Raw genomic sequence first — 112,647 nt, forward strand, 5'->3', positions numbered from 1 at the left:
CCTGCTTAATACAAAAAAGCCAGATACTCAGGGTATCTGGCTTAGCAAAAACTATCAATCTATTTTAGGACGAGACATTAAAAATAGATTTATTTAGAATGGATAGCGCACAAAGTACTTATCGTCCTTGAGCATTTTCCATATTGGCTTTATTAATCTCAACCTTATACACCAAACGCAAATAGTCTAAGTAATCTTGCAACTGATCTTGACCTAAATTATCACGGATAATCGCTGCCGTTTGCGCTCTTTGAGCCGCAGATAATGGCGATTGCTGCTCTGTTTTGATACGGTCACCAACCAATACCGTTGCGCCCATTTCTGTTTTACTTGCTACGGCAACCACACCGTTCTCAGGTGCTTGCTTACTAAACGCTAAGCCGCGCTCTTTTTCTGTCAGCTGCGTAGTCTGACGATTGATCTCACCAAGCGCTTGGAATGTTACCCCTTGCTTATTGATATCAGCGGTAGTCTTAATACCAGCCGCAAGTTTTTTCGCATCATTTAATGCCAATTCACTAGCCTTTTGCTGACGTAATAACTGCGTGATTCTAGGCGTCGCAGCAGTTAAGGACAATGTTTTGGTCGGACGATAGTTACTGGGCTGTACCCATACTGTGCCATTACCAACTTCGATACCAGCGGTGACCGCTTGGTCTTGAATGGTAAACTCATCAAACGCTTGTTTAATCACCGCTGGCTGGGCAAGGACAGATTTATTGTTCTCTTTGCGATAATCTTTAAGACGTTTTAATGACACATTTTCTTGCTGAGCAATATCTTCAATGCTAAACCCATCTGCGGCTAAATCGTTAATCGCCGTTACTTTGTCAGCGTAGATTTCTTGACGCTTGTACTCTTTTGCTTTGGCAGTTAACTCATCACGCATACTCTCAAGGCTTGGTATCTTGTTACCATTATCTTCAGTCACGGTGAATATCTGATAACCAAAGCTGGTCTTCACCGGTACGCTGATATCGCCTACACTCAAACCTTCTAACGCTTTTTCTACTGCTGCAGCGTCATTGCCAAATACTGAGGGATTAAAGCGTCCGATATCGCCGCCTGTTTCGCCTGATGGATCATCTGACTCAGCTTTAGCAACCTTCGCAAAGGCTTCACCTTTGGCAAGACGCGCTTTAATTTTATCAGCACGTGCTTTGGCATCGCTACCAGTTAATAAGATTTGGCTGATCTTACGCTCATCGACGACGGCAAGGCTTTGCTTATAGGCTTCGTACTGCTGCTGTAAGTCCTCTTTAGTGACCTCGTTTACTTGGATGGTCTGAGGGCTAAGCTGCAAGTAAGCCAAATCGACCATAGCAGCGCTTTTCAGGGTGTCTTTATTGGCATCATAATACGCTTGAATGTCATTTTTAGTTAATTTAACTTTTGACACATAATCTTGCCAGTTAAAACGATGTAGCCAAATATTGCGTGCCTCTAGCTGTAAATCAATCAGTTGACTGACTGCTTTCATCGGATAGGCAGCAGTACCAACGATACTGGCATTCAGCTGATCTAAGCTCAACTGATTGCGGAACTCATCAAACAGCTGATTTTTCGTCATATTGCGTTGACGTAAAAAGCTTGCAAACTGATCATTTGAAAACTCGCCATCTGCACCTTTAAATATCTCTTCTTGACGCAACAGACGATTGATGGTGTCATCAGAGACGGTCATACCAAGCTTGCCAGCCTGCTGCTCTAGCAAGGTGCGGTCAATCAGACCTTTTAACACTTGCTCATGTAGCACATCTTCATTTAATAAACTGGCATCATCAACTTGGTCTAAAAGCTCAGTACGGCGATTGTTTACTGCCGTTTGATACTCTGATAGGCCGATACTCGCTTCCCCTACCTGAGCGATCTGATTGGGATCGACATTACCCCCAAAGTAGCTTTCGACGCCCAATAGAGCGAGCGGCGATAGGCATAAAATCAATAAAATGCGACCCGGCCAGCTTTTTAAGAAATCGCGCAATTTATCCATAGTTATCTCTGCTTTATTAACCTATATTGATGAAAAACCATTGTAATACTATTAATAATATCAACGCTCTACAAGCTGGCAATGGTAAGAAAATGGTAAAACTAAGAAGGGGTACATTTTATTATGGTTGCTCAAGGCGGATAACACCGTCTTTGTTCGAACAACATCTCTGTCGCGCGCCCTATGATACGTGATTTTTGATGCAGACTCAAAATATTCAGACGATATAATACAAACCACAGCACTAAAAAAAGCACCTATTATCTAGGTGCTTTTTTGATGAGTCGCTCATAGCTGTTATAAGCCATCACCTTTTATCACTTTACCGTCAACAAACGCGGTTCTTATTCGGGTATCATGCCATAAGCTGCGACTGTCTTTAAATAGATACGGCTTAGTTCAAGCGTTCTTTTAGGTTTTTACCAGCTTTAAAGCTTGGTACTTTGCTAGCTGGGATACTTAGCTCTTCACCAGTCTTAGGGTTACGGCCAGTACGTGCTTTACGGTCTTTTACGCTAAAAGTACCAAAACCAACTAGTGAAATGCTATCGCCAGCTTCTAGAGCTTCGCCAACGCTTTCCATAACTGCGTTCAATGCATCGCCAGCTTGAGTTTTATTTAGACCACTTTTCTCAGCAATGCTATCAATTAATTCTGACTTATTCATAAAATTTCCTTCAAGTTTTAGGGGGTAAAAAAACGCTCACGCCAAGCATTGTATCGCTCTCAGAGCACTTAAGCAATAAAAACCACTTGGCTTATGCATAAACAGGTTTTGCTTTGTTATCGCCTTTATAGCAAGGCAACATAAGGAGCGCAAGCAATTTTACATATTTTTGTGCACTCTACAACGTATTTGACACCCAATGTTACCTAAACCTGCTGCAATATGATGACAAAAACGCTATTTTAGCTTTTAATTTGTGTCTTAGCTTTTATTTACTGAACGCTTATCTAGACGCTGATGTTTATCAACGCCAACTATAAACTGTGATAGTTAACGCATGAAATAAAAGAATTATTGTCAGGTAATAATTTTGCAACTGACAGAAACCCGCGTTACTTTTTATCATAAAGGCGTTACTATAAGCGCAATGTCATTGCACACTTTGGGTGGTTTTTAACCCTTACTTATCTTCTTATGTTTTATTTGAACAATAAAAACGGATTATCTACATGAAGCGTTCTACGTTGTCTCACTCTTTTCTTAATGTCATTTTGGTGTTTATCGAATCGGCGCTGACCCTATTGTTACGTTTAGACCCAGAACTCCGTAAAGCCGCTTATCCACTTGCTAAGCAAGAAACTGTCGTTGCGCTTAGATTATATCTACCACACGTAGAGGTGTTCGCTACTTTTAGTACCAAAGGCGTGTTATTAGATGACAGGCTACCTATTGGTCGCAGTGAGCCTGATGTCGTGATCAATGCTTATAGCCTGCAAGTGATTAATGCCATTACCACGCATGATAGTGAAACCACTGAAAAGCTGCAAATGCGTGGTGAAACGGTACAGGTTCAGCTGGTTAAGCAATTTATTATGCAGCTTGGTCTAGGTAGCTTAATTCAAGGCTTAATCAAAAAGATTAAGGGTGGTAAAAGCAAGCCCAAGCCGACCGAAGCGGAAATGGCAGATAAAAAAGAAAGCTATAAGCTACGTATTAAAGAACAGCAAATCGAAATTACCACTTTGACCATCAAAAATCGTGAGCTCGAAACCGCTGTCAAAGAGCTACAAAGCAAACAAAAGACTTTTATCATCACGACAATAATTGCTTCTATCATTGCTCTTGCTGCCATCATTGCACTCTTTATAATGAATTAATGTTCAAAAAATAATCTGATGTATAGATGATTTTTTAAAAATATCTCTTAAAAGCGTTTGATATGACCTATCGTCTATCAAGCGCTTTTTTCGTTTTATCACCAATCATTGTTTTTATCAATCATCGTCATTAATATCACTAACCATTCAACCACACTTTAATCTTGACTAAATTACTCGGGATTGAGTATAATTACCTTATCGTTGCACACATCGGGTAAACCATCTGTTGTTTAATAACGATAAGACACACTTAGTCGACAGATGATTTTTCTTATTAGCAGCATAGCTATTTATATGTGACTGGCTATCTCTTAACCATCTGACCGAACTAAGATCGTTGTTAAATAAAATTATCCTTAAAAAGTTTGGAGATAACACATGCGTTTAACTACTCGAGGCAGATATGCCGTGACCGCTTTGCTAGATTTGGCATTACAAACCAGCCAACAAGAAAGCGCGGTGTCTTTATCCGACATTGCCAAGCGACAGTCCATTTCTATATCCTACCTTGAGCAGTTATTCTCAAAACTTCGTAAGCGTGGTTTGGTCACTAGTATTCGCGGCGCAGCAGGTGGCTATTATCTAGCAAAGCCACTTGATCAGATTGATGTGATGAGTATCATTTCTGCTGTCGATGAATCGGTCAATGCCATGCAGTGTGAAGGACGCGGCGACTGCCAAGGTGGTACAATGTGTCTGACCCATGATTTGTGGTGTGCCTTATCAAATCATGTAGAGCAGTACTTGAAAAATATAACATTAGCGCAATTATTAGACATGGAGCACGTGCAGTCTGTATCAGATCGGCAGCACAGCGATGCTCTAAAAGATATTTCTATAAAAGACATTAACACTATTACTTTATCGACCAGCGAGGCAAACCCAGCATGAGCCAACATAACACCCTTATATATTTAGATTATGCCGCCACGACGCCAGTTGCTAAGTCAGTCGCTGCCAAGATGAGCGAATATCTGACGGTAGATGGCATCTTTGGTAACCCAGCATCACGCTCGCATGGCTACGGCTGGCAAGCAGAAGAAGCGGTAGAAACGGCTCGTCAGCAAGTTGCTGAGGTCATCAATGCTGATCCTCGCGAAATCGTCTTTACCTCTGGTGCGACAGAATCTGATAACTTAGCCATCAAAGGTGCTGCTCATTTTTATCAGTCTCGTGGTAAGCACATTATTACCAGTAAAATTGAGCATAAAGCGGTATTAGATACCTGCCGTGAGCTTGAGCAAGAAGGTTTTGAGATTACGTATCTTGAGCCGCAGCCAAGCACTGGCATGATTTTACCAGAGCAAGTAAAAGCTGCCTTACGTGAAGATACTATCTTAGTGTCTCTCATGATGGTGAATAATGAGCTTGGTACGGTGACTGATGTTGCAGCGATTGGTGAAATCACGCGCGAAGCGGGTGTTGTTTTCCATGTTGATGGTGCACAGTCTGTTGGTAAAGTACTTATCAACCTTGCAGAGATGAAAATTGACCTAATGAGTTTCTCAGGTCATAAAGCTTATGGTCCTAAAGGTATTGGTGCCCTATTCGTTAGTCGCAAGCCGCGTATTCGCCTAAAAGCCGAGCAGCATGGCGGTGGTCATGAGCGCGGTATGCGTTCAGGTACTTTGCCGACTCACCAAATCGTAGGTCTTGGCGCAGCATTTGAGTTAGCTAATCAGCGCTATCAAGAAGACAATGCACATGCGGCAAAATTACGCCAAAAACTGTGGGATGGTCTACAAGATATTGAAGAGATTTATCTAAACGGTGATTTAGAAAACAGCGTACCTAATATTGTAAATATCAGTTTTAACTTTGTTGAAGGCGAATCACTGATGATGTCGCTAAAAGACTTGGCTGTCTCATCAGGTTCAGCTTGTACGTCAGCGACTCTTGAGCCATCTTATGTTTTGCGCGCTATTGGTCGCCCAGACGAGTTAGCACATAGCTCAATCAGATTTAGCTTTGGTCGCTACACTACTGAAGAAGACATTGATACGGTTATCACCCAGATGCATCAAGCTGTTGATAAATTACGTGCGCTATCGCCACTTTGGGATATGTATCAAGAAGGCGTTGATTTAGATTCAGTAGAATGGTCTGAGCACTAATACTACATTTAAGCTTTATAATTTAAAAAATAATGGCAACAGCGATATTTTTATTTACTTTTTCTACTAAACATAAAAATATCGCCATAGCTAATGAATCAGACAATTATACATTAAGTGTTTGACCCCAATTATCGATGAGCCAGTAACCCATTAACAAAGACAGTCATTAAATGACAGCTCATCATCTAACCAGGAGAAAACCCCATGGCCTATAGTGACCAAGTTATTGATCATTACGAAAATCCACGCAACGTTGGCAATCTTGATAAAAATGCCAAAAACGTCGGCACTGGTATGGTCGGCGCACCAGCCTGTGGTGATGTCATGCGTTTACAAATCCAAGTCGATGATAACGGTATTATCGAAGATGCACGCTTCAAAACTTACGGTTGTGGTTCAGCCATTGCGTCAAGCTCGCTCGTTACTGAGTGGCTAAAAGGCAAAAGCTTGGATCAAGCTGGTGAAATTAAGAACAGTCACATTGCTGAAGAATTGGCGTTGCCACCAGTAAAAGTGCATTGCTCAGTCCTTGCAGAAGATGCAATTAAAGCGGCTATTAGCGACTATAAAGGCAAGCATGTTCCTGCCTGAGCCCAGTCGTCGTTAAAATGACCAGCTATATTAAGTAGCGTACAAGCTGTTTAATATATATTGTTTAGCAACTTGTTCTCTGTATGAAAGCGCAAGCTGCCAAAAAGCAGCTAACGCCAAGGAGGTGACAATGACGCTTATGTAATTGTCACCTTTTATTTATTTCGTTATTTATTTTGAATTTTTATCCCTATTATTGATAGTCAATGGGAGTTGGCATGATTGAAATGACAGAACGCGCCGCTCAACATGTGCGTGAGTTTTTGGACAATCGCGGTAAAGGCGAAGGCATACGCGTGGGTATTCGTACGGCAGGATGTTCAGGCTTGGCTTATGTTTTAGAGTTCGTTGATATTCCTGACGAAAATGACACTCGTTATGAGAGCCTTGGTGTTAGTATTTTTATTGACCCTAAAAGCTTGGTATATCTCGATGGTCTATTAATGGATTATGAAAAAGAAGGTCTCAATGAAGGCTTTAAATTCAGTAATCCTAATCAGAAAGGCGAATGTGGCTGCGGTGAGTCTTTTACGGTGTAACCGTTTTTACTATATAAAATAGAAGCCCTTAAAATAATAAATAAAATAAAGGCAGACGATATGACAGATAGCACGTTAGAACCACAGTTTGATAATTTTTTTGCTTTATTTGAGCAGCCTGTACAGTTTGAGGTTGTACAAGACAATTTGGATCAGCGTTTACGTTTTTTGCAAAAACGCTATCATCCTGACAATGTCGCAAAAAATATAGCCAATATTGCAAAAGCACAGCAGCAATCTGAGCAAGCATCAGCGCTTATTAATCAGGGCTATCAAACTCTGAGTTCGCCTGATAGTCGAGCCAGCTACTTGTTAGATATGGCAGGTCAAGCGCAAAGTCTAGAGCATTCCATCGCAGATCTGGACTTCTTAGAAGACGCTATGGAAATGCGCATGGATTTAGACGACGCTATTGGTGCTCAAGACATAGCAACGCTAAAGCAGTTACATCCACAGATTACAGAACGTCTAGCAAAGCAGTCAGCAAACTTTAAAAACGCTTATGAGACTCAAGACTGGCAAACCGCTATTGATTCTACCCAAAAGCTGAAATTTCTGGTGAAGTTAAATGCTGACGTCGTGACAGCCATTGATGGAATTTCGGCAGCTACACATTTAGATGATGATGATTTATATGTGTAATTAATGCGCTTATTAGTAGCGTTATTATTGAATATAATAATAACGGCTCAATTTATAATACGTTTCAGAAGTTTTAAAAAGCGACGGTTAAAGTAAGACCAATTATCTCGTATAATCTTGACTCTAAAAGCCTTTAATGGCTAGTTTCTATATTCAAACATTTATAGCAAAACTATTTTATGTTGTACTCACGATAGTCGATTTATCGTCTTTGTATCATTTCACTTATTCATTTTATCTTTGAGTTATCTTATGTCCTTAATGCAAATTGCTGAACCCAATCAAAGCACCCGACCTCACGAGCATCGTTTTGGCCTAGGCATCGACCTTGGTACCACGCGATCATTGGTCGCCGTGGTACGCTCAGGCAAGGCCCAAGTTTTGCAAGCAAGCACAGCGACAGATACCTTGTTGCCTTCTGTGGTGTATTATCCAAGTGAAGGTAGCCCATTGGTTGGCTCGGACGCCCTCGCCCACGTAGTAGATGATCCAAAAAATACTATTATTTCAGCCAAGCGCTTTATGGGTCGTAGCCAAGCTGATATCAAATTCTCTCATCCTTATGAGCTAAGCGGTGGCAAAGATGAAATGCCAGCTTTTGTCACTGCGCAAGGAGCCGTATCTCCTGTTGAAGTGTCAGCGCGTATCTTAGCAGCGCTAGAACAGCGTGCTGCTCACGCATTGCCTGAGGATAGCATTCAAGGTGCGGTCATTACCGTGCCTGCCTATTTTGATGAAGCACAGCGTCAAGCTACTAAAGACGCCGCTCAAGCAGCTGGCATCAAGGTACTGCGTCTGTTGAACGAACCTACTGCGGCTGCGGTTGCTTATGGACTCGACCAAGCAACTGATGCAGGTATCGAGAAACATTACCTTATCTATGATTTGGGCGGCGGTACGTTTGATGTATCGATTTTGAAACTAAACGATGGCGTTTTTGAGGTGCTAGCGACAGGTGGTAATAGTGCACTTGGTGGTGATGATATTGATCGCTTATTGACCAATTGGCTGATCAAGCAGTTGAATATCGATCCTAAAGACGTCAGCCTGCATGATAAATCAATCCTTGCTCAGCAAGCCAAAGCCTATAAGCAAGCGTTGACGGATGCTGAGCAAGTTGAGATTGATATTATCGTGAATGAGCAATCCTTTAAGGGCATATTGCGCCGTGAAGATTTATTAGTCATTGTAGACCCAGTGAGTCGCCGCACCTTGAGCGTTTGCGAACAAGTATTACGTGATGCTAAACTTTCAACATCTGACTTAGATGAAGTTATTTTAGTTGGCGGCTCGACTCGCATGCCTGCTGTTAAACAAGTGGTTACTGATTTTTTTGCAAAGCAGCCACTTTGTCGATTAAATCCAGATGAAGTCGTTGCTTTAGGTGCTGCACAAACTGCGCATCAATTGGTCAACGGTGATAGTGATAATAACTTATTATTGTTAGATATCACTCCGCTATCGCTTGGTCTTGAAACCATGGGCGGTTTGGTTGAAGTGCTTATCCCGCGTAATACCCCCATTCCAGTTAAGAAACGCCAAATATTTACCACTTATCAAGATGGCCAGACTGGCATGGTGATTCATGTGGTACAAGGTGAGCGCGAGACTGTCGATAACTGCCGCTCACTGGGACGCTTTGAGCTATACGGTATTCCGCCTATGAAAGCGGGATTTGCGCGAATCGAAGTGACTTTTAGCATTGATGCTAATGGCCAACTGACAGTGAGTGCACAAGAAACCACTACCAAGACCGAAAGTAAAATTGAGATTGTGCCTTCTTACGGCTTGTCTGATGAACAAAAAGAACAGTTACTCATTGCAGGATTTAAATACGCTGAAGAAGACAAAAACGCGCGCTCATTGATTGAAACCAAGGTTGAATCAGAACGTGAGATACTGGCACTGCAATCGGCATTGAAAGATTTTGACGCTTTACTTTCAGAAGAGGCTAAGCAGTCTTTGGCACACACTATGCAAGACTTGCAAGCTGCGCTTGATACCAATGACTTAACCCTTATTGATGCAAAAAAGCTGGCGCTTAAACCGCATAGCGACGCCTTTGCTGCTCTTATCATGAATCAAAGTGTCAAGACTAGTATGGCAGGTACCAGCGCCAAAGACTGGTAACAGAAATAAGTTACCATATTACTGACGTGTCAAATTAAGCATATTTTTATATTTTTAGATGTTATTTTAAATGGATTAGCACCGGATAGACTACCTTATGCCAAAAATCACTGTACTACCCCATCATGAAATTTGCCCTAAAGGCATCGAAGTTGAATTAGCAGCAGGCGAAAACTTATGTAAAGCCTTATTAGAAAAAGGCATCAAGATTGAACATGCTTGCGAGATGTCAAAAGCTTGTACAACTTGCCATGTCGTCGTACGTAAAGGTTTTAATAGCTTGGATGAGATGGATGATATCGAAGCCGACTTACTTGATCGTGCTTGGGGGCTGGAACCTGATTCACGCTTGTCTTGTCAGGTGATGCTTGAGGATGACGATTTAACCATCGAAATTCCTAAATACACTTTAAACCATGCTAAAGAAAATCACTAATTATTGATGACTTTATACTCATAAAAAAGCCAACTATGTCTTATAGCTGGCTTTTTCCTATTCCAATATCTGATACTTTAAGTAATCACAATCTATTCATGAGCAAAGAAAATTATTTACTATCATTATAGTATTGCTATCAATTATTTATGCTTCCCTTCTTTTTTACTGGCTGCGTCAATTTTAATAGCGACAGATTTTTCTTCTTGTTCGATGCGTTCAAGTGCAAGATTGAGACGAATTCTGATATCTTGATAATCATTATCTTGCATGTCTCTAAAGTTCAAATGCAGATTAAAACCTGGAAGCGTGTGGTCTACCCATTTCGATAACTTGCCTTTATTTTCATCTGGATCCAATACTTTCCAAGCACTTACTTTATCATCGAAACCTTTTAGCGGGAAAGCACCTGCGTATTCGCAGTCAAAATCATGAGCGATATAGTCGTGAGTGCTCTCGCTAATGTATATTTCACCCTTACCAGCGACAGCTTCAAGCCTTGAAGCCAGATTGGCCTCTTTGCCAATCAGCGTATAGCTCAGACGATTATTACTACCAAAGTTACCAACATGACAGTAGCCTGTGCTAATACCTACGCGTATATATAATCCCTCAAAGCCCATCAGTCGCCATTTTTGCCTCAATGTGCGCATTTCACGGCGCATATCTATTGCCATAGCTACACAATCTAGGGCATCTTGACGCGGACCACGGCTATTTGGCTCTCCAAAAAAACACACCATGCCATCACCAATAAACTTATCTAATACTGCCCCATGTTTATTAGCGATCAAAGTCATACAGTGCATATAAGTGTTTAAAATATCAGCCAAATTATCTGCACTTAAGCTATCAGACAGCTCAGTGAAACCAACGATATCTGAAAACATAATCGTCAACTTAGCGCGTTTATTAGCGACAGTAACTGGACCGTCCGCTTTGACAATAGGCTCCCATACTTGCGGTGGTACGAAACGTGTCAACTTATTGATTACCGACACCATCGTACTTAAGCGACCAACCACTTGCTCAGCCCGTGCCTCATAATGGACATACTCATGATATATATGGCGAAAATGACAAAGTATTACGAGCATCGCTGCTAGCAAGATGATAGGCGTTATCCAAGTGGTATGACAATCTATCTCGGCACTACTCAAAATGACACTAACGTAGTAAAAAATAATGATGGTAACGATGGATACAGAAACCAGCTTTAGATGATTCTCAGGGCTGCTGAGAATGATACGTAGTCCAATTAACGCTGCCAAACTTAATGAGATGAGGGGACAAAGCTGAATAGAACCAATGACCACAGAAAATAAAATAATAACAATATTAGACGTCCAAAAGCTTTTTTGACGACGAAAGTTATAAATTAAAATCATGAGGCTAGGTAAGCAGACGACGATTAAAAGTGCCATCGAAGTTGGACTGAAGTCAAAATGGATAGCGAGCAGTATCACGCTGAGTATGAGAACAAAGATTTCAGGATAATCAAATCGACAGACATCAGTACCCTGTATAGATTTTTTGGGGCTAAAGGTGTCTAAAAGTGCCATGAGAGCTATTCGCTTAAATCAGTAAAATCATTGAAAGTACTCATAAAGATAGTATAGATAATGTACCTTATCCTTATAAAGAATATTTATGCTTATAAATAATATAAGAGAAATTAAACAGTTAACTTGCATATTATACGTTCTAATCTTAGTAACAGCTATGTCATTGAGTCCTCAAAGTATACCGTTTGTCATTTATTTTGTTACCAAAGCCAATGAAATCATCATCTCAAGACCTTTGTACTAAACATAAATATCAAGTTAAAGCTAATGGCAAAAAAGCCAGATAATATATCTGACTTCTTTTAACTGACATGTACCAAACAATGTTAAAACTATCAATAAGTAGTTAATTACATCTGCCAATCAAACGGCATTTGATGATGACCGCGCAGTGCCATCATCAAAGTCTGTTGCATTTGCGCCAATACTTCTTTGCTATAAGGCACTGCAGGAACGCCCCATACCGGATTTGGCCACTGCATATCGTTTTGATAGCGGACAATATGATGAAAATGAAGCTGTGGTACTTGATTACCGAGTGCTGCCACATTCATTTTATCTGCCTGAAAAGTTTTAGCGAGCTGACTTGATAACCAGCTCGATTCACGCAAAAACTGCGTTTGGTCTGCCTCAGACAATTCATACAATTCTTTGATGCCTGATACTCGTGGCACCAATATCAACCATGGAAACTGGCAATCATTGATTAAGCGACAGGTTGATAGTGGAAAATCACCCACTAAAAAACTATCGGCAGCAAGTTTATGATGAAGTTGGAACATAATGGCGGTTCTCTTGTTATGAAACTCAAGGATAAGAAAGAAAGATTAGGCTTAACATTTAAAACAGATATTTAAGGTAAAAATACAGTGACGCTATTTTATCAGTTATCCAATCGATAAAATAGCGTCATGATTTATTGTCTAAATGTCCTGCTTTTTAAATCTCTTAGTCTATAAGGTAAAGGTTAAACAGCTATTTTCCATGGTATATAGTGATGATTGAATATCCTAAACCGACTCTACCACCATATGCTTGCTAAAATAGCTTAATAACTCTTGAATCACCGTGACACGCTGCTGCGGTGTTGCCAATTTATCAGCATCCTGATAGCGAATGCCAGAAGCACCATTCATACGATAGTGCTGCCCATTTGCTTGAATTAGTTTAATAATCGCCAAAGCATCGACCGGGGTATCGGGTGCAAACTCTAATGTCATGCTATTACTATTGGCATCAATTTTATTAATTTTCAAAGGCTCGGCTTGTATGCGTAGACCATGAACCGCAAATAACTGCTTGGTCTGCTCTGGCAAAACACCAAAACGATCAATCATTTCAGTTCGAATATCAGTTAGTGCCTCTTTATCATCGGCATTACCAATACGTTTATAAAATAACAAACGCTGATGCACATCATGCAGATACTCTTCTGGTATCAGTGCCGAGCTATGCAGATTGATTTCGCTGGTTAGCGATAATGGTGTACTTAAATCAGGCTCTTTACCGGCTTTAATCGCCTTTGTTGCTCGCTCTAACATATCCATATATAGACTGAAACCAATTGCCTGCATATTACCACTTTGCTGCTTACCAAGTATTTCTCCAGCACCGCGAATCTCTAAATCTTCACTTGCCAGCATAAAGCCTGCACCTAATGTGTTAGCACGCTCAATAGCATGCAATCGGCGCTTGGCATCCCCTTTAAGCCCCTTAATAGACGGTACAAGTAGATAGCAATAAGCTTGATGATGACTACGACCCACGCGACCACGCAGCTGATGTAATTGAGCCAAACCAAACTTATCCGCGCGCTCTATAATAATGGTATTAGCATTCGGTACATCAATACCGGTTTCGATAATGGTCGAACAAATTAGCACATTGAATTTTTTATGATAATACTGCTGCATGACTTGTTCTAGTTGACGTTCTTGCATTTGCCCATGAGCGACCCCTACTCGCGCTTCAGGCACTAGTTCACGTATGGTCTCTGCCATACGCTCAATACTGGCCACATCGTTATGCAATAGATAAACTTGACCACCACGCAACAGCTCACGCAAGATAGCCTCTTTCATCAAAGCGTCGGTCTTCTGCATAACAAAGGTCTTAATTGCAAGACGACGGGCTGGTGGCGTGGCAATAATCGACATATCACGCATACCCGAGAGCGCCATATTGAGCGTTCTCGGGATGGGCGTCGCTGTCATCGACATACTATCAACATCAGTCTGAATCGCCTTAATACGCTCTTTATGGCGCACCCCAAAGCGATGTTCTTCGTCAACAATCATTAGACCTAGATTAGAGAACTTTACATCGGGTTGTAATAACTTATGCGTACCAATGACGATATCAACCTTGCCTGCCGCAAGGTCTGTTAGCACAGTATCTTGATGTTTTTTACCGCCAAAGCGCGAAAGCGTTTCAATACGTACTGGCCAATCAGCAAAACGATTGCGGAAATTGTCTTCATGCTGACCGGCTAGCAAAGTAGTCGGCACCAGCACCGCTACTTGATAACCAGCACTGACCGCGATGAATGCCGCGCGCATGGCTACTTCCGTTTTACCAAAACCTACATCGCCACAGATGAGACGATCCATGGGCTGATTTTGCTTCATATCTTCCATGACTGCATGAATAGCATTGGCTTGATCCGGCGTTTCTTCAAAGGCAAACTGACTAGCAAACAGCTCGTATTGCGAGATATCTATTTTAAAATGAATACCGACCTTTGCCTCACGCCGTGCTTGTATATTAAGCAACTCAGCTGCGACATCATGGATTTGCTCGAGCGCTTTCTGTTTAGCTTTGTCCCATTTTCCACTACCAATCTTGTGCAATGGTGCAAGCGCTGGGTCGCCGCCGCTATAGCGATTAATCATTTGCAGATTGGCAACCGGCACGTAAATACTGGCATCATCAGCGTATTTTAGGTGAATAAATTCTTGCTCACCATCTCCGACATCTAAGGTTATTAAACCATTATAACGCCCAATACCATGCTCAATATGGACGACTGGACTGCCATCAGTTATTTCAGTCACGCTTTTAACCAAGAATTCTTCTGATACACCGCTCTGGCGACGACGGCGCGTTTGCAGCACTTGCCGACCAAATAATTGTGTCTCACTAATCAACACCAAGCGCTCAGGAACATAGACGCCACGTTCAATAGGCGCAACCGTTAGACCAACCTGTGGCAACTTTTTATTATTAAGCCCCGTTGTTTTATCGGCAGCTAAAAATGCCTCAAAGCTGTCATAAGCCTTGATCTCAATCTTACCTTTAAACAGCTCGATGAGAATCTCACGGCGACCCGCTGTTTCAGCGACAATCAATACTGGTGTTGCTGTTTGCGCTTGTAGCTCTAAAAACGCTAGCAGCTCAGTAAGTGGCTCTGCTTTTTGATGATTGACTGCCAACTGTGGCGGCTCTTGCGCACTTAAGGTCACCAAGCCTTGTTGCTTATTCTGAACAAAATCTAACTGTGGTTGCTCAGATAACTGTAATGGACTCTCCAATACTGTCTCGTCAATCGCAGATGCATCATTCATTGTCGACAGTTCATTACGTGCACTGAGTATCACCCGTGGATAATGATTGAGATGCTCGTTAAGAGTATTTGACAATAAATACAGCAACTCAGGGGCGACAATAGGCTTATCAATATCATGACGGCGCTCTTCATAGCGGCGCTGGATTTGCGACCAATAATCCGCCTGTTTCTCGTTAATTAGCTCATCAGTGATGAATAGCGTATCGCTTGGCAGATAAGCAAATAAACTACTCTCTACCGTCCAATCCTTTAAATCAAAAAACAGTGGCTGATAATATTCCAATCCGCTACTCGCAATGCCTGCCATTACATCTTTATGTAATTCGAATTTACGGCTATTGCTATTGGGGAACATGGCAGCAAAATTGGTGCGAAAGGTTTCACGCCCTTCATCAAGTGGAAACTCTTTTGCGGGTAGGATCTGAAACTGTTTAATAGGCTTTGAGATATCTGGCAGTTTATGCAGTAGCGACAATGACTCTTTGCCCATACTACTATCGTTGCCACTCATCATGACTTTTAGGTCATCGACAGTTAATGTCCGTTGGGTCTGCGGATTAAAAAAGCGAATGGTTTCAATTTCATCGTCGAATAAATCTAGACGTAGCGGGAATGGCTGACCCATGGCAAAGATATCAATGATACTACCACGTACCGCAAATTCCCCCGGCTCAAAAACGTTGTCTACCGCTCGATAACCTGCTTTTGCGAGCAGAGAACGCTGAGTATTGATATCAAATTGATCGCCAACACTTAAATCAAAATGCTGTCCAATTAACCAGCTTGGTGGCGCAATACGGTGCATTAATGCTTGCACAGATATCAATAACACGCCTGACGTTGGCATATCGGTTAATAAATTGATACGCTCGCTGACAATATCTTGATGCGGTGACAACTCATCATAGGTCAGCGTCTCCCAATCAGGAAATACATGAGCATCCACGCCGCAAAATGCCAGTTCTGTCTCTATTTGATTCAGCTGATTTTGGTCACGCGTCACTACGACTTTTAGACGCTCGGCAACATTCCATATAGGTGCTTGTACTAAACTTGCCAGCCATAAGCTGCTGACAGCACCATGTACAGGTGCAAGCCAGCGGCGCTGGGCATTTTGGATAGGGAATAATTGCTGGTTAATCGGGGCAAAGGCGTCAGTCAAAGCAGTGATAGGCATAAAGGGTAAGATCAAGGTTAAGAGTCAGAAAGCTATTATACGAATATTTGCGCAATTACCAAAATTTATGCCGTAACGGTTTGTCACATAGCATTATTATAGAAAACACCAAGAGCCAAACACTTTATAAAATAAAGATTTATTGCTAAGAATAGGGCTGATAAACGAAAAGACCTTAGCTTGCGAGCCAAGGTCTTTATAGGGAACTCTTCAAAAACAGACTTTGTCTTTAAATTAATGGCTTGTCACTAGCGATAATGCCGTTATTGTCTGCGTAGACAAACATACCAGAATTTAGCGTTAAATCACCAAAGCTGATTTCAAGATCGGTTTGACCTTCATCGCGGCGATTTGATTTACGCGGGATACAACCAAGCGCCATGACCCCGATGTCCATTGCTGCCATATCATCAACATCACGAACACAGCCATACACCACAACCCCTGCCCAGCCATTATCAATAGCCGACTGTGCAATCATGTCACCTAACAACGCACAGCGCATAGATCCGCCACCATCAACGACCAATACTTTGCCATTACCGTCTTTGTCTTTACCATCACTGTTAAGCAACGATTTGACGCGACTATTATCTTCAAAACATTTGACGGTCACAATCTCACCGCAGAATTTGTCTTTGCCGCCAAAACTATAAAACGATTTACCTTCGATATTAGGCAGGCATACCTGTGATTCAGGATTGGCATCTAATAAATCACAAGTTACAAAGTTTTCTTTGGTCATTGTTACTGATTCTGGCATGGTGAGACTCCTTGTCTGTTATGGTTAAATTGTTCTGACTTATTAAACTTAAAAATTACTTAGGCTATTTATTATAGTATAGTTTATCCTAGATAAAACCGATACATCATGTTTTGACGCGGCACTAGTATAAATTTTTCTAGCTTGCTGTGCCTGCGCAGACAGAGGCTGCAAAAAATTCATTCTAGTCCCGCTGTATCGTTTTTATACTGAGTTTACTATAGTAATAAATGTAAAAGTTATCTGATTAATAGCTTAATGTTTTACACGGGTCATCGCAAGCATCTGTTTATTTTCGATAATATCAGTGGTTTTAATCGCGGGTTCGCTGCGGTATTTACTACGATGATAGATATCATGGGCGCTCATCGCCATGGCACTAGCGACACGCTTAGCTGAAATAGGATGTAAAGATAATGACTCGGACACCAATGGCGAGATAAGCTGAAAGGCTTTTTGTCCCAGACTTTCAAGCGGACGACCCTTATGTTTACCAAGTAGTAACGACGGACGGAAAATAACCAATTGGGCAAACCCTAATGCCATTATGGACTCTTCCGTTTCAGCCTTTACGCGATTATATAAAAAGCGACTGTTGATGTCCGCATTCATCGAGGACAATAAAAAGAAGTTTTCAACGCCTTTCTCTTGGCAAAGTTTGGCGAAACCAACATTATAATCATGGTCAATCTTGCGAAAAACTTCATCACTACCCGCTTGTTTTTTGGTGGTGCCCAAGCAACTAAAAGCATCCGTTTTTCGATCAGCGCCAATGCTTGTAAAGATTTCAGCTAAGTTGTCAAAATCATTCACCTGATAAAAACGCATGCTCGCATTGATGTAGCGAGGAGGACGCCGTGCAATCACAATCAATGTGTCATAAATCTCACTCAGCTGCTTTACAAGATGTTGCCCGACCAATCCCGTTGCACCTATTACCATTGCTTTTCGCTGCATATCCTATCCATTTATAGAGTGTTGGAATACTTATGATCGTCAAAAATGTGACTTTTTAAAGCCCGTCGGTGACGCTGACCACTGTAGTATCATACCTAAATTAATCAATCATCGAGGCTATTATGCATGATTTATTGTAAGAGATTTTATCAGCAAACAGTTTTACTCAGCTCATACGCTCGTTTAGACTCAAATACTCACTCAATATTATGATAAATACCTTTATAAATACCTATTAAAGGCATAAAATCCCGCTCATCCACGTAATGCCGTAACTTCTTTGAGCATTAATCATCAAACTTATTGTCCTAAGGGCGATAATTTGCTAAGATAACCGGCTTTACACGTCAACGCTGTTTAATTATTCCAAACAGTTTTGGCGCTTGCGATGATTTATTACTATCAGATACTTTAATAGTAGGCATCGACATCATGTTCGGCGAGACGGCTGCTCGTTATCGATGATGGTTAAACCCTTTATTGCAATCCACATTCATAATTTTATCTGTCTTTATCAAGGAGATTCGCGTGGCTAATACTGCACAAGCTCGTAAACGCGCCCGTCAAAACACCAAACGTCGTCAGAACTCTGCGTCACAACGCTCTATGGTTCGTACTTATTTGAAACGTGTTGACGCGGCTATCGCTGCTAAAGATTATGACGCGGCTACCGAAGCTTACAAAAAAGCGGTACCGGTTCTTGATCGTATGGCTGACAAAGGTATTCTTCATAAGAATAAAGCTGCTCGTCGTAAGAGCCGCCTAAACAAAACCATCAAAGGCTTACTAGCTTAAGATTGGTTGCGTTTAGACCGTATGATGCTTCGATAACATCATAACTAAAACCTTGTCACTGGTTCTAATACTGGGGCAAGGTTTTTTTATGCCTGATCAAAAGTAATTAATAATTTCGTAAATAACGCTTATGTCCATTTTACTTCTGGTGGCAATAATAGCTTATTTGGATGAAAGCCAGCGGTACGGTAGGCTTCAAGCAAAGTGTGTATTGGACGTACATAAACTTCACCGCGCCAGACAAAATACGCACTTGCCTGCTCGAATGGCTTGTCATCAAACCACAAAAATACCCCTTCCATCATTTTTGGCCAATCGTTCCAATCAATCTCAACAACATCAAACATCACCGCTAAGAATGCAGATAACAAAGTGTCATGGCTGACAGCGAGCATTAGATGCCCGTGTTGCGGCTGATTTTGATAAAAAAGCGATAGAATATCGAGACCGCCCTGATAAGCGTTTTTAGTGCCTTCAAGATTGCCTTGCAAGAATCGATTGATAAAATTGAGAACACCAATCTCTTTAAAGATGGGATTTGCAATATCAGGTTCGGTCACTAAGCTACCAGGCTCAACCAACAATGACTGGTGCGCGATATCACGCCTTAGTCCTGCCCCTTCTTGCATCAGCTGCGCCGTATCAAGACAGCGACCAATCGGGCTTGAGATGCTATCAACATCGAGCGAATACGGCAGATGTCCTGCCAACCAACGACCCCAAGATTTTGCCAATACACGACCTTTGGGTGTCAATGGCAGCTGATAACTGGCAAAGCCATTACCATCAGAGCGCTCACGCAGGGAATGTCTGGTAAATAAAATCAGGCGCTTATCTTCAGGTAACAACCTGACCGACGACATCATACTATCAGGAAGATGTGAGGGCGCTGGTGCACTTGGAGTATGACTCGCAAGCTTCTCAGTGGATAGGCTCGATGTGGTGTTATTAGGAAGTTTACTCATCACATAAGCCTATCAGATTTTTCGACAGGAATGAACCAAATATAAGTCCAATTGCAATATAATCTAAAGCAAATATATTGAGAGCAGACCCGTTAATTTTATTAGAAATAAGACGCTATGACACGGTGAAATCAAAAAAGAAATACTCATATTTATTACGTTTGACTAACCGATATCAATTACTCTATCCCATGTAAACGATAATGCCGTACTACTAACCTCATTTGGATAAGCACGCGGATTGACGATAACGCGCGTATTATGAATGTGGTAATCAAATGCTTCATGCGTATGCCCATGCACCCATAGTGCTGGTGCCCACTCTTCATACATCCAGCTTGATAAATCACTGATAAATGCGGCATTACTTGGTAGCTCAGCATACTTCTCAGAGACAGATAATGGACTGATACTATGATGACTCATCACCACCGTTTTTTTGCCCATTGCTTTTGCCGTTATCAATGCTTTTTTAAGCCATTGACGCTGCTTAGCATGAATCTGTATCGACATTTCAGGTGAAAATAGTTCGTTGCCGGCATAGATCTGTTTGTAGTCACGCATAAAGCGCATTGCCACTGCCCTAGTCTCTTCATTGGCTTGATATTGATAATCTGTCCAAAGCGTACAACCTAAAATGCGCACCTCTCCGATATCAATATGCTGACACTGCAAAAATCGTACGCCCTGCTTTGATTCACTATCATAATTGTCCCAAGTCGCCAGCTTTTTATCAAAATGCAGCACGTCTTCATTAAAGTACTCATGATTACCAGCGATAGTGATTAGAGGGACTTGTAAGCGCGCTGCTTGCTCTTGTAGCCATGGCATACCAATATCACTATTTGCTGTATCTCCCGCTACCAGTACGATGTCTGCGTCGGTTTTGGGGATATGCCCTATCGGATGGGATTGACGTATATAACTGTCAATATGTAAGTCACTCAAAATCTGTAATTTCATAGCAGCCTATATCATTAAATAAACATAAATAGTTTAGCACCTTTTCATCTAGGGACAAAAAGTAAAAAGACAGCGGATTAGGCTGTCTTTTTACTTTTTGACTGAAGTATCTAATTGAAAAGTTAGAGACTTTGGAGTATTAACTGTAATTTCGCTGCAGGATCTACTGCTTGAGTAATTGAGCGCCCAATCACCAGATAATCAGAGCCATCAAGTAATGCCTGTTTTGGCGTACAAATACGCTTTTGATCATTAGCATTATCATCTAGCAGACGAATACCAGGCGTAATCAGTTTAAAGTCCTGACCACATAATGCCTTTAATGCCTTTGCTTCTTGTGCTGAGCATACTACACCATCGAGACCGGCTTGCTTGGTTAATTGTGCTAAGCGGCTCACTTGTGCCTCTAAGCCGTCGGTGATGCCCGTTTGTATGAGCGCTTCATTGTCCATAGATGTTAAGACAGTCACTGCAATCAGTAGCGTGTCAAAATCATTATCTAGCAAGCGCTGTTTTGCCAATGACATCGCATCGTGGCCCGCACTTGCATGGACGTTGACCATCCATATACCAAGCTCAGCCGCAGCCAATACTGCTTGTGCAGTGGTATTGGGGATATCATGAAATTTAAGGTCTAAAAAAACCTCAAATTGGCGCTGATGCAATGCTCTGACTATCTCAGGGCCACAGCGGGTATACAGCTCTTTACCTACTTTCAATCGGCATAATGCCGGATCTAATTGGTCAGCTAATGCAAGAGAGGCATCCTTTGTCATATTATCTAATGCAACGATGACAGGAGAATTAATTGCGTTGTTCATTGTTATGCTTCTTTATATCAGGTTTATCAAATTATTATATTTATAATCAGCAGTGAAAATGCATATTACAAATTATTAGTAATCGCGTTTTTGCTTGGTCAAACTTGACCCATCATGCACATTGGCGTTGGGATGAGCATTGGGCATTGTCGTATCCTGTACATTAACCGCTGTTGCACCATAAACAGCTTCTTCTACAGTAGGCGCATTCGCTTGACGATCAATCACCATATTGGCTTGGGTTATCTGCTCTTGCAAATTGGTATTTGCCTTTTGTAGACGCGATATTTCCCACTTATTTTGCAAAACACGGAAAATTAGCAGTGCTAACAAGATACCTATAACGATACCAAGTATGAGACAAAGTATCATTAGCAAGCCTAAATTCATCGTTGGTGCTTGTGAAAACAAAAGATTGACGCCAACTTCAGTATTGTTTGCCAATACCAAACCTAGCGAGTAAGCGAAGCTCAAAAATAGCAGCACTAATAATAAAATACGCATCAGACGTCTCCTTAAGTTTTTAATAGAACAGATAAGTGGATAAAAACTAAGCCATACTGATTGATATTACTACGTTATAAAAGGTTTGGTATAAATAAGAAAAATCGGCTCATACTTTAGTAGTAGATCGGTATGATATCTTATATTACTTCAATTAACTTACTGTCCGCCTGCTACTTTTTCGTTTACAGCTTCGCGTAATGCTTTGCCTGGCTTAAAATGCGGAATTGCTTTTGCAGGTACTGGTACGCTTTCACCCGTTTTAGGATTGCGACCCATACGAGCACGGCGATGATGAAGACAAAAACTGCCAAACCCACGCACTTCTACTCGACCATCATTGGCGAGCGTATGAGTCATCAAGTTTAATATCTCGCGTACGGCGTCATCGACAACGGTATCTGTCATCGTGTCACAATTTGCACTCAGATTACTAATAAATTCGGACTTATTGATTGTTTGCTGCATTATCATACTTGCCTTGTTCATTGATAGATAAGATGATGGAAATAACTAAAATGATTACCACAGATATTATAAAATATTAGCTGACAACCACGCGATTGTTGACTAAATATCTGTTCATTTATAATGACTTGGGTCTAATTTTACATCTCGTTACTCGATGTTGTAAATGATAGCGGATATTGAAGGAAATTGGAAACAAGAGTTCCTCTATCAAGGAAAAAACTGTATCAATTATCGTTAATACTAAAATTTAGCCATAAAAAAAAGCGACCGGAGTCGCTTTCTTTTATAAGATCATAACATTAGCAGTAAATAGCTTACTGCATTTGTTCTTTGATCAAGTCACCAATCGTTTTTGGTTGTGCATCAGAACCAGCAGCAGTACTAGTCGTAGTTGTGCTACTTAACTCTTTAATCGCTTGACGCTCTTCAGCTTCGTCTTTCGCTTTGATAGACAGGCTGATGTTACGCGTTTTACGATCAACACTGATGATTTTCGCTTCTACATCATCACCAACAGTTAGATGCTTAGTCGCATCTTCAACGCGGTCACGTTGAATCTCTGAGGCACGTAGATACGCTTCAACTTCATCAGCAAGTTCGATAGTAGCGCCTTTAGCGTCTACTTCTTTTACTTTACCATTAACGATAGCACCGCGGTCATTGTTGACTAGGTATTCGTTAAATGGATCTGAAGTTAATTGCTTCACGCCTAGGCTGATACGATTGGCTTCTGAGTCTACAGACAATACCATTGCTTCAACGGTGTCGCCTTTGTTGTAGTTACGGATAGCATCTTCACCAGTTTCATTCCAAGAAATGTCTGACAAGTGAACTAGACCATCAATACCGCCATCTAGACCGATAAAGATACCGAAGTCAGTGATTGATTTGATCGTACCAGTGATTTTATCACCGCGCTCATGTTTCTTATCAAACTCATCCCAAGGATTAGCTAGAGTCTGTTTGATACCTAAGCTGATACGACGACGTTCTTCATCGATATCAAGGATCATTACTTCAACTTCATCGCCCACTTGAACAACTTTCGACGGATGGATGTTTTTGTTGGTGTGATCCATTTCTGATACGTGTACTAGACCTTCAATACCTTCAGAGATCTCAGCAAAACAACCATAATCAGTTAGGTTAGTAACGCGTGCTTTAACAACTGCACCTACTGGATAAGTGCCACCAACGTTATCCCAAGGATCAGTACCTAGTTGTTTTAGACCTAGGCTTACGCGATTGCGCTCACGGTCAAATTTAAGTACTTTAACTTTAAGATCTTGACCAACTTCAACCACCTCAGATGGGTGCTTGATGCGGCGCCATGCCATATCAGTGATGTGCAATAGACCATCAATACCACCAAGATCAACGAATGCACCGTAATCAGTTAGGTTCTTAACGATACCTTCGATCTCGATACCTTCTTCAAGCTTGTTCAATAGCTCTTCGCGCTCAGCTGAGTTTTCAGCTTCCATAACGGCACGGCGACTAACGACAACGTTGTTACGTTTTTGATCAAGTTTGATAACTTTAAATTCTAACTCTTTACCTTCTAGATGCGTCGTATCACGGATAGGACGTACATCTACCAATGAACCTGGCAAGAAAGCGCGTACTGAACCGATATCTACAGTAAAGCCGCCTTTTACTTTGCTAGAAATAATACCTTTTACAATCTCATCATTGTCAGAGATTTTTTCAAGGAAATTCCAAGTTTCAACGCGTTTGGCTTTTTCACGTGACAGTAAGGTTTGACCCATACCGTTATCAACCGCTTCAACCACTACGTCTACTGTATCGCCAACTTCAACTTCAAGTTCGCCTTCTTCGCTTAAAAACTCTTCACGAGCGACGATACCTTCAGATTTTAGACCCGTATCAACAGTGATCCAGTCGTTATCGATGGCGACAACAGTACCAGTAATAACCGAGCCACGCTCGATATCCAGACCTGTTTCTTCGATGCTCGCTTCAAATAGTTCAGCAAATGATTCCATTATGTCTACCTTTGTATAGCCGTATCCTGTCCAGCACAGTACGGATCAAATTTATGACTGTATAAAATGAGAATACTGGTTTTATATCCTATGCAGTCATATATAAAAACGTTTGTTGCTAATAAGCGAATGCGTCAGCAAACTCACTAGCAACAACTGTCTTATATTAAAATGCGTTATATTTTTTAAATTATGACCTTTAAACAGTAGATTCCATTTTTTTCTAAAGATTACTGGCGTCTACTACTGTAATTTTATACTAAAATCAATCCTATAGGAAACTTTTTCATGCTTACTACCTTGTTATTATTAGCTATTGAAGCAAATACCTTTATCTTGACAATATTGTTTTACTTGCTTATAAACCGCATCAGCATCTAAATTGGAGCTGTCTAATAGTAGCGCATCTGCTGCAGGCTTTGATGGTGCCGTTGTACGGTTTTCATCACGATCATCACGGGCCTTAATCGTCGCTAGAATCGCTTCAAAATCTGCTATTTGACCAGCAATTAGTAGCTGTGTTACACGGCGCTCGGCACGCGCTTCAGCACTGGCAGTCAAAAATACCTTGACGTCAGCGTCTGGAAACACGACTGTACCCATATCACGACCATCCGCAACCAATCCTGAACGAGTTGCCATATCTTGTTGCAGCGTTAGCAATGCTCGGCGAACTTTTGGAAATACTGCTATCTGTGATGCGTAACCGCCAACCGTTTCATTACGAACTTGCTCACCTACTGCATCACCATTTACGATAATATCGACACGTCCTGATGCATTGTTAGGTACAAAGGCAATCTCTAAGCTTTGAGTTAACGCTAATACAGCCATCTCGTCAATGGTCTGACTTGCATCAGCAGTAATCAATCCAGCTTCAAACGCCTTAAGTCCAACGATACGATATAACGCCCCTGAATCAAGTAGCTGATACCCTAAAGCTTGTGCTAAACGCCATGTAACTGTGCCTTTACCTGCGCCACTTGGCCCATCAATACAAATAACAGGATAACGCAATGAGGGCTTCTCACTGTTAGTATTCGCGTTAGGGTTGGCAACAGTCATAATACTCACTTAAAGTCGGCAATTTCTACAACCACATAAATAATTATAAAAGTATCAATAAAGCATTTTTCACTTACTTATCAAAGCATTATAAGGAAATCACTCTATTAACAAGTAAATAGGGCGATATTATAGCAAACAAAGCCACCTATCACTAGCAGCAAGAATCATATCTTGTTAATCACTGCTGTTACACTTAGCTTTTGCCGCTTTTCTGCGCTGACGAAAAAAATCTTTGAGCATCTGGCTGCTGTGCTCACGGCACAAGCCTGCATCGACTTGCATACGATGATTATAAAAAGGCTGTTCAGCCAAGTTCATTTGACTACCAAGCATCCCTGCTCTCGGCTCATGCGCTGCATATACTAGCCTATCTACACGTGCATGAATCATCGCACCCATGCACATGGTACAGGGTTCTAAAGTCACATATAAGGTCGTCTTTAGGGGCAAGCGATAATTCTTTAAGCGTGTACAAGCATCTCTTAACGCTACGATTTCAGCATGAGCCGTCGCATCACAGCGTCCAATCGGCTCATTAAACCCCTGACCAATAATATGCTGGTTATGTACCAAGACAGCTCCTACTGGCACCTCTTCTCTCTCAGCGCCTTGCTTGGCAAGTTTTAGCGCCTCTGTCATCCACTTGATATCCTCAACTGACCAAAATAGAGCTGTTTTAATCTGCTCACTTATCAGCGGATTACCATTAGTAAATGGACTATGTATTAGCTGGTAAGGTAATAAATTAGTGTTTAGAAAATTTTTCATTTACTGTGGTAATTGCCAGTCGATAGGCGTTTGACCATATTGCACCAGATAATCATTGGTTTTTGAAAACGGCTTAGAACCAAAAAAACCACCACGATTAGCAGCAAGTGGTGATGGGTGTACTGCCGTTAAAATCAGATGTTTATCAGTATTGATATACTTGCCTTTTTTCTGAGCTTTACTGCCCCATAAAATAAAAACAGTATGTTCAGTCTGCTCATTAATAACATCAATAACCGCATCAGTGAACTTCTCCCAGCCTTGATTTTGATGACTGTTTGGTTCGCCTTCTCTTACTGTCAAAGAGCTATTTAACAATAATACGCCTTGCTGTGCCCAATACGTTAAATCACCATGTGCTGAAGGTTTGATACCAATATCGTCGGCCATCTCTTTCAATAAATTGTTAAGTGACGGTGGCTTTGGGATAACTTTAGGGACAGAAAAGGACAGCCCCATTGCCTGTCCAGGACGATGATAAGGATCTTGCCCTAAGATAACAACTTTCACCTGTGATAAAGGTGTTAAATTAAACGCATTAAATATCAGCTGTGCTGGAGGATAAATACCATCCTCTGACTGATAGGCTTCTTTTAAAAAAGCTCGCAAGCTATCCATATTGTCAGAAGTTAATTCTTCTGACAACGCCTGCTTCCAATCTTCTGGCAAGCGTACATTGTCGAGAATCGCTTGCTTTTGCGCGACTGTTTTTGTGGGTTGTACGTCAAATAATTCCATGATGAATCCTTTTTTATTTGTTATCAGGATGCGTTAAGGTTGATATTAACAAAATATTAGGGTTGCGTTGTCATATATATTAGCAATAAAAAAACGGTTACCGCAGTAACCGTTTTTATCATAGTGCGAAAAATAACTTAACTGGCTAATGATTCGGAGTCTGGACGTGGCTCATGAGTCTCAACAACAGTCAATATAATACGGCTATCCGCTGACCCTTTATCTGACGACTTATCAAGCTTCACAGTATCACCATCTGATGCCTCTGGCTCCAAGGTTAAATGTACAACCCCACCATTCACTAAATCACCAAATAGAATCATATTTGCCAGAGGCTTTTTGATTTCGTCTTGAATCAGGCGCTGCATTGGACGTGCGCCCATTAAGCGATCATAGCCTTTAGCTGCCAGATAATCACGTACCTCATCATCAATCTCTAAAGTAACTTGCTTATCGTCAAGTTGTACCTGTAGCTCAACCAAGAATTTATCAACCACGGATACAACGACTGAGGTATCAAGCGGATTAAACTGGATAATAGCATCAAGACGGTTACGGAATTCCGGAGTAAACACACGCTTGAGTGATTCTGTATTGTCACGGCTATGATCTTGCTGGGTAAAGCCCATAGAAGATCGACTGATACTCTCAGCACCGACGTTGGTCGTCATAATAACAATGACCTGCTTAAAGATAGCAACCCGACCATTATTATCTGTCAATGTACCGTGATCCATCACTTGTAATAACAAGTTGAAGACATCCGGATGCGCTTTTTCGATCTCATCAAACAATAACACACAATGAGGATGCTGATTGATTTTTTCAGTCAATAGACCACCTTGATCATAACCCACATAACCTGGAGGCGCACCAATCAAACGTGAGGCAGTATGTGCTTCCATATACTCTGACATATCAAAGCGCACCAGCTCAACACCCAACAGATTTGCCAATTGACGAGAAACTTCCGTTTTACCAACCCCTGTCGGACCAGCAAACATGAATGAGCCGATTGGCTTATCTGGTGCTTTCAGACCAGCACGAGACAGCTTAATCGCATCTGCTAGAGTCGCAATCGCTTCATCTTGCCCAAATACTAGATGCTTAAGGTCGCGATCTAGATGCTGAAGAATACTCTTATCATCACTAGATACTGACTTGGGCGGAATACGTGCAAGCTTAGCAACAATCGCTTCGATATCTGCTACATCAATTTTTATCGGAGCGCGCTTTCCTTTTGCTTTCTTATCAACAGACGATTTTGCACGATCATTGGCTTTTGCAATATCTGCCTCATCCTGCATTTCGTTATCACTATAAGTATCACTGTCGAGACCGTCGATATCAGCCTCAATCTGTGCATCAAACTCTTGCTCTATATCAGCAATGAAACTTTCTTCCGCTTCTATATCGTCTGCATCAGCCACAACCCCTAAACGCTTATAAGCGCCAGCCTCATCAATAACATCAATGGCCTTATCCGGCAAAAAACGCTCATGGATATGTTTCGCTGACAATTGAACGGCAGTAACCAGTGCTTCATCAGTATAGACAACATTATGGAACTCTTCGTACCGCGGTTTAAGACCACGCAAAATATCAATCGTATCATCAACACTTGGCTCTTTCACGTCGATTTTTTGGAAGCGACGCGATAAGGCATGGTCTTTTTCAAACACTTGACGGTATTCAGTAAAAGTGGTTGAACCGATACAACGCAGTTCACCATTGGCAAGTGCTGGCTTAATCAGGTTGGACACATCCATATTACTGCTCATTGATGAGCCAGCGCCAATAATCATATGAATCTCATCAATAAACAAGATAGCATTGGGTTTTTTCTTCAATGCATCTAATAGCGATTTCATACGTTTTTCAAAATCGCCGCGATATTTAGTACCCGCAATCAATGAACCAATATCAAGACTATAAATCACGCAACCATTCAGTGGTTTCGGGGCTTTATCATTGATAATCAACCACGCCAACCCTTCAGCAATAGAGGTTTTACCAACACCCGGCTCACCGACCAATAGTGGATTATTTTTGCGGCGGCGACACAAAACTTGCGCGGCGCGTTCAATCTCAGGACCTCGCCCAATCAATGGATCTGTTTTACCTTCAGCAGCACGCTGATTTAAATTGGTCGCAAACTCAACCAATGGATCTTTACTGGTTTTTTCTGAGGCACTACTACGGCGCTCGCCCGTCATAGAAGCACGCGGCTCAGATGCCTCATCTTTATCTTGACCATGTGATAGATACTGAGTCAGCTCAAGACGACTGATGCCCTGTTTTTTGAGCAAATAAACCGCATAAGTATCATGTTCTGAAAACATTGACACCAGAATATCCGACCCTTCAACCAAACGACCGCCACCAATAGACTGCACATGAAAAATTGCCCGTTGTAGAATACGATCGAAGCTTTGGGTCGGCTGCGGGGATTGCTCAGTATCAGGATCGACCGTTGGAGTATGCTTATTAATATAAGCCTCAAGCTCAGTACGTAGTGCTGAGACATTTGCATTACAGGCCGTCAATGTGTTGGCAGCGTGCGTATTTTCTAAGAGTGCCAGTAAAAGATGTTCAACAGTGAGATACTCATGCGATTTTTGGCGCGCAAGTGTCATTGCTAAACGCAAAGAAACTTCAAGATGACGACTTAACATAACGACTTCCTACGGTTATACCTATCTTTATAATTGATAGCTTTATGAATGAGTTAGTAAGTAAATCAGGGCGGTAGATGGATTGTTCAAGGGCAATATGAGTATTATTAAATGACGCTGTTAAATAATGGCTTCTATGGCTTGGCTATGATCCTCACTTGTCTTTATCTCAACATGATACTCAGATATAGTCAATCTATTAACACATACTAAAATGTATCGAAGTGTCCCTAGACCATTTTTCAATGATAATATTCATTCAACAATAATAGAGCGCATGTACTAAAGCTACAGACAATTCAAGAATTTGAATAATGTAAAAAGAGAATAAATACAGGCAGTAATGAGAAAAGCGGTTATATAAGAAAGTCTAAGCTAGTTTAAAAAAGAGAGGTGCAGAGCAAGTTTGTGCTTAAATAAACTTGCTCTAAAAACACTAGAAGAAAATATTTTATTGAAAATATTAAAGATATATAGTTAAAATATAGTGAACTTGAGAGAAACATACGTCATCAAGAATTAGAGTAAGGCTTTACTCGCCTTGATGCGGTTCGATTTGGGTCAATAATGGATAGCCTTCACGATGTGCCAGACTGTTAACTTTTTTGGCCTTGGTCTCAGCAATATCTTTAGGATAAATACCAGCAATACCTTTGCTGCTATTATGAATCGTCAACATAATCTCAACGGCCGAATCCATACTATGACGAAATTCAGATTGTAAAATATAGACGACAAATTCCATCGGCGTGTAATTATCATTATACATCACCACAGCATACATAGGCGGCTTGGCGACTTCCGGCTCTGCTACCAATACATCAGCCTGTGGGGCTGTTTCACCTTCAGGCTCACCCACTTGCGCAAGACGCATGGGTATATGTGGAAAGTGCCAATCTGATGTAATTGGCGTCGCTCTTGCTATCGTTTGTTTTATCATAATTGGAATACAGATGAATCAGTAGGTTTAATGAATGGTTATCTTTAAGAGACTATCAAATCGTTAAAAATAAGGGGTAACAATAGATATCTGGCTAGCAGCTACGACAACTAATGCTCAATAAGACTTAAGGCTCAATAGGACTTTCATCGACGTCTGGCAAATCTAACAGTGATAATGGCATATTATCAACTTTAGCACCAAGCTTCCAATCATACAGCTGCTCGACTTCTTGACCAGCGGCTTTTAGATTTAGCTTGATTTGCAATGGCTTGAAACCCGCTGGCATTGTAAAGCGACCACGTATACGCGTCACGCCTTCAATAGTGTAGCTGACGGGTTCTAATGGCACTTCTACAAAATCATCATCATCAAGCAAAGTCAGCGTTGGATTCAAACGTTTGGCTTTACCATCACTTGCGAGCATACCTATATCGAAACCATATTCAAAGGCATTTTCAGGTAAGGGCTCAATCTTTGCGCCTAGTATCTGTAAAGGCATGCCGCCCTTCTCACTCACAATCTCAGCATAGAGGTCATTGAGCTGCGCTACCTGTCTATTTTCAACCATGATGGCTTGCTGATTTTCGCGTAACTCTTTTAAGTTTGCCAAACTTATTTCTAATTCTTGTTTAGAAGTAGCAACTTCATTGGTCGCTATTTTATGACTGACGCGTAAATCTTTTAGCTCTTGGAGCGACTCTTTGCTGGTAATGACTGCTTGCTGGGTTTCATTTTGCATTGAATAATAGCCACGTTGATAACCAAGTTTGTGACCAAATACTAATGCGACAATTGCTGTCACCAATATCGCAATCACAAATAACGCTAACACCAATGTGGAAGCGCCCTGCTGCGAGCAAGCAATGCTGTAATGCTTCATAACACTACGCTGAGTTTCAGTATTTAGAGATGAACAATGTAAGCTACGCTCCAATTTATACGAAACAGAGTCTTGGCACGATGGGCGTGCTGGCGGTGAGCAAAAGCGTAGTACACTCTTAAAACGCATTTAGGCAGTATCTCTTAACAGGAAAGGCAAGTTATTATAGCGGAATTTATAATCAATACCTAGTATCATAAATGAGGATAATTTAATCACAACTAAACATTTGTTAAGGAACAATGGGCGCAAAATTTAAACCAAGAGACTCATCAAGTCCAAACATGACATTCATGTTTTGTACTGCTTGCCCAGCTGCCCCTTTGACTAAATTGTCTTGTACGACAATGACCGTTAATTCGGCACGCTCATTGTCTTGATGAACAGCAATACGCAATCGATTGCTAGCGCGCACACTACGGGTATCGGGATACAGCCCTTTTGGCATAACATCTATAAATTGTTCTGATGCATAGCTTTGCTCAAATACCTGTTGCCAATCCACTAAAGCACCTGCATCGGTCAGCTCCATATGGATAGAGCTCAACATACCGCGTATCATCGGTACCAGATGCGGCAAAAAACGAATACGATGGTTAAACTGACTGTCTAGTAACTGGGCAACACCTTGCTCAATCTCTGGCAAATGGCGATGACCTTCAACGCTGTATGCTTTAAAATTGTCTGTGCTTTCAGCATAGTTAAGTGCAAGACTGGCTTGGCGACCAGCGCCAGAAACACCAGATTTGGCATCGATAACAATGCGTGATTCAATAAACTGTTTAGATTGCTTATTTTGCGCTTCAATTATCGGCTTTAAACCCAAGATAGCTGTAGTCGGATAGCAACCTGGGTTGCCAACCACCAATGCCTCAGCAATTTTGGCGCGATTGACTTCAGGCAAGCCGTAGACGGCAGCTTTTAATAACTCAGGACAAACATGTGGTTGTTGATACCAGTGCTCAAACTCGCTCAATGACTGCAAACGAAAATCTGCCGCCAAATCAATGACTTTTACCCCAGCTTGAGTCAAAGCCTCTGCTTGCTTCATTGCAACGCCATGCGGCGTGGCAAAAAACACCACATCACATTTTTGCAACGTCGTTAGCGTCTCCTCCCCTAGATCACTAAACACAATATCTGAGATACCGCGTAAACTTGGGAATATCTCATCAGCGCGAGTGCCCGCTTCGCTACGGGAGGTCAACAAATCAATAGACACTTTAGGATGGGCAGATAATAGACGTATCAACTCAATACCTGTATAACCTGTCCCACCGACAATCGCTGCTGAAATCATAAGATATCCTTTTCTGCTACTTTACTATTACTTAATAAATATGAGATATAAACTCAGTCAAATAAATAAGAACATATCTCAAATCGTACTTTTTAGATTTTATAATCATGTACTGCATCGATAAACACTTTGGCATTGTCAGGATTGACCCACTGGGTAATGCCATGACCTAGGTTTGCAACATAACCGGTCTTTTCACCATTGGCATAAGCACTATCGAGCATCGCATTGACTTCAGCACGGATAGTCGCTGGAGAGCCGTACAAAGTTGCTGGGTCTAAATTACCCTGAATGGCTTTGCTACTTTGTAGTTTTTTATGGTGCTTGGTTAACTGACGCTGACTTTCGGTCAAAACTTGACGGGCACGATCAATCGGCATTGTCCAGTCTAGACCCAACGCATCCGCTTCACTATCTGCTTGCACATCAAGCCATAGCCCGCCGCCTTTAGTAAATAATACTACCGGTATTTCAGGATGACGTACCTTTAGCTCAGCGACAATACGCTTATTATAAGCATGTGAGAAATCAATAAATTGACGATGACCAAGCGCGCCGCCCCAACTATCAAATATTTGTAGTATCTGTGCGCCTGCCATGACTTGCGCATCGAGGTAATCAATCACTGACGTCGCTAATTTATCTAATAACTGATGTAAAAACTCAGGATTGCTATACAAAAAGCCTTTGGTATAGCGATAATCCTTTGAGCTACCACCTTCAATCATATAAGTGGCTAGTGTCCAAGGACTACCAGAAAAGCCAAATAACGGCACTTGCCCATTGAGCGCGGTACGAATACTGGTTACCGCACGCATTACGTAGTCAAGAGAATCATTAACATCGAGCACAGGCAATCTATCCAAATCAGCTTGCTGGCGAATAGGATGTTTGAACTTAGGACCTTCACCCGCTTCGAAATAGAGACCCAACCCCATGGCATCAGGAATGGTCAATATATCACTGAACAAAATAGCCGCGTCTAAATCATAACGACGTAATGGCTGTAAGGTGACTTCTGTCGCACGCGCGGTATCTTTACACAGGCTCATAAAATCACCTGCTTCAGCACGGGTCGCTTTATACTCTGGTAAATAACGACCAGCTTGACGCATCATCCAGACAGGTGTGGTATCGATCGGCTCAAAACGAAGTGCTCGTAGCAATCTATCATTTTTCAAAGGCGCAAATTTTTGCTCAAGCGAATTATTATTGTCTGAAGCACTCATGTACAAATCTCCAAAACAGCACTATATGTCACCAAAGCGCATATAACACTGGATAAATTACGTTAAAGGAAAAAATAGCAAAGCGCTTGTTATCAAGATACTTATAGCTCTATAGATATTAATTTTTTTACATCGTCAATGCTAAGTTATCACGGTGTACCATGACGACACGTTCTTCATTGTTACCAAGGATACGATCGAACTGCTCAGTACGCTCACGAGCAACGCGGCAGGCATCGCGAGAAGAGAAGTTGACTTGACCAACGGCGATACGCTCACCAGTATCCTGATGGACGATTTCGACCACATCGCCTTCATCAAAATCCCCACGCACTTCAGACACGCCAACTGGCAATAAGCTTTTTTGATGTTCGACCACCGCTTTTGCTGCACCTGCATCAACAATTAAAGAGCCTGACATACGCAGATGCGCGGCAAGCCACTGTTTGCGAGCAATAATTTTGTCTTGATCATTGGTGGTCAATAAGGTACCAACTGCTTCGCCTGATACCACTCGAGTAATCACATCATCAATAGCGCCACTCACAATCACCGTCGGACAGCCACCCATAGCAGCAAGACGACCAGCACGAATTTTGGTCAACATACCACCACGACCCAACTTGCCACCATCACCTGCAATATCAAATAAATAATCAGCCATCGCACGCTCTTGACGGATCATTCTGGCATTAGGGTTGTGGCGTGGATTGTCAGTAAAGACACCTTCTTGATCAGTTAAGATAATGTACAAGTCGGCATTGACCATCGCCGCTGCCATCGCACCTAGAGTATCGTTGTCACCAAACTTAATCTCATCAATAGTAATGGTATCATTTTCATTAATGACCGGCAGCACACGCCATTCTAGTAGCTGCGTAAGCGCACCAGTAGTATTAAGATAGCGACTACGGTTAGACAAATCATCATGCGTCAGCAGTAACTGTGAGCTTTGAATACCGTGCTGAATCAATGCTGACCACCAAGTTTCAATCAAACCCATCTGTCCGACAGATGCACAAGCTTGTAATGCCGCCAGTTTTTTAGGACGCTCCTCAAGATTCATACGCACCACCCCTTCAGCAACAGCACCTGAAGATACGAGCAGCACCTCTACGCCTTGCTTATGGAGTTCAGCGATCTGCTTTGCCCATTCGTAAATGGCAGTTCGATCAAGCCCTCGACCATTATTGGTTAATAACGATGAGCCAATCTTGACAATAACGCGCTGAATATCAAAGTTACGAGCTTGCTCAACAAACCTTGCTTCTTCTATCGTGTTCTCTATGCCAACTGCCATATAAACTCCTGTTGCTATGGTAAATTAATCATGGGGATACATCTAAAAAATATGTGCAAAGACCAATCAGATTAAGGAGCGTAAAATACTTCGACGCCATCATCATCGTCATCGCTATCATCAAAATCGTCATCCGACAAATCCGTACCTTCACGCGCCGCTTTACGAGCAGCACGATACGCTTCACGCTGAGCTTCCGTATTTAGACGAACTTCTGCTTCTAGACGCTCAAATCGTGCTTTTTGTGCATCAGCAAAGATAGGATCTTCGATTTCACGTTCGCGTTCGCGTTCAATCTCATTCATCAAGTGGTACTTAATGGCATCAACGCCTTCACCTGTTAGAGTGGCGGTACGGAAAACGATACCTGTCCAGCCAAGCTCTGCCACAATATGGGTACAAAGCTCATTTAACTCTTCTTCAGGCACTTGATCGATTTTGTTTAATACCAAAATCTGTGGCAAATTGGCCAGTTCAGGTGAAAAACGCTCAAGCTCATTTAAGATAACGCGAGCGTTTTCGACCGGGTCGCTGCCATCGATAGGCTTGATATCAACCAAGTGTAACAGACGACGCGTACGAGCGACATGCTTTAAAAAGCGAATACCAAGTCCAGCACCTTCTGAGGCACCTTCGATCAAGCCTGGAATATCGGCCATAACAAAAGAGCGATGACGACCAATATCAACCACACCCAGATTAGGAACCAGCGTGGTAAATGGATAATCAGCTACTTTTGGTCTAGCAGCAGAGACTTGGCGGATAAAGGTCGATTTTCCTGCGTTAGGTAAACCAATTAAGCCAACATCAGCCACTACTTTTAGCTCAAACTTAAGAACTTTTAGCTCACCTTCAAAACCTGACGTCGCTTTACGCGGCGCTTGGTTGGTAGAGCTTTTGAAATGGGTATTACCCAAACCACCATCGCCGCCTTTGGCAATCAGTAAAGTCTGACCAATTTCAATCAAATCACCCAACACTTCATCTGTCTCGGTATCAACGACCGTCGTACCAATAGGCACTGGTAAGAAAAGATCATCAGAGCCTTTGCCTGAACAGTTTCTACTATGACCGTTCTCAGCACGCATAGCGTCATGACGACGGGTATAACGATAATCAACTAAGGTGTTGGTATTATCCTCTGCAATGACATAAACATCGCCGCCCTTGCCACCATCACCACCATCAGGACCACCGCGCGGGACATATTTTTCTCGGCGAAAACTGGCGATTCCGTTACCACCGTCACCTGCTTTTACCGTTACGACGGCTTCATCAATAAATCGCATCTTACTTTCCTTTATTTATACTCTAGTTTATAAGCTTAATGACAGTCATAGACTGCTTCTTTTGCCTATAGTTATCTTTTAAAAAAATGGCAGACTTTCGTCAATATTGCTCTACATCATTGCTTTATTTATGACAATAACACCCGATAACCAATCGGACTATCGGGTGCTGTAGATATTACCGCTAAAACCATATCCGTTTCTTTATATAACTAATGACCATCGCTCTGCTCTTTGAATCAAAGCATTATGACCGAGTCATTGCTGCTATACAAACGTATTAAGCTGGAATCTGCGCATAACTGATACCTGCCATTTGCGTTGCCAAACGTAATACTTGCGTACTATAACCCACTTCATTGTCATACCAGATATAAACGATAGCATGATTATCGGTCAAAATAGTCGCTTGGGCATCAACGATACCTACATGTGTATCACCGACAAAATCCGTTGATACCGCTTCTGTAGAATCCGTATAAGCAATTTGTGTTTGCCACTGGCTACTATTTGAAATTTTGCGCATAAATTCATTTAACGCGTCGGCACTAGCGGGCGCTGTTTTAAGATTTAGATTTAAAATCGCTAAGCTAACGTTTGGTGTCGGTACACGAATGGCATTACCCGTCAATTTACCGCTAAGCTCTGGTAGCGCTTTCCCAACTGCCTTTGCTGCACCAGTACTGGTGATAACCATGTTCAATACCGCACTACGACCACGGCGATCCGCTTTATGATAATTATCAATTAAATTTTGATCATTGGTAAACGAGTGAATGGTTTCAACGTGACCATTTTCGATACCATATTCATCATTTAATACTTTTAACGTCGGGGTAATTGCGTTAGTAGTACAGCTCGCCGCACTAACGATAGTGTCATCGCCGACCGTATCATTATTTACGCCATATACAACGTTTTTAATCTCACCGCCAGCAGGTGCCGTTAATAGCACTTTTTTCACACCAGTCGATTGTAAATGCTTACCAAGACCAGCTTCATCTTTCCAGATACCCGTATTATCAATGACCAATGCATCGTTAATACCATAAGCCGTATAATCAATCTCGCTTGGGTCTTTGGCATAGATAATTTGTACAAAGCGACCATTAATGATCAAACCATTGTTTTCATCATCAACAATCACGCCGCCTGCAAAACTACCGTGAATCGAATCGCGCTCTAGCAATGACGCACGCTTAGCCAAGTCGCCTGCTGCTGCGGGCCGTACTACGATGGCTTTTAGCTGCATGCCTTTTGCACTTGAGGCTTGCGATAACAATAAACGAGTTAGGATACGACCGATACGACCAAAACCATATAGCACCACATCTGCTGCGCCATTGATAGCCGCTTTAGTATTATCAACAGACTGTAATGCCGATTGAATATCACTGTCATTAGCGATTAGCTGACCAACATCAATACGGACGGCTGGCAGGTTTTTATTCTCTGCTAACACTTTAACCATCGCTAAAGTATCAGCGATATCAATCGCATGAGCACCTTGATCACGCAAAGCAACTTTTTGATGCAGTGCCAATATTTGACCCACGGAATTGCTATCTAGCGTATCACCAAATAAAGTCACTTGCACATCTTGCTCATTGTAGAGCTTGTTCAATAGCCCCATGAGCTCAATCGCTTGTTGCTCCTGGGTGTTATAGTTGCTCAAATGGTCTTGATGTAATTGGCGTAAGGTATCAGCGTTACTCACGAGAAACATCCTTATGGTCAGTATTGGGGAATCAGTAAAATAGGAAGAAATATTATTGAATAGGGTATATACAGTCTATGTACTCACTCAGATATGCTAACAGACGACTGCTGTCATCGATTATTGTCATAGGAGTCTGTAGATAAGCTAGATTTTAGCTTAAAACGCCTTATTTTGCTAGTGATAACAAATTTGTATGAGTCACAAGCTAGTTTATGACTACCGATTTAGCATAATAAAACGGGTTATTACGATAAAGGCAGCATATTATGCTGCCTTATTATCAATCCACTTAAACAATGCTAAATACAAGAGCCATGGTAAATAAAGGCAATATAAACCATTATCAGACTTTTATGGAATCAAATCCACCGTCTGCTTACTCTGCGACGTTAATTTAAATTCTTTCAAATCATAACCCTGTTGCTGGGCAATTTGACGGTATTTGGCATAAGTCTCTTGGCTTACGTTTGGCGAACGAGCCAGCAGCCATAAATACTTTTTATCAGGTGTACCAACCAGAGCAGTTTTATAATCAGGATCACGTGCCAATACCCAATAGTCAGCTCGCCCTACCGGTAACCAACGAATCCACGATGGCAAAAAGGTAACTTTTAGTTTGCTTCCTGTCGCATCAGCAGGTTTTGCTAAGCCTTCAGCAATAATGTTCGAGCCATCTTCAGCCTTACACTGATTGATAACTTTGATACCTGAACCATCAGTTTTTTCAACATAATTAGCCGTCACATCGCTGGCACAGTTGCGCTGAAAATACATCGGCAAACGACCGATCTCATACCAAGTACCAGCATATTTATTGAGATCAACGCTATCTACCGTAGTCGGTGTATTAGCAGATTTATGAATAATACTGCTAGGTTTAACCGTGAGCACCTCTGCCGTTGCGTTGGTCATGTGCTTGCTAGCAACCGCTTGAGCCATAGGCGGTGTCGCTGCATAAGCAGAAAATGCTGCTAACGGTATGATAATAGCTAAGGCTATTCCAGTATGCTTAATAAGACCATTCATAAATATACGCTCTGGTATCTCTGCAACGCTTGCTGCATTTTTAGGAGACATAATGTGAGGTGTCTCGACTATGGATTGCTCAAATTCTTTGAAGATACTTGTCTTAATACAATCAACTTCAGCTGTACTGGCGTTAAAGGTGCTGTTATCAATTAAATTAGAGTTAAGTACACTTACATGAGTTTTTTTGACACATTTATAATCAAAAAAGCTGGTTTGTTGTGACATATCTTGTGCCAGAGTTTCTAAATATTCTTCACTGAAACCTACATTATTATAGCTGGCGTCATTACTGGCACGGTCAATATTACCTGCTGGTGTTGCCTGATCTTTATTCATCTGATACTTAGGTAGCTGGTCAGTATGCGGTGATTGAGAACCAGCTGCCTCAGAATCAGACCATACTGACTTCGGTAACTTATTGGTTTTCATAGGGATACCATTTTATTAACAGTGATTATTAGGAGCGATCTATCTACTTATAGGCATTTATTCATACCATTGTTATTTATAAGAGCGGCACAAAATGATTTTCACCCACTGGCCCTACAACAAAAAATGAATGGAAGTTAAATTGGCTATTACTTTTAACATCATAGTCATTAAAAGTCTTAACAGTTAGTAAGTCTATAAAAGCTTGATTTAGCGCCCTTCGATAATTAATGATTCATAGTAATAGCAAATCCCTAACCAAAACAGTGTGGCAATGTAGGAAAACGCAACGGTTTGTAAGTAATTCTGTTTATAAGATATGCGAAGTTACATTTTTATTAACCGATAAAGAATATTCAAATCAATTACTTATCTAGTGCTATTTTTCCTCTGAGAATTTTTTTATTTGACCTATCGTACTCTGGTTTTAGCGGTATTCAAATGGCAGCTTGATGCCCAAAATTATTATAAAAATGCGGGTAACAATAGTACCAAAAACTATTTTAAAAACTGGCGAATTCCAGCAACAGCAACGCCTCCATGTAGCACGGCTTGTTTATACATCATAGGTGATAGTCCACCTAAGCCGATAACTGGCATATCCGCTAATTTTGCTAAATTTGACCACGCATCCCAACCTAATGCCGGTGTATCAGGATGGGTTTGGGTACACTCAACAGGTGCCAAGAAAATACCGATAACGGGTGGCAACTGCTGCTGTAATCGAATATACGCCAGTTGATTGGCAGCATTGATGCTATCTACATCATGACAACTAACGATTAATGGCAAGCTTGTAGACAAGGCAGAGTACGACATGGGCTCCTTAGCTACTCCGCTTGACCATTGCATAAGCTGTGTCTGTGTTAAATGACTTGCTATTATTTGATTATTTGCTTCTACATTGTCTGTTTTGTCGATATCTAAGTGGTCAGGAGTAATCGCTTGAATATCAGGACGTAGTTGTAATAGCTGCTTGATACTGTTTTCTGTCCCTGCTGTTTTTGTCCGTATATAAACCCAAGCGCCAGCCGTTATATGCTCATGATGATACTGTAACCATGCTGCCATAGGATTAGAGGCAGCATCAAAATGCGATAATGGATAAGTAACTGTTATCTGCATAGGCAGCTGTAACCATGCAAGGATTGTCTTATTGGCAGCAGGCAAGTCATAATGTCCTGCTAGCAGCTCGGCCTTCTCTACCCATGTCAGCTTTTGACCTTCTAGACCATAGCTTAGGTTTTTATATTGTGCATATTGTTGTGCAGTCACTTCAATACGGTAAACTTGTAAGCAGACCTGCTTATCACCATAATCATGATGCAATCGACCGAGTTTAACTGCCGTATTATTAGCAATACTGATGCCTGTCTCTTCGGCAACTTCTCGTATCAGTGCTTGTTTTGCTGTTTCATGAGCGTCTATCTTTCCGCCTACAAACTCATAGCGGTTCCCTTGGTGTTGAGAAGCCGCCCTAAATCCTAGTAAATATTGATCCTTATAATGAATAACGGCAACCGCTACATTGACTGTCGTTATTGAAGTGTCTTTTATAGAGTTACTTTGTTCAACTGTCATCCTATTTTCCTTTAATGCTACTAAGATTGATGGCTAAAATTGTTTGAATGAAAAAAAACGGTTAGATAAGTTTACATAATCGCTGTTATTTATTTTATAAATTTGCTTGCAAAATTATTCAATCTAAATGATAATTATTATCGTTAATAAATTATATTCTATTAGTATTTATTGTTTTGAATATTTGCTACTTTGCTATCAAAAGGAATTTACCATGAGTCTTGTAATCTCTCGTCATTTGAACTTCCGTGAAAACCGTCTGCCTACTTTGCAATCACAGCACTTGTTTGCTTTGACTAAAGAAGTACGTATTGAACATGAAGGCGAAGAATATCGCCTACGCTTAACACGTAATAATCGATTAATTTTAACCAAGTAAATTCTCTTAATGCTCATAAAAAAACGCCTTTTCATAAAGGCGTTTTTTATTTGATCAAATATCGATAATGGATTAATTTATAAATAGTTATTTCCAGTCAACCAATCTGCCAATCTGCCAATCTGCCAATCTGCCAAAATCACAGCAAATATGAGGGTAGATATCTAAGTACAATCTTTAGAACTGCCAACTATAAACCACATCCACGGCATTTTCTGCTGCTGACGTTGCCTCTACATAGATACGGCGGGTCAACTGGTAACGTATCGACAAGCTGTTCTGCGCATTAAAAACGCCCACACCATAGCGGATATATAAGTCAGGGGTCACATAACCGGTGACATTGACGTTGGTATCTTCACTGCTGCCCGAAGCATCAACCGTTAAGCTTTGGAAACCAAACGCTTGACCGATTTGATTGGTCAAATTACGTGTGCCGCTCAGCCCAAAGCTCAGTCCAGCGGCCGCTAAGTTATTGGTGACTTGAGATTTAAAGCCTTGCTCACTGATTTGAGTAGCACTTTGATTATTAATACGACCCGTGACCAAGGCATTCATCGCTTGCTGCTGCGTAAGCCCCGCATTATTGAAAACGATAATATTAGGGCTTTCAGTATTACCTTTGACACGGACACCGACTGTTTTACCATTAATATTTTTGACCGCTTCGATACTTAAACTCGGTTTCATCACATCGCCGTTGAAGCGCACTTGACCATAGTTAAGCTCTAGGTTTTGACCAAAAGCATTAATATTGGTACGACGTGAGACCTGTACCACCCCTTTTGCACGCATGATGCCTGTACCACTTTGCGTGACATGAATGGCACCTGCTAGAGGAATCACGGCACCAAAACCACGGAAGTTAATGTCATTACCCAAATCGATACCGATATCAGCATTGATTGACCAAGGTTTAGAGATAGCTAAAACCTCATCAATATTGCCGATAAGACGACGATCAAGTACGACAGCGTCTTCAGTCTGAGTAATAATATCTTCACTGGCCTCTGGCGGACGAATGGTCGCTGATGGCACACTGACTGCCCCAGTGATATTGACGTAGCGATCGGAAGGACGCACGATAATATCGATATCAGGGTCAACACTCGCCACCAATAATGGCGGCTGGGTCAATATCAAACCTTTACCATCTATACTCAGCTTAGCCTGTAACTTTTGCTGCCAATTGACAGTACCAGCAACCGTCCCTTTCCCTGTACCACTATTGAACCTACCATCGATCGTTGCTTGAGTTCCACGGATTTTGGCAGTGGCATTCACTTTGGTCAAATTGACCGGCAAATCAAGCATCGCCATTCGACCATTCGCTAACTTCACATCGCCATAAAACTGTGGCTTATCCAGTGTGCCGCCCAAGCCACCTGCCATAGTGATGTTGCCTTCGAGCACGCGCATACCAGGGAAGAAAGGTTTAAAAACAGCCAAATTAAGCTCATTGAGCACCAACGCACCTGATATAGGTTTGGGCGTCTTATATGGATCGACGATCACTTCTGCATAACCACGAGCACCTTCACCCGTATTGATATCTGAGCGTATTTTTAGACCATTTGGTACAGATACAGCAATGAGCGAGATACGCTTGTAAGGTAAGGTGACAGGCAAGCTATCACCATCTTGAATCAAGCCAATTTTACCGTTGTCAGAATACAGCGTGGTATTAATCGTTGGTGGACGACCACGTTGCCAGCCAACAATCGCTTTACCGTTAATCTTGCCATGCCAATCGATATCTTTTGGTAAAAACGCTGAAAATAGTGAGGTGTCTATTTTTTGTATCGCCAAATCAACTTGACCACTGGCAGCTGAAGCAATGAGGTTTTCACGTAAGCAGAGCTTTCCTGTTTGATCAGTCGCCTGCCAACAATGTGCCGCCAGCTGTACTTTTAGCTCTGTGCTATTTTTACCTTGCTTCTTAGGCAAATTAACAATCAGCTGCGCTGGCTGCAATTGGTTTAAGGTTGCATATTTGGACTTAACTTGACCCTTGCCAATAACACCTGACCAGCTGAGCTTATCTCGATTAAAGCCACCCTTAAGCCTTGCTGAGATACTGAGCTTCTCATTAAGCAGATCAAAATCAACTATGTGAGCTTGTTCAGTACCATTAAAGGTTGCATTAAAGTTTTTAAAATTTTGCCCCCCCGCTTCTAAGCCTTCGGCAGTGATAATAAACTGGCTTGGACTGTTTGCCAAGTTAACCAGTTTACCGCGTATACGACCTTGACGTAATATAAAGCCTGGTAGCGTAATACGCTCACCAACCAAATCAACATAAATCGTCGGCAATGCTTGTCCTGCTGGCTGTGACAAGGTAGCACCGCCAGAGACTTTACCACCAAGCTTGTCTGAGAGCTGATCAAGGCTTGTGATATTGATTTTGGCTTGTAGCTGCTTAGCATTACCATTAGCGGTGATGTAATTATTACCCCAACGCAGTACCAAATTATTGGCATTTAAGCTTTCGATCAAAGCGTTCACTTGCTTATATTGTGCCTGCGCATCTTGCTTCTGCAAACGTTGGAAATAGCTTGCCAAGTCTTTTGGTAGATGTAGTTTGGCTATCAAGCTGCCTTTGGCGCTAAGTGGTTGACCCTTTAACATCCCATTCAAATTCACTTGCTTGATATTAATCATCTGTTGGGTATCGCTCCAACGTCCACTAGTATCAATAGTGCCGGTAATCGTACTCGGTATGTCCTTGAAGAAATAACCTAAATTAAAGCGATCCATGACCGCATCAACATCCCAAGTAAGACCTTGGCGCACATCAACGGTGCCTTTAGCATCAATACTGCCTGCTGCGCCCACATGTCGGAAACGCTTGATGCGAATGAGCTGTGCATTACCACTGGCATCAATAGTCAGTTTACCTGCTGGCAATTGCTCAGCGTCTAAGACACCATCAAAGTTTACGACGAAGTTTTTCAGTGCGCCTTTTGCCTTAGCATTATTCTTTGGCGGACTTTGCCACTCGCCAGTGGTTTTTAAATCACCAGTAATAATGGCGGCATTATTGGGCAAGAAATAACCCAAATTAAACTTATCAAAGCGCCCATCTAGCGTCCAACCGATATTCTTTCTTAGGTCGATGACACCCTTAGCTTTGACCGCACCTGCTTCGCCATTATAATTTAACTTGCGAACACTGATCAGATTTGGCGTACCAGCGGCATCGATTGATAAGCGACCTTTTGGTACATCAGCCGTGTCAATTTGACCATCAAAACGCGCATCAAAGACCGATAGCTTACCGCCGATAATATCAACACTGGCATCGCCGCCACCAGTAATGCCGATAGCACGACCTTTTTGCGTGGCATCCAACTGCGCCTGCAAAGCGGTATTATTGAAACTAATAATATGCCGCTGACCTTTGACACGGTTTTTAGTGATATTCAGCAATCGTCCGCGGGCAATGATACGCCCAGTTAGGCGCTCAAGCGGTATATCACTGCGGTATTGCTTGGGCAATAAGCCATTAGTACGTGCATCAATCTGCCAAGTAAGCGGACGTTTTTTAGTGGCTAATTGAATCTGACCTGTCCCTGACAAATCGCCCACTACGCCTTTATAGTTTAGGCGGTTGATATCAATGATATTGCCAGCCTTACGAAGCTTGACATCGTAATTGCCTTTGGGCGCAGCATTCAGCTCATTAATAATGGCTTTGCCATCGACCGAAAGATTTGCGCCGCGGACAATCACCTTTGCTTGTCCACTAGGGCTATCAATGTTGCCGATATTAGGGATATTTTTACGTACAAGATTCTGCCATTTCGCATCAATATACAAAGGCGCGACTTGCTTAGATTTGGCTGAGGTTTTGCCACGGACGATATTGGCATTGACTCGCTCACCATCACGCTGACGTAATGCCGCATCCAGTTCCATATTACCTGCGTTATTTTTTTGCTGATAATGAAGGGACAATCGACCGTTTAACTTTTGCGGAGCATATACTTTAAAGGCTGCATATTTTTTAGGAATGACGCGCCGCACATCAAAATTACTGCCGCTTGCTCTTACCTTGGCATCAAAACTGCCGTTCCAATCCAAGATACCTTGTAATATCAAATTGCCAGCGGCAACATCGGCATCTAAGCGATCGACACGTAACTGACGATTGGCAAGAATGGCGCGTCCTTGGTACTGTCCTGAGGGAATGTCTTTGGCGGTCAATTCGGTATTGATACGCAGGCGTATCTCTGAGATCACACCTGATGCGGTGGCGATACCACTCTTTAAGTGGATGTTTTGACTGTCCGCATAAGGAACCAGAATATCGTCCCATTCAAGCTTTGCCTGAAACGGCGCATCAGGATCCAAACCTTGCACCACAAAGTCGCCACTAACCGCACCATCATTGTAGCGGCTACTGATCTTGCCAACGGTGCGCTTTAACGTGCCTGTTACGGTGATGTTCAGCGGGTCAATATAGGCTTTTTCTAAAGCGCTGACCTCTACAATGGCACTCAAATCTAAAGGATAGTCGCCTTGTAAATCGGCATGACCCTCTAAAGCACTGACCTTAACCATATCACCATATTGCAAACTACCGCGACCAACCGTCACCATACTGCCAACCCAAGTCAAATCACGGGCTTCAACATCATGCACAACAATGGGGTCACGGGTTACTTGCTTATAAATAACGGTTTTTACTTTTGCATGATCGAAACGTAGATTGACCGGTAAGCTTAAGGTTCTATAATCGAAAGCTTTGCCTGTTGGCGGTTTTTTATTGATAATCTCAATAGTTTGTATGTCTGCATCACGCAAGTGCACTTCTTTGGCAAAGACGGCGCGCCAGCCTATTTTGACATAAGCTTTATCTACCAATATCTCAAGATCTTCATTGGCAACAATATCGATATCAGTGAGCCATAGACCTTCGCGCAGATTGCCGCTACCGTATTTGAATTCAATACCGGTTTCTGCACTGATTTTCCCTAAGATAAACTTAGTACCTGACTCAGTACCCGCCGCATATAAGAAGATGGCAAACATAATCGCTAGCACGATAAGAATCAGCACCAGCAATTTGAGCACAAAAGATACTGGATACCAACGTCTTACGGCGCGGGCATCTCGTTGTGCTGGATCTTCATCTAATGGCTCATTAGGCAGGGTATTTTTGGTCGACATGACACTCAACTACGTTAAAGAATGAATTACCAGCAATCGCTAGAATAATAAAGACAATGGTTTTGCTTATATACTTTTACAAAGGAGAGCCAATAAACAGATGTAATCTGACTGGAATACTTTCTTCTGTCACGCCAGCGGCAACATCGACGCGTACCACGCCAACGGGCGATGCCCAGCGGATACCGACGCCAACGCCAACTTTGGTGTCTGTATCAAAATCTTTGTCATAAGCGTTACCGATGTCGGTGAAAACCGCCCCGCGAAAGCCGGGTTTAAACTCATAGTTATATTCTGCACTACCAACTGCGAGGATTTGTCCACCGGTCAGATAACCTTTATCTAGTGGCGATAAGCTTTCGTAGTCATAACCACGGATACTTTGGTCACCACCAGCAAAGAAGCGCAGCTTATAAGGCACCTCATTAAAGTCATCTGCCCAAATATAACCGGTATTGATACTGCCAAGCACTTGATGCTTATCATCGGCACCAAAGCTATAAATACCGCTGACGCCAGCGCGAGCGATTGCTAGATTGGTATCGCTAAGCGCTTTATCAGCACCCGCTTCAATCGAATAGTATTGGCGGATACCGCTAGTGGGATTGGTGACACTATCTACATCTGTCTTACTGATGCCATAACCAAGTAATAATGCTTGCTGTCTAGGCTCTGAAGACGTAAAGCGAATAGGAAGATCGTTTAACTGCGCTTCATCATCAATACCCGTTTCTAACTCATCTAAACGGTAGCGCAGAGAGTAGCTGCGATTCCAACCCGTTTCACGGCGGATATTACGCGCTAGCGACCCTTTTAGGGTTTTGGTAGACAAATCAAAATTGCCTTCACCTTGATTAATCGCCTCTTCTTCATAAGTTAAACTTGCTTCAAGCTTGTCATTCAAAGGGTGCTTCCAAGGCCTGCTAGCATAGACACCGACATTTTTAGTGATTCTCGAAACTTCTGTCTCAAGTCCTGCCTGATAGCCTTTACGATTGAGCAGATTATAATCTATTTTCGCGGTTGCGCGGACACCAGTATCGGTACCATAACCAATACCCACCTGAGCATCACGCGGTTTATTCGCTGCCACAAACACGTATAGGGGTACTTTCTTACTCTCTAACACTTCTTGAGGTGTTTTACGCCCTGCCAATGTTGGTGGTACGAAGTTCTCATCCGCCAATATACTTTTCTCATCCGGGAATATCTTTTGTGCAATGTCGCTGATAGCATCACTAATTTTACCTAAAATACTGTTTGAATCTTGGTCTTTTTCATCCAATACCCGATCATTTGGCAGACGGCTTAAGCGTTCTGCTTTTTGCTTAATGGCCTGGAGCTTCTCAAGCGTCTCTTCATCGGCTTCAAATTCGATAGCAGCAATGTCAGCCGCATTTACTTTCTCTCCGCTATTGGCATAAAGCTCGCCTTCATTACTAACACCTTCTATTTGGCGCGCATTAACATCAGAAGCATTGTTTACTTCATCATCCATTGTTTCAATAAAATTGTCTACATTTGGTGAGTTATCAAAGGCCAAAGTAGCACTTTGTGTGCGCTCATCTGGCGGCAAAATCGACTCAACGTTGATGGTATTAAAATAACGGGTCGCCGATAAATCGTTACTGAATTTGGTGACAGCGGGACGATAAAAAGGATCGCCTTCTTTAAAGTCGAATAACTGCCTTAACAGTGACAATTCAACGGGCAGTTTTGCAGGATCACGGGTCAGTGTCCCTGATTCTCTATCATAAGTAAAAAATACCACTTCATCAAACTCATAGCGATCGCCAGTATTGTAAACCAGTGAAACATCTGCTGTGTTATCAGGCAAGATAATATCGACGGATTTATTTAACCAATATTGATCAAAGTAACCGTAAGTATTACTGAGCGACTCAAGGGCAGCTTTACTGTCTTTGTAGACGCGGTGGTTGAAGATATCGCCTTCTTTTAGTGGCAGATCTTTTTCAAGCTCAATAAATTCTTTTTGCTCACTGCCTGCACCGCGAATGTCGACAATCCGGCTATCGACACGTACGGGCTCACCCAGCTTTTCAATGACGACGTCGATCGTGTCTGTATAAGGCTGGCTTAGACGCAAAGTCACATCATAGTAACCAACTGCTTTTGCGGCATCTAATGCGGTTTGGCGTAAACGCGGTAATGCCGCTGTAAAGTCAACGACAGACTGCACAGTGGTATCATCAAGCGCCGCCTTGATATTCTTAATAGGCTGCACATCGTCATCAGCTTTGACTAGTATCGGCTTGGTATTTACAGCATTGCTATTGTTAGCTGCGACTTGTTGTAAGTAAATCGTAGTATCTACGTGTGGTAGCGCCAGTGAGCCTGAATTAAACAATCGATTATAGAGACGCTTGACAATATTGCCTTTATTACGCGCCATTGGACTCGGCGTTTTGGCTTGCTCGATACTTTCGCTAACGGCTTCGGTATCGTTTTGATAATCTGGCAAATAGTCATCAGGATTGATCGAGTTTTCTGTATTCTTTGATTGATTGACGTTGGCTAAAATATCGTTATCCATCACTTCACTGGCATTACCACTGCTGACAGCATCGCTAACCGTAATAGGACGCGCCATGATCTCTGCTCGCTCAGCAATGCTTTCATTGATGCCTAATGTATCTAAATTACTGGGTATCGGCAGATTGGTCGCGTCTAATTCCACATCCAACCCAATCGGCGGCGTACGATCGTCTAAAGTGGCGACAGGTGCATCAAAACCACTATTATTACTAGTGCCAATATTACTAGTGCCAATCCTATCGATATCTTGCGCGTTTTGTCTGTCCATCGCCGCAAGCTCACGATCAATCTCTTCAGGCGTCATCATCTGATAGCCCTGCTGCTGTATCGCTGCTGCTTGCTGCTCTAGATCTTGATTTGTATCAAAATTTTGCGCATCATCGAAATCATTATTAAAGCTATTGGCATTTTCTGGAATAACATTACTGTTAGTCTTGCCAGCTGAATTTTTCGCGTTTGGATTCTTAATACCTAGCGTTTGCTTACTATAGTCATCCAATACCGATTGCTCGATAATACCTTGCTCGACCGCTTTTTTTAGGCGCAGCGCATCTAACGCCATATCCAGCTGACGGTCATCATCAGAAATCGCCGCTTTGGCGGTTTTCGGTGACGCTGCTGTAGCATTTTTTGCTGTTATCTGGCTGCTTATAGCGCTATTATTTGAATCAGTAGTAGCGGCAAAAGCTGCAGGGGCAAGACTACAGCCAAAACCGACCAAGCTGGTGGTCAATGCACTAAAAAGCGCTGTGCGGGTAAAATAAAGACGCGGAGTGTCGTTAGCACTAATAGCAGCGCTAGATTTGATTGAACTATTTTGGCAACCTAAGAGGTCAGGCAACTTAACAGGTACGTTATGCACTGGTGTTGAAGGCTGATGTTTCATATTCATTCCTATTCCCTCACGCAGTGCAAGGTTGCTGACGCTGACGACTGCTAAGTCTTAGCGGTAAATACAGTGATGACAACAATTATAATGAGCTAAAACAATTTTTTAACTTGCAGCTTTACTTTTTGTCTGACGATTTAGCCTACGATTGAAGCATTAATATGTAATTAGTATATAAAAAATTACTTACATCAGACCATTTAAGCATCGGCATCAGACCATTTAAGCATCGGCAAACCTTTGCTATTGGCCACTTTATTAGGATTTAGTCGGCTAAAATTTACAAATCATAACTTAGTTAATTATGAAATCATAGCATTGGACGTATGTATTTTTGCCAAAGCCTTGCTATTATACGGCTTAACATTGATAAAACCTATGCCATATTTAGTTAAGTTTTTGATAGCGTTGATAATTACCCTAGTATTAATGACTATCTTCTCCGTCTTGCTTCACTTTTACTTGTCTTGACCCATTTGCAGGAATTTCCATGGCCAATCAGTTTCAGTTATTTAAGCGTCGCCGTTTTAGCGCCATGTTTTTTACCCAATTTTTGGGAGCGTTTAATGACAATATTTTTAAGCAAGCGCTGATATTAGTCTTGACCTACACGGCGGCGAGCCAGCTTGGCGTTGAGGTCAGTATTTTAAATAACTTGGCGGCCATGTTATTTATTTTGCCGTATTTTCTATTTTCGGCGCTGGCAGGGCAAATCGCTGACAAGTTTGAAAAGTCTAAATTGACCCGCTTAACCAAGCTGCTTGAGCTGTCCATTATGGTGATTGCGGCAGTGGGTTTTGTATTTGAGTGGTATGCACTCTTATTTGTCGCGTTGTTTTTAATGGGCACACAATCTACCTTTTTTGGGCCTATCAAATATGCCTACTTGCCACAAGCGATGCAAGAAAATGAATTGGTCGGTGCCAATGGTCTGTTTCAAATGGGTACGTCATTAGCGATATTACTTGGTATGATTATCGCTGGCGTCTTAACCCAAGTGCCACAGCCGCTATATTGGATTAGTCTAACCGTAATAGTCGTTGCGATATTAGGTTATTTCGCCGCCCGATCTATACCCACCATGCCAGCGATGCAGCCTGATTTGAAGATTAATTGGAATATCTTTACCACCAGTGTCTCAACGGTACGTTATTTATATTCCTTACGGTTTTTGTTCTTCGTTATCTTGGGCAACAGCTGGTTTTGGTTTTATGGCGCGACTTTTTTGACCCAAACACCTGAATTCAGCAAAGTCATTCTTCATGGCGATGAATCAGTGGTAATTTTCCTGCTGACTTTATTCTCAGTCGGTGTCTCTATCGGTTCATTATTATGCAAAAGGCTTACCAAGAATCAGGTCAGCTTACGTTTATTACCCTTTGGTATCGCTGGTTTGAGTATCTTTGCTATCGACTTGTATTTTTCGCTATCAGGATTGTCGATTGATGGGAATACTGAGACGTTAATCGGAGTGAGCGGATTATTCGCTATTTCTGGTAGCTGGCGCGTCTTCGTCGATTTATTCTTTTTGGGCTTTAGTGGCGGCTTATATATTGTCCCTTTATATGCATCTATGCAGGCTTACGCACCCAAAAGCCATCGTGCACGTATTGTTGGTGCCAATAATATTTTCAATGCCATATTTATGGTTGGCTCAGCGATTTTTTCTATCGTGGTATTAAATAGCTTAGGCATGTCACTACCGCAGTTATTCCTTGTTACAGGCTTGCTTAATATTGCCTTTGGGGTATTTTTATATACCAAGCTGAACAAACATATTAAACATGCCATCATACAAACTCATGATGATCAGCTAAACAGACATGATTAAAGGGTTTGATAATTTGAATCAACAGCATTAATGACAACTGTTATTATAAATCGATTGCTGAACGCCTCATTATTATGATGCCGACCATTGATGTTGTTTGCTATAGTAAGCGCTAAGATTGAGTAGTAGTCGCTGCAACGCTTTAAAAATTCATAGCAACACGTTATTCATAATAAATAATGCCATCAGGAGTGAATCATGGCTTTGCGTTCCTTATCTAAAATCGATCAATTACTGCTTGGGGTAGACAAGGCATTGCGAGCGGTCGTACCGCATTCCAATCCGAGTACTCGCCCTCTGCCTGTGAGTAGTGATGAGATTCCTGAGCTGAGTATTACAGAATCGCGGCACGTTGCAGGGCTGATGCGTATCAATCATACCGGAGAAGTATGTGCGCAAGGGCTGTATCATGGACAAGCATTTACGGCAAAAGATAATAATGTCAAACAAGCCATGCAGCAATCTGCTGAAGAAGAAGTCGACCATCTGGTCTGGTGTGAGACGCGTCTAAGCGAGCTTGGTAGTCATCCAAGTGTGTTTACACCTTTATGGTATGGCATGTCATTTGGTCTTGGTGCAGTAGCGGGTGCCATCTCTAACGAGTTTAGCTTAGGGTTCGTCGCTGAAACAGAAGCACAAGTTAGCGAACATCTACAAGATCATATTGGACAATTGCCGCCGCAAGATCAGCGCTCAAAAGAGATATTGGCACAAATGGATAGCGAGGAATTACATCATCGTGAGTTGGCACTTGCCAATGGTGGCGCTGGATTGTCGCCACTCATGCGCCATACCATGCGCTGGATGGCAAACCGTATGAAAGCCACGGCTTATCATTTTTAATTGATTTACTTTGACAAACATCATGCTGTAAAAATTGCCTCAGTAATGACTTTTAACAATCCTACTACTGTTTGTATTGAGATTAATTTGCTAGGGTATAAAAATTGTACGATTTTGCCGTAACTATATGAATACGACATCGGCATCGTTATCAAGCAGCTATCAAGCAATGAATTTATCAATACCGACCAAATAGACAAAATAACGATTAAATAAGGTAACTATCTTTATGAACGCCATCAGTCAACCGACCCACTCTCAAAAATCGCCTAAGGTTGCGACTTTAACCGCATTGGCTGCAGCTTGTGCCATGATGTTGTCTGCGCCTGTGAATGCCGCTGAAGTTGATGCTTCAGCGACTGCAAGTATTTCTGTGCCAAGCGCGATTGACTCAAGCAAACGAGTGATTCGCCTTGCTAGACCTAATGCGGCTGTCAGTGCTACTCAGGTGGCAACCACTGTTCAACCAGAAGTGGCAACAAGTACTGCTGCACAAGTGAGTGCTCAAGCAAATATTAATGCCAATCAACAAAGCAATGCTCAAGTTACTAGTTCTCAAGTTACCAATGCTCAAATCACTAATACACAGCCCACTCGTGCACCTCAAAATCCTAGCCAAAATCAAGCAATCCAAGCCAACCAAAATGCTGAGCTTACAGGGACGACGCGAGTTTATGAGCGTGGACCAATGGTTGCAACGGGTATCGATTTACGTAGTGGTCAGCTGCCAAATATCCCAACGCCGCAAGTGCAACTCTCAGACATCAGCTTTGTACCTACCATCTTGATAGCGCAGCAAACCGGTCTTGGTACCGACAAGTTGGATGTCAGCTTACTTGATGATTTTATTAAAGACACATCACCATATGCACGCCATTATCCACCAAACTTCCCTAACCGCACCCAGCGTTATTATGCTCGTGAAAAAATCAAAGTACTAACTGACTGGATTGAGCCTTATGCCAAATCATCCAATGCCTCTTACGATGTGTTATTGCGTGCTGCTAAGCTAAATGGTATGGGACGTAACTTAGATTTAGGGTCAGAATATACGGTACGTGGCGGGCAGTATATTGACCGTGCCATCAAAATCAAACCCGATAGCGGCGAAGCCAACTTTATCTACGGCATGATGCTCTCAGAAGGCGGCGGTTTTAAAGAAGGTCAAAAGTATCTTGATCAAGCCGTCAGCTTAGGTTATACCGAAGCTGAGCAAAGCTTGGCACAATCGGATGTCTTGAGTGATCGCCGTGAAAAAGCGCTAGAGCGTTTGCGTCGTTTGGAACAAAGAGTCCCAGACAATACGGTTATCCGTCAGCAAATCAAGCTGCTCGAAGACGGTAAGTTTTATATTTGGGATTTGCCCGCATCAAATATCAAACCAAATATGTAAATCAAACCCATTTTCACAAGATAACGTGTACAAAATACGTCATCAAAAATAGCTAAAAAAACACTGAAAAAGCATCAATCTTGCGTCTTATTTTATATTGCGAACTTAACAATATAGAACAAAGGCGCTTTTTTGCACCCAATATAAACGCACATTATAAATGTCAAATAAAATTTCATCCCGCTCTTACATTTACTTTTATTTGAAGCGCTGTCTTTCTTTATTATTCTATCTTTTCAGTAGTGCTATTTTCTCCAGCGTCGTATCCAGTAAATTTAGCAAAATTTGAATATAAGACGATAAATACGATAGTCGAAGCACCAAACTTCCGCTACACTCATCCTAATATAATTGCTATTTTATAATACATGCCTGTCCATTATTCACTGGAATTACCTATGATTTTCGCTGACCCTGTCAATAATGCGCCGACAGCTATTCATAAAAATAAGATGCCTTTAGCTGTATTGGCACTGCTATCAGCTATGGCAATATTACCTGCCTGTAGCACTGTCTCTGTCAATAGACAGGCCTCTGCCAAGACGATTTCGGCGCAGCGAGGTAATATTGTCACTGATAACAAGCTCAGTAGTGATACCGCATCATTATTATTGTCAGCAGGGCTCAATGAGCAAGCCTGTATGCAGCAGTTTGAGCTTTGCTTAACACAGCTTGCTGATAGCATGCTTAATAGGCACTATCGCCCAGCACTGGCCGCCTTTTCAGAGTTACACTATGCAAAAGCGCGCCAACTCGCTACCTCAAAGAGCTGTAGCAATGCGCTTGCCCGTCCGCCACTTGATCCCTATTATGCCAATGCACCTTTGGATGATGCTGAAGCTAAAGCGCAGCAGAGCAAAACCGAGATATGTTTAATCGACTATCAAGAGCGTCTCTTTGATGCCATCAAATCCAGCTATACCTACTTATTCTATGACAGCTTAGAGCATGATTTTGAAGGAGCCGATGAAAAAGTAAGTGGCGGGCGGGCAAAAAATCGTATCCCAAGCGATATCGATATCCAAACTCAAGATATCTATAATGCCGCGAGCAACGATGTTATTACTCAGCTTTATCAATCAACAGGCGACATGAACCAATTGATGCGCAATGTAAAAGTAGAGCATCTTGCCACGACCACTAATACCAGCAGGCATGATAGTAGTGAGCTTGCCGTCAATGCAGCCATTGCCAATAGTTCACCCGTCAAAGGACAGCCGACCGATCAAGTCAAAGTAATGAAGGTGCAAGTAGACAACTATCATCTAAACGTCTATTTGCCAAATGAAAACAACTATCTTAAAAATGCCAATGAGAAAAATTCTGCGCTAGCAGACTTAGTATCTACTTATGAGCTGCGCTTGTCGGGGCTAAACTCCATTAGCAAGCGACCGGGTTTAGGTATCAGTTTGGTAGCGTCATTGGACGATCGCTATACCACTACTATTCGTCAATTATTACTCTCTTCGCTCTCAGGTCAAATCGGTCAAGAAGCTGCTAATGGCAGACTTGGCAACAATAGCGCAAGCAACGCTGCAAAAATTGCTCAAGAAGAAGATGCCAGCTCACGCATTTATCCTACTGGGCATCTATTGATGACAGGACTGATTAAACCTACGGGCACTAGCGTACTCGACACCCTAAGTAGTGAGCAGCTAGATATCCATTTATATAACCCTTACCGCAGCGAGAGCGCCTCTATCTTAGGCGATGACTATCCACTGGCCGCCAACTTCTCTGCCGGTTATGGACTCTGGTTAGCAGAAAATCAGCTCGATGGTGTCGGCTATCTAAACCTTATTACCCGTCAAAAAGAAGCCAGTTTACCCAAACTTTTTATGCTTGAGCCCTACGACCCTAATAAACGTGTGATTATCATGCTGCATGGTCTTGCATCAAGTCCGGCAACGTGGGTCAATTTGACCAACGATATTTTTAATGATGATAAATTACGTAATAACTATCAGGTATGGCAAATCTTTTATCCGACCAATCTGCCTATTTTAGAAAATCGCTATCAAATCCAAAAATTAATCACTGCCACTTATCAGCAAACAGACCCTGCAGGGGAAAATCTTGCCAGTAAGAACAGCGTCATTATTAGCCATAGCATGGGCGGCATCATTGCTCGCATGATGTTATCTGATGATAATTTGGCGAATAATCTGGATGCATTAGACGATAACAGTTTATTAGCCAACAGCAGCCAGCGTCAGGTTGACGCCATGCTCAAGCAAGCACTTACCAATAAAGAGCTACGCAACCGTTTTGAATTAAAGGCGCTACCGCAAGTTGATACGGCAGTCTTTTTATCTTCACCATTCCAAGGTACTGACTATGCCGATCGCTGGTTTACCCGTGCGTTACGCCGCATTATTTATTTGCCGGTGGGCTTAGTAAAAACCGTTACGGACAATTTGGCAACCATTGCTATAAAAGGCGACTTGGCGAATAACCCTTTAGGGGCGTTATACCTGCAAAATGGTGCCAGTCAATTGAGTGACAAATCCTCCTTTATTCAATTAACCAAAGACATTAGCATCAACAAACGTGTTACTTATCATTCGATTATTGCCAATAACGATTCTGATATCACAAGAGGTCTGGCTGCAATGCAACCGGAAGGCGTCAAACTTGATTTGTCACAAGCAGTCATAGAAGATGACGATAGCGTAATTGAGACTGTCGATACCAGTAGTACCAGCAATGTAGAAAACTCAGATAATTTAAACGTTTCAGCTGCTGTAGTTGATGGAGAGACTGCAAAAGATGTGACTGCTAAGACAGATACCTTGCCACCTGAAGCACTGGTTGCTGCTGTTATCGTCAATGAAGAGATTAGCCAAGCATTAACTGAGCGTCTGTCAGATGGTATCGTACCCTATACCAGTGCGCATCTTGATGGTGCAGCGTCTGAGACTGTGATCAATGGCGGTCATAGTATCCAAGAAAATCCACAAACCATTCTGACTTTGCGACGTATATTGCATAAACAATTACAGCAATAGCTCAAATTGAATGACAGGTTGGTTATTTTCACAGTAGATTTTTTACAATAGATAGCCAAAAAATATTATTAAAAGGTATTGTTTTATATTACTGTTCTGTATCTATTGATAACCTTACTTAAACAATAGCCATAGCTTGAAAAACACTATATTACATTGTTAATCATTTATGACCAATAGGTGCGTGATATGGCTGGATAGCAACTTGCGCGTAAGCAGACTCAGGCGCATAATGCTGAAATAGAAAATATTTTAATAATGCCATAAGAGACATATCTTATAGTTTATAAGGACATAAATTATTTACTTTAACTAAATAGTAGTGCTTAAATTATCATAGATAAGGTGTTGTCTAAATGACAACGATAGCCAGTTTACATTGACTATTGTTCGTAACACTTCTTATCCTACTGACATCCGTATCGACGGACAGCTACGAACAATGATTTCAGCGTAACATGGAAGCAAGCGCTATTCAGCTACAATATAAGGGTAACCGCTTATGTTCGCTACATTTATGATTGACCAGCTTGATGCGCTGATGCTTGCGCGTATCCAGTTCGCTTTTGTTATTTCATGGCACATTGTTTTTCCAGCTTTTTCAATCGGACTTGCCAGCTTCTTGACCGTTTTAGAGTTTCGCTGGTTAAAAACTGGTGAGCCTATCTATGCCGAAGTCTACAAACACTGGGTAAAAATATTTGCCGTGGTATTCGGCATGGGTGTCGTGTCAGGCGTGGTAATGTCCTACCAATTCGGCACCAACTGGGCAGTTTTTTCCGATAAAGCGGGTAACGTGCTGGGTCCCTTGCTTGCTTATGAAGTATTGACCGCCTTTTTCTTAGAAGCATCATTCTTAGGGATTATGCTCTTTGGCTGGGGTCGTGTCAGTAAACGTATGCACCTTGCCTCAACGGCAATTGTCGCTATCGGTACGCTGATATCAGGGTTCTGGATTTTGGCTGCTAACAGCTTTATGCAGACGCCACAAGGCTTTATAGTTGGCGCAGATGGTCTACTATATCCCACCAACTGGTTAGAAATCATTTTTAACCCCTCCTTCCCCTATCGCTATGCCCATATGATGACCGCAGCTTTCTTGACGACGGCCTTTGTTATCGGCGGCATCGGTGCATATTATCTACAATCCAAAAAACATGTCGAACATCGCAAACATGGTCGTGTCATGCTCGGTATGGCGATGGTGATGGCGATTTTTGTTGCCCCAGCACAAGTACTTATCGGCGATATGCATGGGCTTAATACATTAGAGCATCAACCTGTCAAAGTCGCAGCGATGGAAGGGCTTTGGGAAAATGAGCGCGGTGCACCGCTGGTATTATTCGGCATTCCGGATCAAAAAGCAGAAAAAAATCACTATGAAGTTAAAATACCTTATGTGTCCGGTTTAATTTTAACTCACTCATTTGATAAAGAAGTGAAGGGCCTTAAAAACTGGGCACCAGAAGATCGACCATTCGTTCCCATTGTCTTTTGGGCTTTCCGTATTATGGTTGCCATTGGTATGCTGATGGTATTGGTGGGACTATTTAGTCTATATAAATACTTCAAAAAACAACAATTTAATTCTGACAGTATCTGGTTCCACCGCTTATGGATGATGATGACCCCGATGGGTTTTATCGCCCTACTTGCTGGTTGGTTCGTCACTGAAACCGGTCGTCAGCCGTGGACAGTTTACGGCGTCATTCGCACGGCAGAAAGCATGTCTCCGGTTGCGGCACAACAAGTGGCAACGACGCTGATTGGCTTTATCGTACTATATGTCTTTGTGTTCGGCGCAGGCAGCTTTTATATCTTACGCTTGATCGCAAAGGGTCCACAGCCGTATGAAGACCCTGCTGATGATAACTTCTATGAGCACTCTATCACTGAAGGTCAAGGTCGCACGTTAAGCGGCGATAGTAATGCCAGTGAGAAAGTAGAAGATTTGGATCAGCCTGCTGATGACGTCGAAGATGGAGGATTACGCTAATGTTTAACTTTGGTGACGTATTAGATTTACCCCTCATCTGGGGTGGCTTAATTGCTTTAGCTGTCTTCGTTTACGTGTTACTTGATGGATTTGATTTGGGCTGCGGTATTTTATTCCCGTTTGCAGGCTCGGACAAAAATCGTAGCCGCATGATGAACTCTATCGCCCCTTTTTGGGATGGTAATGAGACATGGTTAGTATTGGGCGGTGGTGGCTTATTTGCCGCCTTCCCAGTCGCCTATGGCATTATTATGACAGGGCTTTATCTGCCGGTCACCTTTATGCTGTTCGGTTTGATTATGCGCGGTGTGGCATTTGAGTTCCGTTTTAAAGCAACCTCACATCGCTATGTATGGGATACTTTTTTCTTTATCGGCTCTGTGGTTGCTACCTTCTTCCAAGGGATTATGCTTGGCGCGTTGGTACAAGGATTAGAGGCAAGTAATCGTTTATATACCGGCGGCCCTTTTGATTGGCTCACGCCATTCTCTGTGGTCTGCGGTATCGCTCTGATTATCGGTTACGCGCTGCTTGGCTCGACGTGGTTGATTATTAAGACTGAGCATAAGCTGCAAGTTTGGGCGCGTAAAGTTTCTGGTTGGATGCTATCAGCATTGGTAGTCGCAATGATTGTCGTGACTGCCTTTATGTATTTCTCAGACATTGATGCGCTTGAAGGTTGGTTTAGTTTCCCAGGGTTATTGTACCTTGCACCGATGCCGATTATCGTCTTGGCGTTATTTTTCTTTATGCGTAAAGACTTGACCTCAGAGCGTGAATATCGTCCGTTCTTATTGACCGTCGTGCTATTTTTGATGGGTTATATCGGTGTTTGTTTTGCGATTTTTCCTTACATCGTGCCGTATCAAATGACCATTTATGAGGCAGCAGCAGCAGATACTTCATTATCATTTATGCTTATTGGTGCTGGCATTATGCTGCCTATTATTTTGAGCTATACCGCCTTTGCCTACTATACGTTTAAAGGTAAAACCGGTCACGAGCACATGTATTAATAGCTATTAAGCAGTATTCTATATTCTAAGTTTTCAGGAGAAAACTGTTGAGGAGAATATCATGAAAAATCTTAGTAAAAAACAATCTCAGTGGGCATGGTTTATTGGTTTATATATCGCAGGTTTTCTGACGATTTTTACCATTGCCCAGCTGATTAAATTGGCAATGGGCGTATAAACATTTATCCCATTAGTTATTCATAAAAAACCGCAGTGCTAATCAATAATTAGCACTGCGGTTTTTTATGGCCTATTACTACTAGATATTATAGATTAAGCACCGCAATGTTCGCTTACACCTTTATTTTCTATAAAGGTATTTACCTGCTCTAGGCGCTCAGGCGTACCAACATCTATCCAATTATCAGGCATGATCTCAGCCGTTACTTGGAATTTTATCATTGCTTGTCTAAGTAAGGGTCCAAGGGCGGCAGATTGACCTGATACCAAGCCATCAACCAATCGTGGCGACACCACACTGATGCCAGCAAAAGTATATTTATCGGCGTCACCAATGGCCTGCTCGCTTGCCAAACCATTATTAATAGCAAAGTCGCCACCCTCATTATGTTCAGGATTATCAATCAACAATAAATGGGCGCGCTGGTCTGCGCTTAGCTCATACGTGACCAACTGACTAAAATCAAACGTCGTCCATACGTCAGAGTTGACTAAAATAAATGGTTCATTTTTTAACTTTCCAGTTTGTAGCGCTTTAAAAATACCACCTGCTGTCTCTAATGGCGCGTCAGCTTCAAGTGACCAATGCAACTGTACGCCAAACTGCGTGCCATCGCCAAGCGTATCCATCAACTTATCAGCCAGCCAAGAGGCATTAATCGTAATATCAGTAATACCAGCGGCTTGTAGCGCTTTAATATGCCAAATAATAAGTGGCTGCCCACCTACTTCCACTAACGGCTTTGGTGTCTCTAAAGTTAATGGACGCAGGCGCGTACCCTTACCGGCTGCCAAAATCATGGCTTGCGTTATTACCGACATAGATAATCCTTATTCTTGGCGAAATTTATACGAGGCGGCTGATGATCAATAGCTTTGAATACATTGGCATTAAATATATGAGCGTTAAATATATTGCTGCACAAATTTGGTTTGATAAGCAGGCAATACTGTATCCATTATCCATTGATTAAATGGCAAAACGACTTGTTGCAGACGCGCACTGCCTTTTGTACTTAGCCATTCTAATTCAAAAAGAAAATCACGCATGACTTTAGGAATATCCGCTAAATAACGACTTTTACCATCGCGCTCATAAAGCCGGATAAAAATACCTAGCACTTTTAGGTGCCGCTGTACGCCCATGATATTGACCTGACTTTCAAGTTGCTCAGCACTGTCTGCTGTTGCCAGTCCTGCTTGTTTTTGCAATTGCCAAAAGTCATGAATCCACTGCGTTACTTGCGCTTCCGACCATTCGACATAGGCATCACGTAGCAATGATACCAAGTCATAGCTATGCGCGCCAATCACCGCATCTTGGAAGTCAATCACCCCTAATCGCGTGTTATCTGCCTGATCCTGCATCAAATTGCGGCTATGATAATCACGATGGACGATGACTTGCGGTTGTAATAGAATCTCTTCTATCAAGGCTGATTTTAGGTTTTCCCATAATGACGTATCAAGTGTCACGCCGATATGTGGAATAAACCAGTCGCTAAATAAGTCCATTTCACGGGTTAGCATTGCGGCATCATAATCAGGCAATTGATGCTGAGATTTTGCTGTCTCTACCGGTATCTGTTGCAACGCAACTAGTGTCTGCATCGCTGATTGATAGTAGTCATTTACTTGCGCAGGCGTAGCACCAACCAATAAATGAGCGAACTCTACCGCGCCAAAATCTTGCAAGACCAAAAAGCCTTTTGTCACATCTTGCGCGATCAGCGTCGGCACATTGATGGCTTGCGACATGAGTGCTGCCACATTAATAAACTGCTGCATCGCGTCTTGCTCATCAGCCGAATCCATGACAATATAACGCGCTATTTTTGTCGTATCATCTGTATCAATAGTTACTAGCTGAATACGGTGATAACGGCGAGCACTGGCATCACCTGGCAAGCTTTCAAGAGTAAAGGTTTGATTCTCGAACACTTGTTGCAACCAGCACTCTAATGACTCTTGGCGCGTATTAATGGCAGGTATCGTAAGATTTAATAGTGTTTTATCGGTCATAAAAAGCATCGCAGGTTAAATATAAGTCGTAAATGACTAAATGAGTGATAAGTAGGACAAATACTTGCTAAAATAGTGAGCGCTTATTGCACAGTCGCTGTTGTCTTAAAAATAGCATGGCTATCTAATAAACTTTGATAATTTGATAAATAGTGTAGCTGATTTGGTTTTTTTTGACTATGATTAGTCGTCATTATATGTAAAACGTCCCAACTTTTAAGATTATATTATTTATTATTCGTTTATAAAGCGCTGTAGCTGTCTAAAACAGACTTGATAGACGATATATTGCAATTCAATAGGCTCTACAAATCATAGGTGTGCCCTTGTTATATTCTCCGCTTTACCAAAGCATCCGTTTGATTTTATTTGGCGCGCTAGGCTTATCGAGCTTGACCGTTAGTGCCGCTATCAATCAGACTGACTCGATGATGCCTGAGCCATTGGTGACTGATAGCTCAAACCAGTATGCCGATGACGTAGCAACTGATGCTGGTTTTAATAATGAAATCAATCAAGACATCAGCTATCAAAGCGACAGTCAGCAGGCAGCAGCCTATAAAAAAGCCAGTTTGAGTAGTGATGCTACTCTAGGTAATGACGCGGCTGTAAATAACAATAATATCACTGCGATTAACGATCGTACCAAGACGAGCCAAGATAGACGCGTTGCCCCAGTAAATACAAGCAACGCAGCAAAAGCTGGTAATCGTCGAATTGATACCAATGATGAGAGTATTCAAGAAAGCCTTAAACGTTTAGCAGAATTTTATGAGCTGACGCCAGATACGAATGTTGCAACATCAAACAATGCAGGCACTAGCGTAAATGACGAACAAAATAATATTCAAAACAGTTTGACGCCTGTAACGACTAATATCCCAACCGTAGGTAGCAATCTGCGCTTGCTGCCAAACACTGTCGATAGTGCGGCGCGCTGTGAGGGACAATGGGTCTATCCTAAGAAAAATCTAAATTATCAACGGGCTATTAATGAAGCAGGCGCCAGTAATGGTCAACCAGCACCAAATTTAAACGGTCTGCCCAATAATCAAGCGCCGCTATTTGCAGAATCAGATTATGGCTACTACGATAATGTCGATTATGCTGAGCTATCAGGTAATGTCATCATTGACCAAGGGACTCAGCATATTGAGGCCGAAAAAATCGTACTGGACTTAAGTAACGGGGTGGCAGCGGCGCAAGGTAACGTAATGTTTACGGATCAAGCCACCGGCAATGCTTCTGCGACTGGAGCACAAGACCGAACTCAACAAAACGGTAAAACTAGCCTCACTGATAAAGCGGCGCAAGGTGGTCTCATCGGTGTCGCTGACGATTTGAACTATAATACTGAAACAGGGCAATCTACTGCTACGAATGTCGCTTTTGCCAGTGTTGAGCTACAAGCACATGGTTATGCCAAGCGCTTAAACCGACCGAATGAGAGCCAATATGAATTGGACGAGGTCATGTATAGCACCTGCCCTCCGACCAATCGTAAGTGGCAATTTGATGCCAAAAGCATAGATTTAGACACTGAGACAGGACGCGGTGAAGCTTACAATACCACCTTCCGTATTGCTGATGTGCCCGTATTTTATCTGCCCTATTTTAACTTTCCAATAGACAGTCGACGCGGTAGTGGGTTTTTATTGCCTAATGCAAGTATCAGTAGCGAAAACGGACTTGAAATTGATGTGCCTTACTATTTCAACCTAGCTCCCAACTATGATGCTACGCTAAGCACGCATATTTATACCACTCGTAATCCTATGCTATCTGGAGAGTTTCGTTATTTAACAGAAAATTATGGCGAGGGTATCTTTAATGGTTCCTACTTGCCTAATGACAAAGAATACGATGGAGAAGACCGCCGCAGTTTGTTCTATGATCATTATTGGTCATCTACCAGCATCCCACGCCTAAGCGGTGAGGCCAAATACAGCTACGTATCTGATGCCGACTACCTTAATGATTTTGATACGCTAGGTTTATCAGATAACACCTTAAACTTGCCGCGCCGAGCGCAACTGAATTATTATAATGACTATGTCGACGGCGAGCTAAAAGTAGAAACCTTCCAAACACTTGATGCGTTGAATAACAGTGGGCAGATGTTGCAAGATAAAGACAAGCCTTACTCGCGCCTACCGCAGCTCAAACTTGATTACCGTCTACCTTGGGCAAAGCATTTTGATATCACTGGCGTCAGTGACTCCGCTTATTTTAAAAAATCCATCGATGATGGTTCTGAGAATGAAAAAAGTGGCACACGTTTTTATAATAAACTCAGTGCATCTTATCCTATGGAGAACTCATGGGGTTATATCAAGCCAAAGCTAAGCTTACAACATCTGTTTACCACTTATGATGAAGACAGCTTAGTTGACAATTCATTGGATAAAGATGATGGCAGCCAGTCAGTGTTTGTCCCGCAAGCCAGTATTGATGCAGGTTTACATTTTTATCAAGCCGGCTCACCGTTTGGCGCATTTGATGACACGTTAGGTGGTTATCGTTTACTTAGCCCGCGCCTGAAATATACTTACTCGCCTTATAAAGACCAAAACGATATTCCTAACTTTAATACTCGTATTGCCTCTATTAACTATGAGCAGTTATTCTCAGACAGCTGGTTTTTAGGGCATGATCGCTTACAAGATTTACATGCTTTTACCCCAGGTATTAACTATCGTTACATCGATGCAACGGGCGTGACACGTTTTGATGGTAGCATTGGTGAACAATTTTATCTCGATGATGGACGCGTTACGCTTGATAATACAAAACCTGTCTTTACCTCATCCTCTTCAGGGTTAGTTTGGGATACTAGCACACAGCCGTATAATAATGTCTGGGTCGATGTGAGTGGCGCGCTGACCAATAGCTACGATTTAAATTACATTACTACTGAGTTACGTTACCAGCCATCTGATAATAGCTTGTTTAATGTAGGTTTTATCAAACGTCAACGTGATGAAAATACCAACCAGTTACCACTGTCTGCATTGACAGCGTCAGCAGTTTTCCCAATCAATAATAACTGGCGTGTACTGGCTCAAGGTCAATACGACTATAATCGCAACCAAATGCTCGATTCATTGATTGGGATCGATTATGAAGATTGCTGTTTTGGCTTTGCGGTTTATGGTCGTCGTTACTATAATGACTTGAATATTGCTGAAAAACCCACACAAGCGATTATGGCAGAAGTAAGATTAAGTGGTCTTGGCAGTGGTAGTAGCCGTTTGACACGCTTACTTGCTGATAAAGTATTAGGTTTTGAACCTGTTCAAAATGCATGGAAAGACTAATAACATGATAAGAGACAAGCCTAATTTATAGCCTAGTATGTATGGTATAAACTGGTTTGCATTCTATTATAAACAACCCTAGCCACTATTTTAGTATTAACATTATTTGATGCTAAAGCAGTGGCTAGTGGATTTAACCGATTACCATCCGATGCAATGACATTGATGAGGAGCATCATGAGATTTTTTTCTTTACGCCAGACAAGCCAAGCAGTATTCCTATCGATGGGCTTAATGACTGCTCTTGGTATGAGCGTTAGTGCCCAAGCAGCAACGGTGAACTCTGCAAAAGCGCAAGCGACGACGACTCAAAAAAACAACGTGGCTCGTTTAACGCCTGCCAATAGTACAGATGGCATCATTGCATTGGTGAATGAAAATGCGATTTTAAAAAGTGATCTCATTGCTGCCATTGCTCAGACACAGGCACGTGCAAAAGCTGCGGGTGAACCTATTGCCAATTCAGCACAGTTACAGTCAGAAGTATTAAACGCCCTTATTTTGCGCGAACTACAGCTGTCCTTGATCAAACGTGTTGGTTTAAATCCCGATGAAGCGTCTATCAATAAGCGCTTAGAACAAATAGCAAAAGCAGAAGGTTTAAATAGCATCGCCGCTTTACAACAGCGTTTAGACTCAGCGCAATCGGGCAGCTATGCGACTTTGCGCGCGCAGTTGATTGAAGATGCCGCTATTCAAGCCTTACAACAGCGTCAAATCACCAATCGTGTGCGTATTAGCGAGCAGGACATCGATGCATTTTTGGCATCACCTGAAGCCAAACGCTTGAACCAAAGTGAGTATCAGACAGTCCATGTCCGTGTTCCATATATGGATGACTATAGTCGCCTATCAGAGGCACAGCGTAATGACGCTTTAAAAGTGGCACAAAAGTTACGTACACGCCTTCTTGTGCCAAATGTCAATGTCGCTGAAGCGATTGCAGCCAGTCAAGGCAGCTACCCTATCCCATTACAAGGTGGTGATATGGGCTTTCATAAAGCCGCTGCCCTCCCAACTGAGCTATCGAGCGAGATTACCAAACTTGAGGTTGGCGCTGTGAGTGCGCCTTTAGTCACCCCTGAAGGTATCGATATTATTAAGCTTGCCAATAAAAAAGCCAATGATACCATGCTTGTTCCTCAGTGGAATACTCGTCATATCTTGGTTAAAGTTGATGAGCTACAAACAGATGCTCTTGCTGAGCAAAAAATTAACGACCTATATAGTCAGCTACGTAATGGTGCTGCCTTTGATAGTCTAGCATCAACGTATTCAGACGATCCTGGTTCAGCAGGGCGCGGCGGCGATTTAGATTGGGTTGGTGAAGATCAAATGATTGCGCCGTTTGAAGCAATGATGAAAAACACAGCTGTCGGTGACTATTCTGCCCCGTTTAAAACGCAATTTGGTTGGCACATACTTAAAGTTGAAGGTAAGCGTCAACAAGATGTCAGCGATGAGTATCGTCGCACTATGGCACGTCAAGCTCTATATCAACGCCTAGCACCACAAGCCAAAGAAGACTGGCTACAAGAGCTACGTGCTGGCGCTTATATCCAAGTGCTTGGTTAATGATCAAGTGAACTAAATAACCAGTCAAAGTATTTTATAAAAAAGGGTATATGCCAGTGCGTATATCCTTTTTTTGTGCCTTTTGATTTGTTATTTAATTGAAAATAATTGTAGATACATAAATACTCAAGCATAAAAACGATGAGTAAAAATATATAAATCAATAACTTAAGCACAAAGAAAAGCCCCGAACCTAGGGCGATTGGTTCGGGGCTATGGTTTTTCATATTATTATTGTTATCTCTTCCGTGTTGACTCATCCTAAGTCATAAACAGTAATCCATGAGACAGTGGGCTGTCCTGTCCTATTATTGATACTGTCTCAACACTACATCCTTGCGTATCCTTGTGTTGATGGATGTATTCTAAGACAATTGATGTGCAGCGACTAGAGGCTAAAGACCTTATTTAACGTAAGCATTTGCTTACGTCTGAATTGTTTAGCTAGTAGGTATCCTTTGCTTACTAGGATTCTTCTGAATCTCACTTCTATTCCGATTCTTCATGCTCTTTAGACACCTTGCAACCTTCTTTTTTGCCTGCTTCGATCTTATTTTCCGCCTCTTTAAAGTCGGCTGCTTGTGCTGTAGGAGCATTTCCTTTTTGATTACTCTCCTCTTCTGGCTCATATTGCAACGTTGTCATCACAGGAAAGTGGTCAGAGCCAATCGAAGGTAAACGTTCAATATCAATCACTGTGAAGCAAGCACTATGGAAAAGATGATCCAATGCCCAACGTAAAAACGGATAGTTAACATGAAAAGTATTGATAAAATGTCGCCCAATACGGGGATCTAGTAGCCCTGAAATACGTTGAAAACGCCGTGTGGTCTGTGACCAAGCAACGTCATTAAGATCACCTGCCAATATGGCCGTTTGCTTATTGTCTTTAATATGCTTACCAACCATCAATAGCTCAGCATCACGGGTCGTAGATTTATCAGCTTCTGTTGGACTGGGGGGCATAGGATGCAAGCAATAAAGCCAAATGACGCGCCCACCTTGCAACTGTATCTGAGTGTGAATAGAAGGTATATCATCAATGATTAAATATTTAATCTCAGGGTCTATCAGCTCAAGCTTAGAATAAAGATGCATACCATATAAATTATCTAAAGGCACTTTTACTGTATAAGGGTAATCAGACTCAACTTGATTAAGCGCTTTTTCCCATTTTTCATCACTTTCTAAAGTAATTAAGATATCAGGTTGTTTCTGTTGTACCAACTCAACCAATTTATAAGTATCATCATTGGTGGTCAACACATTTGAAACCATGATTTTTAACTGATATTCCTCAACATCCGGCTTATCTTTGGCATTTTTTACTTCTTTCTTCCATAGCAGAGTATAGGGCAATACCATTCTGAGTTGAAAGGCTAACGTAATACTCAAAGCCGCAAACAACAGCCATTGTTCTAGCTGCCACTGAGGTCCAAATATCACCATACCAAGCCAAGCAATGATACCAAGTATCATGATTTGAATACGAGGGAAATCCACACCGCGTACCCACCAATTATCAAGTGGTAGCCATCCCCAAATAGTGATAAATGCGACGAGCCCTGCCAGTCCTTGCGCACCGTAATATAGAAAGGAGAAATCCATCATGTGTATCGACCATTTATCAAATCAACAGTTATACCATTGATTATGTTCGTTATTATTATGGCTTAGCGTCTATAATAGCTAAACGATAAATTCTCTTAATAAAATGCATATAAAAATATTTAAATAAAAAACATAAAAACGAAAAGTGCTTAAGATAAGCATTATATATAAGGGCTTACTTTAGCATTCCAGACAACCTGCGCCTACTATTGAACACTACTTACCTAATAGATACTATAAAACATTACAAAGATCAGGCTTACGTCTGTGCTTACTCTGTTATCAAAGTCGATATTTCACTCATGATGAATATCATTTCTCATTCATTAGCAGAGCTAGAAGAATGACCATAACTCAAAGTTATAACTATCATAGTTAATAGTGCTAGTAAAACCCGCGAAACCTATCAAAAAACCTTGCTTTTTGGAGCTATTCACGGCATTGTTATTGGTTGGCGATGCAACAATTTATTGTAAAAAAGGATTGAGTTTGATGAGTGATTTAACAGTAGGTTTGGTAGGCTGGCGCGGTATGGTCGGGTCAGTATTGTTACAACGTATGATGGAAGAAAAAGATTTTGACGGTATTACGCCAGTATTCTTTTCAACCAGTAATGCAGGCGGTGATGCGCCAAGTTTTGATGGTATTAAGACCAGCCAACTACAAGATGCTCATGATATTGACGCCCTTACCGCTTGTGATGTGATTATTACCTGCCAAGGTGGCGACTATACCTCAAAAGTACATCAACCACTGCGGGATAGTGGTTGGTCTGGTTATTGGATTGATGCGGCAAGCACCTTACGCATGGAAGAGGACAGCATCATCATTCTTGATCCAGTTAATCGAGTTGTTATCGATAATGCACTCGCTGAAGGCAAAAAAGATTTTATCGGTGGTAACTGTACCGTATCACTCATGCTAATGGCAATCGGTGAGCTGTTTAATAAAGGCTGGGTCGAATGGGTCAGCGCCATGACTTATCAAGCCGCTAGTGGTTCTGGTGCTAATAATATGCGTGAGCTTATTGAAGGCATGGGTGTATTACGTGATGCTGTTAAAGATGAGCTTGCCAATCCTGCTAGCGCCATTCTTGAGATTGATAAAAAAATCGCTCAGACTCAACGCTCAGACGATTTTCCTAAACAATACTTTGGCGTGCCATTAGCCGGTAGCTTGATTCCTTATATCGACTCACAGTTAGAGAACAAGCAATCTCGTGAAGAATGGAAAGGTGGTGTTGAAACCAATAAGATCCTTGGCAACTCTGAAGCAGATAAGATTGCTATCGATGGTATGTGTGTTCGCGTTGGTGCGATGCGCTGTCATGCACAAGGCTTAACAATTAAGCTCAAAAAAGACATTCCATTAGAAGAGATCGAAGCGGCACTGAAGAATAGCGGTAATGAATGGTTAGATGTGGTTGAAGACAATAAAGAAGCCACTATGAACCGTTTAACGCCTGTTGCAGTGACGGGCACTTTGACTGTCGCATTAGGTCGCCTGCGTAAGCTTAATATGGGTCCTGAGTATTTAGGCGCATTCACCGTGGGTGACCAACTATTATGGGGCGCGGCTGAGCCATTACGCCGTATGCTGAACATCATTCGCGAGCAAAATAGCTAAAGCTAATATTCTGAATTTGGATATAAAAAAGACAGCAATTGCTGTCTTTTTTTATGAGTTATTTTTGCTGATAAGCAATCATGACTTCATTGCGGCGCATAAATGGCAGTGTCCATGGTGGATTGTAACGTGCTAATTCGGGTTCACCTGTCATCTTTAATTTTTGCGCCTGCATCCAAAACTGTAATTCTGCCGTTTTCGCAGCCACCTTTTCACTGCCAGCAAGCCCTGAAAACTTAATAACACCGTAAGTCTTAGCGGGTACTTTCACAATTTCAATATTTGAATTATTTGGTTTTGGTAGCGTTTGCAGCGTGTATTGGCTTGGCATAATAAATTGCACACGCCACTTTCCATCGTTTTGTTGCATACTCACTGGCGCTGTCATGGCTATTTTTTGTGACTCATCACTGGTATTTTTATTTTCAGATTGCATCGTCACAGGGGCAGTCATGCTGATTTTGCTACTCTCGCCACTTGGCGCAGTATTGTTACCAAATATATAATCTGCTAACACCTTAAACCCTGCACGACTGGCCATATTTTGATCACCAGAAACCCAAGTTTGCGCTACCAATTGCTCATCATAACGACGCAATTCAAAATTTTCAGTTTGCGACAAGACAGTATATTTCGGCTCTTCGGTAGCCATAGCTGCTCCTGATATCGATAATAAGCTACTTAACAATAAGCTGCTCTTTAAGTAATTTCTTTTGGTCATGACTTATCTCCATTGTCCAAAAGCATATAAGGTATTAATATTTGGGTTTTGGTCTGTTTTCTACTTTAGCAATGACTTGATAAAGATGTCTGTAGCTTTTAGTTATAGTCGACTAAAAACACCCCGTGAAATCTAAGCTAAATAAACATCAATAACCAAAAAAAGCCTAACAATGCTATAATTAGCACCATTTTCATAGCTTACATAGCGGTTATCTTATGCAATTTGTCTTACATAAAACAGCCAGTGGCGTTACTCGCGCACGCCGTGGTACAGTCCACCTCAATCATGGCGACGTACAAACGCCAGCCTTTATGCCAGTAGGTACTTACGGTACCGTTAAAGGCATGCTACCACGTGATATTGAAGCAATTGGCGCAGATATCATCTTGGGCAATACTTTTCATTTATGGTTACGCCCTGGTACCGACATTATTGATAAATTCGGTGGCTTACATAAATTCATGCATTGGGATAAGCCTATTTTGACTGACTCTGGCGGATTTCAGGTATTCAGTCTTGGCGCGATGCGTAAGATCACTGAAGAAGGTGTGACTTTTAAATCACCTATCGATGGTGCTAAAGTCTTTTTATCACCAGAAAAATCGATGCAGATTCAATATAGCTTGAATTCAGATATCGTGATGCAGTTTGATGAGTGTACGCCCTATCCTGCCACTCACGATGAAGCTAAAAAGTCTTTAGAGTTGTCACTACGTTGGGGACAACGCTGCGTTGATGAGCATAAAAAGCTTGGCAGTACCAATGCGTTATTTGGCATCATTCAAGGCAGTATGTACGCTGATTTACGCAAGCAATCACTAGAAGGCTTGCTTGAAATTGGCTTTGATGGCTATGCCATTGGCGGTTTGTCTGTTGGCGAGCCAAAAGAAGAGATGATAGACGTCCTAGATTATATCGCAGATGACATGCCTGCCGATAAGCCGCGCTATCTGATGGGTGTCGGTAAGCCTGAAGATCTCGTAGAAGGAGTACGCCGCGGTGTCGATATGTTCGATTGTGTCATGCCAACCCGGAATGCGCGTAATGGTCATTATTTTGTCACAGGCGACGCCGACAATGCGGGTGTGGTACGTATACGCAATAGCCAATACCGCACCGATGAAGGTCCATTAGACCCTGAATGCGATTGCTATACTTGCCAGAATTTTAGTCGTGCTTATTTATCGCATTTGAATAAATGTAAAGAGATGCTTGGCGCGCAGTTAGCGACGATTCATAACTTGCGTTACTATCAACGTTTGATGCAAAATATCAGAGATGCCATCGAACAAGATAAATTTGATGAGTTCGTGAATGAATTTTATAGCAAACGCGGACAGACGGTGCCAGAGCTGAATTTGCGTTAATAGTAATGGTAATTTGACATTAGCTACTCATATATAAAATACAAAAAAAGGCTTAAGATTCATCTTAAGCCTTTTTTGTTCACTAAATTTTGACAATCTAACTATCAACAGGATACATATCAAGAATAAATGATTAGCCTACCAATGCAGCCACAAATACCACAATGACTGCGATTGGCGCTACAAATTTAGTAACGATTTGCCAAATCTGCCAAGTACCGTTTGATAAATTAAGCTCTTGCTGAATGCTACGTTGGTCCATTCTCCAAGCAAAGAAGATAATGCCTGCAAGACCGGTTAGCGGTAATAAGAACTTACTGGTAAGTTTGTCTAGTGCATCAAAGATGCCATTACCCATGATAGTAAAGTCGCTCCATAAGTTAAAGGACAATAGCGCAGCGATACCCAATAGCCAAATCACAGTACTTGCAGCAATAGTAGACATCGTACGGTTCATCGATGTGCGTTCTTCTAAGAACTCAACACTTGGCTCTAGCAGTGATATCGACGATGTCACAGCAGCAAAGGTAATCAATAAGAAGAACAAAGTACCGATAATCGTACCACCAGCCATGCTACCAAAAGCAATCGGTAGACTGACAAAAATTAAACCAGGACCTGATGCAGGATCAAGACCATTGCTAAAGATAATTGGGAAAATGGCCAAACCAGCTGCTAAGGCAATAACTGTATCTAAAATAACAACCGTACGAGCTGTTTTTAGTAAGTTCACTTCACGACCTAAGTATGAACCATAAGCCACCATGATGCCCATACCAATAGATAGGGTAAAGAAAGCATGACCCAATGCCGCTAGCATTACATCAACGGTCAACTTGCTCAAATCAGGTGCAAACAAGTAATTAACCGCTTCACCAAAACCACCATTTATCACGTTATAACCAACAATGATAAATAAAATCACACCCAGTAATGGCATCATGATTTTAGCAGCGTTTTCAATACCGCGCGTCACACCAATACCGACGATAAGTGCGGTAATGATCATAAATACCGTATGCCAAATCGTTAGCGTACCTGCTGATGCTAGCATTCCATCAAAGGTTGCAGCGACAGAGTCACTGTTTTGACCGGCAAAACTGCCCGTGCCAACTTTAGTGATATAGTTCAGCGCCCAGCCACCGATGACACTATAAAAAGAGAGAATTAAAAAACCACCTAAGATACCAGTTGCGCCGACAATACCCCAGCTACTTGACTTACCTTCACTAACAGCAACATCTTTAAAGGTATTAATAGGATTCTTTTGACCACGGCGACCAATGAGCCACTCAGCGACCAATACAGGAAAACCAACCAAAGCAATACAGAACAAATAGGCAATAACAAAAGCTGAACCACCGCTCTCACCTACCATATAAGGGAATTTCCAGATATTCCCTAAGCCGACTGCCGAGCCTACTGCTGCAAGTACGAAGCCAAAACTTGAGCTCCACTGCGCATGATCTTGTTTATTACTAGCCATTTTTCCTTCCTCATGCTTCAATTAATATTGCTTATAATCATCCTTGATTATTATAAATAGCTGTCCATAATATTTGACTATTTACTCTATGCATCAATGTGATGCATCCAGCAACATTAAGAAATAATTGTTTACATTGTTGTAGAGGCTCAGTTTCTGCTAAGCAACTAAAAAAGTCAAGTAATCATAAATATAAAAAGCCATAACTAATAGTTATGGCTTTTTATATTTATGATTACTATTTATAACATTTAGTTTCGATGGTAAAAACTATTTAAAATGAGCTACCGATGTATTAAAACAGAATTTAGCGCACGACTCCGCGGCGACTTTTCTGTAGCGAATCGATCAAAAATTCGATTTTTGACTCTTTTGGCAGCAGATCTTGTTTCAATACTTCAAGTGCTTGCACTGTCGTTAAACCAGATCTGAATACCACACGATAAGCTTGGCGCAGCACGTCGATGCTATCTTTAGACCAGCCTTTACGGCGCATACCCTCAATATTAAGACCATGTGCCTTAGCAGGATTACCTGAAACCATGGTAAACGCCGCTACATCTTTTAAGACCAACGTTGCACCACCAACCAAACTATAATCGTCAATTGTACAAAACTGATGAATGCCTGAGTTACCACCGACAATAATATGATTGCCAATGGTAACATGACCTGCGACGCCCACATTATTAGCCAATACATTATGGTCGCCAATCAAGCAATCATGAGCCACATGAGTGTTAACCATGAGCAAGTTATGGTTGCCAATTTTTGTCAACCCACCATCTTGCTCAGTACCACGGTGCAAGCTACAGGCTTCTCGAATGGTATTATGATCGCCAATCTCAAGCCAAGTACGCTCACCTGCGTATTTGAGGTCTTGCGGGTCTTCGCCAATGCTTGAAAATTGATAAAACTGATTGTATTCACCGATACGAGTCAATCTAGTGACAACCACGTGGCGATGCAATACAGTATGTGCACCAATCGTAACCTCATCACCGACAATACAGTAAGGTCCAATGGTTGCGGTTTTATCAATCGTAGCAGACGGTGAGATGAGTGCTGTGGGATGGATCTGACTCATAATAGAGGCCTTTGTATCATCGAATGCAATTAAATTAGTAAAACAAATACAGACAGCTTAGTGAAATTAACTAGCCTAAAGCTGCCTTTGTTAAAAAATAAGATGATGCTAATAAATAAGCATTAACATCATGGTTTAAATGTTTCATGCATTATTCAAAGTGACTAATGCAGTTTATTGCTCCTGACGGGCAATCATAATCTGCGCACTAACCGCAAGCTCATCTTCAACATGTACAGTACAATCAAACTTATAAATACCCTGCTTCTGCATCACAATTTTAGAGCGGATAATCAGCTGATCACCAGGGATAACACGGCGCTTAAAGCGCACTTTATCAACCCCTGCGAACAAGTATAAATAGCCATCTTCTGCCGTCAGTCCTGCACTAATAAAACCCAGAACACCTGATACCTGAGCCATGCACTCAACCATCAATACGCCTGGCATGATAGGCTCATCAGGGAAATGCCCATTAAAAAACTCTTCATTAATGGTGACGTTTTTTATGCCCGTGATACATTCGCCTGGTGTACAAGCAACTATCTTATCTACCAATAAAAATGGGTAACGATGTGGCAAATAATGCTTTAACGTATGGTAAGTTAATGGCAACGTTAACCCTTGTTCAGCCAAGCTTTTGATGTCTTCTGCCGTTGGGTTATCAATATTGCTAGTGCTCATAGTAGCGCTTCCTTGCTGTATTTAAAGTCTTGCTTGAGAGTAAAGCTTTGCTGAGTTTTAATATTATAAATAATCTAAGTATCAATTTTCTTTAACTATGAACCTTTAAACGCTAATCACGACCAAGCTGGCGAAAACGGACAGCGGCACGGCGCCAGTTAGCAGTTGGCATAGCAGCCGTGCCAGAAGAGTAAGATCCGGCAGTGGTGATTGACTTAGTGACCATAGTCATACCCGATAAAGTAACATCATCTGTGATATCAATATGTCCGGTAATACCGACCGCCCCGCCAATAATGCAGCGTTTGCCAATTGTAGTACTACCTGCGATACCTGTATGAGCAGCGATAGCCGTGCCATCACCAATACGGACGTTGTGTGCTACTTGTACGAGGTTATCAATAATAACATGATTTCCAATCACCGTATCATCGATGGCACCGCGATCTATACAGCTTTGACTGCCAATGCGTACATGATCACCTATCAGCACACGCCCTAACTGTGCAATACGCTCCCAACCTGTGACACTAGGATTGGCAGTGGGGGCAAAGCCAAAGCCTTCCGAGCCTATCGTCACCCCAGCGTGCAACCTAACATGACTACCAATAATACAGTCATGTCCTATCACCACTTGTGATTTGATAACACCATCTGTACCAATGGTAGTATTATCCTCGATGACTACATGAGCCTCAAGCACGCTGCGATCACCAATCTGCACTTGCTCACCGATGACACAAAAAGCACCGATAGTCACTTTATTGCCAATAACGGCACTGTCGGCGATGACGGCTGTCGGATGAATACCGCTAAATGAATGTTGGCGAGCAAAAATTTGACTCACGCTAGCATAAGCCAAATAAGGGACCGCAACAATTAAAGCTACCGTATCACTTGGCACTTCTTTATGATGCTCTTCAGTGATAAGTACTACCCCAGCACCAGTATTAGCTAGACTAGAAAGATAGTGAGGATTGGCCAAAAAGCTTAACTGCTGCCGATTGGCCATCGTTAAATTACCAATACCCTCTAAGGATAGACGGCGCTGCTCAGCGCTAAGCTCAGCCTTGTTAAGAACAGGCTGACGCTGCTCAATCTGGGAGATGAGTTGCTCAATCGTTATCATAATCAGTATTAGTATTGGCAGGAATAAGAGGGTCGTCAAGTTGAGATATCATCTTGACGACCGGCTAAATCTAACGAACGCTTCAACTACCTAAAGGGATGAATAACAAGAATCAAACCCTTTACCTAGTAACAGGCAATTAGCAAGCGCTTAGAAAGTGTTACCAATTTGGAACTGGACTTTTTCAGTCTCATCGCCTTCTTTGTCACCGATAGGTACAGCATAGCTCAAAGAAATCGGACCAATTGGCGTATACCAAGTGACGCCTAAACCGGCACTAAAACGTAGACTGCTATCTTGAGTCAATAATTTCACAGGGCTACCGTCTGGATTAACAGTTGCATTTCCAGCTGGATCAACAAAGTTACGATCTTCCTTGTTTGTAGTATCAAATACCTGACCACCTTCAGCAAATAGTACTGGACGTACTTGATCTGCCCAGTCGCCTTTAAATGGCATTGGTAAAATCAATTCAGTACCAAAGCTGACTAGCGCATTACCACCAACTTCTTCATCTTTAAAACGTGCTTTAGGATCTATAGCATCATTGTAGCTTTGTGATTTAGGTCCAAGTGTTGATGCTTCATAACCACGTACTGAACCATAACCACCAGCATAGAAGTTTTCATAAAACGGTAAATTGTTACCATAACCAAGCTTGGTATAACCGCGAGCGACCCAGTCTTTATAGATAGGTTGATAAATGTTACCACGATAAACCAGTTTCTGATAACTGGCATCACCTAAGCCAATGGTCGCATCGACTGTATGGCTCATGCCTTTATTCGGAAATACGGGACGATCTAAAGTGCTGTAATCCCAACCGAATAGTAAGTTGTAGCTTTGATATTCATTTTTAAAACCAGTACGTTCAGTATCAGTAAAGTTTTCGAACGTACCACCGTCATCTATAATTTGCTGAACGCTTGATACACCTAGACGGCTACCGCCACGTACTGTGGTGTTATCAATATTTAAGCCTGCACTCACGCGTTTGGTTTCATCAACTGGATAGCTATAGTTCAGCGTCGCACCATAAGCGTCGGTAACATAGTTACTAACGTTTCGATCATCGTATTTGGTTTCACGGTAATAAGCGCTGATACCTTGTGATACACCATTTTCTGTGAAGTACGGATCAGTATAACCCAAGCTATAAGAATCACGTGTCTCTGAGCGTGACAAAGAAGCTTTAACGCGGTCACCAGTACCCATAAAGTTATTTTGGGTAAGATCTAACTGGAAGGTAACACCGCCACTTTGTGAATAACCGGCAGCAATGGTTGAGCTACCAGATGGCTGCTCTTCAACCGTATAGTTTACATCGACTTGGTCTGGTTGATTAGGAACCGGCTTCACATCAACGTTAACATTTTTAAAAAATCCTGTGCGCATCAAACGCGTACGTGACAGCTGAATCTTATCACTAGAAGCCAATGACCCTTCCAACTGACGCATTTCACGGCGCAATACTTCATCTTGGGTTTTTAAGTTACCAGTAAAATTGATACGGCGCACATAAATAGGACGTGCAGGATCAATATAATAATCGATATCGACGACTTTGGTCTCGTCATTGATACGCGGTACTGGTCTGATTTGCGCTAAATAATAACCCTCATTACCATAACGACTCTTAAGAGCGGCAGTGGTGGCATCAAGCTTGGCTTGTGAGTACTTTTCTTTAGCACCAAAAGTGACCAGCTCTTTTAATTCACTGGTTTCAAAAGTTGGCTTACCTAAGAAATTAATTTCGCCAAACTGATATTGCTCGCCTTCGCTAAGACTGACTTCGATAAATACGCTGCTCTTATCTTCACTGATATTGAGCACCGCATTGTCTACCGAAAAGCGTACATAACCATCATTTAGGTACAGGGCTTTTAAATTTTCTAAACTTGCCGCGAGCTTCTCTTTCGCATAACGATCAGATTTAGATAATAGACGCGTCCACGAGGACTCTTTTACTGCAAAGACTTCTTTAATTTCTTTATCACTAAAGTGCTTATTACCAATGATATTGATATCAACTACTTTGGCCGGCTTGCCTTCGATAAAGCGCACATCAAGTTTGACGCGGTTGCCATCAAGCAGCGTCTGATCGACTTCAATATTACTATTGTAATAACCTTGGCTGATATATTGCTGTTGTAGCTCGTTTGCAACGCCTTGTAGAGTTGCTTGCTTAAGCACATTACCCACAGCAAGACCTGCATTATTTAAGCCTTGCTCAAGCCCTTCTTTTGGAATAAGTTTGTTGCCATCAAAATTAACTTCTGCAATCGTCGGACGTTCAACGACATCAAAGCGCAGATTGCCGCCTTCGATACGGCTTTGAATGTCAGCAAAGTTTTCGGTCGCATATAGTGCTTTGATACTGGCAGCCAGATTTGCATCATTGACCGTATCACCTATTGTAATAGGCAGTACTGGATATAAACTATCAGGTGTTAGGCGTTGTAGACCATTAAAGCCAATATCAGTGACCACAAATTCTGCAGCCTGAACCGGCATACTCATCATTGCTACAACTAACGGCAACCCAGCCGCGCTCATAAATAAAGGCGTACGCATAAACACTATCCGTCAATAAAAAACTTGCTTAAGTTAAGTTGAAAAGCACATCTTATCTGGTCTCTTTTGTGTCATATCGTAAACACTTAGGGAACAGACTCAGAACACTTTATATAAAACGCGTCATAAAATAAACTAAAATATAAAATTAGTACAGCAGCACGGCGATAAAAGAAATTGCTTATCAGCCTAACAATAGATACAGGATAAGCATAAAACCATTAGTCTATCGCATCTTACCGTGCAAGAAGTATGCTATATCATCAAAACAGCCGACTGATATCATTACCAATTGCTAACACCATGAAACCTGCCAGCAAGAGTAAACCAATATTTAATCCTACCATTTGCACGCCTTCAGAGAGTGGCTTGCCACGTATCAGCTCAATCAGATAATAGACAATATGACCGCCATCTAATACTGGAATGGGCAACAGATTCAAAACCGCAAGGCTCAAACTGATTAAGGCTGCGGTAGATAATACCATTTGCCAACTGATATCAAAACTTTGCTTAGCGACTTTGGCAATGGTAATCGGACCTGATAAGTTATCAAGACCTATCATACCTGATAGCATCTTGCCCATTGAGCTGACAGTCATAATAGCCAATTGCTCAGTTTTCTCAAACGATTTGATTAACGACTCGCCAGGACCATAGACCACCGTGGTTTTGTACGCATCAGGAATGACAATCTCAGACTGTGCCACCATAGCACCAATTTGTCCATAATCGTTACCTAAATTGTCTTTTTTACCTTGCGGCATAATCTGCAATTCAATCGGCTTATCATTCCGTAACACGCTAAATGTAAGCAAAGTCTCAGGATTGTCACGGATAATACGAGTGGCGCTAATCCAGTCATTAATGGCTTCATCATTGATAGCAGTGATGCGGTCGCCAGCCTTGAGACCTTGACGACTTGCCGGGCCATCAGGCGTTACATCACCAACTATCGGGGCAATATTTGGTTGCCACGGTATCATACCAAAGCTTGATAAGGCGTCTTTACCTTGCGCGGCACCTTGCATAAATTCTTTTACAGGTGCTTGATAAGTTTTGGTTGCATTATTATTGGCTTCTGATTGCAACGTAACACTTATATTGGCTGTCTCGCCCATGCGCCCAGCAAGGCGATAATTAATCCCTTCCCACGTCTGTACGTCATGACCGTCAATCGCAACGATTTTATCACCGGCAGGCAACTGTGCTATCGCGGCAGGCGTATCCGGCAATACTTGACCAATCTTGGTGGCAAGCTGCTCTGAAGGGGTCATAAATAACACCCAGAACAATGCAATGGCAATAACGAAGTTCATGATAGGACCAGCAGCCACAATAGCTATTTTCTTAAGCGGATGCTGACGATTAAATGCTAAATGCTGCTCATCTTTTGCCACTTCACCTTCACGCTCATCAAGCATTTTGACATATCCACCAAGGGGTAATGCCGAGATACGATAATCAATGCCACTTTTTTTGCTGGTCCAGCCAAAGAGTTTGGGACCAAAACCAATAGAATACGTAAGTACTCTAACGCCGCAAAGACGCGCTACAATATAATGACCCCACTCATGCAAAGCAATAAGCGGACCTAAGACAAATATTGCCGCAAGGAGTGTTAATAGAAACGTCATGATCTTTTCTCAGTAGGTACTCTTAACATCATTCTAAAAGCGATATCGATTGATACATCTAGATCAATCTTGCCACCAGCTTCTCAGTATGCTGACGCGCTAGGTTATCGATTGCCAAAATCTCATCAATATCGGCCGTCTCAGTTAATGCCGAAACTTGTATCTCATTCAATGCTTGCTCATTAATATCAGCAATATCCGTCAAACGAATTTGATTATTCAAAAATGCTGATACTGCAATCTCATTCGCCGCATTTAGAATAATGGTCGCGTGCGTACCCACTTGCATCGCCTCTCGTGCCAGACGTAAGCAGGCAAATTTTTGCAAATCAGGCTCGATAAACTCTAAACCACTTAAGGCAAATAAGTCTAATGGCTGCGAGCCACTGTCAATACGGTCAGGGTAGCTTAGCGCATGAGCAATGGGCGTTTTCATATCTGGGCTGCCAAGCTGCGCCAAAAAGCTGCCATCGCTATATTCTACCATTGAGTGAATGATACTTTGTGGATGAATCACCACATTTATCTTATTTTCAGGCAAATCAAATAAATGACAGGCTTCAATCAGCTCAAGTCCCTTGTTCATCATCGTGGCAGAATCAATCGATATTTTTTGCCCCATCGACCAGTTTGGGTGTTTGACCGCTTCAGCGACACTAGCTTGCTGCATCTGCGTAAATGACTGCTGTAAGAACGGTCCACCAGAAGCCGTTAGCCATAGCTTACGCACGCCATGATTTGGTCGGTGAATTTGGGTATTATCCTGCTGAATGGCAAATGGTAAACACTGAAAGATAGCATTATGTTCAGAATCAAGCGGCAGCAAAGTTGCATGATGCGTTTTGACCGCATTGATCATCACTTGCCCTGCCATCACCAGCGCTTCTTTATTTGCCAGTAAAATACGCTTGCCTGCGCGGGCAGCAGCTAGAGTAGAAGGCAAGCCTGCGGCGCCAACAATAGCAGCAACGACAGTATCAGTTTGTGAATCGGTAGCGATATCCACGAGGCCTGTTTCGCCGCCGACTACTTCAATATCAAGTCCTGCTATACTCAGACGCTTGGCAAACTCATCAACCGCAGCTGTCGGTACGCTAACACGCTTAGGAGCAAACTGCTCACAAAGAGCAAGCAGCTTATCTAAACGGTGATATCCAGATAAAGCATAAACATCGTAATGCTGTGGTTGTGCCGCCAAGATGGCTAACGTACTGTCGCCAATCGAGCCTGTCGCGCCTAATACGGCAATACGTTGGGTCATAACCATGGGTGCCTATAAATGATACGGTAGTAATAAGATGAAAATTAAATGAGCAGCTAAGCTTATGTTCTGTCAGATAACTGCATAAGCGATTTTGATAGTATTAGGCAAGTCAAACGATAATCAAACCAAACTGCTGTATTGCCCAAAAACCAAGCGCAAATATCGGCGTAGCAGATAGCAGCGAATCAATACGGTCAAGTATTCCACCATGCCCCGGTAGAATAGTTCCTGAATCTTTAACATCAGCACGGCGTTTGAGCATAGACTCAAACAAATCGCCCAGTACGGAAGCTAAAATCGTCAGAGCCGATAATGCCACAAAGGCGATGAGCGCTGCACCCGTCAATTGTAATTTAAAGACACTTATAATTACTACGACCAGTAGTCCTGTGACTAAGCCACCCGCCAGCCCTTCCATACTCTTATTGGGTGAAACGTTCGGTGCCATTTTTCGGCGCCCAAGCTTGCGTCCGACAAAGTAAGCACCACTGTCTGCACACCAGACCAATAAAAACACATATAGTAGCCACCATGGCGACAATTGCCATAAGTAAAACATAGCCGTAATTGAAGCCGTTAATATCACTGCTCCCATTAGCGCCAACTGCTTACCGTACCATTTGGTAGACGTTGGGAAAACTCGTACCCAAGACAGCGCCATTAACCATATGACGAGAGAAGCTGCCCACCAAAAAAGCCACGTGACTTTAAACATGAGTGACACTAACGTCAGCAGCAATACCAATACTACGAAGACCGCAGGCTGACGCCACTTTGGCATCAATTTAGTCCATTCATGGGCGGCAATAATCACCCCAATCCCTAAAAGTGGTGCAAATAATATAGGGGTTTGGCTCGCAAACATTGCAATACCAACGATAATAACGAGAACAATTGCCGTCTTAATTCGTTGCCACATACTTATTGAGCCTTATAATAATGAAGAACATTTGGTCAAATTGCGCGATAAATATTTACTATAGATAATGACGTATCATAGCCAGCTGCTGACTATAATAACGTATTGATAGTGACGCACGCTATTGAAAGTGCTCCAAATTGACAAAAGTCGTCTAATGCTCTTAACATGACCTCTAAGATATTTGCTGAGCCGTCACTATTTGCTCGCTGGTTTTGCCAAAGCGGCGTTGACGTTGAGCAAAATCCTCTAGCATTGCTGCTAGCTCATTGACTCTAAAATCTGGCCACAATGTTGGGGTAAAGAACAGCTCTGCATAGGCTGACTGCCACAATAAGAAGTTGGAGAGACGGTACTCGCCGCCAGTACGTATCAGCATGTCTACTTCTGGCGCATCTGCCAATTGCACATACTCTCCAAGTTTTTCCTTATCAATATCATCGATTGATAACTGACCTGCCTGCACTTGCTGTAATAGCTGCTTTGCTGCATGAGCGATATCCCACTGTCCACCGTAACTGATGGCGATGACCAATGTCATAGCATCAAAATCAGCCGTTTTTGCTTCAGCATCTGCCATCAATAATTGCAAATCATCACTAAGCTGACTGCGGTCGCCGATAAAACGCAAACGAATACGGTACTTAACCATACGAGGCATCTGCTCATTGATGGTTAAGCTCAGCAAATGCATCAGCAATGCCACTTCAGTCGGTGGGCGCTGCCAATTCTCACTGGAAAAGGCAAAGACGGTCAAAACCTCAATACCCGTACTGACGCAATACTCAACAATCGGGTCTAGCGCATCTTTGCCAGCGATATGACCCTGACCTTTACCTAAATTATGGACTTTACCATAGCGGTTATTGCCGTCCATAATAACAGCGATATGGCGTGGAAGAAGGGCTGGAGCTAAATTCTCTGACATAGACATAGGCTAACTTGCTTGTTGTTTAGGTAAAATAATCATAACGCGCGCCATACTTTATAAAAACCCTAACTCATAATTTATATAAAGAGATTCATATAAAGTGCTTATAAAAAAGGACAATATAAACAAGCTATAGAGTAAGATTAATTGTCTACACGGCAACAAACAGCCAATAGCACTTTGATATTGGCTGTTTGTTTTTAGCGACTTGTTATATAAAATATTGATAGCGCATCATTTTTGACAGCAGAAAAATGTACTTATACTGCCATCAAATCGGTTTCTTTTTTGCTTAAGCGGCTATCGATTGTTTCAATATATTTGTCAGTGATTTTTTGAATGTCGTCACTGGCGCGGCGCTCGTCGTCTTCAGAGATCTCTTTTTCTTTGGCTAACTCTTTGATGTCATTCATCATATCACGGCGGATATTACGAATAGAAACACGGCTGTTTTCTGCTTCGCCACGTGCCAATTTTTGCATATCTTTTCGAGTTTCTTCTGTCAATGCTGGCATAGGAACACGAATCACATCAGCAGTCATTGGATTAAGACCCAAATCTGCTTCGCGAATAGCTTTGTCAATCGCTTGCACCATGGTACGGTCAAATGGCTGTACCAGTAGCGTACGCGAATCTTCAACGTTAACACTCGCTACTTGATTTAAAGGCGTAGGCGAACCGTAGTAGCTGACCATCACACCTGTCAACATACCTGGATGCGCGCGACCCGTACGAACTTTACTAAAGGTGCTTTCAAGCGCTTCCAAGGTTTTTTGCATGCGCGCTTCGCCGTCTTGCTTAATTTCTTGAATCATGAGGTATCCTTATTTATCGCTACCGACAAATCATTTATTGTTTATTATAAAAACTATTCAGGTGTTTTCACAGATAAGCAGCTGTCTTACTTCTGCCTATCTTTTATCATATTTTTGGGTACGTTATTAATGATAGACGCGTGTGCCCTCATTCTCGCCCATCACAACATTTAATAAAGCATTAGGCTTATTCATATCAAAGACTTGTAATGGTACATCGTGCTCACGACATAATGCGATGGCAGTCAAATCCATAACTCCAAGCTTTTGCTCTAACACCTCATCAAAGGTCAGACCATCATATTTTACCGCATCGCTATGTAGGCTTGGGTCTTTATCATAAACACCATCTACTTTGGTCGCTTTTAGAATCAAGCCTGCTTCAATTTCAATACCACGTAAGCAAGCAGCCGTATCAGTGGTAAAGAATGGATTGCCCGTACCCGCGACAAAGATACATACTTCGCCATTTTTAAGATAACGAATCGCATTACGGCTGCTATAACTTTCAGTGACTTCACCAATCGGCAGGGCTGACATTAGGCGCGTTTTGATATTACGGCGCTCAAGAGCATCACGCATTGCAAGGCCATTCATAACGGTTGCAAGCATGCCCATTTGATCGCCAGTGACGCGGCCGACCAAACCCTCTTTTTGTAATTGGGCACCGCGATATAAGTTACCACCACCGACCACGATACCCACTTGGACACCAAGCCCGCGCAAATGGGCGATAGATAAGCTCATCTTATCAAGCACTTCAGTATCAATACCCATATCTTTCGTACCCGCTAAGGCTTCACCAGAGAGTTTTAGCAAGATACGAGAATAACGCGGGTTTTTGTCAGACATGAGGTCACCTTGTCAGTATTGAATTATAATTAAAGTTATCGGTAATATACAAATAGAGTTTACTTTGAGACTTGACGGCATTGCCCAACTTAAGGATAAGCAGGTACAAAGGTCAAATTGCGCTAATTGTAGCAAAAACTGCCCACGATTGGGCAATTTTCATGCGCCTATTACAGTGACTGCTTAGCCTTTGTAACTGGCAAACAAATCATATTCACTAGCATCGTCGATAGTAACCGTTAAGAACTGCCCAACTTTGACGTGAGCGTCAATATCATCGACATAGACATGACCGTCAATCTCTGGTGCGTCAGCATAGCTACGGCAAATCGCAACACCTTCTTCTCTATCAATTTCGTCGACCAATACCATCAAGGTTTTGCCAATTTTCTCTTGCAGTTTTTGGGCTGAAATATCTTGCTGTAACGTCATCAAACGCTCGTAACGTTCTTGCTTGACATCTTCTGGCACATGATTTGGCAAGTCATTGGCAACCGCACCTTCAACTTCTGAATAGGTAAAGGCACCAACGCGATCAAGACGGGCTTCTACCAACCAATCAAGCAAGCATTGGAAATCTTCTTCTGTCTCACCAGGGAAGCCAACAACGAAGGTTGAGCGAATGACGATATCAGGGCAAATCTCACGCCATGCATGGATACGCGCCAAGGTGTTTTCGCTGTGCGCTGGACGCTTCATTGCTTTTAGGATGCGATGGCTGGCATGTTGGAATGGAATATCAAGATAAGGCAATAATTTTTTCTCGCCCATTAATTCTACGACTTTATCTACATGCGGATACGGATAAACATAGTGCAGACGCACCCAAATACCCAAATCGTTTAACGCTTGGCATAAGTCATAAAATTTTGACTTCAGCGGCATACCATTCCAAAAGCTGGTCTTATATTTCAAATCTAGACCATAAGCAGAAGTATCTTGCGAGATAATCAATAGCTCTTTCACGCCAGCATTTTTCAGCGCCAGCGCTTCATTCATCACACTATCAATCGGACGCGACACCAAATCTCCGCGTAAGCTTGGAATAATGCAAAAAGTACAACGGTGGTTACAACCTTCTGATATTTTTAGATAAGCATAATGGCTAGGCGTTAATTTGATACCTGCCTCATTAATCAAATCTATTTTTGGATCGTAACTCGCATCCAAACTGCGGTCCGGCTTAGGCACATGCAGCGAAACGGCTCTAATCACTTCATCGTAAGCGTGTGCGCCGGTTACTGCTAATACAGCAGGATGCATTTCACGGATTTTATCGGCTTCTTTACCGAGACAACCCGTCACAATCACTTTACCGTTTTTACTAATCGCTTCACCGATGGCATCGAGCGACTCTTGTACTGCTGACTCGATAAAGCCACAAGTATTGACTACGACTAAGTCGGCACCTTCATAGTCACTGGCAACTTGATAACCATCACGGCTAAGCTCAGTGATAATGCGCTCACTATCGACCAAGGCTTTTGGACAACCTAGAGACACAAATCCAATCTTTGGTGCGGCATTGACAGGGGCATTGGTCGTTGCTGTTGTCGTTTTAGCTGAAGCTGCTGAAACTACCTCGCTGCTTTGTTCGACACTACGATTTTGATTATGATTGGCTTTATGATGGTAAGGTTGAACACTGTCCGTCGAGCTTTGCGCAGGCATTGCTGTCGGCTTAGCAGGATTAAAGAGAGTGGCAGTGTCTTTTGGTATAGAAGCTGGCTGTGAAGGGGCTATAGTCGTATTAACGGACTCGGTAGAAATATTGGGCATGGCTAACCTTGCTAGAGATAAATTGGCTGTGCGCATTGTACGTTTTTTTTACAAAAATCGCCAGTTTTGCCGCCCTATAGTGTTGATTTATGGTTAAATATTATATCGAGCCTCTATTTATCTAGGTATTACTCATGACCGCTGATTTTATAAGCACAAAACCAACGCCTGACTTAACCTTTATATCGCAGCATTTGTTCACGGCTATCTTGTGGGTCAATGATGAATTGTCTATTACTTGGCTAAATGCCCAAGCTGAGCAGCTACTGGCGATCAGTAGTGGACGATTGCTTAATCAGTCGGTGTTGATGCTGCTTGCGCCCGAAGAGTTGAAAACCAAAAGCAGCACACTTATTGACAGTCCAAAAGACAAAACCTGCTCTTTGACTGAACGCTTTTTTCAAGCGAAGCAGTATCAACAACCTTTTATTGACCATGACCATCTGATAAACAGCCCATTAAATGGCAACTTATCACTCTCGATTGACTATAGCGTGACCCCTGTTATCTATCAGCAGCAAAATTACTTTATTATAGAGATATGGGGCAAAGACCGCCAAAGTCGCATCTCAGAAGAACAGCGCCAACAGCAGCAATACAATGTTGCGCGTCATATGCTGCGCTCGGTTGCTCATGAAATCAAAAATCCGTTGGCTGGTATTCGCGGTGCCGCGCAATTATTGCAGCGTCAATTTATCAAATTTAGTGAGCGCTCTTTTAATACTCACACTACTGATACTGACTACCCTAGCCTTATATCGAGCCCGACCTTAAACCCTGATAACCATCTACAGAAAACCACTGACAAATTACGCAGCTATACCGACATCATTATCTCAGAGACAGATCGCCTCACTCAGCTGATTGGGCAGTTTCTTGGTTCCAATCAATTACCACATTGGCAAATGCTCAATGTTCATGAGCCAATAGAGCATGTTTTGGCATTGATCATCCATCAATATCCGCAAGTTTTATTACAGCGTGACTATGATTTATCGTTACCTGAACTCTGTGCTGATAAAGACCAGTTGATTCAAGTCTTCTTAAACTTAATTAATAACGCTTGCGAATCCATGACGGAATTTGCACAAACACTGCAGCAAAGCGTGCCAGCCGTATCCAGTCAATTAACATCAGATATTCCACTTAATAATCTTGATTTTGACGATGGCTATCAACCCAAACTCCATATTCAAACACGTGTTGCCTTTCAACATACGATTGCTGGGCAGCAACATAAACAAGTACTACAAGTTGCTATCACCGATAATGGTTCTGGCATTCATCCTGATATCATTGGGCAGATATTCTTCCCAATGGTGACCAGTCGCGCGCTAGGAACTGGGCTTGGTTTATCCATTGTGCAAGATATTATCAGCCGTCATCATGGTATGATTGATGTCAGCTCTACTCAATCGCAGGGCGCCAGTACAAATACTAATGTCGATAATAAAAACAGCCATTATAGTCAGACCCGTTTTACTCTTTATTTGCCTTTTCATCAGCCAATTGCTGAAAATTAATGCCTTCACCTCAATTCTTCTCACTGCTTATTAGGCTAAATACATGACCCAGTATAATGACACCCAATCTCTTACAAGCAATGAGCGAACACCAATGGTCACGGTCAATAACAACCCTGATAATGAGCTTGCTACTTTATGGCTCATTGATGATGATGCGGCGCTGCGTATGGTGCTTGCAGATACTTTTGAAGACGCTGGATTGACAGTTATCAGCTTTACCCAAGCACAAGCAGCGTGGACACGCCTCAATGATATTCTAAAATCGTCAGAGTCAATCGCCTTGTTACCTGATGTGATATTGACCGATATTCGTATGCCGATGATGGATGGTCTATCCTTTAGTGACTGGGTACACAAGCACTTTCCTAAGCTTCCGATTGTCATTATGACAGCGCATTCAGACCTTACTTCTGCCATTAGCAGCTATCAGACTGGTGCATTTGAATATCTACCCAAGCCGTTTGATTTAGATGATGCGGTCGCAACGATTTATAAAGCCATTAATTATCAGCCGAATCTAGTCATATCAAACCATTCAATCGAGTCTAATACGAATGTAAGTGCTGATACCAAAGAACAGCCTGTGAACAAATCAAATGCAGCCAAATCAGCTAGAAAAATCCCTAAAGCTGCTGAAAGTAAAACTCATGAAAAACCCAAACCCCAAACTAATAACAATCCAAGCGGCATCATTGGTCAATCACAAGCCATGCAAACGGTATTTCGTGCCATTGGTAGACTTGCGCACTCACCGATTACCGTTTTAATCACTGGTGAATCAGGTACAGGTAAAGAGTTGGTCGCTAGCGCCTTACATCAGCACTCACCGCGAAACAATAAAACCTTTATTGCACTAAATATGGCAGCAATTCCCCATGATTTGATTGAGTCTGAATTGTTTGGTCATGAAAAAGGCGCATTCACTGGCGCCACAACTTCACGCCAAGGTCGTTTTGAGCAAGCAGATGGCGGCACGTTATTTTTAGATGAAATCGGCGACATGCCTTTTAGTACCCAAACGCGGCTGCTACGAGTGCTGGCAAACGGTGAGTTTTTTCGCGTGGGTGGTCAGCAGCCCGTCAAAGTAGATGTACGCATTATTGCCGCTACCCATCAAAACTTGGAAGAATTGGTCAAACAAGGCAAATTCCGTGAGGATCTATTTTATCGCCTGAATGTCATTCGCCTGCCATTGCCGCCCTTACGGACTCGCCGCGAGGACGTACCAGCATTAACCACTTATTTTATGCAGCGCGCTGCTGAGCAAATGAATACGGCACCAAAACAGCTACATCCGGCAGCAATGCAAATGATGCAATCTTTTGAATGGCGCGGTAATGTCCGTCAACTTGAGAATGTCTGTCTCTGGCTGACAGTAATGGCGACTGGCGACACCGTTATGATCGATGACTTGCCTCCAGAGTTGCTCGAAAACATCTCCTCTACTCTAGACAATCAACAGCATCATATATCCTCACAAGACGCTATTGAAAATAATTATCTACAAAGTCAGGATACTTTTGGTACCCAAAGCTGGCAACAAGCTTTAGCTATTTGGGCGAAGCAGTCACTACAAGCTGGCGCAACCGATATTTTACAGACAGCAACACCTGAGTTTGAACGGGTCTTGCTAACCGCAGCGCTCCATCATAGCGGCGGCAAAAAGATAGCTGCTGCCAATTTACTTGGCTGGGGACGCAATACGCTGACACGTAAATTACAACAGCTGAACCTTTCATCATATCAAGAGTAATATTAGTGTGAATAAAGTGATAAAAAATATGAATTAAAAAATCAATAATATCAATTATTTATGATATTCAGCAAAAAAAATGGCTAAATAATTAAAAATAAGTGCAAATAGGGCTTGCCAAACTATTCAAACTCTATATAATAGCCAACCACTGAGACGCACTACCGAATCAGTTATTTATCTCGATGGGGTTTGAATATCAACACCAAAGATGATAAGGTAACGAAAATGGGGCTGTGGCGGAATTGGTAGACGCACCAGATTTAGGTTCTGGCGCCGCAAGGTGTGAGAGTTCGAGTCTCTCCAGCCCCACCATTTTCGGATAGTACATCTTAGACCAAATATTAAAGCCTGCTTTTAGCAGGTTTTTTTGTGTCTGGGATTTACTAGATTTATCCTTTCAACCTTAGTTATTGAGTTCGGTTACCTTGCCATATTCCATACTTTCTAAATCTAAAAGCATCTCATTCATACTCTGATACCTTTTCTCTATCTGCTTCGCCAATGCCTTATCAATAACATCCTGATAGCGACTATATTCTAATGGCAAGGTCGGAACAGACTGTTGGCAATGTTGTGTCGCCCAATCAATCATTGGATCACTACTTTGAGCATCAATGGCAAATGGTCGCTCGCCGACTAATATCTCATACAACATAATCCCAAAAGCGTATATATCGCTTTGAACCGTTGAGCCATACCCTTGCCAACGCTCAGGAGCAAGATAGGCAGGCGTGCCAGCAATATTTGCTACACTGGGCTGACAAAGAGTGCGCGCTAAAGCAAAATCCGTCAATAATAAATCAAACGTGATACGGCTATTATCCGCATTATTTGGCAAAAAACCTTCTAGCAAAATATTACTGGGCTTAATATCATTATGTAGCCAGCCGATATTATGTAAATGGTAAATAAGATTGGCAGATTGTAGGATAAATTGATTCTTTTGTGCATGTGTTAATAATAAATGCTTTTGAGCGCTCAGCTGATTTGCCAAGCTGCCATTTGGATAATAAGGCAGGACAAGGATAGTCAGCTGTTGCAACTGCGCTAATATTTTCGAAGTAATATTTTCATAAAACAATAGTGGTGGTACGATAGCGGAAAGGCTATTTTGAAGATTATTTTGATTATTTGATAAGTTGTTTATAGATGTTAGGACGTCAGCTTCATAGATCAAATCAGACAGGTCTTGATGAGCATTAGCATATAACTGCCATTTAATCATTACGCGCCCAAACTGCGAGTGTTGGGCACGCGTTAAACCTTGATAATCAAATTCACTACCATTATGTTGCTGACTGAGTCGTTGATGCGAGATCTCGCTATAATTTAGGCTGAAAAAGAATGCCGTTAATACTGGCAGGATTTGCTGCGCTTGCACTCGTAACGCTTGTTTTGCATCTGCTTGTACTACACGAGGAATACTGGCACTATTTTTCATGGTAAAGTGATGCCTTTATATATCTAGTAAGCCAAACGTCATTGTAATTTTTATAAGCGACTGATTATTATGCCCCAATCTACTAAGCCCGTTATGAATTATGCTCTGCCAGACCATTTATTAGATCTGCTCAGTCAGTATCTGCAAGAGCAGGTCACGCCAACTATTGAGATTGATCCTGCGCAGCTGGCTTATCGCTGGGTCGGTGGGCAGACTGGACATTTAGAGCCGTTGGCAGTTAATTTGTCTTTAAATTTAGATGACTTACATGGTATCGACACGCAAAAATCAAAGCTGGTACAGAACACGCGTCAATTCCTCAAAGGCTATCCTGCCAATCATGTCTTAATGACAGGGACACGCGGCGCTGGTAAATCATCGCTGATTCGAGCATTGCTTCAAGCCTATCATGATGAAGGTCTGCGCATTATCGAAATTGCCCGAGACGACTTACGGATGCTTGATAAAATACGGGCAGCGATTAAAGCCTTACCAGCTGACTGCAAATGTCGCTATGTGGTGTACTGTGATGACTTGGCATTTAATGGTCAAGATGAAAGCTACCGCACCTTAAAAAGTGTGTTAGACGGCTCGCTGGATTCAGAGCAAGACAAATTATTGGTTTATGCAACCAGTAACCGCCGCCATCTACTACCGCAGCTCATGAAAGACAATGTTAATATTTATAATGGTCAAACCGATGAGGTTAACCCTTATGAGACCATTGATGAGACGGTGTCTTTATCTGACCGTTTTGGTTTATGGCTGTCCTTTCATCCAATGGATCAAAACACGTATTTATACATTGTGCATCATTATTTATCTATTCAGCAAAAAACTGATGCTAAAACTAGTCATGATGACATGTACGGTGATGCAGCAAATAAAGGTGCAGACAGCATTGATGAGTTACCCACCCATATCAGATCAGCCGCATTACGCTGGGCATCAGAACGCGGTGGACGCTCTGGTCGAGTGGCGTATCAGTTCAGTCGTTATTGGATAGGACAGACCCAATTGGCAGCTGAAGACAGTCAGTCTTAAAAACTCATATCATGTATTTTTATGGTCGCGTGCAGAGCCTAAATACTGTACGCGACTGCCTATATTATCACCCACTTCTTCCGCTGTTCCATTCACCAGATATTGGTCAAAATCTGCTGCCAGCCATAGATTACCTTGGTAAACACTTTCGGTATCCAATCGAATATGCGCCATATTTGGCGTACTGCTATTTGGATTATCAAAGCTCTGATAACGGGCGCTAAAATGAGTGAGAATTAAGTTCTTAAGCCCATTGTTTTGGGCAAATCGACCCAATAACTGCGCGCTACTATGCATTGGATCAAAATCTGGATTTTTTGCCTGAATCTTATTTAATACTTCATGAGTATATGTAGCTTCATGAACGAGTAAATCCGTATCGACTATAGCATTGTTAAGACACTCTGGCGTATCGTTATCTCCAGCCACCACTACCCTTGTATGCTGACTCTCATTATCGACATAATCTGTTGAACGAAGCTTGCGACCGTCTTCGGTTATAACGTCTTCGCCCTGTTGCAGTCTGCTCCACAGCGCGCTGGCTGGAATATTATCTGCTATCAGCTTGTTCTTATCAAGGTGGAGACGACTTATCGTCTGGGTGATACCAAAGCCATAAGAGGGAACGCGATGCGATAACGGCGTGATACCAATCTCAAGCTGATGTTGATTGTCAAAGCGGATAGTTACCTGAGCTTTATTTTTACTATCTTGCTCAGATAGCAAATCTTCTATCGCCATAAAGTTAATAGGAAATGGAAAGTGCAATTCGGTAGTCAAAATAAGAGCATCAAGCAGTGTGGCAATCGCTTTTGGTGCAAGCAGTATCAGCGGCGCAGTACGTCCTGACATTGCCGCACTCGCTAACAACCCCGGCAAACCATAGCAATGGTCGCCATGCACATGAGTAATGCAAATCGCTTGTAACTGATGTAAAGATAACTTGGTATGTAAAAGCTGATGCTGCGTACCTTCACCGCAATCAATCAATAACCACGGCCGTGATTTCTTGTTTTGCCGTTGATTTGTCCCTGAGCTATAAGGGTTGAGGCACTCGATGGCAAGCGCCGTTACATTACGTTGCTTGGTTGGCACACCTGCTGCGGTACCCAAAAAAGTGAGTTTTAGCATCGCTTATCTCTCCTGGTTATCATTACGAGCCATTATGACAACTGACATATCATGGTTTTTTTGCCTTCAATCATCTGTCCACCATTTGCCGTACATTCATTGACCATATTGGATTCATACGACTTCCAGCCACCATAGAAGCTGGCAATGCATAGAATCACTACCAACAGTTTTTGTGACCATGCTTTAATAGAAACTTGCTGACTATTCACATTATTATCAAACTCATTAAGTAGTTGTTCATTAGCACTGTTGGTATGGTCGGTATTATTCGACTTATTCAAATCTGTCATTTTTCATCCTAAAAAAAGGGTTTGTCTATAAATAAACAAAGCCCTTTATTGTTATATTAAATCAATAATTAATAATAAGCGTCGCACTTAAAACCGTAGACGACCGCCCTTTTCTTCTGCACGCTTAAAGGCATCACGTTCTTCACAACGCTTAAGCCAAGTTAAGATATTGGTATATTTACTACTGTCTAAACCTGCGCCTGCATTGGCACCGACCACAGCCAGATGCATCTGAATATCAGCGGCGCTAAATTCTGCTCCGGCAAACCAATGGTTGTCTTGTAAATGCTGCTCCATCATATCGAGTATGGCAGTCAAGCTTTTGCTTATCATGCTTTTTTCGACTTGCTTTTTGATGCTTTTACTCACAGGTTTAATCAGCATCGGCGACTGCTCAACCACTTTAGTAAATACCAAACGCATGACCAACGGTGGCATCACTGATGCTTCGGCAAAGTGTAGCCAAAGCGTATAGGCCTCCCACGCCGCTTCATTATCATCAGCAGGCTTAAACTGCTTTTCTTTATCATAGTGCTTTAATAGATACTCGATGATAAAGCCTGACTCAATCAGCACACGACCATCGACCTCTAGCATCGGTGCATGACCGAGCGGGTGTATTTGCTTTAAACTGTCAGGGGCACGGTACGCTTTGTTACGCTGGTAGCAGGTCAGTTGGTAGTCGGCATTCAGCTCTTCTAATAGCCATAAGATACGAAATGAGCGTGAGTTTGCCAAGTGATGAAGGTGTAGCATAAACCATCCTTATAATAAGTTTTTAGTATTCAATAGCAGATTTTATAAGTCAATTCTTCAATATTCTGTTTAAATAAAGGAGTTTAATAAATCAAACAACCCGATTTAAGTCAATAATAATGCTTGATAATAACTCACTTACTGTTTTTATTATAGCTTTACTATGTAGCTTGACTTATCAAACCACTTTTATCGGGCCACACTACTTATCATTACATCAATAACTACTTTGAATCTAACGCTTGGATTTTACGCGTGATTTTATCTATTCGCTGTTGGTATTTCCTGATTTTACGAAAACGGTGCGCCTTTAATACCCCTTCTATACGATGGTCGATAAAACGGCGACGCGGTGGAAAACTCCCAATTTGCGGCTCTCGGTAACCATGCAAATGATTGTCACGGCGTCGGATAAGAAAGCCTTTCATGCTATCAGCAATCATAATAAACAATGCCAGTGTAATCATGCCATACATGAATAACGAGCCTCCTTCATCCAGACTTTGATTCAACACAGTAATAGATAATACAAATAGCAGCATAGGCTCTATGTAGCTGAGCGCGCCAAATAGCGACACTGGCAGCTTACTACTAGCAACCATAGTCAATGACATGGCAAGCGCACTAAAAGCGCCTAGCAGCGGCAATATGTACCAAAATTTGGTATTTTGCGCCGCCACACTAAAGCCGCCGCTGCTATAAAGCATAATCAGCACCACTGGCGTCAGTAACGTCAAATCTGATAACAGACCTGTAATAGGCGGCACAGCAAGCTTACGACGTAGCAAATAATAAGGCGGATAACCCAAGCATGCAAATGCGGTTACCCAAGATATACTGCCATATTGCAATATATCATAGCCGATACCGAGCGCAGCACATATCGCTGCTAACCATTGCAAAGCACTCATATGTTCATGATAGAAAAAACGCCCAATCACAATCATGACCAACGGCAATAAAAAATAGCCCAAGGTCACATCAAGACCAAAGCCATTGACCGGTCCCCACATAAAAAGCCAAATCTGCCCACCTAAAATCGGGGTTGGCAGTACAAAAATAATCCACTCTTTTGGCGTCTTTAATGTTTTGAGATAATCAAATACATGCTGCCACTGTTTTGTAAGACTGACCAATAGCACTAGGCTCAGGAGCATCATCAATACACGCCACGAAGCCACCTGCGTACCCGTTAATGGCAGCATAAATAGCCCAAATAGAAACATCAAAGAAAACAAAAAACTTGATGATACTGAAGCCAAAGTTCCCTGAACGGTCTGATTGGTCGTAAGCATAACAACAGCCTTAAAAAACAGAAAAAAAACAAAGCCTCCAACGATAACGTTAGAGGCTTTTTTTATAAAAGGTAATAAAAGAATAGACCAAAAAGCTAACTAATAAAAGCGTTATTCGTCAGTGTCAGTTTCTGTATGACTAGTATCATCAAAGTCTGTCTCTGTAGCATCACTATTCGCCGCATCAACATCCATCTGTTCTTGACCTTTTACTTCAAACGTTCCATCTTCTCTCATTGCATCAATCAGCTCATTGTTACCCTCTTCGTGCTCAACACGCGCCATAGCAACCAGCTTTTCATCTTTTGATAAACGAATCAGCGTGACACCTTGGGTATTACGACCAGAGCTTGCTACATGCTCAACTGGGGTACGTACTAAAGTACCTTTGTCTGAGATTAAAATAATATCGTCTGTAGAGTCCACCTTGGTAGCACGAACCAGCGCACCATTACGCGTGCTAGTTTTAATAGCGATAACACCGCCACCGCCACGATTTTGGGTGTTGAACTCATCGATAAAGGTACGTTTACCAAAGCCATTTTCACAAGCAATCAGAATCTCGCGGACATCATCTTCGATAACAACCAATGATTTGATAAACTCATCAGTAGCCAGACGCATACCACGGACGCCTTTTGCCGTACGACCCATCGCACGAGCATCAGTCTCATTAAAGCGAATCGCTTTACCACTTGACGCAAATAGCATGACTTCTTGGCCACCATTGGTGATACGAGCACTCACCAATTTATCGCCTTCTTCCAAGCCAACCGCAATCAAACCGTTCGAGCGAATATTGGCAAACTGTTTCAGCTCTACCCGTTTTACCGTACCATTTGCCGTTGCAAAGAATACAAAAGGCGGCTCTGCTTGCGTGCTGTCGTCTAATAGATCATCATCATTATCTACTGGAGCATCTGCTGATGTTTCGCCTTTGACCGATAACTCTTCTACTATTTTTGGAATAGGCAATATCGTTGTGACCGTTTCATCAGCATTTAAGCCAATCAAATTCACTAATGGACGTCCACGGGCACCGCGGCTGGCGATAGGCACTTCAAAACCACGTAAACTAAAGACGCGACCTGTATCAGTAAAGCACAGTACGGTTGCATGCGTTGAAGTCACAACTAAGTGATCAATCACATCGTCCTCTTTCATCGCCGTCGCTGATTTGCCTTTACCGCCACGTTTTTGCGCGACATAATCATCAATGGGCTGCGTTTTCGCATAACCAGTACGTGATACCGTCATCACAACCGTTTGCTCTGGGATCAAGTCTTCACGGTTAAAGTCCATACGCGAATCAATAATATCGGTGCGACGCTCATCACCAAAATTATCACGGATTTCAATCATCTCGTTTGAGATAATGGTCATTAGCTTATCAAAATCACCAAGAATAGATTCTAAATGGGAAATTTCACGCAACAAGTCTTGGTATTCTTCGGTTAATTTATCTTGCTCAAGACCAGTTAGGCGATGCAGCTGCATGTCTAAAATCGCATTTACTTGCTCAAGCGATAAGCGATAGCTTTCTTGATTATTAATCAGACCAAACGGCGCTTTTGGATCTTCGCCTTCGATAAAGTCAGGACGTACCGACTGGCTGCCTGCAGCGGTTAGCATCGCTACAACACTGCCTGAACCCCAGATATTACTGAGTAAGTTTTCACGAGCCAAGCCGCGGTTTGCAGAGGCTTTAATTGTCGCAATAATCTCATCAATGTTCGCTAGTGCAACGGTCAATCCTTCAAGCAAATGACCACGGACACGGGCTTTATTGAGCTCAAAAATGGTACGGCGCGTTACCACTTCTTGGCGATGGCGTACAAATGCTGCAATCAGCTGGCGTAAGGTCAATAGCTTCGGTTGACCATTGTCAAGCGCCACCATATTGATACTAAAGCTCGATTCTAGCGGCGTTTGCAGGAACAAGTTGTTAACGATCACTTCCGCTGTTTCGCCACGACGTAAATCAATAGCGATACGCATGCCGTCTTTATCAGACTCATCACGAATCTCGGTAATACCTTCGATTTTTTTGTCACGCACAAGTTCTGCAATACGCTCAATCAGCTTGGCTTTATTGGTTTGATAAGGCACTTCGGTGAAAACAATACGCTCACGGTCACGGTTGACACCCGTCTCACTCATCGGCTCAATAATATATCGACCACGTACATGCAAGCGACCTTTACCAGTACGATAAGCATCTAAAATACCCGCACGACCATAGATAATACCGCCCGTTGGGAAGTCAGGACCTGAGATATGCGACATCAACTCTTCGGCAGATATTTGCGGATTTTCAGCATAAGCTAAGCAAGCGTTAATCACTTCAGTTAGATTGTGCGGCGCCATATTGGTCGCCATACCAACTGCAATACCGGTTGCACCGTTAATCAATAAGTTAGGAATACGCGCAGGCAAGACGCTTGGCATACGCTCAGAGCCATCGTAGTTGTCTTCCCAATCAACGGTATCTTTATCCAAGTCAGCAAGCATTTGGTGGGTCAACTTGGTCATACGCACTTCGGTATAACGCATCGCTGCCGGAGGATCATCATCAATTGAGCCAAAGTTACCTTGACCATCAACCATCGGGTAACGCAAGCTAAAATCCTGTGCCATACGTACGATGGCATCATAGACGGCACTATCGCCATGTGGGTGATACTTACCAATGACATCGCCGACCACACGTGCAGATTTCTTGTAGGCTTTGTTATAGTCATTAGACAATACATGCATCGCATACATCACACGGCGGTGTACTGGTTTGAACCCATCACGCACATCAGGCAGCGCGCGCGAGACGATCACGCTCATCGCATAATCCAAATAGGACTGCTTTAATTCGTCCACAATGGCAATAGGACTGACCGATTCGCTCATATACACTCCCTCACTCACATCTACTCTCTAGCATTGGCATATCTAAGCCATAATGGGCAACAATAACGGCACCAAAGCGCCGTTATATAATAAATACAGTGACCATCAAAAAAGGCTTAGCAATCATTCAAATCTATAGAGAATTAGCGATAGTTTTAATGTTGAATAAAAGAAGCTATTTTAGCACAAATTTGTTGATTTAGGGGGTTCTAGGTGCTATTAAAATCAAGCAAAACAGTTCAGTAATTGCTACTTTTTGCATCAATTACCATGATTCAAAAACCTTTCCCAACAGCATTGATATCACTGGCTAATTTTGCCATTGATATATATAAAGACCGTTTTTTAGCAATACCATTTAACGCCCACTTTTTTCAAATAGCGCGTCATCAGAGTTGGGTGTTAATGCAATTTAAAAACAATCCTAAAAAGACGTCAACGCTAGATTAGCGCCCTGCTTTATTGTACGATACGCCACCATACATCCTCCGATATAGACAACTCTTTATGCCAACCAATCCTCAATATATTAATAATAGCGATGCGGTAGACTCTACAGAAAATGTGACAGTACAAGCGTTAAAAGAAGATGTGCGTACTGACCGCAGCTTTGATGCGATTGCCGATCATTTTGAGAAAAAGGTCTATGGTGGCTTAAAGGGAGACATTCGATTAGCAGTATTGCGCCGTGATCTTTTTGAATACTGCGCGCAGATGAGCAGCACTCTTGGGCGACCTTTACGTATTTTGGATGTAGGCGCAGGGCTTGCGCAAATTGCGATTGAGCTTGCGACTCAAGGACATACACTGGTCATCAATGATATCTCAGCCAATATGTTAGAGAAGGCCCAAGAGCGCGCTGCACAAAGTAGTGCAAAAGATGAAAAATTGAATATTACGTGGTATGTATGCCCCTATCAAGAGCTTGAAGAAAAGCTGGCTGACAAGACGGAGAAATTTGATTTAATCATGTGTCATGCGCTACTTGAATGGTTGGCAGAGCCTGCCGCGGTAATGGACTTTTTTGACCAGCAATTATCCGATAATGGAGCATTATCGCTGTGCTTTTATAATCCAGCGAGTTTTGATTATCGTAACTTGATAATGGGTAATTTTAACTTATTAGATAACACTGAATATAAAGCCGACAATAAAAAGAGCCTAACGCCCAATCATCCGGTTGCAAAGGAAGAGGTTGAAGCTTGGCTACAGGCGCATGAGTATCAGACTCTGATCGCCAGCGGACTGCGCGTATTCCACGATTATTCGCCACTAAAACGTGGTGGGCATAACGATCCTGAAGCGGTCATACGTATGGAGTTACGTTACTCGCAACTGGATCCCTATAAGTGGCTTGGGCGCTACTTACATCTACTAGCGACGCGTGTCTCTTTACAACTTTAATATCGTGCGTCCTTTCGGTAAAGACAACTTAATAAACGCTATCATATGTCCTCAAACCGCTCTGACCTATCGTACTCCGACCACGTGGTGGCGTTGATGTCTTTTTCATCAAATACCACCACATGCTCGAGTATAGGCAAGATACCGATTTGGGTGCCGACTTCATGATTATGATGACTGGCGACCAATGATAATACCGTTTGACCATCATCCAGTTGCAAGCGATAGAGATAATTGGCACCGCGAAATACCCGACCAACCACTAAGGCAGTCTGCGTACTGTCATCATCATGGATAATGTCATCGGGACGCACCAATACCTTAATCGGCGTACCATTCGGATAGTCGTATTCACAATACTGCGGCTGACCGGACGCATCGTAGACTTCCATCCGTCGATAAATATCACCAAGCGCCGTCTCAACATGACCTTCTTTGATGATGCCGTCTATCATCGCGCCTTCACCGACGAACTCAGCGACAAACGGGCTGACCGGTTCATGATATAGCTCACTTGGGGTTGCCCACTGTACTAGCTTACCTTTATGCATGACCCCGACTTTATCAGCGAGCGCAAACGCTTCATTTTGATCATGAGTGACCAAAATAGCAGTGGTATTGGTACGTTTGAGGATATCACGAACATTCATGGCCAGTGACTCACGCAATACCACATCCAAGTTCGAAAACGGCTCATCGAGCAGTAATAACTTAGGCTTTGGAGCCAATGCACGAGCCAATGCCACCCGCTGCTGCTGTCCACCTGAGAGCTCGCTTGGGCGTTTATCGGCATGTTCAGACAATTCTACCAGCGCTAGCATCTCAGCAACACGGGCTTTTTTGTCGGCAGCAGACCATTTATTGAGACCAAAGCCGATATTTTTTGCCACGCTTAAATGACCAAATAGCGCATAGTCTTGAAATACCATCCCCATGCCGCGCTTGGCAGGCGCAACAGCAAATGAGAGTCGCGCTGCTTGCTCTGTCAGCCGCTGATTGTTAAGCGTGATTTTGCCGCTACGACTCTCTTCTAACCCTGCAATCGCTCTTAATGCCGTGGTCTTACCACAGCCGCTATAACCTAAAAAACAACCAATTTCACCTTGCTGTAGGTTCAGTGACAAACCATTGACCACTATGGTGTCGTCATAGCCAACCACCAAATCTTGTACACTAAAATACGGCTGAATGCCGGTAGTATCATGGTGCTGAACGAAAGTGCTATCTAAACTAGCAACACCTTGTCGTAATTCTCTTTCCGCTACAGCTTGAGCCATTTGCGCTTTGGTTATGATAGTCATAGGTGGCTTTTTCACGTTACTTTGTCGTGCTTTACTCTGAGGCTCTACAGAATCAGAGTCTGCTGGATTTATTGAATCGTTCATCAAGTCAGTATACATAGACAGTACCAATAAGCTATTAGTGAAGAAAATCCAGCGTCACAACATTCAAAATATTAGACGTTAAAAACATGAAACTTTAAAAGTGTGAATAACGTGAGAAGCACCAATTAGAATCCGTTGATCATTTAAGCACAATATTTTAATTAAAAAATACGTTAACCCTGCTTATCGCTTTGACGCAGTAATATCCAAACAGGAATAAGACCGACCAATACAATCAACAAACTTGGCAATGCAGCGCGACCCCACATGCCTTCACTGGTCATCTCAAATACCCGGACGGCCAGCGTATCCCAACCTTGACGCCGCGTCATCAAAGTAATCGGCATCTCTTTCATCACTTCGACAAAACCCATCAACAAACCCGTTAATACCCCTGGGCTCAATACGGGCAACATCACTTGTCGCCAGCGCTGAAAAGGACTATCGCTAAGCAACTTAGCAGCTGCTTCTTGATTGACGGTCAAGCGCTGAAGCTGACGGTCTACCGGCTGAAAACTGACCGTCATAAAACGGGTCGATAGAGCCAGCAGCATCACGATCACACTCCCAGATAAAAACTGCGTGGAGGTTATGCCATAAGCAATCAGCTGATTATCCAGCCACGCAATCGGAATAAAGATCCCGACCGCTAATACCGTACCCGGCACCACATAGCCCAAATTGGCTAAAGTAGTCATAAGCTTAGTAGATTTGTCCGGATATTGACGCTTAATCCACGCAATCATAATCGCTAAGACCGCAATAAACGCAGTGGTAATACTAGCAATCATGAGGCTGTTGGTAACAAAATCAATATAGCGGGCATCAAAATCTTGCTGAAAATTTGCCGCTGTCCAATAGATAAGCTGTGCAAACGGGATCAAAAACGCGATCAAAAATACCAGCGTACAAAGCAGCGTCATAGCAAGCTTAGCTGGTTTACTGACTTCAAAACGTTGGCTACTACCTTGGGTAATAATATTACCGCGTTTTGCTTGCCAATATTGTTCAAACAAGACAACGATGAAGACCACACCAATTAATAGTGCTGCCAACTGTGCCGCTGTCGTCAAGCTAAAAAACCCAAACCAAGCTTTATAAATGGCAGTAGTAAAGGTATCAACATTGAATACTGACACCGCGCCAAAGTCTGCTAGCGTCTCCATACTTGCCAGTAGCAAACCACCGATGACCCAAGGTAATGCTTGCGGTAATGCCAACCGAAAAAACACTCGACCACGACTTAAGCCAAGCATCTGCCCAGCTTCAATAGCTCGCCTACCTTGAGATAAAAAGGCTTGGCGCGCCAGCAAATAAACATAAGGATAAAAAGCCAATGACAAGATCAGCCCTGCACCCCAGACGTTACGTACCGACGGAATGGCAGTCGTAACCCCAAAATCTCTTAATGCGGTTTGTAATGGTCCACTAAAATCAACGATACCAACTGTGACAAATGCTAAGACATAAGCTGGCATAGCAAGCGGCAACATCAGCGCCCACGAAAAAAACCGCTGTCCAGGGAAGCGGTACATACTCGTAAGCCATGCCAATGCCGTGCCAATCGTGCCAGAAATTACTGTGACCATTAATAGTAAAATAGCCGTATTTTTGAGGACTTGCGGCAATACGTACTCACGCATATGCCCCCAAATATCAGCGACGGGCTGTGTCCATGACAATAACACGATTAAAATCGGTACTAGCATAAACAACGAAATCAGTCCTAAGACTGATTTCGAGATGATACGTTTACGGGTAGCATGGTCTTGGCGAATAGATTTACTCGTATTGCCTGTCTCATTACTTTCATTGACAGTATTGTTCTGACTTGCAGACGATTCTGGCATTGTTATCATAAGTTGTTACCGTGTCATAAGCATCATAACTCTATTAAATAACTGACAGATTAAATGACTGGCAGACTTTTATTTATAGCCTGCTTTGTCCATCATTTGAATAGCTTGGGTTTGTAATGCACCAAATTTCTGTACATTGATATCGTCTGGTTTGAACTGACCCCAAGATCTAAGCATCTCTGACTCATCAATCCCAACTTTGACTGGGAATTCTTTATCAGCGCTAGCATAAAGACCTTGTGCGTCATCAGAAGACAACCATTCCATCAGTTTCAATGCGCCATCTGCATTGTCTGAACCCGTTACTACGCCAGCACCTGAGATATTAACGTGCGTGCCTGTCGTACCTTGGTTTGCCCAAAATATTTTTACTGGGAAATCAGGCTTTTCATCAAGCAGGCGACCATAGTAGTAGCTATTGGCAATACCCACTTCACACTGACCAGCAGCGATAGCTTCTAGTAGATTGGTATCATCACTGAAAACATCAGTAGCTAAGTTAGCAACCCAACCACGGATGACCGCTTCTGTTTTTTCAGCGCCTAAATGCTCCATCATGCTCGCAACCAATGACTGGTTATAAACCTTTTTCGAGGTGCGTAGACATAATTTGCCTTTCCACTTTGGATCCGCCAAATCTGCATAAGTGGATAATTGATCAGCGCTTACTTTACTTGGGTCATAAAAAATCGTACGGGCGCGCAATGACAAACCTGTCCAGCGACCTTCTGGATCACGATACTTAGCCGGTACATTTGCTTCCAAAACGCTAGAAGCAACAGGTTGCAGTAAACCTTGCTCAGCCGCTTGCCACAAGTTACCTGCGTCAACTGTCAAAAGCATATCGGCTGGGGTATTCTGACCTTCAGCTTGCAGACGCGCCATCAGTGGACCATCTTTGTCTGTAACCAGCTCAACCTTCACACCCGTCTGTTCAGTATAACGATCCAACAATGGCTTGATTAGCTGCTCATTACGTGATGAGTAGATAGTCACTGTCTGTCCATCAGCACTCGCCGCGTTGTCTTTTGCTACTTCTTGCTCAGTGCTTGGCGCTGGCGTTTCGGCATCAACACTTTCTTCTGGCGTCGATGATTTACTACAGCCAGCAAGCGCCAACATCATGCCAAATACGGCAACTGGTAAAGTAAGTTTAGCAGAAGATAAATTTGCACTGATTACATTCAATGACATGGTTTTCCCCATAATAGCGCGGCAGATAGGTAGGATAAAAAGACATTAAAAATCATGGATTGATAGGATTAAAAAGGCCCTAATGTCTGGAAAGCATATACTAATGGAAATGATATTAATTATCAATACATTTATTTAGCCCGATTATTTAGTTAAATAATCGACAATTCATGCTGTATATAGTGGTTTTTTAATGGGGTTTTGATGCCGTTGTAATGAATCTTGCCGCATTTCCAACTAAGACTTATACCAGTTATTATCTTACAATAGCCATTGCCCCAGAATAGCATTGACTGCCGCTTCGGTGCGCAATATTCGTGCACCGATATGTACCGCTTGGCAGCCTTGCCTTGCAAGCAGCTCAACTTCATAATCAATCCAGCCTCCTTCTGCACCGATAAAAACCATGCTTGGTAGTATCGATTTCTGAGGTGATTCAGAGCTTTCTAATTGTTCTTGCACATATTGTGAAAACGATAATTCCGCATAAGGGTGAGCGACAATAGCTCGATTGGTGATTAAGTTTGCCAACTCATCTTCAACAAAGGGCTTAAAGCGTTTTTGCAAACTGATACGCGGCGCGACGGTATCAACGCCTTGTTGCAGACCTTCTAATACGAACTCATCAAGGCGACTCAGCAGCGGGCTTTGCCAGTAGCTTTTTTGCGTACGATAGCTATTAATCAAAATAATATCGTGGACACCAAGCGCGGTCATATCCATAATCAGCCGGCGCAATACTTTGGGGCGTGGCAATGCCAACACTACCGTGAGGTTAAGTTTAGGCGGCGATACTGTTGCTAAATTGACATCACTTAGCAAAATACGCTCAGGCGTCATATCAGCAATGATAGCGCTGCCAAGATTGCCTTCTAACTGCCCAATTTTTAGGGTGTCGCCTACTTTCGCTCCCAGAACTTGGTTAACATGCTCAATTTGTGCCACTGCATTGATATGTGCAGATTTATTAGAGAAGCTTGCAGCCGGTAATAAGATACAGTTCATAGTGGCTCTTAATTTAAATCTTGGCTAACGTTTTGAAGAGCATGCTGCTCGATGACTTTTTCTATCATCGATAATTGACGACTCAATACGGCTTGCTGCTGATCGGTCATCCGCACGCCTGCTTGTCCTGCTTGCTTAGCCAACATTAAATGACTCAGCCAATATTTTAGTTGTTGATAAAGGAGTGTCTCATCATCGGCAGAATTTTGGTTTTCGTTCGCTTGTTCAGTATTATCCATAGCCTGATAAAAAGGGTTGTTTGGCTGATATAACGCCCCAACGCTTGCTAATTTATCCACGACGCTTTGGCAAGATTGCGTATGAACACCCATTAATACCGGTGTCGCCACACTTGCCGGCTCAACTGGATTATGTCCGCCCACCTCGACCAATGAGCCGCCAACCACTGCTACATCGGCAAGAGCATACCAATTCATCAACTCACCCATGCTATCCGCCAGATAGACTTGGGTAGTTATGTCGATAGCTTCTGCTGCACTGCGCCGTGCCATGGTCAAGCCTGAATTTTGAATCAGCGCTGCCACTTCATCAAAACGCTCTGGATGGCGCGGAACGATAATAAGTAGCGCTTTTGCCAATGCAGGGTTTGACAGTAATTGCTGCTGCCATGACAGTACCGTATTCTCTTCACCACCATGAGTGCTTGCTGCCACCCAAATTGGACGATTGACCACGCCCAAATCAATCGCCGTCACACTCGTTTTTTTTGCTAACTCTGTCTGCTCGCTATTTAAAATATCGACATCGATAGTCTTGTCATCATCTGGCTCAGACACATTAGACAATTTAGGCGTATTAATGACCCACTTTAGCGAGCCTGCTACACGGATTTGGGCGCTATGCGCACCCAATTGTCGAAAGCGTTTGGCGGAGTCATTATCCTGCGCAATGATTAAACTCAAATTTTTCATCATGCTGGTGCTGACTGCGCCAATTTTTTGATAGCTTTTAAAAGAGGATGCGGACAGTCGCCCATTCACCAAGATACTTGGCATATGATGCTCAGATAATTTGGTTAAGATGTTTGCCCATAGCTCTGTTTCTACAAATAAGGCAGCAACAGGTTGTACATGAATCAAAAAGCGCTCAATCACCGCCGGACTATCAACTGGCACATAACTGTGACTCAATCGACCTTGCGCAATGTCTTCTGCAAATCGACTGGCACCGCGCGCAAAACCAGTCTGGGTAGTATTGGTCAGCCATATCCGATAACCACGAGACAATAGTGCATCCAATAATGGCGTAATGGTATTGGTTTCTCCCAAAGAGACCGCGTGGCACCAGATGGTTTTATTTCGCTTATTAACATTGATGCTACTGTTTAAATCCGCAGCTGGCAGATACGTTTCTGTGGCTATAGGAGGCGCAGGATAACGCTTACCAAAACGCTGCTCGACTTCTTGCTTATAATTATCCCGCGCATGCGAGCGGCGCCATACCTGCAGGCGATATAACGGCTTTAATAAGCTTATGCCGACTTGATAATATACAGGCGGATTATATACCGCTTGGCTTTGCAGAGGCTGTGCCTGAATAGAAAGATTTTTTGAGGTGTCAGAAGATGGCATGCAAAAGCCCAGATAATTAATGGAGCAGATAATAGGAGTCGCGCACAAAAAACGCACCAATTCTACCTGAATTTATTGCCAAACAATACGTTTTTAAATTCAAGGATGTTGGTCATCGTTTTTTAGACCAAAATAATAATGAGTAAGGCTATTACGATAATGACTGCAAACAGTAGCTGATAGCGCTTAAGGCTATGCTGCTCTTGCTTTTGGGTGTTGATTAACGTTTGTGCTTGTTGCCACTGACCGACCAAGCTTGCCGCTTCGATGTGCCCATTTTCTGCCGCTTGCTCGAGCCAATATTTACCGACCTTAAGGTCTTGCGTAACCCCTACGCCTTGATAATACATTTTACTCAGTAAGCGCTGAGCGCGGCTGTCATTTTTACTTGCCGCTTGTTGCACCCATTCAACCCCAGCCTCTATACCAGCGACTTTATCAGCGCCTTCGTTTGCTATCAGACCTTCGCCGAGCAGCTCATACATCGCCAAGCGCAACATCGCAGCACTGTTTCCTGCATTTGCAGCGTCTTCTAATCCTAGCAGGGCCTGCTGCTTTGCTTGCTGATGCGCCTCTGAAAAGACGACTTGCTTACGGGGTTTTTCTTGCTTGGCAATATGACGTTCAAACTGATCTAAAACCTTGCACGCCTTCTCATATTCAGTTTCGCCCGTGGTCTGTGTTACTTCTATCTCATGTAGCTCTGTTAATAGTTGGCTAAAAATCTCTGGCGTGGGTGGTTTTTTTGCGACTGCCGTGGTTTTTACTGGTTCTACTATAGGTGCTGCCGTTGCGTTTGTTATTTCTATATCTTCTGCTAATGGCATTGATGTAATTGTAGTAGCTGCTGTAGACGATACATTACCCGCTTTGTCATATGAAAGTTGATTTGTCGCCATGTCTATGGACGACTTACTATTCGAATAAAAGGATGTGCTACTATTTTCAGGGCTTACTTTCTCAATAAATGCCTTTTCATTTGCTGTTTGAGTGTTTGGTTTATCTGCTATGGTCGTATTAACCAAATGAGGCTGATGATTTACAGATTTTGGCAATCTGTCACTAACGGCTTGGTATAAGCCGCTAGCGACTTCACCACCTTGCGCCGATTTAAACGCGCGGTCGATATGACCAAATAAACGCATCCCTATCGGTTCTAAAGCAAAGAAAAGCGAGGTATTAGCTTTATCACTGCTATCTTTGGTATTAACATCAGTATCAGCGCCATAAAACATTGCCATATGTTGATAAAAATCATCGGTCGTCAGTACTAATTCAGGATAGCGGGCATCTAGCTCAAACTGACCAAACCAACGCGGCGATTGTTGCCATTGCTGTGCTAATACTCGTCCTGCATAAAACGCCAAAAATACCATAAAATTACGATAGCGCGCATCTTTTAATAACGTTGCTTCATCCCAAATGCTTGTTTTGACCATATCGCGGCGTATCTGAGACAGTAACGTATCTATGCGCTGTAAGCTTGCCAGCGATTCATCCAAACCACAGTGATGCAAATCCACTTCGTAAGCGATACCGCCTGCGACAGCACGCCTTACCAAAAAATCTTGCCAATAACCTGTTGCAATATAATCAAGGGGCGTTAAGGGCGATGCAGACATAAGAAACGCGTATCCTTTAAAAAAGTAAATTAATCATAGAGGCAATGAACTACAGGCAGTTATGCAAAATATAGTGCATACCTTAACTTAAAATATGTAGGGCTACAATAATGGACTAAATAAGCGTATCACATTATCAAACAAGCGTTCAGCCTTATGACGCCGTTGCCACTCATCCAAGGTTAAAAAACGACAGCTTTGTAAATACGAATCTTGACAAGCGGCAACTTGCGCGACCATTTCAGGCGTATAAATCGCCAAACTGACTTCCATGTTCAGGTAAAAGCTGCGCATATCGATATTGACGGTACCAAATATACAATAATCGTCATCTATAACTACTGTTTTGGCATGCAGCAGACCACCCTTAAACAGAGCAATGCTAACGCCCGCTTCTAACAACTCTTGGTAATACGCTTGCGAGGCGTGCTGAACTAAGAATGAATCAACCTTTTCAGGGATAATCAGCGTAACTTTGACCCCGCGCTTGGCTGCCGTCACTAGCGCGCCTGACAAAGCTTCATCCGGTACAAAATACGGCGTTGTGATACAAATACAGTGATTAGCACGATGTAAAACGGTTACTAAGGTATTATAAATAACGTGAGCGGTCACTTGTGGCGCTGAAGGAATCAGCTGCGCGACCACGCCTTTTACCACCGGCATCTGCGGAATCACTGTCGACATCGCACCAGTACAGGGGTTTTCTACATTTTCTAGCCCATCATCCAATACTTTGATGCGACTATTGATGTCATTAATCGTCGGATTGCGCACATATAGCTTACGTGTGTAGCTGTTGACTCGTTGATGCAGCGCATCTAGATTGTCACTGTTTTCCGCCCCGATATCGGTCACCACCACTTTTGCCATTGCAGTCGCAATGCTAATGTCATTATCACTGACACTGCGTATCGCTACATCAATCCATTCACCGACGTCTTTATTCTGCTTAAAAAACTTAGGATCAACCAAATTAAAGCTACCGATATAACCGATATAACCGATATAACCGATATAACCATCAATAACCACGATTTTACGATGATTACGCAAATCTGAACGCTTAAATAACGTTTTAAACAACCCTACTGGCAATGACTGATGGACAAAAACGCCTGCTTTTTCTAATTTTCGATGGGCTTTACTGTTAAAAAAACTAAAACTCCCCACACTATCAATCAGAATATGACACTCAACTCCGCGTTGAGCGGCTGCCATTAACGATTCTATAACATCAAGCACCTGCCCCTTAGGATAAATAATATAAAACTCCATCAAGATACTGCGCTGAGCGGCATTGATGTCATCAATCAAACGTTTAAAAATAATATTGGCGTGTGTCAACAGTTGCATATCATGGTTTGAGAATACCCCAAACCCTGTCCAGCGCGTACCGATATGACTGACCCCACGGTAATGAGTCGGCAATACCTCTTGCCCTTCGTCAAACACCAAGCGCTCCCGTTGTGCCATCTCATTCATCAGTAGTCGCGCTTGATCCATTCGCTGGCGATAACGTCGACCTATCATCGGCTCACCCACCAGCACATAGGCAATCAAGCCAAATACGGGCAAAGTAAACAAAACCGCTATCCATGCAATTGCCACCCCAATATTGCGCTGTACCGAGACAATACGCAACGTCATCACAATCATAAGAATAATATGAAATATCAGACCTAGCCCAGCAAAGTCTGTCCAAGACCATGCTGCCACTTGCTGCTCAGTAGTAGATAAAGCTTCTATTGTTTTCGCCTCCAACTGGTAATAGCACAATATAATCAAATACAACCAATCAAGTATAGTAGCTTTTATCCGCCGCGCAATAGGTAACTATTCGTTGACTAGGTAGTTGTCATATGGGCTATCACATCATCTAGCCATACTCTCAAAAGCCTTTTTAATAATCATTTTTTAAAAAATGTAAAATAGTGTTTGACAGCCATGTGTAAATCTATATAATACACACCCACAGCAGCAGAGCTTAGTGACAAACTTAGAG

The 112,647-nt window shown here is 42.4% G+C and carries 82 protein-coding genes and 1 tRNA gene; 26 read left to right on the forward strand and 57 right to left on the reverse strand.

Annotated elements, in window-relative coordinates; translation table 11 throughout:
- Window positions 1–118 precede the first annotated feature (118 nt).
- Together JMX89_RS05395 and JMX89_RS05400 are read right to left on the reverse strand one after the other, a co-directional pair.
- Window positions 119–1,993, reverse strand: a complete 1,875-nt coding sequence (locus JMX89_RS05395) for a SurA N-terminal domain-containing protein (protein ID WP_201531261.1) — start codon at window positions 1,991–1,993, stop codon at window positions 119–121.
- A 394-nt stretch (window positions 1,994–2,387) separates the two neighbouring features.
- On the reverse strand, window positions 2,388–2,660 hold the full coding sequence (locus JMX89_RS05400) for an HU family DNA-binding protein (RefSeq protein WP_011513979.1): 273 nt from the start codon (window positions 2,658–2,660) through the stop codon (window positions 2,388–2,390).
- Window positions 2,661–3,169: 509 nt separating this feature from the next.
- Here JMX89_RS05400 and JMX89_RS05405 point away from each other — a divergent pair.
- The 8 genes from JMX89_RS05405 to fdx all read left to right on the forward strand — a co-directional run bounded on the left by JMX89_RS05405 (window position 3,170) and on the right by fdx (window position 10,275).
- Window positions 3,170–3,817, forward strand: a complete 648-nt coding sequence (locus tag JMX89_RS05405; protein WP_201531260.1) for a hypothetical protein — start codon at window positions 3,170–3,172, stop codon at window positions 3,815–3,817.
- Between the two features lie 381 nt (window positions 3,818–4,198).
- Window positions 4,199–4,711, forward strand: coding sequence for an Rrf2 family transcriptional regulator (locus tag JMX89_RS05410; RefSeq protein WP_201531259.1), 513 nt, complete (start codon window positions 4,199–4,201; stop codon window positions 4,709–4,711).
- Window positions 4,708–5,934, forward strand: coding sequence for an IscS subfamily cysteine desulfurase (locus JMX89_RS05415; RefSeq protein ID WP_149491857.1), 1,227 nt, complete (start codon window positions 4,708–4,710; stop codon window positions 5,932–5,934). The genes JMX89_RS05410 and JMX89_RS05415 overlap by 4 nt, the downstream gene beginning before the upstream one ends.
- Before the next feature lie 207 nt (window positions 5,935–6,141).
- Window positions 6,142–6,528: a Fe-S cluster assembly scaffold IscU gene (gene iscU, locus JMX89_RS05420; RefSeq protein ID WP_011513983.1), complete on the forward strand. Its 387-nt coding sequence runs from the start codon at window positions 6,142–6,144 to the stop codon at window positions 6,526–6,528.
- A 218-nt stretch (window positions 6,529–6,746) separates the two neighbouring features.
- On the forward strand, window positions 6,747–7,067 hold the full coding sequence (iscA, locus tag JMX89_RS05425; RefSeq protein ID WP_011280745.1) for an iron-sulfur cluster assembly protein IscA: 321 nt from the start codon (window positions 6,747–6,749) through the stop codon (window positions 7,065–7,067).
- Window positions 7,068–7,127: 60 nt separating this feature from the next.
- Window positions 7,128–7,709: a Fe-S protein assembly co-chaperone HscB gene (hscB, locus tag JMX89_RS05430; RefSeq protein ID WP_201531258.1), complete on the forward strand. Its 582-nt coding sequence runs from the start codon at window positions 7,128–7,130 to the stop codon at window positions 7,707–7,709.
- Window positions 7,710–7,961: 252 nt separating this feature from the next.
- Window positions 7,962–9,839 (forward strand): Fe-S protein assembly chaperone HscA, encoded by a 1,878-nt coding sequence (gene hscA / locus JMX89_RS05435; RefSeq protein WP_201531257.1) that lies wholly within the window; start codon window positions 7,962–7,964, stop codon window positions 9,837–9,839.
- A gap of 97 nt (window positions 9,840–9,936) precedes the next feature.
- Window positions 9,937–10,275: an ISC system 2Fe-2S type ferredoxin gene (gene fdx, locus JMX89_RS05440; protein ID WP_011513987.1), complete on the forward strand. Its 339-nt coding sequence runs from the start codon at window positions 9,937–9,939 to the stop codon at window positions 10,273–10,275.
- Window positions 10,276–10,418: 143 nt separating this feature from the next.
- Here the strand turns inward: fdx and JMX89_RS05445 are convergent, their stop codons facing one another.
- From JMX89_RS05445 to JMX89_RS05465, 5 genes are all read right to left on the reverse strand, one after another.
- Window positions 10,419–11,837 (reverse strand): adenylate/guanylate cyclase domain-containing protein, encoded by a 1,419-nt coding sequence (locus JMX89_RS05445; RefSeq protein ID WP_201531256.1) that lies wholly within the window; start codon window positions 11,835–11,837, stop codon window positions 10,419–10,421.
- A 353-nt stretch (window positions 11,838–12,190) separates the two neighbouring features.
- Window positions 12,191–12,622: an HIT domain-containing protein gene (locus tag JMX89_RS05450; RefSeq protein ID WP_011513989.1), complete on the reverse strand. Its 432-nt coding sequence runs from the start codon at window positions 12,620–12,622 to the stop codon at window positions 12,191–12,193.
- A 228-nt stretch (window positions 12,623–12,850) separates the two neighbouring features.
- A complete protein-coding gene (gene mfd / locus JMX89_RS05455) occupies window positions 12,851–16,582 on the reverse strand; it encodes a transcription-repair coupling factor (RefSeq protein WP_201531255.1) in 3,732 nt (1,243 codons plus the stop codon).
- A 229-nt stretch (window positions 16,583–16,811) separates the two neighbouring features.
- Window positions 16,812–17,327, reverse strand: coding sequence for a ribonuclease E activity regulator RraA (gene rraA, locus JMX89_RS05460; RefSeq protein ID WP_188018897.1), 516 nt, complete (start codon window positions 17,325–17,327; stop codon window positions 16,812–16,814).
- Between the two features lie 273 nt (window positions 17,328–17,600).
- Window positions 17,601–18,302 (reverse strand): NAD-dependent epimerase/dehydratase family protein, encoded by a 702-nt coding sequence (locus JMX89_RS05465; RefSeq protein WP_181210099.1) that lies wholly within the window; start codon window positions 18,300–18,302, stop codon window positions 17,601–17,603.
- Between the two features lie 528 nt (window positions 18,303–18,830).
- Here JMX89_RS05465 and rpsT point away from each other — a divergent pair.
- Window positions 18,831–19,097 (forward strand): 30S ribosomal protein S20, encoded by a 267-nt coding sequence (gene rpsT / locus JMX89_RS05470; RefSeq protein WP_011513993.1) that lies wholly within the window; start codon window positions 18,831–18,833, stop codon window positions 19,095–19,097.
- 128 nt (window positions 19,098–19,225) lie between these two features.
- Here the strand turns inward: rpsT and JMX89_RS05475 are convergent, their stop codons facing one another.
- The 19 genes from JMX89_RS05475 to JMX89_RS05565 all read right to left on the reverse strand — a co-directional run bounded on the left by JMX89_RS05475 (window position 19,226) and on the right by JMX89_RS05565 (window position 41,776).
- Window positions 19,226–20,062, reverse strand: a complete 837-nt coding sequence (locus JMX89_RS05475; RefSeq protein WP_181210100.1) for a histidine phosphatase family protein — start codon at window positions 20,060–20,062, stop codon at window positions 19,226–19,228.
- A gap of 165 nt (window positions 20,063–20,227) precedes the next feature.
- Window positions 20,228–21,025 (reverse strand): metallophosphoesterase, encoded by a 798-nt coding sequence (locus JMX89_RS05480; RefSeq protein ID WP_201531254.1) that lies wholly within the window; start codon window positions 21,023–21,025, stop codon window positions 20,228–20,230.
- A gap of 122 nt (window positions 21,026–21,147) precedes the next feature.
- Window positions 21,148–21,846, reverse strand: a complete 699-nt coding sequence (pyrF, locus tag JMX89_RS05485) for an orotidine-5'-phosphate decarboxylase (RefSeq protein ID WP_201531253.1) — start codon at window positions 21,844–21,846, stop codon at window positions 21,148–21,150.
- Window positions 21,847–21,921: 75 nt separating this feature from the next.
- Window positions 21,922–22,350 carry a LapA family protein gene (locus JMX89_RS05490; protein WP_133104463.1) on the reverse strand — a complete coding sequence of 143 codons (429 nt, stop codon included), beginning with the start codon at window positions 22,348–22,350 and terminating at the stop codon, window positions 21,922–21,924.
- A gap of 159 nt (window positions 22,351–22,509) precedes the next feature.
- Window positions 22,510–22,818, reverse strand: a complete 309-nt coding sequence (locus tag JMX89_RS05495) for an integration host factor subunit beta (RefSeq protein ID WP_041753160.1) — start codon at window positions 22,816–22,818, stop codon at window positions 22,510–22,512.
- Between the two features lie 317 nt (window positions 22,819–23,135).
- Window positions 23,136–24,827: a 30S ribosomal protein S1 gene (rpsA, locus tag JMX89_RS05500; RefSeq protein WP_201531252.1), complete on the reverse strand. Its 1,692-nt coding sequence runs from the start codon at window positions 24,825–24,827 to the stop codon at window positions 23,136–23,138.
- Window positions 24,828–25,136: 309 nt separating this feature from the next.
- Entirely contained in the window at window positions 25,137–25,892 is a 756-nt protein-coding gene (cmk, locus tag JMX89_RS05505; RefSeq protein ID WP_201531251.1) for a (d)CMP kinase, read from the reverse strand.
- A 177-nt stretch (window positions 25,893–26,069) separates the two neighbouring features.
- Complete coding sequence (gene tadA / locus JMX89_RS05510; RefSeq protein ID WP_201531250.1) at window positions 26,070–26,663, reverse strand: tRNA adenosine(34) deaminase TadA; 594 nt, start codon at window positions 26,661–26,663, stop codon at window positions 26,070–26,072.
- Window positions 26,664–27,401, reverse strand: a complete 738-nt coding sequence (locus JMX89_RS05515) for a uracil-DNA glycosylase (RefSeq protein ID WP_020443774.1) — start codon at window positions 27,399–27,401, stop codon at window positions 26,664–26,666.
- A gap of 137 nt (window positions 27,402–27,538) precedes the next feature.
- A complete protein-coding gene (gene clpA / locus JMX89_RS05520; RefSeq protein WP_201531249.1) occupies window positions 27,539–30,076 on the reverse strand; it encodes an ATP-dependent Clp protease ATP-binding subunit ClpA in 2,538 nt (845 codons plus the stop codon).
- Between the two features lie 532 nt (window positions 30,077–30,608).
- Window positions 30,609–31,016, reverse strand: coding sequence for an ATP-dependent Clp protease adaptor ClpS (locus tag JMX89_RS05525; RefSeq protein WP_011514003.1), 408 nt, complete (start codon window positions 31,014–31,016; stop codon window positions 30,609–30,611).
- A 127-nt stretch (window positions 31,017–31,143) separates the two neighbouring features.
- Window positions 31,144–32,028 carry a hypothetical protein gene (locus JMX89_RS05530; RefSeq protein WP_201531248.1) on the reverse strand — a complete coding sequence of 295 codons (885 nt, stop codon included), beginning with the start codon at window positions 32,026–32,028 and terminating at the stop codon, window positions 31,144–31,146.
- Between the two features lie 103 nt (window positions 32,029–32,131).
- Entirely contained in the window at window positions 32,132–33,199 is a 1,068-nt protein-coding gene (gene argC, locus JMX89_RS05535; RefSeq protein WP_201531247.1) for an N-acetyl-gamma-glutamyl-phosphate reductase, read from the reverse strand.
- Between the two features lie 92 nt (window positions 33,200–33,291).
- On the reverse strand, window positions 33,292–34,428 hold the full coding sequence (gene hemE / locus JMX89_RS05540) for a uroporphyrinogen decarboxylase (protein WP_201531246.1): 1,137 nt from the start codon (window positions 34,426–34,428) through the stop codon (window positions 33,292–33,294).
- Between the two features lie 127 nt (window positions 34,429–34,555).
- Window positions 34,556–35,728: a glutamate 5-kinase gene (gene proB, locus JMX89_RS05545; protein WP_201531245.1), complete on the reverse strand. Its 1,173-nt coding sequence runs from the start codon at window positions 35,726–35,728 to the stop codon at window positions 34,556–34,558.
- Between the two features lie 71 nt (window positions 35,729–35,799).
- Window positions 35,800–37,017, reverse strand: a complete 1,218-nt coding sequence (gene cgtA, locus JMX89_RS05550) for an Obg family GTPase CgtA (protein WP_201531244.1) — start codon at window positions 37,015–37,017, stop codon at window positions 35,800–35,802.
- A gap of 280 nt (window positions 37,018–37,297) precedes the next feature.
- Window positions 37,298–38,743: a glyceraldehyde-3-phosphate dehydrogenase gene (locus JMX89_RS05555; RefSeq protein ID WP_201531243.1), complete on the reverse strand. Its 1,446-nt coding sequence runs from the start codon at window positions 38,741–38,743 to the stop codon at window positions 37,298–37,300.
- Window positions 38,744–39,088: 345 nt separating this feature from the next.
- Window positions 39,089–40,195: a lipocalin family protein gene (locus tag JMX89_RS05560; RefSeq protein ID WP_201531242.1), complete on the reverse strand. Its 1,107-nt coding sequence runs from the start codon at window positions 40,193–40,195 to the stop codon at window positions 39,089–39,091.
- A gap of 498 nt (window positions 40,196–40,693) precedes the next feature.
- Window positions 40,694–41,776, reverse strand: a complete 1,083-nt coding sequence (locus JMX89_RS05565) for an NUDIX domain-containing protein (protein WP_201531241.1) — start codon at window positions 41,774–41,776, stop codon at window positions 40,694–40,696.
- Window positions 41,777–41,990: 214 nt separating this feature from the next.
- On the opposite strand from JMX89_RS05565, the gene hemP reads away from it, so the two are divergent.
- Entirely contained in the window at window positions 41,991–42,155 is a 165-nt protein-coding gene (hemP, locus tag JMX89_RS05570; RefSeq protein WP_020443783.1) for a hemin uptake protein HemP, read from the forward strand.
- A 177-nt stretch (window positions 42,156–42,332) separates the two neighbouring features.
- Here hemP and JMX89_RS05575 read toward each other — a convergent pair whose 3' ends face one another.
- Together JMX89_RS05575 and JMX89_RS05580 are read right to left on the reverse strand one after the other, a co-directional pair.
- The gene (locus JMX89_RS05575; RefSeq protein ID WP_201551085.1) at window positions 42,333–47,327 is read right to left on the reverse strand and encodes a translocation/assembly module TamB domain-containing protein; all 4,995 of its coding nucleotides are present in this window, start codon (window positions 47,325–47,327) and stop codon (window positions 42,333–42,335) included.
- A gap of 76 nt (window positions 47,328–47,403) precedes the next feature.
- The gene (locus JMX89_RS05580) at window positions 47,404–50,775 is read right to left on the reverse strand and encodes an autotransporter assembly complex protein TamA (RefSeq protein WP_201551087.1); all 3,372 of its coding nucleotides are present in this window, start codon (window positions 50,773–50,775) and stop codon (window positions 47,404–47,406) included.
- A 487-nt stretch (window positions 50,776–51,262) separates the two neighbouring features.
- Here JMX89_RS05580 and JMX89_RS05585 point away from each other — a divergent pair, with 487 nt between their 5' ends.
- From JMX89_RS05585 to JMX89_RS12970, 7 genes are all read left to right on the forward strand, one after another.
- The gene (locus JMX89_RS05585; protein WP_201531238.1) at window positions 51,263–52,603 is read left to right on the forward strand and encodes an MFS transporter; all 1,341 of its coding nucleotides are present in this window, start codon (window positions 51,263–51,265) and stop codon (window positions 52,601–52,603) included.
- Between the two features lie 204 nt (window positions 52,604–52,807).
- Window positions 52,808–53,446 carry a 2-polyprenyl-3-methyl-6-methoxy-1,4-benzoquinone monooxygenase gene (coq7, locus tag JMX89_RS05590; RefSeq protein ID WP_227673023.1) on the forward strand — a complete coding sequence of 213 codons (639 nt, stop codon included), beginning with the start codon at window positions 52,808–52,810 and terminating at the stop codon, window positions 53,444–53,446.
- Window positions 53,447–53,675: 229 nt separating this feature from the next.
- On the forward strand, window positions 53,676–54,839 hold the full coding sequence (locus JMX89_RS05595) for a tetratricopeptide repeat protein (protein ID WP_201551090.1): 1,164 nt from the start codon (window positions 53,676–53,678) through the stop codon (window positions 54,837–54,839).
- 398 nt (window positions 54,840–55,237) lie between these two features.
- Window positions 55,238–57,847, forward strand: coding sequence for an esterase/lipase family protein (locus JMX89_RS05600; RefSeq protein ID WP_201531235.1), 2,610 nt, complete (start codon window positions 55,238–55,240; stop codon window positions 57,845–57,847).
- A 502-nt stretch (window positions 57,848–58,349) separates the two neighbouring features.
- Window positions 58,350–59,843, forward strand: a complete 1,494-nt coding sequence (locus JMX89_RS05605) for a cytochrome ubiquinol oxidase subunit I (RefSeq protein ID WP_149409593.1) — start codon at window positions 58,350–58,352, stop codon at window positions 59,841–59,843.
- Window positions 59,843–60,859 carry a cytochrome d ubiquinol oxidase subunit II gene (gene cydB / locus JMX89_RS05610; protein WP_011514020.1) on the forward strand — a complete coding sequence of 339 codons (1,017 nt, stop codon included), beginning with the start codon at window positions 59,843–59,845 and terminating at the stop codon, window positions 60,857–60,859. Before JMX89_RS05605 ends, cydB begins: the two co-directional genes overlap by 1 nt.
- Window positions 60,860–60,920: 61 nt before the next feature.
- Window positions 60,921–61,037 (forward strand): hypothetical protein, encoded by a 117-nt coding sequence (locus tag JMX89_RS12970; RefSeq protein ID WP_020443792.1) that lies wholly within the window; start codon window positions 60,921–60,923, stop codon window positions 61,035–61,037.
- 95 nt (window positions 61,038–61,132) lie between these two features.
- On the opposite strand, the gene murU is transcribed toward JMX89_RS12970, so the two are convergent.
- Window positions 61,133–61,861: an N-acetylmuramate alpha-1-phosphate uridylyltransferase MurU gene (murU, locus tag JMX89_RS05615; RefSeq protein ID WP_201531234.1), complete on the reverse strand. Its 729-nt coding sequence runs from the start codon at window positions 61,859–61,861 to the stop codon at window positions 61,133–61,135.
- A gap of 84 nt (window positions 61,862–61,945) precedes the next feature.
- Window positions 61,946–63,061, reverse strand: coding sequence for an aminoglycoside phosphotransferase family protein (locus tag JMX89_RS05620; protein ID WP_227673019.1), 1,116 nt, complete (start codon window positions 63,059–63,061; stop codon window positions 61,946–61,948).
- A gap of 326 nt (window positions 63,062–63,387) precedes the next feature.
- Between JMX89_RS05620 and JMX89_RS05625 the strand changes: the two genes are divergently transcribed.
- Both JMX89_RS05625 and JMX89_RS05630 read left to right on the forward strand, forming a co-directional pair.
- Window positions 63,388–66,378: an LPS-assembly protein LptD gene (locus JMX89_RS05625; protein ID WP_201531232.1), complete on the forward strand. Its 2,991-nt coding sequence runs from the start codon at window positions 63,388–63,390 to the stop codon at window positions 66,376–66,378.
- A gap of 177 nt (window positions 66,379–66,555) precedes the next feature.
- A complete protein-coding gene (locus JMX89_RS05630) occupies window positions 66,556–67,953 on the forward strand; it encodes a peptidylprolyl isomerase (RefSeq protein ID WP_011514024.1) in 1,398 nt (465 codons plus the stop codon).
- A gap of 489 nt (window positions 67,954–68,442) precedes the next feature.
- Here JMX89_RS05630 and JMX89_RS05635 read toward each other — a convergent pair whose 3' ends face one another.
- Complete coding sequence (locus tag JMX89_RS05635) at window positions 68,443–69,564, reverse strand: endonuclease/exonuclease/phosphatase family protein (RefSeq protein WP_201531231.1); 1,122 nt, start codon at window positions 69,562–69,564, stop codon at window positions 68,443–68,445.
- A gap of 492 nt (window positions 69,565–70,056) precedes the next feature.
- Between JMX89_RS05635 and asd the strand changes: the two genes are divergently transcribed.
- Window positions 70,057–71,190: an aspartate-semialdehyde dehydrogenase gene (gene asd, locus JMX89_RS05640; RefSeq protein ID WP_133104439.1), complete on the forward strand. Its 1,134-nt coding sequence runs from the start codon at window positions 70,057–70,059 to the stop codon at window positions 71,188–71,190.
- A gap of 58 nt (window positions 71,191–71,248) precedes the next feature.
- Here asd and JMX89_RS05645 read toward each other — a convergent pair whose 3' ends face one another.
- Entirely contained in the window at window positions 71,249–71,911 is a 663-nt protein-coding gene (locus JMX89_RS05645) for an SOUL family heme-binding protein (protein WP_201531229.1), read from the reverse strand.
- Between the two features lie 218 nt (window positions 71,912–72,129).
- Between JMX89_RS05645 and tgt the strand changes: the two genes are divergently transcribed.
- Complete coding sequence (tgt, locus tag JMX89_RS05650; protein WP_020443802.1) at window positions 72,130–73,281, forward strand: tRNA guanosine(34) transglycosylase Tgt; 1,152 nt, start codon at window positions 72,130–72,132, stop codon at window positions 73,279–73,281.
- A gap of 133 nt (window positions 73,282–73,414) precedes the next feature.
- Here tgt and JMX89_RS05655 read toward each other — a convergent pair whose 3' ends face one another.
- From JMX89_RS05655 to rimO, 12 genes are all read right to left on the reverse strand, one after another.
- Window positions 73,415–74,767 carry a sodium-dependent transporter gene (locus JMX89_RS05655; RefSeq protein WP_011514029.1) on the reverse strand — a complete coding sequence of 451 codons (1,353 nt, stop codon included), beginning with the start codon at window positions 74,765–74,767 and terminating at the stop codon, window positions 73,415–73,417.
- A 307-nt stretch (window positions 74,768–75,074) separates the two neighbouring features.
- Window positions 75,075–75,854, reverse strand: a complete 780-nt coding sequence (gene lpxA / locus JMX89_RS05660; protein ID WP_011514030.1) for an acyl-ACP--UDP-N-acetylglucosamine O-acyltransferase — start codon at window positions 75,852–75,854, stop codon at window positions 75,075–75,077.
- Window positions 75,855–76,028: 174 nt separating this feature from the next.
- The gene (gene fabZ / locus JMX89_RS05665; protein WP_011280792.1) at window positions 76,029–76,538 is read right to left on the reverse strand and encodes a 3-hydroxyacyl-ACP dehydratase FabZ; all 510 of its coding nucleotides are present in this window, start codon (window positions 76,536–76,538) and stop codon (window positions 76,029–76,031) included.
- A 112-nt stretch (window positions 76,539–76,650) separates the two neighbouring features.
- Entirely contained in the window at window positions 76,651–77,667 is a 1,017-nt protein-coding gene (gene lpxD / locus JMX89_RS05670) for a UDP-3-O-(3-hydroxymyristoyl)glucosamine N-acyltransferase (protein WP_201551091.1), read from the reverse strand.
- Between the two features lie 150 nt (window positions 77,668–77,817).
- On the reverse strand, window positions 77,818–80,241 hold the full coding sequence (bamA, locus tag JMX89_RS05675) for an outer membrane protein assembly factor BamA (RefSeq protein WP_201551092.1): 2,424 nt from the start codon (window positions 80,239–80,241) through the stop codon (window positions 77,818–77,820).
- 263 nt (window positions 80,242–80,504) lie between these two features.
- The gene (gene rseP / locus JMX89_RS05680; protein ID WP_201531226.1) at window positions 80,505–81,878 is read right to left on the reverse strand and encodes an RIP metalloprotease RseP; all 1,374 of its coding nucleotides are present in this window, start codon (window positions 81,876–81,878) and stop codon (window positions 80,505–80,507) included.
- A 58-nt stretch (window positions 81,879–81,936) separates the two neighbouring features.
- Window positions 81,937–83,145, reverse strand: coding sequence for a 1-deoxy-D-xylulose-5-phosphate reductoisomerase (ispC, locus tag JMX89_RS05685; protein WP_201531225.1), 1,209 nt, complete (start codon window positions 83,143–83,145; stop codon window positions 81,937–81,939).
- 106 nt (window positions 83,146–83,251) lie between these two features.
- On the reverse strand, window positions 83,252–84,061 hold the full coding sequence (locus JMX89_RS05690; protein WP_201531224.1) for a phosphatidate cytidylyltransferase: 810 nt from the start codon (window positions 84,059–84,061) through the stop codon (window positions 83,252–83,254).
- A 175-nt stretch (window positions 84,062–84,236) separates the two neighbouring features.
- On the reverse strand, window positions 84,237–84,995 hold the full coding sequence (gene uppS, locus JMX89_RS05695) for a polyprenyl diphosphate synthase (RefSeq protein WP_413786625.1): 759 nt from the start codon (window positions 84,993–84,995) through the stop codon (window positions 84,237–84,239).
- Between the two features lie 257 nt (window positions 84,996–85,252).
- Complete coding sequence (gene frr / locus JMX89_RS05700) at window positions 85,253–85,807, reverse strand: ribosome recycling factor (RefSeq protein WP_011514038.1); 555 nt, start codon at window positions 85,805–85,807, stop codon at window positions 85,253–85,255.
- A gap of 126 nt (window positions 85,808–85,933) precedes the next feature.
- Window positions 85,934–86,659 (reverse strand): UMP kinase, encoded by a 726-nt coding sequence (gene pyrH, locus JMX89_RS05705; protein WP_011514039.1) that lies wholly within the window; start codon window positions 86,657–86,659, stop codon window positions 85,934–85,936.
- 183 nt (window positions 86,660–86,842) lie between these two features.
- On the reverse strand, window positions 86,843–88,438 hold the full coding sequence (rimO, locus tag JMX89_RS05710) for a 30S ribosomal protein S12 methylthiotransferase RimO (RefSeq protein WP_201531222.1): 1,596 nt from the start codon (window positions 88,436–88,438) through the stop codon (window positions 86,843–86,845).
- A gap of 134 nt (window positions 88,439–88,572) precedes the next feature.
- On the opposite strand from rimO, the gene JMX89_RS05715 reads away from it, so the two are divergent.
- The 3 genes from JMX89_RS05715 (at window position 88,573) to JMX89_RS05725 (ending at window position 92,032) form a co-directional block, all read left to right on the forward strand.
- Window positions 88,573–89,961: a two-component system sensor histidine kinase NtrB gene (locus JMX89_RS05715; RefSeq protein WP_201531221.1), complete on the forward strand. Its 1,389-nt coding sequence runs from the start codon at window positions 88,573–88,575 to the stop codon at window positions 89,959–89,961.
- Between the two features lie 43 nt (window positions 89,962–90,004).
- The gene (locus JMX89_RS05720) at window positions 90,005–91,717 is read left to right on the forward strand and encodes a sigma 54-interacting transcriptional regulator (protein WP_201531220.1); all 1,713 of its coding nucleotides are present in this window, start codon (window positions 90,005–90,007) and stop codon (window positions 91,715–91,717) included.
- 230 nt (window positions 91,718–91,947) lie between these two features.
- Window positions 91,948–92,032, forward strand: a tRNA-Leu gene (locus JMX89_RS05725).
- Window positions 92,033–92,123: 91 nt separating this feature from the next.
- Here JMX89_RS05725 and JMX89_RS05730 read toward each other — a convergent pair.
- Window positions 92,124–93,161 carry a serine/threonine-protein kinase gene (locus JMX89_RS05730; protein WP_227673021.1) on the reverse strand — a complete coding sequence of 346 codons (1,038 nt, stop codon included), beginning with the start codon at window positions 93,159–93,161 and terminating at the stop codon, window positions 92,124–92,126.
- 69 nt (window positions 93,162–93,230) lie between these two features.
- On the opposite strand from JMX89_RS05730, the gene JMX89_RS05735 reads away from it, so the two are divergent.
- Window positions 93,231–94,205: an ATP-binding protein gene (locus tag JMX89_RS05735; RefSeq protein WP_201531218.1), complete on the forward strand. Its 975-nt coding sequence runs from the start codon at window positions 93,231–93,233 to the stop codon at window positions 94,203–94,205.
- A 9-nt stretch (window positions 94,206–94,214) separates the two neighbouring features.
- On the opposite strand, the gene JMX89_RS05740 is transcribed toward JMX89_RS05735, so the two are convergent.
- The 5 genes from JMX89_RS05740 to gyrA all read right to left on the reverse strand — a co-directional run bounded on the left by JMX89_RS05740 (window position 94,215) and on the right by gyrA (window position 100,581).
- A complete protein-coding gene (locus JMX89_RS05740; protein ID WP_201531217.1) occupies window positions 94,215–95,336 on the reverse strand; it encodes a ribonuclease Z in 1,122 nt (373 codons plus the stop codon).
- 32 nt (window positions 95,337–95,368) lie between these two features.
- A complete protein-coding gene (locus tag JMX89_RS05745) occupies window positions 95,369–95,629 on the reverse strand; it encodes a hypothetical protein (RefSeq protein ID WP_201531216.1) in 261 nt (86 codons plus the stop codon).
- An 87-nt stretch (window positions 95,630–95,716) separates the two neighbouring features.
- Window positions 95,717–96,385, reverse strand: coding sequence for a glutathione S-transferase (locus JMX89_RS05750; RefSeq protein ID WP_201531215.1), 669 nt, complete (start codon window positions 96,383–96,385; stop codon window positions 95,717–95,719).
- Window positions 96,386–96,609: 224 nt separating this feature from the next.
- Window positions 96,610–97,680 (reverse strand): EamA family transporter RarD, encoded by a 1,071-nt coding sequence (gene rarD / locus JMX89_RS05755; protein ID WP_201551093.1) that lies wholly within the window; start codon window positions 97,678–97,680, stop codon window positions 96,610–96,612.
- 111 nt (window positions 97,681–97,791) lie between these two features.
- Window positions 97,792–100,581: a DNA gyrase subunit A gene (gyrA, locus tag JMX89_RS05760; RefSeq protein ID WP_201551094.1), complete on the reverse strand. Its 2,790-nt coding sequence runs from the start codon at window positions 100,579–100,581 to the stop codon at window positions 97,792–97,794.
- 507 nt (window positions 100,582–101,088) lie between these two features.
- Here gyrA and JMX89_RS05765 point away from each other — a divergent pair.
- Complete coding sequence (locus JMX89_RS05765) at window positions 101,089–101,985, forward strand: methyltransferase domain-containing protein (protein ID WP_201531212.1); 897 nt, start codon at window positions 101,089–101,091, stop codon at window positions 101,983–101,985.
- Window positions 101,986–102,026: 41 nt separating this feature from the next.
- Here JMX89_RS05765 and JMX89_RS05770 read toward each other — a convergent pair whose 3' ends face one another.
- The 7 genes from JMX89_RS05770 to JMX89_RS05800 all read right to left on the reverse strand — a co-directional run bounded on the left by JMX89_RS05770 (window position 102,027) and on the right by JMX89_RS05800 (window position 112,406).
- Window positions 102,027–103,286: an ABC transporter ATP-binding protein gene (locus JMX89_RS05770; protein WP_413786624.1), complete on the reverse strand. Its 1,260-nt coding sequence runs from the start codon at window positions 103,284–103,286 to the stop codon at window positions 102,027–102,029.
- A 257-nt stretch (window positions 103,287–103,543) separates the two neighbouring features.
- On the reverse strand, window positions 103,544–105,229 hold the full coding sequence (locus JMX89_RS05775) for an ABC transporter permease (RefSeq protein WP_201531210.1): 1,686 nt from the start codon (window positions 105,227–105,229) through the stop codon (window positions 103,544–103,546).
- A 69-nt stretch (window positions 105,230–105,298) separates the two neighbouring features.
- Window positions 105,299–106,423, reverse strand: a complete 1,125-nt coding sequence (locus tag JMX89_RS05780; protein WP_020443822.1) for a Fe(3+) ABC transporter substrate-binding protein — start codon at window positions 106,421–106,423, stop codon at window positions 105,299–105,301.
- A 261-nt stretch (window positions 106,424–106,684) separates the two neighbouring features.
- Window positions 106,685–107,428 (reverse strand): 16S rRNA (uracil(1498)-N(3))-methyltransferase, encoded by a 744-nt coding sequence (locus JMX89_RS05785; protein WP_201531208.1) that lies wholly within the window; start codon window positions 107,426–107,428, stop codon window positions 106,685–106,687.
- A gap of 8 nt (window positions 107,429–107,436) precedes the next feature.
- The gene (locus JMX89_RS05790) at window positions 107,437–109,020 is read right to left on the reverse strand and encodes a 3-deoxy-D-manno-octulosonic acid transferase (protein ID WP_201531207.1); all 1,584 of its coding nucleotides are present in this window, start codon (window positions 109,018–109,020) and stop codon (window positions 107,437–107,439) included.
- A 122-nt stretch (window positions 109,021–109,142) separates the two neighbouring features.
- Entirely contained in the window at window positions 109,143–110,642 is a 1,500-nt protein-coding gene (locus JMX89_RS05795; protein ID WP_201531206.1) for a tetratricopeptide repeat protein, read from the reverse strand.
- Window positions 110,643–110,744: 102 nt separating this feature from the next.
- Window positions 110,745–112,406 (reverse strand): cardiolipin synthase, encoded by a 1,662-nt coding sequence (locus tag JMX89_RS05800; RefSeq protein WP_201531204.1) that lies wholly within the window; start codon window positions 112,404–112,406, stop codon window positions 110,745–110,747.
- Window positions 112,407–112,647: the final 241 nt, after the last annotated feature.

The sequence above is a fragment of the Psychrobacter sp. DD43 genome (assembly GCF_904846555.1).
Taxonomy (GTDB): domain Bacteria; phylum Pseudomonadota; class Gammaproteobacteria; order Pseudomonadales; family Moraxellaceae; genus Psychrobacter; species Psychrobacter cryohalolentis.

What these genes read in the sequence shown, in the direction of transcription:
- JMX89_RS05395 (WP_201531261.1), bottom strand. Translation starts at nt 1,993, where the DNA reads ATGGATAAATTGCGCGATTTCTTAAAAAGCTGGCCGGGTCGCATTTTA.
- JMX89_RS05400 (WP_011513979.1), bottom strand. Translation starts at nt 2,660, where the DNA reads ATGAATAAGTCAGAATTAATTGATAGCATTGCTGAGAAAAGTGGTCTA.
- JMX89_RS05405 (WP_201531260.1), top strand. Translation starts at nt 3,170, where the DNA reads ATGAAGCGTTCTACGTTGTCTCACTCTTTTCTTAATGTCATTTTGGTG.
- JMX89_RS05410 (WP_201531259.1), top strand. Translation starts at nt 4,199, where the DNA reads ATGCGTTTAACTACTCGAGGCAGATATGCCGTGACCGCTTTGCTAGAT.
- JMX89_RS05415 (WP_149491857.1), top strand. Translation starts at nt 4,708, where the DNA reads ATGAGCCAACATAACACCCTTATATATTTAGATTATGCCGCCACGACG.
- iscU (WP_011513983.1), top strand. Translation starts at nt 6,142, where the DNA reads ATGGCCTATAGTGACCAAGTTATTGATCATTACGAAAATCCACGCAAC.
- iscA (WP_011280745.1), top strand. Translation starts at nt 6,747, where the DNA reads ATGATTGAAATGACAGAACGCGCCGCTCAACATGTGCGTGAGTTTTTG.
- hscB (WP_201531258.1), top strand. Translation starts at nt 7,128, where the DNA reads ATGACAGATAGCACGTTAGAACCACAGTTTGATAATTTTTTTGCTTTA.
- hscA (WP_201531257.1), top strand. Translation starts at nt 7,962, where the DNA reads ATGTCCTTAATGCAAATTGCTGAACCCAATCAAAGCACCCGACCTCAC.
- fdx (WP_011513987.1), top strand. Translation starts at nt 9,937, where the DNA reads ATGCCAAAAATCACTGTACTACCCCATCATGAAATTTGCCCTAAAGGC.
- JMX89_RS05445 (WP_201531256.1), bottom strand. Translation starts at nt 11,837, where the DNA reads ATGGCACTTTTAGACACCTTTAGCCCCAAAAAATCTATACAGGGTACT.
- JMX89_RS05450 (WP_011513989.1), bottom strand. Translation starts at nt 12,622, where the DNA reads ATGTTCCAACTTCATCATAAACTTGCTGCCGATAGTTTTTTAGTGGGT.
- mfd (WP_201531255.1), bottom strand. Translation starts at nt 16,582, where the DNA reads ATGCCTATCACTGCTTTGACTGACGCCTTTGCCCCGATTAACCAGCAA.
- rraA (WP_188018897.1), bottom strand. Translation starts at nt 17,327, where the DNA reads ATGACCAAAGAAAACTTTGTAACTTGTGATTTATTAGATGCCAATCCT.
- JMX89_RS05465 (WP_181210099.1), bottom strand. Translation starts at nt 18,302, where the DNA reads ATGCAGCGAAAAGCAATGGTAATAGGTGCAACGGGATTGGTCGGGCAA.
- JMX89_RS05475 (WP_181210100.1), bottom strand. Translation starts at nt 20,062, where the DNA reads ATGAGTAAACTTCCTAATAACACCACATCGAGCCTATCCACTGAGAAG.
- JMX89_RS05480 (WP_201531254.1), bottom strand. Translation starts at nt 21,025, where the DNA reads ATGAAATTACAGATTTTGAGTGACTTACATATTGACAGTTATATACGT.
- pyrF (WP_201531253.1), bottom strand. Translation starts at nt 21,846, where the DNA reads ATGAACAACGCAATTAATTCTCCTGTCATCGTTGCATTAGATAATATG.
- JMX89_RS05490 (WP_133104463.1), bottom strand. Translation starts at nt 22,350, where the DNA reads ATGCGTATTTTATTATTAGTGCTGCTATTTTTGAGCTTCGCTTACTCG.
- JMX89_RS05495 (WP_041753160.1), bottom strand. Translation starts at nt 22,818, where the DNA reads ATGCAGCAAACAATCAATAAGTCCGAATTTATTAGTAATCTGAGTGCA.
- rpsA (WP_201531252.1), bottom strand. Translation starts at nt 24,827, where the DNA reads ATGGAATCATTTGCTGAACTATTTGAAGCGAGCATCGAAGAAACAGGT.
- cmk (WP_201531251.1), bottom strand. Translation starts at nt 25,892, where the DNA reads ATGACTGTTGCCAACCCTAACGCGAATACTAACAGTGAGAAGCCCTCA.
- tadA (WP_201531250.1), bottom strand. Translation starts at nt 26,663, where the DNA reads ATGAAAAATTTTCTAAACACTAATTTATTACCTTACCAGCTAATACAT.
- JMX89_RS05515 (WP_020443774.1), bottom strand. Translation starts at nt 27,401, where the DNA reads ATGGAATTATTTGACGTACAACCCACAAAAACAGTCGCGCAAAAGCAA.
- clpA (WP_201531249.1), bottom strand. Translation starts at nt 30,076, where the DNA reads ATGTTAAGTCGTCATCTTGAAGTTTCTTTGCGTTTAGCAATGACACTT.
- JMX89_RS05525 (WP_011514003.1), bottom strand. Translation starts at nt 31,016, where the DNA reads ATGATAAAACAAACGATAGCAAGAGCGACGCCAATTACATCAGATTGG.
- JMX89_RS05530 (WP_201531248.1), bottom strand. Translation starts at nt 32,028, where the DNA reads ATGCGTTTTAAGAGTGTACTACGCTTTTGCTCACCGCCAGCACGCCCA.
- argC (WP_201531247.1), bottom strand. Translation starts at nt 33,199, where the DNA reads ATGATTTCAGCAGCGATTGTCGGTGGGACAGGTTATACAGGTATTGAG.
- hemE (WP_201531246.1), bottom strand. Translation starts at nt 34,428, where the DNA reads ATGAGTGCTTCAGACAATAATAATTCGCTTGAGCAAAAATTTGCGCCT.
- proB (WP_201531245.1), bottom strand. Translation starts at nt 35,728, where the DNA reads ATGGCAGTTGGCATAGAGAACACGATAGAAGAAGCAAGGTTTGTTGAG.
- cgtA (WP_201531244.1), bottom strand. Translation starts at nt 37,017, where the DNA reads ATGCGATTTATTGATGAAGCCGTCGTAACGGTAAAAGCAGGTGACGGT.
- JMX89_RS05555 (WP_201531243.1), bottom strand. Translation starts at nt 38,743, where the DNA reads ATGTTTCTCGTGAGTAACGCTGATACCTTACGCCAATTACATCAAGAC.
- JMX89_RS05560 (WP_201531242.1), bottom strand. Translation starts at nt 40,195, where the DNA reads ATGAAAACCAATAAGTTACCGAAGTCAGTATGGTCTGATTCTGAGGCA.
- JMX89_RS05565 (WP_201531241.1), bottom strand. Translation starts at nt 41,776, where the DNA reads ATGACAGTTGAACAAAGTAACTCTATAAAAGACACTTCAATAACGACA.
- hemP (WP_020443783.1), top strand. Translation starts at nt 41,991, where the DNA reads ATGAGTCTTGTAATCTCTCGTCATTTGAACTTCCGTGAAAACCGTCTG.
- JMX89_RS05575 (WP_201551085.1), bottom strand. Translation starts at nt 47,327, where the DNA reads ATGTCGACCAAAAATACCCTGCCTAATGAGCCATTAGATGAAGATCCA.
- JMX89_RS05580 (WP_201551087.1), bottom strand. Translation starts at nt 50,775, where the DNA reads ATGAATATGAAACATCAGCCTTCAACACCAGTGCATAACGTACCTGTT.
- JMX89_RS05585 (WP_201531238.1), top strand. Translation starts at nt 51,263, where the DNA reads ATGGCCAATCAGTTTCAGTTATTTAAGCGTCGCCGTTTTAGCGCCATG.
- JMX89_RS05595 (WP_201551090.1), top strand. Translation starts at nt 53,676, where the DNA reads ATGAACGCCATCAGTCAACCGACCCACTCTCAAAAATCGCCTAAGGTT.
- JMX89_RS05600 (WP_201531235.1), top strand. Translation starts at nt 55,238, where the DNA reads ATGATTTTCGCTGACCCTGTCAATAATGCGCCGACAGCTATTCATAAA.
- JMX89_RS05605 (WP_149409593.1), top strand. Translation starts at nt 58,350, where the DNA reads ATGTTCGCTACATTTATGATTGACCAGCTTGATGCGCTGATGCTTGCG.
- cydB (WP_011514020.1), top strand. Translation starts at nt 59,843, where the DNA reads ATGTTTAACTTTGGTGACGTATTAGATTTACCCCTCATCTGGGGTGGC.
- JMX89_RS12970 (WP_020443792.1), top strand. Translation starts at nt 60,921, where the DNA reads ATGAAAAATCTTAGTAAAAAACAATCTCAGTGGGCATGGTTTATTGGT.
- murU (WP_201531234.1), bottom strand. Translation starts at nt 61,861, where the DNA reads ATGTCGGTAATAACGCAAGCCATGATTTTGGCAGCCGGTAAGGGTACG.
- JMX89_RS05620 (WP_227673019.1), bottom strand. Translation starts at nt 63,061, where the DNA reads ATGACCGATAAAACACTATTAAATCTTACGATACCTGCCATTAATACG.
- JMX89_RS05630 (WP_011514024.1), top strand. Translation starts at nt 66,556, where the DNA reads ATGAGATTTTTTTCTTTACGCCAGACAAGCCAAGCAGTATTCCTATCG.
- JMX89_RS05635 (WP_201531231.1), bottom strand. Translation starts at nt 69,564, where the DNA reads ATGATGGATTTCTCCTTTCTATATTACGGTGCGCAAGGACTGGCAGGG.
- asd (WP_133104439.1), top strand. Translation starts at nt 70,057, where the DNA reads ATGAGTGATTTAACAGTAGGTTTGGTAGGCTGGCGCGGTATGGTCGGG.
- JMX89_RS05645 (WP_201531229.1), bottom strand. Translation starts at nt 71,911, where the DNA reads ATGACCAAAAGAAATTACTTAAAGAGCAGCTTATTGTTAAGTAGCTTA.
- tgt (WP_020443802.1), top strand. Translation starts at nt 72,130, where the DNA reads ATGCAATTTGTCTTACATAAAACAGCCAGTGGCGTTACTCGCGCACGC.
- JMX89_RS05655 (WP_011514029.1), bottom strand. Translation starts at nt 74,767, where the DNA reads ATGGCTAGTAATAAACAAGATCATGCGCAGTGGAGCTCAAGTTTTGGC.
- lpxA (WP_011514030.1), bottom strand. Translation starts at nt 75,854, where the DNA reads ATGAGTCAGATCCATCCCACAGCACTCATCTCACCGTCTGCTACGATT.
- fabZ (WP_011280792.1), bottom strand. Translation starts at nt 76,538, where the DNA reads ATGAGCACTAGCAATATTGATAACCCAACGGCAGAAGACATCAAAAGC.
- lpxD (WP_201551091.1), bottom strand. Translation starts at nt 77,667, where the DNA reads ATGATAACGATTGAGCAACTCATCTCCCAGATTGAGCAGCGTCAGCCT.
- bamA (WP_201551092.1), bottom strand. Translation starts at nt 80,241, where the DNA reads ATGCGTACGCCTTTATTTATGAGCGCGGCTGGGTTGCCGTTAGTTGTA.
- rseP (WP_201531226.1), bottom strand. Translation starts at nt 81,878, where the DNA reads ATGACGTTTCTATTAACACTCCTTGCGGCAATATTTGTCTTAGGTCCG.
- ispC (WP_201531225.1), bottom strand. Translation starts at nt 83,145, where the DNA reads ATGGTTATGACCCAACGTATTGCCGTATTAGGCGCGACAGGCTCGATT.
- JMX89_RS05690 (WP_201531224.1), bottom strand. Translation starts at nt 84,061, where the DNA reads ATGTGGCAACGAATTAAGACGGCAATTGTTCTCGTTATTATCGTTGGT.
- uppS (WP_413786625.1), bottom strand. Translation starts at nt 84,995, where the DNA reads ATGTCTATGTCAGAGAATTTAGCTCCAGCCCTTCTTCCACGCCATATC.
- frr (WP_011514038.1), bottom strand. Translation starts at nt 85,807, where the DNA reads ATGATTCAAGAAATTAAGCAAGACGGCGAAGCGCGCATGCAAAAAACC.
- pyrH (WP_011514039.1), bottom strand. Translation starts at nt 86,659, where the DNA reads ATGTCTGACAAAAACCCGCGTTATTCTCGTATCTTGCTAAAACTCTCT.
- rimO (WP_201531222.1), bottom strand. Translation starts at nt 88,438, where the DNA reads ATGCCCAATATTTCTACCGAGTCCGTTAATACGACTATAGCCCCTTCA.
- JMX89_RS05715 (WP_201531221.1), top strand. Translation starts at nt 88,573, where the DNA reads ATGACCGCTGATTTTATAAGCACAAAACCAACGCCTGACTTAACCTTT.
- JMX89_RS05720 (WP_201531220.1), top strand. Translation starts at nt 90,005, where the DNA reads ATGACCCAGTATAATGACACCCAATCTCTTACAAGCAATGAGCGAACA.
- JMX89_RS05730 (WP_227673021.1), bottom strand. Translation starts at nt 93,161, where the DNA reads ATGAAAAATAGTGCCAGTATTCCTCGTGTAGTACAAGCAGATGCAAAA.
- JMX89_RS05735 (WP_201531218.1), top strand. Translation starts at nt 93,231, where the DNA reads ATGCCCCAATCTACTAAGCCCGTTATGAATTATGCTCTGCCAGACCAT.
- JMX89_RS05740 (WP_201531217.1), bottom strand. Translation starts at nt 95,336, where the DNA reads ATGCTAAAACTCACTTTTTTGGGTACCGCAGCAGGTGTGCCAACCAAG.
- JMX89_RS05745 (WP_201531216.1), bottom strand. Translation starts at nt 95,629, where the DNA reads ATGACAGATTTGAATAAGTCGAATAATACCGACCATACCAACAGTGCT.
- JMX89_RS05750 (WP_201531215.1), bottom strand. Translation starts at nt 96,385, where the DNA reads ATGCTACACCTTCATCACTTGGCAAACTCACGCTCATTTCGTATCTTA.
- rarD (WP_201551093.1), bottom strand. Translation starts at nt 97,680, where the DNA reads ATGCTTACGACCAATCAGACCGTTCAGGGAACTTTGGCTTCAGTATCA.
- gyrA (WP_201551094.1), bottom strand. Translation starts at nt 100,581, where the DNA reads ATGAGCGAATCGGTCAGTCCTATTGCCATTGTGGACGAATTAAAGCAG.
- JMX89_RS05765 (WP_201531212.1), top strand. Translation starts at nt 101,089, where the DNA reads ATGCCAACCAATCCTCAATATATTAATAATAGCGATGCGGTAGACTCT.
- JMX89_RS05770 (WP_413786624.1), bottom strand. Translation starts at nt 103,286, where the DNA reads ATGACTATCATAACCAAAGCGCAAATGGCTCAAGCTGTAGCGGAAAGA.
- JMX89_RS05775 (WP_201531210.1), bottom strand. Translation starts at nt 105,229, where the DNA reads ATGATAACAATGCCAGAATCGTCTGCAAGTCAGAACAATACTGTCAAT.
- JMX89_RS05780 (WP_020443822.1), bottom strand. Translation starts at nt 106,423, where the DNA reads ATGTCATTGAATGTAATCAGTGCAAATTTATCTTCTGCTAAACTTACT.
- JMX89_RS05785 (WP_201531208.1), bottom strand. Translation starts at nt 107,428, where the DNA reads ATGAACTGTATCTTATTACCGGCTGCAAGCTTCTCTAATAAATCTGCA.
- JMX89_RS05790 (WP_201531207.1), bottom strand. Translation starts at nt 109,020, where the DNA reads ATGCCATCTTCTGACACCTCAAAAAATCTTTCTATTCAGGCACAGCCT.
- JMX89_RS05795 (WP_201531206.1), bottom strand. Translation starts at nt 110,642, where the DNA reads ATGTCTGCATCGCCCTTAACGCCCCTTGATTATATTGCAACAGGTTAT.